This window comes from Anaerostipes sp. 992a (assembly GCF_001940245.1).
In the GTDB taxonomy this organism is placed as follows: domain Bacteria; phylum Bacillota; class Clostridia; order Lachnospirales; family Lachnospiraceae; genus Fimousia.
Map to the genome: position 1 here is coordinate 1 of NZ_MJIG01000004.1, position 115,343 is coordinate 115,343.

Here is a 115,343-nt window from a genome sequence, read left to right on the forward strand (position 1 = left end):
ATGAAGAATAAGCATCTGTCTAAAGCAGTTGCTTCACAGAAATTCTATGAGTTTAGAACAAAACTTGAAGCAAAATGCAAAGAACTGGGAATTGAATTAAGAATTGTAGATAGATGGTATCCATCAAGTAAGTTATGTCATGAATGTGGTTGTGTTAAGAGAGATTAAAAAACTTTCTGATAGAGAATATATTTGTGAATGTGGATATCATGCTGATAGAGATTATAATGCAAGCCTTAATTTAAGAGATGCAATATCCTACAAAATAGCATAAAACAAGCGTTTGTAGGCATGTACCGATGGCTTTAGTCGGGAATTTACGACTGTGGACTGTACAAGAACTTGTGAGTAGCGTATTACTTGTAATCGCAAAAGCATACAGGATGAAGCAGTAAGAAAAGTTTGTGAAAACTTTCAACATCTCGATATGGGTATATTTGTCTATATTTTGAGTGGCAGAAATGATTTTTGTATTATAGCAGTATACTGGAAATTGCAGCAAACCGGGAGGTTTGCAGATAGGCAATTGGCATAACCTCCATATGAATCATGAAACGATGTTTCTAATCAGGAACGTGCAGCCACTGCTCGGGTGGATTTGTATTGCATATAGGAGGAAGATAAATGAATACGATAAAATTAGAAGATTATGGGCTTACCGAAGAACGATGGGGACAGGCAGGACAAGATAAAGGAGGATATATTGGAAGGGTACTTTCACAATCAAGAGATCTTTATCGGGTAATCAGTGAACAGGGAGAGCTTTTGGCAAAAATTTCAGGGAAGTTTCGCTATGAAGTGAAGAATCAGACCGATTATCCTGCAGTGGGAGATTTTGTGGTGATGGATCGCAGCCACGATGCCAACGGAAATGGAATCATCCATTGTGTACTGCCTAGAAAGAGTGTGTTTCTTCGAAAGTCAGCTGGAATCGCCAGTAAAGAGCAGGTCATTGCAGCGAATGTGGATACTGTTTTCCTTTGTATGTCCATGAATCAGGATTATAATCTAAGACGCATGGAGCGGTATTTGACATTGGCATGGGAAAGTGGAGCAATACCAGTCATCGTGTTGACCAAAGCAGATCTGTGCAATGACGTTTATGAAAAGCTCTGTGAGGTAGCCGCCATCGCACCAGGTGTTGATATATTAGATATTTCTACCCATACGAAAGGAGGATGGGAGAAGATAAGACCATATCTAGCATATGGAAAGACCGCGGCCTTTCTTGGGTCCTCTGGTGTTGGAAAATCAACATTGATCAACTGCCTGCTAGGAAGAAAAGTATTGGATACACAAGTAATCCGACAAGATGATAAAGGGCGTCATACGACGACCAGAAGAGAATTGCTGCTTCTTCCAGAAGGAGGGATACTGATGGATACGCCAGGTATGAGAGAGCTTGGCATGTGGGATGAAGCAGAAGGATTAGAAAGAACATTTACTGATGTGGAATCCTATTTTGACAAATGCCGTTTTCGAAATTGTACGCATACCAATGAACCTGGATGTGCTATTCATGCAGCGATCAATGCTGGAGAATTATCGAAGGAGCGATGGGACTCTTATTGTAAGCTAAGGTCAGAAGATGCATATCTGGAAGATAGATCCGGTTATATGCAAAAGAAAAAGGAAAAGTTCAAATCTATTGCAAAGATCAATCGTAAGAAGAAATAGACCAATAACAAAAAGAAAATAATCTTATGGATATAATAGCTTGAATTTCTATAACTCGTATGGAAATTCAAGCTATTTCTGTAAAACTCAATGTTCATCCTCCTTTAGCTTTTTCCGGATTAACTGATACATGGCATTAAGCTCCTGATCGGATATCTTCTCATCTGAAAGCAGAGAGGATAGCATAGGAGCCATTTCTCCGTTATAAAAGCGGTTTAAGAACTGGTGATTTTCCTGGTTTAGATAGCGCTTTTTTGAAATGATGGGATAATAATAATACATTCTCCCACGCTTCTCATAGGTAATGACATGTTTGGCTGTCAATCTGGATAATAATGTATGTATGGTCTTTTGGCTCCAATTGTGGCTGGCAGGCACTTTTTTGCATACATCGTTGGTACTGATGGGAGACTCATCCCATATGATTTTCATGATTTCATATTCTGCTTCTGATATTTGAGGTATCTTTTCCATATTTTCTCCCTTAATTTTAATATTACGGTTGTAATATATTATATAAGAGATAATACCGTTGGTCAATGGCGGAATAAATGAGAAAGTGTTATAATGAATGGAAAGCACGAAAAAAGTCGAAATCGGAGGTGGTAGAATGAATATAGAAATAGTAAGAGGAATTATGCTTCCATTTCTGGGAACAACCCTTGGAGCATCCTGCGTAATGTTTATGAAAAAGGAAATGAATCCAATGGTGCAAAAGGCAATGACCGGATTTGCTTCCGGTGTAATGGTGGCGGCTTCTATCTGGAGTTTGTTGATTCCAGCACTGGAAGGCTCGGAGGAACTTGGACATTTTATGTTCTTTCCAGCAGTGATCGGCTTCTGGGTAGGAATGTTATTCCTTCTATTGCTCGATCACATGATTCCACATCTTCACATGAACAGCGAAGAAGCCGAAGGTCCCAAAAAGAACTGGAAGAAGACAACCATGCTCATGCTTGCGGTCACTCTTCATAATATACCAGAAGGGATGGCAGTTGGAGTTGTATATGCTGGATGGGCAATTGGAAATGGTCAGATTACGATGATGGGAACTTTGGCACTTTCGTTGGGGATTGCGATTCAAAACTTTCCTGAGGGGGCCATTATCTCTATGCCATTAAAGGAAGAAGGATTTTCCAAGCCGAAGGCCTTTCTTTTTGGCACATTGTCTGGAATCGTCGAACCTGTGTCTGCTATTATTACGGTGCTATTATCAGAATGGATTCTTCCAATGCTTCCATATCTGCTAAGCCTTGCAGCGGGTGCTATGATGTATGTGGTAGTAGAAGAGCTGATTCCAGAGATGTCTGAAGGAGAGCATTCCAATCTTGGAACTATATTATTTGCATTGGGGTTTACATTGATGTTAACCTTAGACGTATCCTTGGGATAAAAGTGACTGATCGGGAGGAATGAATCATGTTAGATCGTTTTGAGTATTTGAAAAAAAATCGATGCTTTTGGATTGGTATAAAGGGGGATTATACATGAAGGAGAATAGATGGGAAGGTCAGAATCCTCTTGGGACAGAACCAATTGGAAAGCTGATATTAAAATATTCTGTACCGACAGCTTTGACGTTGATGGTAAATTATTTTTACAATATCGTAGATCAGATTTTTATCGGTCAGGGTGTGGGTGTGATCGGAATGGCAGCGACGAATGTATCTATGCCATTTATTACCATTTCCAGTGCTGTTGCATTGCTGATCGGAGATGGGTGTGCAGCTAATATCAGTTTGAACCTTGGACAAAAGCAGCAGCGGAAGGCAGACGATACTATCAGTCATTCCATAACAATATTGCTCATAGCGGGCATATTTCTCTCTATTCTCTATAGTATTTTTGTTCCGTGGATTATTGTGTTTTTTTGGAGCGACGAGGCATGCTTATGCTTCAGCACTTTCCTATGCCAGGATTATTATCTGGGGATTACCATTTCTGATGTTAAGCATTGCGTTTACTGCCATTATACGTGCGGATGGGAATCCGAAATACACGATGAAATGCATGATCGCTGGAGCTGTAATCAATCTTATTCTGGATCCGATTTTTATCTTTCGATTGCATATGGGAGTAGTTGGAGCTGGAATTGCTACGATTCTCGGACAGATTGTGGCAGGACTTCTTTGTTTGAATTATTTGAGACTGCTGCAGACGGTACACATTCGAAAAGAGGCATTGAAACCGACCAGGAGGCTTTCTGTGGAAATAATAAAGTTAGGGATCTCTAGCTTTATTACGCAGATTATGGGAGCAGCAGTGCAGATTGTTATGAATAACCTCATGACCATTTATGGTGGGCAAAGCATATATGGAAGTGAGCTGTCTCTATCTGTTTATGGAATGATTATGAAGGTTTATCAGATTGCTCATTCCATGTTCGTTGGAATATCCTCAGCAACGCAGCCAATCAATGGATATAATTATGGAGCAAAAAATTATTCCAGAGTTCGGCAGACGTATAAAACTTCCATTGTCATTGCTCTCTTTATATCTGCCAGTTGGTTTTTGGTCTATCAATTCTTTCCACGTCAGATTGGTATGCTATTCGTATCCAACGATTTTGCATATCTAAACTGCTGTCAGCATTTTTTCAAAATTTACACGATGACGTTCTTTTATCTATGGGATACATATGGCAACAGTATCTTTTTTCCAGGGAATTGGAAGGCCAGGTAAAGCCTTATCCATACCAGTTTTCAGACAGGGGATATGTTTCATACCATTGTCTATTTTACTTTCTGCCAGATTTGGTCTGGACGGAGCTTTAGCGGCAGTACCGATTGCAGACCTGTCTGCATCTGTTCTGTCACTTATATTGGCAAAACGAGAGTTCGCCCAGACTTTGAAAGGTTAAAATCCGTTTCATTTTGTATTTCACAATTCTAAAATCTTGCGTTATAATAATGTGCGCAAAAGAACGAAAGGTTCAAAATGATGATTGAGAAAAGAAGGGAAACAAAATGGAAGACAAGGAAGAAAAGCAACGAATATTTTCAAATGGAGATTTAGTAAAACTGATTATTCCACTAATTGTGGAGCAGTTACTAATGGTTACAGTGGGATTGGCAGATTCGATTATGATCGCAAGCGTAGGAGAGGCGGCAGTATCAGGAGTTTCTTTAGTAGACAGTGTCATGGTGCTGATGGCCAATGTTTTTGCAGCACTTGCCACTGGAGGTGCGGTAGTAGCAGGCCAATTTTTGGGACAAAAGAAATTCAAGATGGCATGTCAGACAGCAGATCAGCTGGTGCTTTTCATTAGTGCACTATCTTTTGGAATTATCCTGATGATTTATGCAGGAAGGAATTTGATTCTCCATGGAGTTTTTGGACAGATTGAAGCGGATGTGATGTATAATGCCAGAATATATCTGCTGATCGTCACGGCCTCCATTCCTTTTCTGGCTGTTTACAATGGCTGTGCGGCTCTATTTCGGACTATGGGCAATTCTAAAATTGCAATGAACATGTCGCTGCTCATGAATGGCATCAATATTGCAGGAAATGCCTTATTCATCTATGGTATAGGCATGGGAGTGGAAGGGGCAGCAATTCCAACGCTGGTATCACGGATGATTGCCGCAATAGTTATGCTGATGCTATTAAAAAATCAGGATCTTCCGGTACATTTTAGTAAGAAATTCTACTTTCGGTTTAAAGGAGGATTGATCCGGAGAATCCTATACATTGGAATACCAAATGGTATAGAAAATAGTATGTTTCAATTGGGAAAAATATTAGTGTTGAGTCTGGTTGCCGGATTTGGAACTGCCTCTATTACAGCCAATGCAGTGGGAAATATGGTAGCCATGTTTGAAATTATTCCAGGACTTGCCATGGGACTGGCAATGATTACTGTGGTTTCACGCTGTGTAGGAGCAGGAGATTATGAAAGCGCCCGCTATTATACAAAAAAATTGCTTTTTAGTACATATGCAACACTTATTTTGATCAATATTATGGTGGTATGCTTGTTGCCATTGATTTTATGGGCGTATCATCTTTCTTCTGTGACTGCTACCATTGCACGGCAGATTATCCTCTATCATACTATCTGTTGCATTACTATATGGCCGCTATCTTTTACAGTGCCCAATACTCTCCGTGCATCCAATGATGTGAAGTATTGTATGGTAGTTGCTATTATTTCCATGTGGATCTGCCGTATTTTCTTTAGCTTTGTTCTTGGAAAATGGATGGGACTGGGTGTCTTGGGTGTATGGATTGCTATGACTTTAGATTGGTTAGTAAGAGCGGTTCTTTTTATTCTTCGGTATATTAGTGAACAATGGCAAATACAGAAAATGGCATGAACAAGATGAAATAAATGTTAAGTTTTTCCTCCGCTTATTGTATCAATTTTACAAATGGGGTATAATTCACTTATATATGAGTGAAAAATAGAGGAATATGATTATTAGGAGGAATGAATATGTTGAGAGTTGGAATGCTCACAAGTGGCGGCGATTGTCAAGCGTTAAATGCTGCTATGCGAGGAGTAGTAAAAGGACTTTATGCAAAGCGGAAAGATGTGGAAATCTATGGTTTCCTTGACGGATATAAAGGACTTATGTATTCTAATTTTAATGTTATGGGAGCAAAGGATTTTTCTGGTATCCTGAATAAGGGTGGTACCATTCTTGGCACCTCCAGACAGCCATTTAAATTAATGAGAGTTCCGGATGAGAATGGACTGGACAAGGTAGAAGCTATGAAGCATACGTATCATAAGCTGAATCTGGATTGTCTGGTAGTCTTGGGTGGCAACGGAACACATAAAACAGCGAATCTGTTAAGAGAAGAAGGGCTGAATGTAGTAACACTGCCAAAAACCATCGATAACGATTTATGGGGCACAGAGATGACATTTGGATTTCAGAGTGCAGTTGACGTTGCTACAGAGACCATTGACCGTATCCATACAACAGCATCTTCCCACAGCCGTGTATTCATCGTAGAGGTTATGGGACATAAGGTTGGATGGGTAACCTTATATGCAGGAATCGCCAGCGGATCTGATATTATTTTGCTTCCAGAGATTCCATATGATATTGATGCTGTAGCAAAGGCATTGAAGCAAAGAAAGAAATCTGGTCACAAATTCTCTATTATCGCTATTGCAGAAGGTGCGATTTCAAAAGAGGATGCCAAACTGTCTAAGAAGGAATTAAAGGCGAAAAGAGCGAAGGAAAAGTATACCTGTGCATCTGATGAGCTGGCAAGCAGACTGGCAGAAAAGACGGATGCAGAAATCCGTGTTGCAAATCCAGGACATACACAGCGTGGTGGTAACCCTTGTGCATATGACCGAGTATTGGCAACAAGACTTGGTGCAACTGCATCTGAGATGATCCTAGAAGGAGATTATGGTAAGATGGCAGGAATCAAGAATAATGTGATCATTCGTGTTCCATTAGAAGAAGTTGCTGGAAAATTAAAATACGTAGATCCAGAATCTGATGTAATTACAGAAGCAAAGCTTGCTGGAATTAGTTTTGGAGAATAGAAAAAGAGGAGCTGTTGTAAAACGAAGTGAGACGATTCCACTTCTGGAGCACAGCTCCTTTGCTTTTCATGGAATAGGAAATTTCTTTTCCTATCCCATGAAAACACTCCGTGAGGATCGCACTGCGGCGGAACTGTAGGTTTTTTTTATATTTTTTTGCATTAATCCAATAATCTGACCGGATAAAATGACGGTCAAAAGAGAAAAGACAAGGTGATGGAGTGGAATGTAGCTCAGTGATAGCAGCAATACAACAATATCACTGATAAAATAGATCCATTGAATGGAACATCCACTAAGCTTTGATAAACTCATAGCAAGTGCATCATCACCGCCAGGAGCCCCACCGGCGCGTACACTGATGCCAACACCAACACCTACGAATATGGCACCTAATATGGATGCAATCAGTGGATAATCGGCTAGATGAGGCCAGAATGGACCGATGTGCTCAAAAATAGTATAGAAGATAGAAAATCCCCCTCCTGCAATTGCAGAATAGACGATAAAGCCTTTTCCCAGGACTTTCCATCCAAGAAAATAGCAACTGAAATTCATAATAAATCCCGAAATGGAGGGCGAAATGTGAAACCAATGGTAGAGAAGAAGCGTCATGCCAAGAACGCCACCTTCCGTAATCCCAGAAAAGGCATGAATATTAAAAAGGCCAAATGCCAGGATTCCACTTCCCAGAAGAGTCAGACCGCATGCCCGCCAATGAATACGTGAAAACAAACGAACAAATCCTTTCTGTAAAATTTAAGTCCGCCGAAGCGGACTTGTATGAAAAGTATTATGCTTGAAATAATAGAAAATGTCAACGGACAGTCCTTATATCCTTTACTTAAGATAGCTATTGACGGGTTTCTGGAGTCAAGAGTTTTTGATAGGTTTGTTCAATGAGAAAAGCACCACATGGGGCTGTAATCAAAATGGCAAGTACGGCAATGGTTAACACTATATTCCCACAGGATAATCCCATAGCAAGGGGAACTCCTCCAATGGCGGCCTGCACGGTTGCCTTTGGTGTATACCCGATCATACAAAAGAGACGTTCCTTCATGGACAGATTGGTTTTGATGAGACAGCAGAATACACCTGCCATGCGAAAGAGCAAAACACCAAAGATTAAAATGACAGCAGAAATACCAGCAGATGCGGCATATTTTAAGTCCACGGTGGCACCAACTAAGACAAATAGCAGGATTTCTGCTGCGACCCAAAGCTTATTAAACTTTAGAGAAAGGCGAACAGCAACAATCTGGCGCTTCTTTTGAAGAGCAATCCCCATGGACATAATGGCGATCAATGCGGAAAATGGAAGTAAAAATTTAGAAGAATCTTCTAATGTCACCAATACGAAGGAGATACAAAGCAGAATAAGGATTTTGGCAGTATCCCTTATATGAATGTTTTCAAAATACTTCGCCAGTACACATCCAATCAAAATCCCAATTCCAATTCCTGTTAGAATGGAGACGGGAATTGTTAGAAAACTGGTAATAGAAATCTGATTGCCTTTGGCTAGTCCGGTAAATGCAGAAAAGAGCACGATGACAAATACATCATCGACCGATGCTCCTGCAAGAATTAATTGTGGAATGCTTTTAGTGGTACCATAATGTTCCTCCATCAGTTTTAGCATCTTAGGAACAATGACAGCTGGAGAAACTGCGGCTATCACACTGCCAAGAATCGCAGAATCCAAAATAGTCATTCCGAGAAGCTTTGGTGCCAGAAGAATCATACCGGTAATCTCAAAGCAGGCCGGCAAAAAGCACATGAGTATAGCTGGACGACCAACTTTCTTTAGATCATCTACATTCAAGGAAAGACCTGCCCGCATAAGAATAATGATCAAAGCAATTTTTCGTAATTCTGATGAAATCTGTAAGATAGATTCATCAATTAGATTCAGAATATGGGGACCGAGTATAATACCGGTAAGGATCATACCCATGAGAGCTGGAAGCTGCAGTTTTTTGCAGATCCAACCAAGGAACATCCCCATCATTAACATGTAAGCAATACTAATCAACATATTTTTACCCTCCTTCATGACTGCAAGTAGTATATCAAAAAATAATCATTTCGCAAACAAAAAATTTATTGACATAGTAAATTGGTAGGAATATAATTCATTCATCAGATAACATATTATGTAAATAGGAATAGGAGTAAATAAAATGACTGAAGAACAAAAGAAAAAGATTGCGGAATTGAAAAAAGAGAAGGATGCGGTGATCCTAGCCCATTATTATGTAGATGGTGAGATACAGGCAATCGCAGACTATGTAGGCGATTCTTATTATCTTGCAGAAATTGCGACGAAGTTGTCTGAAAGTACGATTATTTTCTGTGGAGTTTCTTTTATGGGAGAAAGTGCGAAAATTTTAAATCCAGAAAAGAAGGTTGTCATGGCAGATCAGTATGCCGATTGTCCAATGGCTCATATGGTGGACCTTGATAATATAAAAAAGGTGAGAGAACAATATCCAGATGTAGCAGTCGTATGCTATGTAAATTCTACAGCAGAGATTAAGACAGCATCCGATGTATGTGTTACCTCATCTAATGCACTTAAAATCGTAAAGAAACTGGACAATCAGGATATCTATTTTATCCCGGATGAAAATCTAGGAAGATATATTGCAAAGCAGCTGCCGCAAAAGCATTTCATATTCAATGATGGCTTTTGTCATGTACATAAAAGTATTCATCAGGAAGAGCTTCAAAAGGCTAAGGAAGCACATCCAGAAGCGTTGGTCTTGGCACATCCAGAATGTACAGAAGAAATTCTGGAACTTGCGGATTTCATTGGAAGTACCTCACAGATCATTGATTATGCAACAGCATCTACTCATAGCGCATTTCTTATTTGCACGGAAATGGGAATCTTCTACGAGCTGATGCAGAAGAACCCAGATAAGAAGTTTTATTCTGTTGGACATCGCCAATTTTGTCCAAATATGAAGAGAATCAAACCAGAAGGTGTGATCCAGGCTTTGGAAACATTGACACCAGAAGTAGTGTTGGACGAAGAGATAAGAAAAAAAGAACCAATTTGCCTTTAAAAAAGATGCTTGAACTGGCTGCAGACTAGTAAATAAGCAAAGAAATATCCCCCATAGAGGCTTCCCTTTTTTTGACAATGTAGTATAGTGAAAGAGAGAAGGGAAAGACAAAAAGGAGGAAATTCGTTATGCATATGGCAGATGCACTGGTTGCACCGGCAGTTGCAGGAACTATGTATGTTGCTTCGACTGCGGCTGCAGCCTATTCAATTAAAAAAGTACGGCTAGAAAATGATCCAAAGAAAATACCAGTGATGGGAGTCATGGGAGCCTTTGTATTTGCGACCCAGATGATTAATTTTACGATTCCAGGAACTGGTTCCAGTGGACATCTTTGCGGAGGTATGCTTTTATCAGCATTGGTAGGACCAACTGCTGGATTTTTGACGATGATTGGGGTCTTGCTGATTCAATGCTTACTTTTTGCAGACGGAGGCTTACTGGCCTTAGGATGCAATATATGGAATATGGCATTTTATGGATGCTTTATTGGAGCATTGTTGATTTGGAAGCCAATGATGAAAAGTGGAATGTCTAAGGCAAAGGTTGTTGCAGCGTCGATTCTAGGATGTGTGTTGACCTTACAGCTGGGTGCCTTTAGTGTTACCTTAGAGACCCTAGCATCAGGAATTACAGAGCTGCCATTTGTGGCCTTTGTCGCAACGATGCAGCCGATTCATCTGGCAATTGGATTCGTAGAAGGATTGATTACAGCAGCTGTTTTAAGCTTTGTCTATGATGCAAGACCAGAGCTTTTGTATGGATATGAGAATGATCTTACCAAAGAGGGACGATTTACTTTTCAACATACCATTGCTATTTTAACGGTAGTAGCTATGTTGATTGGAGGCGGCTTATCATTGTTGGCATCCTCTCAGCCGGATGGATTGGAGTGGTCTATTCAGAAACTGACAGGATCTACAGAGGTGGCTTCCTCTGGAGAAATTTATGAGATAGCTGCAAAGATTCAGGATCAATGGGCAGTTTTACCGGATTATGCTTTTCACGGCTCATCATCTGCTCTAGGCACTTCCTTTTCTGGAATTGTTGGAGCTTGCATCGTTATTGCTGTTTGTGTCGGAGTTTGCTATTTGTTTAAGTTTTTTAGAAAGAAAAGGATATCATGAGTAAGATAGGGAGTGCAATTTATGAGATTCATCATATGGATACCATTGCATCCAGAGAGCAGTGGGTGAATCAGATTCATCCGTTGGTAAAACTGGTTTTGACCATCGGTTATATTGCAGTTACGGTATCTTTTCATAAATATAATCTTGTTGGTCTGATAGGAATGTTGGTTTATCCATTGTCTATGTTTCTTTTGGCAGATTTATCCATTAAAGACAGTATAAAGAGGCTTCGGATTGTTCTTCCATTGGTCTGTTTTGTTGGAATCTGGAATCCTTTTTTTGATCATACATTCGTCTTCCTCGGAGATGTCTGTATCTGTGGTGGCGTGGTATCCATGCTTACCCTGATGATAAAAGGGCTTTTTTCTGTTTTGGCATCCTATTTACTGATTGCTACTACCTCGATTGAAAAAATCTGTTATGCTCTTCGGCTGTTGCGTGTGCCCAAACTAGTAGTAACACAGATTTTATTGACTTATCGTTATATTACCCTGTTGTTGGGTGAAGTAAATCAAATGACACAGGCATATGCCTTGCGTGCTCCGAATCAAAAGGGAATTCATTGTAAGGCATGGGGCAGCCTGACAGGACAACTGCTTTTACGAAGCGTGGACCGTGCGAATGAGGTGTATGAAAGTATGTTGTTAAGGGGATATCAGGGGGAGTTTGGATATCTTGGACCACAGATAAAGATGAGAAAGAAGGATTGGCTATTTTTCCTGTTCTGGAGCAGCTGTATCATCTTTGTGCGAATGGTACCCATTGTAACGATCATAGGAAATTTTGTAGGAGGACATTAGCATGAGTCATATACATATTGATGTGGAGAATGTATCTTTTCAGTATGAGAAAGGGAAACCGATCTTAGATCGTATTTCCTTTCATGGAGCTGAAAATGATTCCATTGGAATTGTTGGTGCTAATGGAGTTGGAAAATCCACGTTATTAAAGCTCTTAGTTGGTTTACATTTAAATTATCAGGGAAGCATTCAGGTAGAAGCGATACCCGTACAGAAGGAAACTTTGCCAAGGATTCGAGAAAAGATCGGATATGTGTTTCAGGATTCGGATAGTCAGCTTTTTATGTCCACGGCTTATGAGGATATTGCATTTGCACCACGAAATTATGGACTTCCGGAGGAAGAAGTGGAGAAAAGGGTGGTATCTGCTCTTGAAATGACAGGAATCAATCACTTAAGAGACAAACAGATCTATAAAATGTCCGGTGGTGAAAAGAAATTAGTGTCTATTGCAACCATTTTATCCATGATGCCGGATATTATCATTATGGACGAACCTTCCATTGCTTTAGATCCCAAAAATAGAAGAAATCTGATCCGAATCCTGAATTCTTTTGAACATTTGAAGATTATAGCATCTCATGATCTGGACATGATTCTGGATACGTGCAAGAGGACTATCATTATGGCAGAAGGAAGGATTGTATGTGATGGGCCAACAGAAGAGATTCTTAGTAATCAACAGTTATTAGAAGATGTCGGCCTGGAATTGCCTTTATGCATGCAGAAACGATCATAAGGCTTTCTGACTTGACATTTTAATCCTACAAGTGTAAGATAAAAATATCATCAAAGACAGGAGGGTAACTATGGCAGGAATCAGAAAGCGATGGATCATTTATGGATGGATAGCAGTATTTCTCTTTACCATTGGCTTTAGTCAAAAGGAAAGCAGTGCTTTTTCAACTTATTCAGAGGCAGAAAAGGCAGGAAAGGAGAATAGCTTTCGATATGAAGAGGGGGAACGAAAAAAAGTTTCTTCAACTAAGAAAGCAGTTACATCGGAGAACGTGACGATTATTGATGTCAGTCATCATCAGGGAAAGATTGACTGGCTACAAGTAAAAGATGCTGGAATAGAAGCGGTCATCATCCGTTGTGGATATGGGCAGGATACGGATGAAAATGGGGATTATACCCAGGATGATGCTTATTTCAAATATAACGTATCGGAATGCGAACGCCTGGGAATTTCATATGGAATTTATCTGTATTCCTACGCGAAGGATACGACAGCTGCGCAAAGAGAGGCGGATCATGTGGTTCGATTGATTAAGGAAGTAAGGCAGCAGGAAGGGGTGTTATCCTTTTTTACTTATCCGATTTTCTATGATATGGAGGATCGTTCTTTAGAAAGTTTGAAAGCATCGACTTTTTCGGCTAATGCGACCGCATTTGTCAATCGCATGAAGAAGTCCGGATATGATAATATTGGATTTTATTCTAACAAAGACTGGTTTGAAAAGAGACTGACAGGCACGATCTTCTCTCTTTATCCTAAATGGGTCGCGCAATATAACAGCCAATGCACTTATGAAGGAAAGTATCGGCTGTGGCAGTATACAGATCAGGCTTTGGTCAATGGGATTGATGGAGCAGTAGATGCCAATCAAAAATATGGAAGCTGGGAGGCCAATCTGCAGGTTTCTCAAGTGACGTTGAATAAAAAATCAGCCGTTATTACCGTTGGTTCTTCGATAACGGTAAAAGCAACTATAAGCCCTTCGGGAGTGATCAATCCTTATGTGGCATGGAAATCTTCCAGTACAGCTGTCGCTTCTGTAAATAGTGCCGGGAAGATTACTGGGAAGAAGCCTGGAACGGCGACGATTACTGCAGTTTCCCATAATGGAAAGAAAGCCAGCATTTCGATTACGGTAAAACCAAAGAGTAATCGGATTACATCCTTGAAGAAATCTGGTAGTAATTCTATTAAAATAAGCTGGTCAAAAGTATCTGGTGTTACCGGCTATCAGATATATATGTCAACAAAAAAAGATTCTGGATATAAAAGAATTCGAACCACTTCTTCCTCTGTATCTTCTTATACAAAAAGTGGACTGAAAAAAGGAAGAAGATATTATTTTAAAGTGCGTTCTTATAAAAAAGCGGGAAGCAAATATATCTATAGCAATTATTCGGCAGTTAAATATCTTACCAGATAGATAGAAATAGTAGATGAAAAAGAGTTTTTCCTCACAGCTCACAGTTGTGGAGAGAAGAACTCTTTTTTATTACATAAGAAATTCTGATCGTATTTTAGAAGGGTTAAGAAGTCTTTTAGGAACTATTAAGATTTTTGGAAGAAAATATGATAGAAAGAAGGAATAGATTCTTGCATGAAATTCGTTCTGCATATAGAATAATAAAGATAGAAAAGAATGAGAACATAAAGAAAAGGTGATTTTATGAGCAGATCAAACATACTGATTATTGAAGACGATGCCGATATTAGAGAAGGCATAAGAATTTTACTGGAAAGTGAGGATTATGCTGTTACGGAAGCTTCCAGCGGAATGGAGGGACTTAGTCTTTTAAATCCGGATACAGATCTGGTTATTTTGGATATTATGATGCCGGGAATTTCTGGCCTTCGTACTTGCGAAGAGATTCGTAAGATTTCCTTTGTTCCGATATTATTTCTTACTGCAAAGGCTCAGGAATCTGATAAATTGATTGGACTGATGGCAGGCGGGGATGATTATCTGACAAAACCTTTCTCCTATTCAGAACTTCTTGGAAGAGTGAAAGCTCTTGTACGGCGCTATCGGGTTTATCGTGGAAAGTCTCAGGAGGGAAAGAAAGAAGCAGAGGAAAAATGGATTGAGCATGGAGGAATTCGAATTAATGAAGAATTCAATGAAGTATTTATTGATGGGGAAGAGAAGAAATTATCCAATATTGAATACCGGATACTTCTTCTGATGATGCAGCATCCGAAGAAGTATTTTTCTGCACAGAATCTGTACGAAAGTATCTGGAACGAACCCTATTTGTATACATGCAGCAGTACGGTTATGGTTCATATCCGAAAGCTTAGGGTAAAGATTGAAAAGAACCCACAAAGACCGGAATATATTAAGACTGTTTGGGGAAAGGGGTATAAATTTGACACGGAAAGTGAATAGAAGAGATTCCATTTATCTGCATTTGCTGGAACTATTGCTTATTTCTGCAGTTCTTGCCGGTGTCTGTTACTTTCTCCTGGATTGTACGGGTGAGTATGCGGTAGATACGTTTTATTCCAATTCAGATTACGTGGAGCGGAAAAATGAAAAATATGTGGAATCGCTTCAGGCTTATGTGGAGAAACATCAACTGACGACCAAAGATTCTAAGAAATTGACAAATTGGATCAATAAACAAAAGATTATTTCTTTGCAGATTTTTAAGGATGATATACTGATGTATGATTCCGATTATCCAGATAAAGAGGCAATCTGGGAGGAGAACATCGAAAGCAATATTTATGATTGGGGAAATAGTTATCATATTACATTTTCGGATGGAATAGCTACGGCGTCTATTTTTGGATTGTATTCCTATCAATTATATACTTATGCCACGGTAATAGAATTGATTTTTTCTTTTTTGGTGTTTTTAGGAAGTGTTATTATGGGAATTCGTAAGACTATGCACTATATCAACCAGTTAAGTGAAGAAATTGGTATTTTAGAGAGTGGAAACCTGGATTATGAAATCACCATTCGCGGTCACGATGAACTGACCACATTGGCACAGGGATTGGATGATATGCGTAAATCCTTTCGGGACCAAGTGAGACAGGAGGAACATCTCGTGCAGACTAATCGAAGGATGATCACGGAGATGTCTCATGATTTGCGTACACCGTTGACTTCTATTATGCTCTATATGGAATTATTGAGAAAGAAGAAATATAAAGATGATCAGCAGATGCAAGAATTTATCGATAAGATTGATCAAAAGACTCGTCAGATGAAGCAGTTAGCAGATAATCTATTCGAGTATTCTTTGATTACCAGCCAGATCGACGTAACCATGGAAGAACCGGAATCTTTTGAAATTGTATTTTATGATCTGCTTTCAGAAACATGCGCCTATTTGGAGCAGAGAGGCTTTCGTATTACCATCAATTTTCCATGGCATGATAAAAATGTAAGTGTAAATTCGGATTATATTACAAGAATATTCGATAATATTACTTCTAACATAATCAAATATGCGGAGCCTTCGAAACCAGTGCAGGTTCAATCTGAATATAGAGATGGATATGTAGGATTTTCGTTTTTGAATGAAATCAAAGGTTTAACAAAGAAAGAAAACAGTACGAATATAGGACTTAAGAACGTGAAAAATATGATGACGAAGATGAAAGGAAAATGTGAGATACAACGAAAAGAAAATCAATTTCAGATTACGCTGTTGTTTCCTTGCGTTGTTCGCAGATAATGTCTGGAAAGAAAAAAGTGATTGCTTGGGAATATTCTCTGGCAATCACTTTTTTTCTCTGAATGATCAGGTTTATGTATTATAAGGAATTATGAATGATGGTCAATACATCATTTAACTGATCAGCACTGATCTGACCTGGAGCAGAAGCAGCTTCTCCAGCACCAAAGGTAAGTGCAGAACCAAAATATTCTCCGCTTAAACGGCTTACACTTCCCCGAGCAGCCATGGACATCGTAATAATTGGCTGAGTAGCAAAGTTTGTAGCCATTTCCTCTGTTGCAGCTAATAAGGTAATAACGTCTTTTTTACATTGAGGCATTACTGCAATCTTAGGGATATCTGCACCCATATCCTGCATTTTTCTTAAACGATATACGATATCTGACTGAGATGGTGTCTGATCAAAGTCATGATTGGATGCGATGATCTTAGCACCTGCTGCATGAATCTTTTCGATCATTTCCGTAACGATCTCATCACCTGTGAAGATTTCTACATCTACGATATCAACATATCCGCTTTGAGCAACAGCAATGTTTAAAGTCTTATAATCTTCATCTGGAAGCTGGAAGTTACCACCTTCTTTGGATGTACGGAATGTGAATAAGAATGGGATTTCACCTAAAAGCTCACGAATTTCTTTTGCAGTTTCGATGACCTTTGCTGTGTCTGTTACATCTTCATACCAGTCTACACGCCATTCCATAACGTCCATAGGGATATTTGTGTATTTTTTTGTTAATGCAAGAATTTCTTCTTTTGTTACTCCGATGTTTGATACACAAATCTTTGGTTTTCCTGTTCCGATTTCTACGTTTCTAACTTTTACTGGAATCATGGTATATCCTCCTTCATGTTTATACTAATAGTTTAGCATTTAACAAACATTTTTCAAATAGTAAAGAGTTTGAATATTAATAGAAAAAAGCAATTGATTATGGTAAAATGAACCCAGGAGGGATGATGATGACGTTACAACAACTATATTATTTTCAAATGATCGCAAAGCTGCAGCACTATAATAAAGCTGCAAAGGAACTTCATGTGGCACAGCCAAGTTTGAGTAAGTCTATGGCTCTGCTGGAGGAAGAACTACAGGTACCATTATTTGAAAAGCAGGGGAGGAACATTATACTGACCAAGTATGGAAAGGTCTTTCAGGGATATGTCAATTCCATTTTAAATGAGATTGAGAGAGCCAAGAATGAGATGCAGAGCATGCTGGATCGCAGCAGCGGCCATATTAATGTGGCGTATATTTCTCCATTTGGCCATAATTATATACCTAAGATGGTTCAGAAGTTTTTGACTAGAGAGGAAAATAGCAATGTTACATTTTCGTTTCGTGAGGGATTTACCGGATCTATGATTCGCTCCATTCATGACAATGAAACGGATGTAGTGTTCGGTTCTTATGAAGAGAATGAACCAGAGCTTACTTTTTTCCCGATCATTCGGGAGAATTTGATTTTGATTGCACCTCCACAGATGGAAATTGCAGAGGATGTGATTCATTCGATTCATGATTTTCAAAAAACACCGTTTATTTCCTATGATCATTCGTCAAGCATGGGAAAATTTACGAGAAAAATTTTTCGAGAAGAGCATTTGATGATGAATTTTGTCTGTGAATCTTCTGATGAACTTGCCATATTAGCTTTGGTTACCAATAATTTTGGAATTTCTTATGTAGCTGAGACAAAAGAGGTACGGGCAGCTATTCAGGATGGAAGAGTTAAGCAGATTTATATTGAAGAGAACAACTATCGGTATTTGTATATGATTTATAAAAACGGTCAATTTCATGAGCCGGCAGTGGAGGATTTTATCCAGTTTGTAAAAAATGAATATTCGATCGCATATTAATGAAAAGCAGCGGGAACGCTAAATTCCTGCTACTTTTTAAAATTCTGTAGCTTTATTCCAGTTTGGTTATGGTCAGGTCGTGCATCTCTTGTATAAAGGTATCTATATCTTCCGGTTTCCAGGAACCATCCTTTTTGGTCCATGAAATCTGTATGGTTTTTTCTTCTCCTTTTGGAGTATGGTTCTCTAAGCCTGTAGTTAATTCAGATACAAAGATTTGTGCAGCCTCCTTTAACGTTGTTATCTTTTGTTCTTCAATAATGGCTAAAGAATGCTTTGTGGCCGTATCTTCTAATTTTTCAAGATCGATCTGTCTGCATCGGATGGAGATCGTCGCTTTGCCGGATCCATTTCTTTTGATAGATAGATGGTAATCCAAAGACTTTAGTGCGGATTGATATGCTTCGTAAATATCATGCAGCTGTGTTTTTGTTATGGGAAGCCCAGAGTCTTTGAAATAGGTTTCAAATTGTTTGCTTTGTATATCTTCCATCTTCTTTAAAATCGATGCGTATTCTTTTTCTGTATAGGAAAGCTGTTTTGGAACATGGCTTTCTGGATTCATATACATCCTAATATATGCATTGGCAGATTCTTTAATCTGCTTCTTACTCAAGGAAAGAAAACCGATGACACAAGCAAGAATCAGAATACCAATTCCCAATAAATACTTTACTTTTTTCATAATTGTCCCCTTTATGGTGTAATTTTTGACTTATTATGATATTATAATAATCAGAAAAATCTTTGTCAATTTCAAACGCATGATTGGAGGAAAAATGAAACGTATTGTATGTTATGGAGATTCCAATACCCATAGATATATGCCAATTCTTGCATTTGAGGTTCATATCGTGTAATATGAAACGGATATGAAGAATAGAAAATTTTGAGATAGAAAGATAGGAGTGAGAACAATGAAATTCACAAAAATGCATGGTTGTGGAAATGATTATGTATATGTAAATTGCTTTGAGGAAACCGTAGAAAATCCTGGTCTGGTTTCAAAAAAAATACAGTGACCGCCATTTTGGAATTGGATCTGATGGTCTGATTTTGATCTGTCCATCCAACATTGCTGATTTTCGCATGGAGATGTATAATTCTGATGGATCTGAGGGAGCGATGTGTGGAAACGGTGTCCGTTGCATTGCAAAATACGTGTATGATTACGGACTGACGGATAAGACGTATGTCTCTTTAGAAACAAAAGCTGGAATCAAATATCTGGATATGACCGTAAAAGACGGTAAGGTTGCTATGGTAAAGGTAGATATGGGAGCTCCGATTACGAAACCAGATCAGATTCCTGCTATTTCTGATAAGGAAATTATTGTGGATGAACCGATTACTGTCGATGGGCAGGAATATCGGATTACCTGTGTGTCTATGGGAAATCCTCATGGGGTTGTCTTTGTAGATGATACGGATTCCATTGATATTGAAAAAATCGGACCGAAGTTTGAGCATCATGAGATGTTTCCGGATCGTACCAATACGGAGTTTATTCAGATTATAGATCGAAATAATATTAAGATGCGTGTATGGGAACGAGGTGCTGGGGAAACTCTGGCTTGTGGAACTGGAACCTGTGCCAGCGTATATGCCTGTATCTTAAACGGACTGACAGAGAAGTCTGTAGATGTACATCTTCTCGGTGGATGTATTCATATCGATTATGATGAAGAAAAGAATACCATCTATATGACAGGACCTGCAGAAGTTGCTTTTGATGGTGAAATCAAATTAGAAACTTTACGTTAACATCATAAAAACTTCACATAAATAAAGTATGATTAAAAGGGAAGGAGGACTGTTCTGCATTGTTGATACTACTCTTCCAATCTCATAAGAAATATGACAAATAGAACAGTCCTTCTTAATTTAATATAAGACGATTAGACGCAGAGCCAGTAATCCCGGATTGTGGATGCATGGATCTGCATTTTTATTGATTTGTTTCAAGAAGGGTACCCAAACATGCGGTTGCTTTTTTTGACTCTTTTATGTTAGTATAGTGAATAATAAATAAAAAGGATGTGCAAATATGAGCAATCAAACCTATGATGGAAATAGTATTTCAATCTTAGAAGGCCTGGAGGCCGTAAGAAAACGCCCCGGAATGTATATCGGGAGTGTTTCTACAAAAGGATTAAATCATTTAATATACGAGATTGTAGATAACTCTGTTGATGAGTATTTAGCTGGATATTGTAATGAAATTTCGGTTTCCCTAGAAAAGGATGGGACAGCAGTTATTTCGGATAATGGGCGGGGAATTCCGGTGGAAATCAACGATAAGACAGGACTTCCAGCTGTTCAGATTGTTTTTACCGTTCTTCATGCAGGTGGAAAGTTTGGCGATAGCAATTACAAGATTTCAGGAGGACTCCATGGTGTGGGCGCTTCTGTGGTGAATGCCCTCTCTGTCTGGCTGGAGGTTACGATTAAGAGGAATGGTATCATCTATCACCAACGCTACGAAAGAGGCAAGGTGGTTACTCCATTAGAAGAGATTGGAAAATGCAAAAAAAGCGAAACAGGAACTATGATTCGATTTCTTCCGGATGGTGAGATTTTTGAAAAAACGTATTTTAAAGCGAGTATGATAAGAAACCGTCTTCATGAAACTGCTTATCTGAATCCTAATCTGACCATTTATTTTTCCAATAAGCGTGAAGGAGAGGAAATTGATATTACCTATCATGAGCCGGATGGAATTTGTGCTTATGTCAGAAAGTTAAATGAAGAAAAGCAGGTGATTCATGAACCAATTTACTTTAAACGACAGGTTGATAATATTGAAGTAGAAGCAGCGTTCCAGTATACAGAAGATTTTGGGGAAACTATGCTTGGCTTTTGCAATAATATTTTTACAGTTGAGGGTGGCACCCATATTACTGGATTTAAGACAAAATTTACAACGATCATGAATCAATATGCCAGAGAGCTGGGAATCTTAAAGGAAAAAGATGCTAATTTTACAGGGACAGATGTAAGAAATGGCATGACAGCCATTATTTCGGTAAAGCATCCGGACCCTCGCTTTGAAGGGCAGACCAAAACAAAGCTAGATAATCCAGATGCTGGAAAGGCAGTAGCAGAGGCAGCAGGAGAAGAGGTTGTCTTTTATTTTGATAAAAATGTAGAAATCTTAAAGAATGTACTGGCATGTGCGGAAAAATCCGCCAAAATCAGAAAAGCCGAGGAAAAGGCAAAGACCAATATGCTTGTAAAACAAAAGCTTTCCATTGATAGCAATGGAAAATTATCCAATTGTGAGAGTAGAAAGCCGGAAGAATGTGAGATTTTTATTGTGGAAGGAGATTCTGCTGGGGGTTCTGCTAAAACAGCACGAAATCGAAAGACCCAGGCCATTCTTCCTATTCGTGGAAAAATTCTGAATGTGGAAAAAGCAACGATGGATAAGGTGCTGGCCAATGCGGAGATTAAGACGATGATCAATGCATTTGGATGTGGATTTTCAGAAGGATATGGCAATGATTTTGACATTACCAAGCTGCGTTATCATAAGATTGTGATTATGACAGATGCGGACGTAGATGGTGCACATATTGCCACGCTGCTTTTGACCTTCTTTTATCGCTTCATGCCGGAACTGATCACCCATGGACATGTATATCTGGCTATGCCTCCATTATATAAGGCGATTCCGAAAAAAGGAAAAGAAGAGTATTTATATGATGATGCGGCTTTGGCAAGATATCGAAAAACACATAAAGGATCCTTTACACTCCAGCGCTATAAAGGGCTTGGAGAAATGGATGCAGAACAACTGTGGGAGACAACTCTGGATCCGGAATCACGTATTTTAAAGCAGATAGAAATTGAGGATGCCAGAATGGCCTCTTCTGTAACATCCATGCTGATGGGAAGTGATGTTCCGCCGCGTCGTAAATTCATCTATGAAAATGCGGCAGACGCTACATTGGATATTTAACGGACATAAAAAGGAGGAAAGCAAATGTCTGAACAGATTATGAAAGCGGAATATTCCGAAGTCATGCAAAAATCATACATCGATTATGCTATGAGTGTTATCTGTGCAAGAGCACTTCCGGATGTCCGCGATGGATTAAAGCCCGTTCAAAGACGTGTTTTATACGCAATGGATGAATTGGGATTAAATTATGATAAACCACATAGGAAATCAGCAAGAATCGTTGGTGATACTATGGGTAAATACCATCCTCATGGTGATAGCTCTATCTACGATGCTTTGGTCGTATTGGAGCAGGATTTTAAGAAGGGGATGGCACTTGTGGATGGTCATGGAAATTTTGGTTCTATTGAGGGCGATGGAGCTGCTGCTATGCGTTATACAGAAGCAAAACTTAAGAAATTTACGCAGGAAGTTTATCTTTCCGATCTGGATAAAAATGTTGTGGATTTCGTGCCAAATTTTGATGAAACGGAGAAGGAACCAGAGGTCCTGCCGGTACGCATTCCCAATATACTTGTAAACGGTGCAGAAGGAATAGCCGTTGGGATGACGACAAATATACCACCGCATAACCTTGGAGAAGTTATTGATGCTGTAAAATACTATATGGACCATCCTCGTGCAACGACGGAAGAACTGATGCAGTTCATTCAGGGACCGGATTTTCCAACGGGAGGACTAGTCATCAATAAGAAGGAGCTGGTGGATATTTATACCAGCGGAACAGGAAAGATCAAGCTGCGGGGAAAGGTTGAATTTGAAAAAGGCAGCAAGGGTACTCGTGATAAACTTGTCATCAGTGAAATTCCATATACTATGATCGGTGCTAACATTGGAAAATTTTTATCCGATGTGGTTGGATTGCTGGAAAATAAACTGACGACGGATATTGTAGATATTTCAAATGAGTCATCAAAAGAAGGAATCCGTATTGTATTGGAATTGAAAAAGAATACGGATGTGGAACGTTTAAAAAATTTATTGTATAAGAAAACCAAACTGGAAGATACGTTTGGGGTGAATATGCTGGCGGTGGTCGATGGACGGCCAGAGACATTATCTCTTCGCCGAATCATAGAGGAACATACGAAGTTTCATTATGAAATCAATACGAGAAAATATACAACGCTGCTTCAAAAGCTTTATGATCAGAAAGAGATTAAGGAAGGTTTGATTCAGGCATGTGATATGATCGATCTGATCATTGAAATTTTAAGAGGAAGTAAAAATTTACGAGATGTAAAGCAATGTCTGACCCATGGAATTACGGACAAGATCTCGTTTAAATCCCAGACATCTAAAAAGCAGGCATCTGAACTGCATTTTACAGAAAAACAGGCATCTGCTATCTTAGATTTAAAATTGTACCGTCTAATTGGACTGGAAATTCTTGCATTGAAGAAAGAATATGAAGAAATCTGTAAAAAGATTGAGGAATATGAGGATTTGCTCAATAATCCAAGATCAATGACCAGGAGAATCAAAAAGGATTTGGATAAGATTAAGAAATCCTATGCTCTGGAACGTAAGACAGTGGTTGATGATGTAAAGGAAGCGGTGTTTGTGAAAGCACCGATCAAAGAGCAGCAGCTTTATTTTGTGATGGATCGGTTTGGCTATGCGAAAACGCTGGATGCCAATACGTACCATCGGAATCAGGAGGCAGTTCAGAAAGACTATCGTTATGTCATTTCCTGTCTCAATACGGATAAGCTCTGTTTTTTTACAGATATGGGAATCATGCATCAGCTTAAGGTTCTGGATATTCCAGCAGGAAGATTAAGGGATAAAGGGACTCCATTGGATAATCTGTGTAAATATGACAGTAGTCAGGAGACGGTTCTGACCTTCTTGCCGGCACAAAAGTTTAACAATACACGTCTGCTATTTGTAACGACACAGAGTATGACGAAAATAGTAGATGGATCAGAATTTTTGGTGACGAAGAAGACGGTATCTGCTACTAAGCTTTCAGAGCAGGATCGTCTACTCTGCGTAAAACCGATCGATCAGGAAGTAGAAGATCAGACCATCGTGTTTGAAACGGAACAAGGAATATTCTTAAAATTTTTACTGTCAGAGATTCCAACGAAGAAAAAAGCAGCCATTGGCGTTCGTGGTATGAAGCTGCAGGGAGATGATCAGATAAAACGCATATATCTGCCAGAAGAGGAAGCAATCCCATCCATCGATTATAAAGGTAAAACGTTGGAATTCCATCGATTGAAACTGGCTTCCAGGGATGGGAAAGGATCAAAAGTCAGACGGTGATGAAATTGAAACGACTTTATTTAAGGTTGACTTCGGATGAAATTGTTCATGCAGCGAACCGGTATCATTTTGGAGATCAGATGATTTTTTTTCAAAAAGTATACGAAAGGGTAGTCAAATGTATAAACCCAGTGTTATACTATGAATACGATTACCCGGAGAAAAATCAGGTAACTGCTATCATTTCTCTTGGAAATGGTCCCGATCAAATGATGGAAAACTGTCAGGAGAGGGAGAATTTTTTAGAGGCTTATGCAGTAGAGTGTCTGGGGTTAGAGCTTTTATCCTGTTCTTATGAACAATTCAAAGAACTGATTCATCGGGAACGGAGACAATTTATGAACGCGATGCAGTTTTGGGATGCAGATGAGCTTGCTATAATGCTTCCATTGTTACAGAAGAGATGGGATGAAGTACCCGTTTCAATGAATGAGGCATATGCTTTGCTGCCGTCAAAAAGTGTTATATTTTATGGAATCTTAGAAGAATTTTCACGGTGTACGCAGCATTTGTGCAGTCATTGCAGGCATAAAAACTGTGTTTTCCGAACAACGACAGGAGATAACTATGACATTTAGAGAGTATTTAAAGGAACATATCTTAATTATGGATGGGGCTATGGGAACGTACTATGATTCCCTGAAGTCTGACAAAAATCAGATTGCGGAAGAAGCGAATCTGGCAGATCCAGTATTTATTAAATCAATACATAAAGAATATCTAAATAGCGGAGCAAAGCTTCTTCGTACGAACACCTTTGCTGTGAATCGATTTATGGCCATTTCAAAGGGATTGGAGACAAAAGAGGAGCAAGATCATTATATGAATCAGTCCATAAAGGCTGCATACGAGATAGCAAAGGCTGCTATTGCTGAATGCGGGAAAGAAGCATGGATTGCAGCAGATATTGGTCCAATTTCAGAAACTCTTTTTTATGAAGATGAATATCAGGAACGGGAAGAATACCAGATCTTGATTGATGCATTTTTAGAGTGCGGAGCAGATATTTTTAATTTTGAGACATTTGCAGACAGTGCAGTTGTTGAGTGGGCAGCAGATTATATCAAAAGCCAAAAGCCAGAGGCCTTTGTTATGGTATCCTTTGCATTTAACCGGAACGGCTATACCACCAAAGGGCATAGTGCGAAACGGCTTTTCCAAGAGGTAGCGGCTATTGAACATATTGATAGCTATGGCTCTAATTGTCTGATTGGGGCTGGACAGATGCATGATATATTAAAAGGACTGAGCTTTTCTGACAAAAAATATATACAGGCATTGCCAAACAGTGGATATCCGCAGATCATGCGTGGACGCACGATTTATTCTGAAGGAGCTTCTTATTATTCAGAAAAGATGCAGGATATAGCCAATTTAGGATTCAATATTCTGGGTGGCTGTTGTGGAACCACTCCAAAGCATATTCAAGCTTTAGCACAGATCATTGGATGTCAGAAGCCATCAGAAAAAAGAACCTGCGAGGAAGAGACATCCGGTGTACCGGTTTCAAAGACAAGAAATAATTCATTTGTGAAAAAGCTGCAGCAAGGGAAGAAGGTAATAGCAGTAGAACTGGATCCACCGTTTGATCAAAATGCAGAAAAGCTGTTGGAAGGAGCCTATCAGTTAAAAAAACAAGGAGTTGATATTATTACGCTTGCGGATTCTCCTTTGGCACGGGCGAGAGCAGATTCCGTATTATTGGGTAGTAAGATTCATTCAATGGTGGATATTCCGGTCATGCCTCATATTGCGTGTAGAGACCGCAATCGCATTAGCATGCATTCTACGATTTTAGGTGCCCATATTAATGGCATTAAGAACTTTTTGATCGTTACGGGAGATCCGGTACCAAGTGGAGAGAGGGACACAACAAAAGGCGTCTTCGATTTTAATTCTATTCGTTTTATGGAATATATGAAGGAAATTAACGGGGAATTACTCTTCCAGGATCCCATTTCCTATGGAGGTGCATTGAATCAGAATCAGGCTAATTTGGATAAATTAATTTTAAGAATGCAAAAGAAGATTGATGCTGGTGTTTCTTATTTCCTGACACAGCCAATCTATTCCCAGCAGGATATCGATCGGATGCGTATTATCAAATCTCGGCTGGATACAAAGATTATATGTGGGATTATGCCATTGGTCAGCTATCGAAATGCTATGTTTATCAAAAATGAAATGCCAGGGATCTTTGTTCCCGATGAAGTAGTAAAGCAGTATGATCCGGATATGACCAGAGAACAGTCAGAGGAAGTAGCAGTTAGAATTTCATTGTCGGTCATTGAAAAATTAAAGGATATCGCCGATGGTTATTACTTTATGACACCGTTTAACCGAGTAGCGTTGATTTGTAGAATCATCGATCATATGGAGGAGAAAAATGACTAAAGAAACTTTATACTCATTGATAAAAGACCGGCCTCTTTATCTGGATGGAGCAACTGGAAGTAATCTGCAGAAAGCAGGTATGCCGACGGGTGTATGTCCAGAGCTTTGGATCCTAAAGCACCCAGAGGTTTTGATTTCTTTACAGGAAGAATACGTGAAGGCAGGAACACAGATATTATATGCTCCTACGTTTTCTGGAAACCGAATCAAATTACGGGAATACGGATTAGAAGATCAGATAAAGGAGATGAACACGGAACTGGTGGGATTGTCCAAAAAGGCTGCTGATGGGAAAGCCTATGTAGCAGGTGATCTTACGATGACGGGCGAGAGTCTGGCTCCAATGGGATCTATGCAGCTGGAAGAATTGATCGATATTTATAAAGAGCAGGCTTCTATTTTACTGGAAGCAGGTGTGGACTTATTTGTAGTAGAGACCATGATGAGTCTGGCAGAATCCCGTGCGGCTTTGATTGCGATTAAGGAAATCTGTGATCTTCCGGTCATCATTTCTATGACATTTAATGAAGATGGAAGAACTTTGTATGGTACGGACCCGGCTACGGCGGTGGTTGTGCTTCAGAGTCTGGGAGCAGATGTGATTGGTGTTAACTGCTCTACGGGACCGGCAGAAATGGCTGAGATTGTTTCTACTATGAAGAAATATGCAAATGTACCGATTTTGGCAAAACCGAATGCTGGTCTTCCAAAGCTGATCGATGGAGAAACTGTCTATGATATGAAGGCAGAGGAATTTGCTTCTTATGGACCAATGCTTGTGGAGGCCGGTGCAGCTATCCTGGGTGGCTGCTGTGGTACGGATCCAGAACATATTCGTCAGTTGGTGGAAGCGACTATTTCTCTTGTTCCAAAACCAGCGAATTCTCAATATAAGCGAATTCTGGCATCTGAGCGTAAAGTACAGGAAATCGATGTGGATGGTCCATTTTTAGTTATTGGAGAGCGAATCAATCCAACTGGTAAGAAGAAGCTACAGGCATCCTTACGAGAGGGTGATATGGATGTGGTCATCGAGATGGCAGAACAGCAGGAGGAAATGGGTGCCGATATTTTAGATGTGAATATGGGCATGAATGGTATTGATGAAAAGGCAATGATGTTAAAAGCCATTGAGGAAATTACCCTTACGACCAATCTTCCGCTTTGCATCGATTCCAGCCATGTGGATGTTATTGAGGCCGCATTAAGACATTATCCTGGACGGGCATTGATCAATTCCATTTCTTTGGAAAAGGTAAAATTTGAAAAACTGCTCCCGATTGCTAAAAAATATGGAGCCATGTTCATCCTGCTTCCATTGTCTGATGCTGGTCTTCCAAAGAATATAGAAGAAAAGAAGGATATTATTCATACAATAGTAGATCGGGCTTTATCCTTAGGTTTGCGAAAAGAAGATATTATTGTAGATGGTCTGGTTGCAACTGTTGGTGCCAATAAAAAAGCAGCCATTGAGACATTGGAAACCATTTCTTATTGCAGAGATGTATTAGGGCTGGCAACGGTGGGAGGATTATCTAATATTTCTTTTGGTCTTCCAAGCCGTGCATATGTGAATGCAGCATTTGTTACCATGGCAATCCAGAAGGGACTTACTATGGCAATCGCAAATCCTTCCAGTGAAATCATGATGAATATTGCTTATGCCAGTGATCTTTTATTGAATAAGCAAGATGCTGATCTTCGTTATATTCATCGGATGAACCAGCTTTCTGATAAAGTTGTAGATACTGGAAGTGAGACGGTGGCAGAAGCAACACAAAAAAATGATGTATTTCATTGTGTTTTAAAGGGAAATAAAAAATCGATTTTAAACGAAGTCAAACGGGAAATAGAAAAAGGAAAGGCTCCCGGATTCATTATTAATGAAGAATTAATTCCTGCCATCAATGAGGTCGGAAGGCTGTTTGAACAGCAGATTTACTTCCTTCCTCAATTGATCTCCAGTGCGGAAACTATGAAAACGGCCATTGAATATTTAGAACCAATGCTGGAATCTGATGATTCTTCTGAAAAAAAAGCTACTATCATCATGGCAACGGTAGAAGGTGATATTCATGATATTGGAAAAAATCTGGTAGTTTTAATGCTAAAGAATTATGGATATCATGTCATTGATCTTGGTAAGGATGTATCAAAAGAACGGATCATTCAGGCTGCAATAGAAGAAAAGGCAGATATTATTGGCTTGTCTGCATTGATGACAACTACGATGATGCGCATGAAGGATGTAGTGGAACTGGTGAAAGAAAAACAATTAAATATAAAGGTGATCATCGGAGGAGCAGTAATCACGCAAAGCTTTGCAGATGAGATAGGTGCAGATGGATACTCAAAAGATGCAGCCGATGCGGTAACGCTAGTGCAGAGGCTGTGTAGTAATTCTTAAGATTTCTTTAATTGTAAAAAACTAATCGAAAAAAGTGTTGCATATTGTTGAAATGTGGTATAACCTAATATTATGATGTTGGGGCCAAAAGCCTTTGCCCCCTTGATACCAACGGATTTCTCCGTGTTTCACGCTCACGAAATCCTAAAAACATTCGAAATCCGCTCATTTTTCTACGAAAAATGGCTACTTTCTCATGTTTTACGGGTCCCAAAGTCATGCTTTTTCATGCAAGCATGAACAGCATGACCTTTTGACTCTGGTATCATATTATGCATACTTAAGGAGGACGTTATGAAGTTATGAATAAGAAAAAAATTATTTTGAGGGTAGTATTTGCAGTGGCCTTGATCATTACGATTGGTGCCAGCAGTCTGTGGGGATATTACGATGCAGTAATGGCTTATTTTAAAGAAACCAGTACAGATAAAATCGACCAGTCAGGTGATGGTTTAGTATCTGATAAAGATATCATTAATATTTTAGTTGTAGGTTCGGATAGACGTTCCGATGAATCAGCTAATGGACGTTCGGATTCTACTATGATCGCAACGATCGATATGAAGGAGAAAAAAGTTAAAGTAACTTCTTTGATGCGTGATATGTATGTGGATATTCCAGGACACGGTATGGATAAATTCAATTCCTCTTATTCTTATGGAGGAGTAGAATTGTTATCTAAGACGATTACGCAAAACTTTGACATTAAATTGGATGGTTATGTTATCGTAGACTTTGGTTCTTTCCGAAAAGTGATTGACAAAGTAGGTGGTGTTGAGGTCGAGCTTACAGCAGAAGAAGCGGAATACTTAAATACTACTAAGTTTGTTGCAAAAGCAAAGTACCGTAATTTAAAAGAAGGAAAGCAGACGTTAAATGGGTACCAGGCATTGGCTTATGCCAGAATCCGTAAGGTAACACATCCAAAATACGGAGATGGAGAATTTGGACGTTGTTTAAGACAGCAGGCAGTGCTGCAGGCTATCTTAGATAAGGTAAAAGATCAGAGTATTACTTCTATTTTAGGAATTGCTACCAGTCTGATGAGTGATGTATCTACAGATTTAGATGCAAATACGATCAAAAAGCTGGTAAAAGTGGTTATGGACTTTAATTTAAATAAGATAGAATCTCTTCGTATTCCATATGAAGGAACTTATTTGATGGGACGAAGAAATGGTATGTTTGTATTTATTATCAACTTAGAAGCCAATAAAGCTGTGTTACAGAAATTCATCTTTAATATTGGTGATGATGATGTGGATTATGCAAAAGACTTTGGTGAGATTGAAGAACCGGCCAGCGATGGAAGCTCTACAAGTTCTTCTTATCAGGAAGAAACGAATATGTACGATAATGAACCTGAGTCTGGAGATACTTCTTACACTACCAGTGCACCATCAACAACGGAGGCACCTACGGAAGCTCCCACAACAGCAGCTTCTACAACGGCTGCACCATCAACAACGGAGGCACCTACGGAAGCTCCTACAACAGCAGCTCCGCCAACAGATGCACCTTCTGATGATGAAGCAGCGAATTAACAATCAAAGAGTTGATGTTATACCTCAGTTAAGGAAATATCTTAACTGAGGTATCATATTCATGTGTCAAATGAAAAATTTTCATTTTATAGTTGTAGAAGGGTTTAGAAACTTGACAACGATTAAGTCAATTGTTAAAATATGTACAGTTATGTATTAAAGGGGAAATTTTATGAAACAGATTGTTTTATCATTATTAGTAGATAACACACCTGGTGTATTAAGCCGGGTAGCAGGATTATTTACCAGACGAGGATACAATATTGATAGTATCGCAGCTGGTGTAACACAGAATCCTAAGTATACAAGAATCACAGTTGTAGCAACCGGCGATGATATTATTTTAGAACAGATTCGAAAACAGCTTTTAAAATTAGAAGATGTTGTTAAAATCATGCAGTTGGAAGACAACAATTCTGTTTGCAGAGAGCTTGTTTTAGTAAAAGTGAAAGCAGACAAGAAAGAAAAGCAGGAGATTATTGCAGTTGCAGATATTTTCCGTGCAAAGATCGTAGATGTCAGCAAAAACTCATTGATTATTGAGCTTACTGGTAATGTGAATAAGATTCAGGCATTTATCAGTCTCTTAGATGGATTTGACATTATCGAAATGGTTCGTACAGGTCTTACGGGACTTGGAAGAGGCAAGAATATTGCCAGTGTTGAGTAATACTTGGAGTATATTTTACTCTGATTTTACTGGTTAAAATCTGCCAAATTTTAACCGAATATACATATTATTTCATAAAATGGGAGGAATAGAAAATGGCAAAAATTTATTATCAAGAAGATTGTAACTTATCAATGTTGGATGGTAAAACAATCGCCGTTATCGGTTATGGTAGCCAGGGTCATGCACATGCATTAAATGCAAAAGAATCCGGTTGCAACGTAATTATTGGATTATATGAAGGAAGTAGATCTTGGGCGAAAGCGGAAGCTCAGGGATTTGAAGTTTATACAGCTGCAGAAGCTGCAAAAAAAGCAGATATCATTATGATTTTGATCAACGATGAAAAACAGGCTGCATTATACAAAGAATCCATTGAACCAAACCTGGAAGAAGGTAATATGTTAATGTTCGCTCATGGTTTCAACATCCACTTTGGATTAATCAATCCTCCAAAAGGAGTAGATGTAACAATGATCGCTCCAAAGGGACCAGGACATACAGTAAGAAGCGAATACTTAGAAGGAAAAGGTGTTCCTTGTTTAGTAGCTGTAGAAAAAGATGAAAGCGGTAAAGCTTTAGATATCGCTTTAGCCTATGCTCTAGCAATTGGTGGAGCAAGAGCTGGTGTTCTTGAAACAACATTCAGAACAGAAACAGAAACAGACCTTTTCGGAGAACAGGCTGTACTTTGTGGTGGTGTTTGTGCATTAATGCAGGCAGGTTTCGAAACATTAGTAGAAGCTGGATATGATGAAAGAAATGCATATTTTGAATGTATCCACGAAATGAAATTAATCGTAGATTTAATTTACCAGTCTGGTTTTGCTGGAATGAGATACTCTATTTCCAATACAGCTGAATATGGCGATTATATCACAGGACCAAAAATCATCACAGAAGATACAAAGAAAGCTATGAAGAAAGTATTATCTGACATCCAGGATGGTACATTTGCAAAAGATTTCTTATTAGATATGTCTTCTGCAGGTGGACAGGTTCACTTCAAAGCTATGAGAAAATTAGCTTCTGAACATCCAAGTGAAAAAGTTGGAGAAGAAATCAGAAAACTTTATAGCTGGAATAATGAAGAAGATAAATTAATCAACAACTAATCGTTATAACCTTACAAAAGGCAGCCTTGTTGGCTGCCTTTTTCATGGAATAGGAAATTTCTTTTTCAAACAAGGAGAAGAAGTAGTATGAAATTACAGCAGTTATTGAGCTATGTACGGAGAGCCGTTGATGATTATCACATGATTCAGGAAGGCGATAAAATTGCGGTCGGAATTTCTGGTGGAAAGGACAGCCTGTCTTTGTTATATGCGTTAGCTCATTTACGAATCTTTTATCCAAACCATTTTGAATTGATTGCAATTACAGTAGATCTGGGATGGGGTAATTTTGATTTAGAAGAGATAAAAGCATTATGTGATAAGCTAGATGTAGAATTTATTGTTGTTCACACGGACATTGCTGAAATTGTATTTGAGCAGAGAAAAGAAACCAACCCATGTTCCCTTTGTGCCAAGATGCGAAAAGGAGCATTGAATGAGAAAATCAAGGAACTTGGGTGCAATAAGGTGGCTTATGGACATCACAAGGATGATGTAGTAGAAACCTTATTATTATCTTTAATTTTTGAAGGAAGGATACATTCATTTTCACCGGTGACCTATTTGGATAGAATGGATTTAACGGTGATCCGTCCTTTGCTATATGTGGATGAAGCAGATATCATTGGTTTTAAAAACAAGATGGGCTTACCAGTAGCAAAAAGTCCGTGTCCGATGGATGGATATACCAAGCGGGAATATGCAAAAGATTTGGTGAAGCAATTGAATCATGATCATCCAGGAGCCAGAGATCGAATGTTTCGTGCCGTCGTAAATGGTGACATAAAAGGATGGCCACCAAAACCGGAACCAAGACTTCGAACGAAAACAAGAAAATAAAGGTCGCATTGATATAATATGGCATATAAGAGAAGAAAACACAGATACAAATAAAAAAGTGTCTGTGTTTTTATTTGTATCAATTTTTCAGGAATGAATTGTATTTTAAAGCAGATAGTAGTATAATAAAAGAGGAATCAATCTATACGCGAAATACCGATTTAAATTATAGATTGGTATATTTAGCTGCATACCTCTCTCGATTTTCTTTATTTTATACATAGAAAGGAAATTTATTTTATGAAAGAAATTACAACTTATCATGAGAAAAAATATGTGGATGATACATTAAAACTACGTGAGCTGCTCACACAACTTCCGCCGTTTGCAAAGGAATATTTTAGAGCTATGGAGCCAACGTCCTCCGTACGAACCAGAATTGCATATGCCTATGATCTTCGAGTATTTTTTACATATTTAATTGATACCAATCCAGTATATCGGTCTTATCAGATGACAGATTTCCGCCCTACTGACTTGGATCAGCTTCAATCGGTGGATTTAGAGGAATATATGGAATATTTAAAGGTCTACGACTCCCCTACCAAGCAAATGACCAATACAGAACGCGGTATTTATCGCAAAATGTCTTCTCTTCGAAGCTTTTATGCTTATTATTATAAACGTCAGCTTATAACGACAAATCCAACGCTTCTCGTTGATATGCCAAAGATTCATGAGAAAAACATTATTCGTCTGGAACCGGATGAAATCGCGAATTTGCTGGATTATATTGAAAAGGGCGGAGAAAATCTGACAGGACAGAGAAAAGCTTATTATGAAAAGACAAAAATACGTGATTTTGCCATTGTCACGCTTCTTCTCGGCACAGGGATCCGTGTATCTGAATTGGTAGGACTAGACCTTGAGGATGTGGATTTTAAGAATAATGGGCTTCATCTGATTCGAAAAGGAAATAAAGAGATGATCGTCTATTTTGGTGAAGAGGTGGAATACGCTCTTCAGCAATATATTAACACAGATCGGAAAAAGATCATACCTCTTCCAGGACATGAGCATGCCCTCTTCTTCTCTATGCAAAAGAAACGGATTGGAGTTCAGGCAGTGCAAAATCTTGTAAAGAAATATGCAAAGGAAATCACTCCCCTTAAGAAAATTACTCCTCATAAACTACGCAGTACCTATGGTACTTCTCTTTATCAGGAAACGGATGATATTTATCTCGTTGCAGAAGTTTTGGGTCATAATGATGTTAATACAACAAGAAAGCATTATGCGGCCATGTCAGATCAAAAACGTCGTTATGCGGCCAATAAAGTAACCTTGCGGGAAAAAAGAGAAGAAAATACGTCGGTAAATTGAAAAGACAGGAGCTTCTTCTCCTGTCTTTCACAATGCTGATTTTTATTTTTCTAAATTTTGTTGTAACCGTTTCATTTTTAAATCAGCAGCATATCGAATCAAATCTACACTTCCATGGATGCCATACTTACTACTATCTAGGCATAAATCATAGCTTTTTGCATCCCCCCACCTATTAGAAGTATAATAATTGTAATAGCTTGCACGTTCTTTATCTTTCTTTGTTAACACTTCCTTACAACGATTCTCGGCAACTCCATAAACCTCCTGTGCACGTTTCATTCTTGCATCCAAAGGTGCTTTAACATATACACTCAAAAATGGAAGATTTAAATCACTTAAGGCATAATCTGCACAACGACCTACAAATACGCAGGGACCTTGCTTGGCCAGATTCTTAATAGTATCAAAGGATGCCAAAAATACCTTGTAATTAATCGGCATATCAAAAGAATTATTGTTATACCCTAATGAAAAAGGATCCATAACCAATGAGTATAAAAAACTGGAGGTAGGCTTTTCATCAAAACTCTCAAATATCTCTTCACAAATGCCGCTTTCCTTTGCCGCTTCTTTTAATAATTCGCTGTCATAAAATGGAATACTTAGATCTTCGGCTAATTTCTGTCCAATTATATGTCCACCACTTCCATATTGACGATCAATGGTGATAATCATATTATTATTGCTCATAACGAACACCTCCGTTCTTTCATTGTCTATATTATACATGATTAATCTCGCTTTGTACAGATAATTTGGAGTTATTTCACAAAAAATTAACGTATTTTTACATTTTTTTGAAATGTAATTCTAGAATTTTGTAAGAAAAATTTGAATTCCTAGTATGCCTATGGTATTATAAGAGTAATGAAACGGGAAAGGAATGGGTAGAAAATGAAAGTTTCCACTAGAGGTCGTTATGCACTGCGATTAATGTTAGAGTTAGCTCTTCACTATGGAGAAGGGGATAATCTTACATTAAAATCCATTGCAACAAGTCAGAAAATTTCCATTAAATATTTAGAGCAGATTATTACTCCAATCAGCCGGGCAGGATATGTAAAAAGTGTACGGGGTGCACAGGGAGGATATCGGTTAGCTGGTCCACCAGAGGATTATACGGTGGGTATGATTCTGCGTCTTACAGAAGGGAGTCTATCTCCAGTTGCCTGTGTGGATGAAGCCAATGGAGGATGTGATCGAATCGATGATTGTATCACCTTTGAAATTTGGGAAGAAATGAGGGATGCCATCAATCAGGTCGTAGATAATATTACATTAAAAGATCTTGTAGATAAATATTATCAGAAAAAGCATTAATAAAAGAAAAGCCATCGGATTTGAGATTGTCCGATGGCTTTCTGAATTTATGAAAAGCCTAGGAATGATATTCTTCTTCCAGCATACCAGAGCGATATGCGGATATGAGCAATTCCAAATCTTCGATTTTTGCCTTCATTTCCAATCCTTTATCTGTGTTGGAAATTTTCTTGCGGTTTAATTTATAATCTGTTACCACAATTTCAGAATGAATATCGGTTTCGTGCTCTACAGCATATTCTTTTGATACAAATTCTTCGTGCGCAATCAGCTTAATCTCATTGGAGTTAAATACCAACGTATATCCGGCAATTCCAGTGGTACTGTGATAGGCTTTAGAAAAACCGCCATCGATGATCAAGGCCCTTCCACCACATTTTATTGGTGATTCATTCTTCTTCACTGGCATATGTCCATTAATAATCTTTGCCTCTGGAGAGTGCAATCCGAAATCGTTCAAAATTCTTGTAACTACTTCGTCCTCTTCAATTAATTTGTAATAATAATCTTTCTTTTCCTCGTGCAGAGCGTGATCACTGAGAAAGTAACGTTCAAAGGTAGCCATCTTTTCTTTACCATATACAGGAGAATTTTCGTTGGACCAGATATACCAGAGGATGTCTCTTCCATACGTGTAATCCGTATCCTCTTTTTGTCGGTAAAACCCTTTTCTTGCATAGTATTCCAACACATCATAGAGGTTTCGTCCAGAGTACTTGATTCCGTTTAATTCTACTTCACGTAAAGTACCATCTTCGTTCAATGGAACACATCCATGGAATAAAAGGTTATTGTTATATGTTAGATACAGACCACCTTTAGATAAAAGGAATCGAATGTGTTTTTGAAGCTTGTCACAATTTCGGAAGCTATATTCAAGACGCTCCATTAGCTGCGCTTCCTGTTCAGTTAGTTTGTATGGGTCCTTCGGATCGATGGTCGGAAAATTTTTATCCAATAATTCATACGTTTTACCTTGAATTTCGATAGTCCCATTCTCATAATTGATTTTGTCTAGTAATAGTCGATCATTCATTTTAAAATCGGGACGGCGCAGGATTAGTTGACCTTCCAATTTAAATTGAATAATAGTAATGGCTTTATGCATCTTCATATTCAGTTCTAACTCATTGGTATCGATGTCACCATTTTTCGTATCAATGGTAAAGCAGGTACAAGGATCATCCTTGTAAACATCAATGGCAAAATGGAGCAATGGAATCAGATTAATACCGTAGCCTTCCTCTATACAGCGAAGATTGTTATATCGTGCAGAAAGACGAATGACATTGGCGATGCAGGCAGGATGACCGGATGCAGCACCCATCCATACCACATCATGGTTTCCCCATTGAAAATCAACGGAGTGATATTTCATCAGTTCATCCATAATAATATGTGCTCCAGTACCACGATCAAAAATATCTCCGATGACATGTAAACGCTCAATACACAGGCGTTGAATGAGATAGGCCATAGAAATAATAAAATTATCTGCCTGTTCCAATTCAATAATGCTATCGACCAATTCTGTATAATAAGCTTTCTTATCTTCCACGCGGTTATTTTCACTTAATAGTTCTTCTAATGTATGACGATAAGAACTTGGAAGAGAGTCTCGTAGCTTGGAACGGCTATATTTGGTTAATGATTGTTTGCAGACTTCAATCATACGGTAAAGCATGATCTTATACCAATCATCCAGATCTGTCTGATCGTCGTACTGGGTTTTGATTTTCTTAAGTTTATCTTCAGGATAATAAATTAGGGCTGCCAGGCTTTTTTTGTCTGTGGCTGTTAAGGTATTCCCATAAACATCCTGAATCTTTCCCTTTACTGCTCCTGAACCGGTTCGAAGGGTATGTAGGAACAGCTCATGTTCCCCATGTAGATCAGATACAAAATGCTCTGTTCCTTTGGGCAGATGCAACAGAGCACGCAGATTGATTACTTCTGTAGATGCTTTTGCAATATTGGGATACTGTTTAGCAAGACTTTTTAGATACTTCATTTTTAACGGTTTCATAAATTACTCCTTTTTACTAGAAAATTTGTCGATACGTTCTAATGCGGTTACATATTTCATCTGGTATAATTCTAATTTTCTATCATATTCCATTTTCTCCTGTTTCCAAGATAATTGCAAGTCTTTTTGTTGCTCTAATAAAGCCTTTTCTAAATCAAAGGAATATTTTTCTTTTTCCAGCTCTAATTGACGATTCATTTTTTCTATTTCCTGTTCGTGAATCTGTTGCTGCAGATTGATCTGATTGGATAATGAGGTTTTTTCCTGATTGATCTGTGCCAGTTGACTTTCCAGTTCGCGAATCTTCTTATCCTGCGTATGAGTTTCATCTAACTGGGTCTGCAGTTCCTTCTTCTGATGATTTAGTAAGGCAATCATATCATTCTTGTCCTGTACAGTCTGAGTTAATTGGGAGATGATGGACTGAAAATTTTCCTTCTCATGTTGAAAAAGATCTTTTGTCTGATCCAAATGAAGTTGTATGGTTTGGCAGCTTTCTTCTTTTTCTTCCAGTTTCTCTGCCAACTGATTGCGCTCTTTTTGCAAATATATGATCTGTCGATCTTTGGTATCCAACGTGGTTTGGATTCCAGCCTTTACACGTTCTTCTGCATCTTCATTCATTTGCAGGGATTGGATAAACATCTTCAGCAGCGTATTGATATGCATCTGGAAGTTTTCGATTTCCATCTTGCGTTCTCCCAAAATAGTTTTTCCCTGTTCTAATTCATATAAGTGTATTAATGTAGAAAAGCACTGACCTTGATTTTCAAAATTTTCCTGTGCGATCTGTCTGAATTTCTCGTAAGATTCGTCGCTGGTACGTATGGTCCGGCCTTTTAATGATTCTTTATTTGATTCACCCATGCCCATTCCTCCTTTTATAAGAAAATTATATCAAAAATTTTCGTAGATTACAACGTATTACGTAATGTATTACGTTGTAATCTAATGTAATACAAGCGGAAAATAAACATGAATTTAATTATGTAATAACAAGAAAAAGAGAGGAGTCTCATAAAAAATCATCTTTTATGAGACTCCTCTCTTTCATAGATTATTTGGAATGATATCCATAATGAACACTGACATATTGCCGGCCATAGGCGGCATCCGCTTTCATCTGTCTGGATAGTTCTTCTAGTCCTGAAAATTTCATCTCTGGACGCTTGTAATGAAGGAATTGTACTTCGATTACTTCTCCATAAATATTTTGGTCAAAATCAAATATAAAGGTTTCTACTCCTGTGATTTCATAATCCTCTACGGTTGGTTTTGTACCAATATTCGTAATTCCATAGTATTCATTATTCTTATAAATAATTCTGGTCACATAAACACCTTTTGGAGGAAGTAGTTTATGTGGATCTGGAAACTGATTAGCCGTAGGCAGGCCGATCAAAGAACGCCCTATGGCATTTCCATGCACTACTTTAGAAATAATACTGTAGGGCTCATTTAAAAAATCATTGGCTGCTTCCAAATTTCCTTCCTGAAGATACTTCCTGATCAAAGTGCTGCCAGCCTTTTCGCCATGAACAGTGCATTTAGGCACGACAACCAGTTTGTATCCATATTTTTCAGACAGCTGTGTTAATACTTCGACATTTCCCTGGCGTTTATAGCCAAATCCAAAATCGAATCCGACTACGATTACTTTCACATCTAGTTTTTCTACTAAGATATTCCTTACAAAATCTTCTGGACTTAACTGAGAAAATTCTTTTGTGAACGGATGCTCGATCAGTACATCCAAAGAAGTTTTCTGAAGTTTATAACAGCGTTCACTTTTGGTATAGATTGTTCGTTCACGTTTACCTTTAATGACCAGTTTTGGAGGTCTGTCAAAGGTAAACATAACGCTTGTATAGCCATTTTTCTTTTTATAATGGTCTAATTCATCTAAAAGCAGCTGATGTCCTTTATGAAGTCCTTCAAATTTTCCAAGTGCTACAACTGTATTCTTGTAATGAAAATCGGTTGTATTTTTAATGTATTCCATTGTTTTTGACTCCTAATGAAAAGTTTCCATATCAAAAAACAGTTTTATTGGCTTTAATCGTCCTTTCTGATGAGAATAAATACCAATAAAATGTTCCTTATCATCGTAAACTCTTACTTTTTCTCCTGAAATTTTTGTTTCTACTCGAATTGGATTTCCATTATAGAGCAGCTTATTCATACTAGAAGGAATCACAACTGCGGGATAATGGAGGAACATATGATCAATGGAAATCATGATCATGTTCACATCGCCATTTTTTTTGATATGTTCAATTTCATCCAATCGATAAGAGGTCGCATGTTTAAATCCGCATGCCTCTGTACGGATCAATGCTTTCATACATCCACCACAGGAAAGTTTTGCTCCGATGTCACGACATAGACTGCGGATATAGGTTCCTTTGCTACAACGCACGGTCATCACCACTTCTGGAAGATTCATAGAAAGTATCTGAATCTCATGGATGGTAATTGGACGAGGTTCCCGGTGAATTTCCTTTCCTTGTCTTGCTAGTTCATATAATTTTTTTCCGTTTACTTTTAAAGCGGAATACATCGGCGGAACCTGCATGATCTCACCTTGGAAAGAAAGAATCGCTTCGGTTACTTCTGCTTCCGTGCAGGATACGGGTGATTGTTTCAGAATTGTTCCGGTCATATCCTCTGTATCCGTTTCCGTTCCCAACAACATGGTTACCTGATATGTTTTATCAGTATTTTCGATCATATCGCACAATTTTGTTCCTTTTCCAAGACAAATTGGAAGGACACCCTCTGCTTCGGGATCTAAAGTTCCAGTATGACCAATTTTCTTCTGACCAAGAATCCCACGCAATTTTGCAACTACATCGTGGGAGGTATATCCTTTTTCTTTGTATACATTTATAATTCCGTTTAACAATCTGATTCCACCTTTAGCTGTTTTTCAATATATGGCAGCAGATTATTGATAATGTCTCTGGAAGTACCATTCATAGTACAGCCAGCTGCCTTGATATGCCCACCACCGCCAAATATTGCAGCAATCTTACTCACATCTACATAATCATTGGATCGCATACTGATCTTAAATTCACATGGCTGTAACTCGTATCCAAAGATTGCAACCTCGACTCCTTCCGTAATGCGGAGCTGATCAATAATTCCACCCATATCTGCACTGGTCACTCCATAAAGATCCTGCCATTTTTTTGTAACGAAAGAATAGATCACTTTTTCATCTAAGATTAATGCACTTTCTAAAAGGGCATATCCTAAAATCTGGTTTTGCGCATAAGTCTTTCGATAAAATGTATCATCGATAATATGAGAAGTATTGACTCCTTTTTCAATCAGTTCACCAGCAATACACATGGTCTCTTTCGTTGTATTACTGTGCTTGAATACACCAGTATCATGTACGATTCCGGTATAAAGACATTCTGCACAGGCCAAAGTAATCAGTTCATCCTCCATCAGTAGATATAAAAGCTGGCAGGTTGCACTGGCTCCAGGATCAACGATGTCATTATCACAAAAGCCATGATTGCTGATGTGATGATCAATACAGATGGTTTCTCCTGCATTCTCATATAAAGGGAGAAAAGGCTGAATTCTACTGGCTTCACTACAATCTAAGATAATACAAAGATCATATTTGATTTCTTCCTCAAGCTGATTTTTTACATAGGAGCAGCCATTTAAAAAATGAAACTCCTTCTGTATAGGCTCCAAATAGACGTCCACGCTTTTGTCTGGATAATTGTCCTGTATGTAATTGTAAACACCAAGACAGGCTCCAACACAGTCGCCGTCAGGACGAATGTGTCCTGTGACGGCAATGTGTTTTGCCTGTTCCACTGCTCTGATAAAAGCATTCATATTAGCAAAACTCCTTACTCCTGATTTAATTCATCAATTCTTCTTGACATAGATACTCCATATTCTATGGATTGATCTAAGATGAATATGATTTCTGGCGTATTTCGAAGATTGATAGAATGCGCCAATTCTCTTCGGATAAATCCTGCAGAGCTTTTTAATCCGGCAATTGTATTCTCCTGAGCTTCTTTATTCCCAAGAACACTAATATAGGCTTTGCACTGTTTTAAATCTGGAGCTACTTCTACAGTAACAACAGAGGTCATAGGTGCAATTCTTGGATCTTTCACTTCTCGACTGATGATCCTACTCAGTTCGCGCTGTACTTCGCCGTTAATTCTTGTGTTTTTAATACTGTTCTTTCTCATAAATACCTCCTTGAGAGAGGGAATCCTAATTGCTATCTTGGAACTTCTTCCATGATAAAGGATTCAATCTGGTCTCCCTCTTTGATATCATTATATTTTTCAAATACAAGACCACATTCATATCCTGCTCTAACTTCCTTTACATCATCGTTGAAACGTTTTAAGGATGCCAGTTCTCCTTCAAAAATAACGATTCCATCACGAACAATACGTGCTTTTGAATTCCTGAAAATAGAGCCGTCCAGTACGTAGGTACCAGCGATGGTTCCAACACCAGATGCACGGAAGGTCTGACGGACTTCTCCATGTCCGGTTACTTTTTCTTCAAATACAGGATCCAGCATTCCTTTCATAGCAGCTTCGATATCTTCGATAGCATTATAAATAACGCGGTAAAGACGTAAATCCACGTTTTCTCGTTCTGCTACTGTCTTAGCAGTATTATCTGGACGAACGTTAAATCCGATAATAATGGCGTTAGAAGCGGAAGCTAACATAACGTCAGACTCATTGATTGCACCAACACCACCATGGATAACTTTTACGGTTACTTCTTCGTTGGATAATTTTACAAGACTTTGTTTGACTGCTTCTACAGAACCCTGTACATCTGCTTTTACAACTAAGTTTAATTCTTTTACACTTCCAGCCTGAATCTGATTAAACAGATCATCTAAAGATAATTGTGATTTTGTATTTTCTAATAATTTTTCACGGTTATATGCAACAAATGCTTCGGCAGTCGTTCTTGCTTCTTTTTCATTGTCCATTGCCATACAGATTTCACCGGCAAATGGAACGTCATTTAAACCAAGGATTTCAACTGGTGTAGATGGACCTGCAGTTTTTACTCTGCGTCCCTTATCGTCAACCATGGCACGAACGTGTCCATAGGTATTACCGATGGCAATACTGTCTCCTACGTGAAGAGTACCCTTCTGAACAAGCACTGTGGCAACTGGCCCACGCCCTTTATCGAGTTCTGCTTCAATTACGATACCTCTTGCCTTACGATTTGGATTTGCCTTTAATTCCAATACTTCTGCTGTTAAAAGAATCATTTCCAAAAGGTCATCGATACCTTCTTTTGTATGAGCGGAAACTGGAACAAAGATGGTGCTTCCACCCCAGTCTTCTGGAATTAATTCATATTCCGTTAATTCCTGTTTTACTCGTTCTACATTGGCGCTTTCTTTGTCAATCTTGTTGACAGCTACGATAATTTCAACACCTGCAGCTTTTGCATGGTTGATGGCTTCTACTGTCTGAGGCATTACACCGTCATCGGCAGCAACAACTAAAATTGCAATATCTGTTGACTGTGCACCTCTCATTCGCATGGAAGTAAAAGCTTCGTGACCAGGTGTATCTAAGAAAGTAATCTTCTGTCCTGCATTTTCCACAACAGAAGCACCAATATGCTGTGTGATTCCACCTGCTTCACCGCTGGTTACGCTAGTGGAACGGATGGCATCCAGAAGAGAGGTTTTTCCATGGTCTACGTGTCCCATAACACATACAACTGGAGGGCGTTCTTCTAAAGTTTCCTCTGGATCTTCTTCATCTTTGATCAGCTCTTCAATAACATCAACCTGTTCTTCTTTTTCTACGATAACATCATATTCCATTGCAATTTCTTCTGCACGCTCAAAGTCCAGTTCGGTATTCAGATTGACAAGACCACCGCCACTTAATAACAGTTTCTTGATGATATCATTGGCAGGAACTTTGATTGCCTCAGCAAGTTCTTTTAAAGTTAAGATTTCTGGAATCTTTGCAAACTCTACTTTTTCTTCTACTTTCTTTACTGGCTCTGGCTTGATGAATGCGCCTGGCCCTGTTTTTTTCTTTTTCTTTTGTGATTTATTGTCCATATTGTTATTCTTAAATTTATTTTTCTTTTTAAACTTATTATTACCTGAATCTTTTTGAACATCCTTACCATTTTGGTTTGGATTGTTTTTATTTTTCTTTTTAAATCCTTTTTTTCCATCACTGTTGTTTTCACCACTTTTTGGCTGCTGCCCTTTGTTCGGATGCTGAGTGGCATTCCCATTTGCATTGGAACGTTTTCTATTATCCGGACGTCGTTCCGGTTTTTTATTATTTTTTTGCTGTTCCGATTTCTTTTCTTCTTTTTTCTTTGGTGAAAAATGTTCTTTTACTTTATTTGCATCGCTGTCTGAAATGGAACTCATGTGGTTTTTAACTTCTACTCCATGTCCTTTTAACACAGTAATCACATCCTTACTGGTTTTATTTAAATTTTTTGCAAGTTCATATACTCTCATCCAGTTTTCTACCTCCATATTTTCCATTAAATCTCAAGCTTTTTTAGCATGCTCTTGGAAAAACCCGGATCCTCAACAGAGAGTGAGGCTCTGAAGCCTTTTCCAATGCATTGGCCAAGCTCATCTTTAGTTCCAAAATATATGAGCGGAACCTGATAATAGTCACACATATTACCAAACATCTTCTTTGTATTATCCGATGCATCTTCCGCGACAATTACAAAATAGGAATGACCAGATTTTACAGACTTTTCGACACAGAATTCTCCACTGGCGATTTTTCCTGCTTTCATCGCCAGGCTTAATAGAGAATAAATGCTTTTTTTATTCAATATTGTCCAACTCCTCTTTTAGAGAGTCATAAATCTCTGAGGGAATAGCTGCCTTTAAAGAGCGTTCCAGACTTCTGGATTTGATTGCTTTCTCCAGACACTCTCTGGAATTACAGATATAAGCACCACGGCCATTCTTCTTTCCAGTCGCATCCAGTATAATCTGTCCATCAGAGGTTTTAATGACTCTGATCATTTCTCGTTTTGACACCATATTATGGCAGCCCACACACTGCCGCATAGGTACTTTTTTCATAAGAATTACTCCTCGTCTAATGCGATATCTTCCATATCGTTTTCATCGAAATTAATAAATTCTTCTGATACATTTTCCTCAGCTACGCTGATATCTTCCATTTGTTCTGCCTCTTCTTCTGCCTGAGATTCACTCTTAATGTCAATTTTAAATCCAGTCAGACGAGCAGCCAGTCTTGCATTTTGTCCTTCTTTTCCAATGGCAAGAGAAAGCTGATAATCAGGAACGACAACTCTTGCGGTTTTTTCTTCTTCATTTACAGATACGGAAATAACCTTAGATGGGCTTAATGCGTTTTCAATCAATACTTCTGGATCCTCACTCCAGTTAATAATATCAATTTTTTCCCCTTTTAAGTCGTTTACGATGGCATTTACACGAGCACCGTTTACTCCTACACAGGCACCAACTGGATCCACATCTTCATTGTTAGACCATACAGCAATCTTTGTACGAGAACCAGCTTCTCTTGCAATACTCTTAATCTCTACAGTACCATCATGAACTTCAGATACTTCTTTTTCAAATAAACGTTTCACTAACTCTGGATGAGTTCTGGAAACGAGGATTCGAGGTCCTTTGTTCGTATCCTTTACTTCAATAATATAGAGCTTGATTCGTTCGGTTGGTTTGAATACTTCACCCTTTACCTGTTCATTTTTTGTCAGGAGAGCATCTGTCTTATCATCTAAGCTGATGCTGATATTATCACCAATATAACGTTGAACCACACCAGTTACGATATCTTTTTCTTTACAATGGAAGTGGTTAAAGATTACTTTTCGTTCCTCTTCCTTGATTTTCTGTACAATCACGCTTCTTGCATGCTGAGCAGCAATACGTCCAAAGTTCTTTGGTGTGATTTCAATATTCACAATATCTCCAAGATTATATCCTGGATTGATCGCCTGTGCTTTGGCAAGACTGATTTCCAAGGCAGGATCCAGAACTTCTTCTACCACTTCCTTTTCTGCCAGTACAACCATGTCTCCAGTTTCTCTGTCAATAGAAACCTTTACGTTATCCGCTTTTCCAAAGTCTCTTTTGCAGGCTGCTACCAGGGAAGCTTCAATTGCTTCCATAATTACTTCTTTATCAATATCTTTCTCTTTTTCTAATTGATTTAAAGCTTCGATTAATTCACTCATTGTAAAAATATCCTCCTAAAAGTTTAAAGCTAATCGAATAAGTGCTAAGTCTCTGCGAGCAAATGTCTGTTCTTCTCCATCAATATCCAGTGTAATAGTATCTTCGGTATATCCGGTCAGAACACCTGTAAATTCTTTTTGTTTATCTATTGCTTTGTATAATTTGATATCGATCTCTTTTCCTACGCTGCGTTTAAAATCTTTTTCCTTTTTTAATGGACGCCCCAGTCCAGGAGAGCTTACCTCTAAGATATACGCATCCGGAATGAAATCCTCTTCATCTAATTTTGCTTCTAAAGCACGGCTGATGGTAACGCAGTCATCAATGTTGATTCCGCCCTCTTTGTCAGCATAAATACGCAAATAATAGTTAGAACCTTCTTTCACGTATTCCACATCGACCAATTCAAAATTACCTTCTTCGATAATCGGCATTACCATTGATTCAACACGGCTTTCGATATCTGCACGTTTTGCCAATGAAATTCCACCTTTCTTTGTTCGAGTCCGCCTTGTGGGACATTTCTTAGAAACACTGGATATCTACGAATATCCATGTAACGAATAAGAGTGGACTCCTAAAAGCCCACTCTTATTAACTACCATATATTAACTTCCCATATAGTATAGCACAGAAAAAATTAAATTACAACACTTATTTTGCATATACATAAAATTCTTTCTGATCATCTAAGCGTAGGCATGAGAGCTTTCCTCCAAATTTTTTTGCAAATACTGCTCCAGTATCAATTCCAATCAGGTTCTTCCCTTTTGGTTTCCATATATGGACAGTGATTTCCTCATCAATGATACGGGACATCATCGGAGTATGTCCAAAGACAATGGTCTTTCCAGGAATCCCATCGCCAAAATAGAACTCGTTACGGGCCCAAATACAAAATTCATCCGGGTCCTTTCCTGTTTTAAGAATCTCTTCAGTGATTCCTGCATGCACCAGAACATAATCGATACCTCCTACCGTTACTTCTTTGTACAAAGGAAGCTTTGGTATCCAGGTCAATAGTCGGTTTAATTCCGTTGCAGAAAACTGACTGAAGTAAAAGGTATAATAATCGGGATCCGGGTAGGAGGCGAACATATCCTCATGGTTTCCCTTTAACATAATAACATGTTCTGATTCATGTTTCCATACCCAGCGGACCATTTCTGGAACTTTTGGGCCCCGATCCATGATATCACCCAATATATATAATGTGTCCCGCGTTTCATCAAATTGAATCTTATCAAGCATTTCAAGAAACATGTCATAACATCCGTGAATATCACTGATTGCATAGATTGACATGAAACCACCTCCTTTTAGTGTGGATATACAGTTTCTCTTATTATAAGAAATCAAAGGATAACTGATCAGATTCCGGCAGATCCTTTAAAATTCCTAATTCTTTCATTTTATCAACAATGGTCTTACTTACTTTGGTTCTGTCGCGGAAGTTTTCCAAAGAAGTATACGGGCCATCTTTGGCAGCCAGCATAGCCTGCTCTGCAGCCTTTTCACCCATGCCGTCAATACTGCTTAGAGACGGCATGATCTTTCCATCAATGATCTGAAATTCTTTATCTCTTGCACGATAAATATCCAAAGGCATAAATTCAAAGCCTCTGGCATACATTTCCTGTACAATTCGCATATCGCGGATTAGATCCTGTTCCTTCTTTGTAGTCTGATCTTTCGGCATTTTTAAAAGTGCATTTAAATGTTCTTCCAGCTTTTCTTTACCAAGACACATATATTCATAGGAAAAGGCGGAAGCCCGAATGCTGAAAAATGCCGTATAATAGGCCAATGGATGGAAAACCTTGTACCAGGCAATCCGCCATGCCATCATAACATAAGCAGCAGCGTGTGCTTTAGGGAACATGTATTTGATTTTTTTACAGGACCAGATATACCAGTCCGGTACATCAAATTTCTTCATTTCTTCTTCCCATTCTGGCTTTAATCCTTTTCCTTTTCGTACGGATTCCATAATGGTAAAAGAAAGTCCCTTTTCCATTCCCTGATTGATCAGATAGGTCATAATATCATCACGGGTACAGATACAACCGGAAATCTCTGCTTTTCCCTGTTCGATCAAGGCCTGTGCATTACCAAGCCATACATCTGTACCATGAGAAAGACCAGAAATACGGATCAGATCGGAAAAGCTTTTTGGCTTTGTATCAATTAACATCTGAATAACAAAATCCGTACCAAATTCCGGAATACCAAGAGAGCCAAGGGGGATTCCACCAATATCGTCTGGTGTAATACCAAGTGCCTTTGTACTATGGAACAATGACATAACATCGGGATCATCCAGAGCAATGGTAGTTGCCTTAATCCCGGTAATATCCTCCAAACGGCGGATCATGGTCGGATCATCATGGCCCAGAATATCAAGCTTCAGCAGGTTATGGTCAATGGAATGATATTCAAAATGAGTTGTAATGATCGGAGTGTTAACATCATTTGCCGGATGCTGGAGAGCTGTAAATTCATAAATTTCACGGTCATGGGGTACTACAATAATACCTCCAGGATGTTGGCCGGTTGTTCGCTTTACACCGGTACAGCCGACTGCAATTCGATTCAGTTCACATTGTCTTTTATGAATTTCTCTTTCCTCAAAATATTTGTAGACATATCCTTTTGCAGTTTTTTCTGCCAGGGTACCGATGGTTCCAGCACGAAAAGCTTTTCCTTTTCCGAAGATTACCTCCACATAGGCATGGGCCTTTGCCTGATAATCTCCTGAGAAATTTAAGTCAATATCTGGTTCTTTATCTCCTTTGAATCCGAGGAAGGTTTCAAAAGGAATATCATGTCCCTCTTTATTCAGTGGATGCCCACATTTTGGACATACTGCATCTGGCATATCACATCCGGACATCCCCTTTTTGGCATAGGGTTTTACTTTATCAGAGTCAAAATCCACGTAATAACAGTTTGGACAAATATAATGTGCTTGTAATGGATTTACTTCCGTAATTCCTGCCATGGTTGCGGCAAAGGAGGATCCAACGGATCCACGGGAACCAACCAGATATCCATGATCTACAGAATCCCATACCAGACGCTGTGCAATGATATACATAACGGCGAATCCATTGGATATAATGGAATGAAGTTCTCGTTCCAAACGTTCCACAACAATTTCAGGAAGATCTGGTCCATAGATTTCATGGGCTTTGGTATAACAAATATCGCGGAGCTGCTCATCCGATTTGTCGATGACGGGCGGACATTTATCCGGAAGCACCGGGGAAACTCTTTCAATGCGATCTGCAATCAGGTTTGTATTGGTAATCACTACTTCTTTTGCTTTTTCACTTCCAAGATAGGAGAATTCTTTTAGCATCTCTTCTGTCGTACGAAAATAAAGAGGTGCCTGATTGTCAGCATCTTTAAATCCTTTCCCTGCCATCAATATTCTTCGATACAGTTCATCTTCCGGGTCCAGGAAATGAACATCACAAGTAGCAAGTACTGGTTTGTTAAATTTTTCGCCAAGTTCTATGATCTTTCGATTTAGATTTTCGATATCTTCTATAGAGTTGACATTCTCAATCCGGTCACTTTCGATCATAAAGGCGTTGTTGCCAGTAGGCTGAATTTCCAGATAATCATAGAAGCTGACAATTCTTGCAATTTCTTCATCGGAACGGTCATCGAGCAGTGCCTGATATAATTCTCCAGCTTCACAGGCAGAGCCAAGAATCAGGCCTTCCCGATATTTTTGAATCAAACTCTTAGGCATTCTTGGCCGTCGATTGAAATATTCCAGGTGAGAGGCAGAAACCAAACGGTTTAGATTGATCCGTCCGGTTTCATTCTGTATCAGAATAATTCCGTGATATGCCCTGGATTTTTTTATGATATCTGGAGAAACTGCCCCCAGTTCATTGATTCCTTTCAGATCATAAATTTCTTTTTCCTGCAACATTTTTATAAATTCTAAAAATACCTTTGCAGTGGCACCTGCATCGTCCACCGCCCGGTGGTGATTTTCCAGTTTAATATTCAATCGTTTGCATACATTGTCCAGTGTAAATTTAGCAATATCCGTAAGCAAAACTCTTGCCAGTGGAAGAGTGTCCACTACGGTAAAGTCATATTCCAAGGATAGTTCAGTGGCTTTTTCTTTTATAAATCCTGTATCAAATACTGCGTTATGAGCAACCAGGATACATCCTTTACAAAACTCCATAAATTTCGGAAGAATTTCATGGAGTTTTGGAGCATCCTTTACCATATCATCGTTGATGCTGGTAAGCTGTTCAATCTTAAACGGAATTGGTATTTCTGGATTGATAAATTCACTGAAATAGGCAACTTCCTTTCCATTTTTTATTTTTACTGCGCCAATTTCGATAATCTTATCTTTTTTTGCATGAAAGCCGGTAGTTTCGATATCAAATACGACAAAATCGTCATCCAGTGTCTGGCCCTGTTCCCCTGTCACCAATTCCTTTAGATCATCGACGAAATAACCTTCCACACCATAGATGATCTTAAATGGATCATCCTTTGGAAGCACATGATTGGCAATGGGAAAAGCCTGAAGAACACCATGGTCCGTAATGGCAATTGCCTTATGTCCCCAGGATTTCGCCCGTTTAATAATTTTACCAATATCTACGACACTATCCATATCACTCATGACGGTATGCATATGCAGCTCTACTCGTTTTTCCAGACTGGTATCCTCCCGTTCCGTAACAAAGGAAGGAATGGACTTGATGCCAGTAACCGAAGTAATACTGACTTCGTGATCGAATTTATCATAAAGTGCCATCCCCTTCACCCGGTAAAAATTCCCTTTTACGAGTAGATCCAAAATATCCGGAAGATCCACATTTTTTACAAAGATCTTACATTTGATCGTATCTGTAAAATCAGTGATCGCAAACATGATAATGGTTTTTTCATTGCGGATTTCTCTGGTCTCCAATTCTAAAATTTTACCACGGATAACTACTTCACCAATTTCTTCTATGATTTCGGATATAGGAATGGTATCTCCATCACAATTTCGTCCATAGATCAGGTTCGGATCATTATGGTTGGCACGCCTCTGCTGATAGGTGCTTCCAGAAGATTTTTTACTTTGTTTTTTCTCCTTTTCTTCCAGATGTTCTCGATTGTCCTTCACACGTTCAAAAATAGATTCCGCTTCTACAGCCAGTTTATGATCTCGTTCCCTGCGAAAGGCTTCACTGTCTGCGCTTTGATAATCAAAGCCAATCTGAATTCTCATTCCAAAACGTTCCCGATAAATGGTTTCATAGAATTCTTTCATCTCCTCCGCCTTGCTCTTAGTCAAAAAGCTATCCTCCAGTACGAGAGTCAGTACATCTTCATCTACATGCCAAGCCGCATGGCGCATGATATTATAAAGAAGCAGACTTTTTCCTTTCCATTCAAAAAGAAAGCTGTCCCAGTATTCCTGAGTCAGCTTTTCTAAATCATATTGACTGGATAATGAATAGGTCTCATGAAAACGTATTTTAATATATGCTTTTTTAAAAAAAGTCTCCCTGATGCATTGTTCCATCTTCCAGGTGTAAAAACGCTTAATCAGCCTGGAACTGACCATATGGATCATCAAAGTATTGGATTTTCGATGCATCACGATTCGTTCCACTGAAACGTATTCAAAATAGCTTTTTAATTCGGATGGCGGTTCAAAATCAGGAAACACTTCAAAAAAAGGTTTCATTTAATTTTCACCCCAATGTTCTAATTCATATCGTAATGTCTGAAGCAACTGATCTTCTGGAATTTTTCGGATGATTTCTCCTTTTTTAATCAAAAGTCCTTCACCAATTCCTCCAGCAATACCAATATCCGCCTCTTTTGCTTCACCAGGTCCATTGACCACGCAGCCCATAACAGCAACCTTGATGTTTAGATGGTCAAAATCTGTTACCATGGTTTCTACCTGATTCGCAAGTGAGATCAGGTCAATATTGGTTCTTCCACAAGTCGGACAGGATACAACTTCGATTCCTCCTGTACGGAGTCCCAATGTTCTTAAGATTAGTTTTGCACTGGCAATTTCATTGACAGGATCCCCTGTTAAGGAAACGCGAATCGTATCGCCAATTCCCATATGAAGGATAATGCCAAGTCCAATAGCAGATTTAATGTTACCACTATATACAGTACCTGATTCGGTGATTCCTACATGGATTGGATATGAAATTTTAGGTGCAATCAGCTCGTGAGCCTTGGCACACATTAAGACATCGGAAGATTTAATACTGACAACCAGATTATCATATCCCATGTCCTCAATCAGTTTTACTTTATCCAATGCGCTTTCTACGATGCCTTCGGCAGTAACTTTACCGTATTTTTCAATAATTGATTTTTCCAAGGAGCCACTGTTGACACCAATACGAATCGGGATCCCATATTCTTTTGCTTTCTCTACAACTGCCTGTACTTTATCGACAGATCCGATATTACCAGGATTGATTCGTATCTTATCAGCTCCGTTTTCAATAGCTGCAATGGCCATTTTGTAATCAAAGTGAATATCTGCTACAAGAGGAATATGAATTTGCTTTTTAATTTCTCCAATCGCTTTTGCAGCCTCCAGAGTTGGTACAGTGCAGCGAATGATCTCGCATCCTGCACGCTCCAGCTTTAAAATTTGATCTACTGTTGATTCTACATCTTCTGTTTTTGTATTTGTCATAGACTGGATCAGGATAGGATTGCCTCCACCGATGACCCGGTCTCCAATTCGAATAACCTTTGTTTGATTTCTATGATTCATACGCACCTCATAATTATAAAAAACGAATGAATAGTGTCCGAATGTCTTTCACCATAACTAGCAGCATAATTGCGAGTAGAAGCATTAATCCGACATAGTGGATCTTGCCTTCTTTATCTGGATCCATAGCTTTCCCACGGATGCCCTCTATCAGAAGAAACACCAATCTTCCGCCATCTAATGCTGGTATCGGAAGCAGGTTCATAACGCCTAGATTGGCACTTAATAAGATGGTCAGGCTTAGCATAGATTCTAAGATGACCAACCAGCCATAGCTCTGTGCCTGAGTATAGGTGTCTCCGATCATGGACACAATACCTACCGGTCCGGATATATCATTTAATCCAAATTGCCCCATGATAAGCTGTTTTAAGCTGATGACAGTAACCTTGATCTGGCATCTGACTTCATAAATGCTATATTGAATTGTTTTCAAAGGATTCAGCTTTTGATAACCACTGCTTTGAATCCCAATTCGATAACTGCCAATTTCCTTATCATAAACAGGTGTTACCGAAGTTGTATATTCCTCCCCATCTCTTTTATATTCAACATCAAAGGAATGCCCCTTTCCTTCCAGCATGAGATAGTAACTGATTTCTCGAAAATTGTGTACACGAGAATCTGCAATCTTTGTAATCTCATCTCCTTTTTTCAATCCAGCTTCATAAGCAGGAGAATTTGGTTCTACCCTACTTAAAACAGGGACATCACTGCCTGTCAGACTGATCAAAACCAGAGAGAGAACAAATGCCATAATAAAATTAAAGAATGGTCCAGCAAAAACAACAGACATTCGCGCAGGAACAGATTTGTTGCCAAAAGCTCGTTCATCTGGACTTTCCTCATCCTCGCCAGTCATCATACAGGCACCACCAAAAGGAAGCAGTTTCAGACTATAAAAAGTCTCTCCTATCTGTTTTCCGATGATGGTAGGTCCCAATCCCAGACAAAATTCTTCAACACGAATACCGTTTTTCTTAGCAAGAAGAAAATGTCCCAGTTCATGAAATAAAATGATGGCGCCAAATATAAAAAATGCAATAATGATCTTCAAAAAATATTACCTGCTTTCTTTCCAAGTTATAATGTTGCACCTGTCAGCATTGCGATCAACAGATACACAATTGGTGCGACGATAATAATGCTGTCAAATCGATCCAGAATTCCTCCATGGCCTGGAATTAATGTGCCATAGTCTTTAATATCAAAATTACGTTTGATAGCAGATGCAGCCAGATCACCGATCATGGATATTACGCCTCCTACAACACATACAATAGGGAAAATCACCATTGGATTAAAGTCAAGGCGTAATTTATTTGCAATCAAGAATCCATATAGTACACCTAACAAAGCTGTTCCTACAAGTCCGCCGATAGCACCCTCGATGGTTTTTTTCGGGCTTAATAATGGTGTCATCTTATGCTTTCCAATTAACATTCCTGTACAGTAGGCAAAGGTATCCGTTCCCCAGGCCGCAAGGAAAATCAATACTACAAATTCTCCTCCATTTGGAAGAATTCGCAGCTGATAGATGTAAGACATCATAATGCTGACATAGATAAGGCTGAAAAAGGATGCCATCAGCTGATGTGCATGATATTTTGGATAGCAGAATACGTAGCATCCCAATAAAAAGATCAGTACTGCGATCAGGAATGTAAATCCCCAGTTTCCTACATTAAATAGTAACATTAGGTAATATAATATAGTTGCACAATAGACAATGACTGCCATTGCAGATTTTTCCATTTGAAAGATTCTTAGTAATTCATTCACACCAATTAGTGAAATCATGGTCAGGACAGCAAATGTTACAACTCCACCAAAATATAAAGTTGCGACGGTAGCTACCAGCAGTAAAATACCGCTAAATAATCGTAATTTAAACATGTTATCACTCCTATACTGCGCCAAATCGGCGGTCTCTTCCGTTATAATATTCAATGGCCTTTACGAGTTCTTCTTTGTTAAAATCAGGCCAAAACACATCTGTAAAATAAAATTCTGTATAAGCTAGTTGCCATAGCAGATAATTAGACAGGCGAACTTCTCCACTGGTACGAATCAACAGGTCTGGATCTGGTAAGTCACTAGTGTCAAGATAATGTGCAAAAACGTCTTCAGAGATTTCATCTGGTAAAATATCTCCGTTCTTACAGTCTGTCATCAGCTTTCTCATGGCACGAATCATTTCATCCCGGCTTCCATAGTTGATTGCAATGGTAAAATTAATACCAGTATTTTGGCTGGAAATTTCTTCTAGTTCCTGGATTTTTTCCTGAATAGAAGGTTCCAATCCGGTTTTATCTCCAATCACACGTACACGCATATTATTTTTATTGGCACGTTTGATGCAGTTCTTCAGATAATCTTTTAACAGTTTCATTAACGCATCCACTTCGTCCTTTGGCCGTTTCCAGTTTTCAGTAGAAAAGGCATAGACGGTCAAATATTTTATTCCAAGATCGTGAGCATCTTCAATAATCTGCTCTACCGTTTTGGCTCCCTGAACATGCCCCATATTTCTTGGAAGCATTCTTTTCTTTGCCCAGCGACCGTTTCCATCCAAAATGATGGCAACGTGCTGAGGAATCTTAAGTTCTGACATCTCTTCCTCCTGTTCCTCTTATCAATGAACATCATAAAACAGGGTTGCCCAGTCATAAGGACACACCCTGTTTTTCAGTTGCTTTTCTCTTGTGTAAGACTAGACAGTCAAAATTTCTTTGGATTTCTTTTCGATTTCTGCATCGATCTGCTTGATGAATTTATCTGTCATCTTCTGAACATCTTCTTCGTAATCTTTTAATTCATCCTCGGTAATCTCACTTGCCTTATGTTGTTTCTTTAAGAATTCATTGGCATCTCTTCTGATATTACGAACGGCAACCTTTGCACTTTCGCCTTTTTTCTTTACATCTTTTACCAGGTCCTTACGACGTTCTTCTGTTAATTCAGGGAAATTTAAGCGAATGATCTTTCCATCGTTGTTTGGGTTGATTCCAATATCAGAACACATAATCGCTTTTTCAATTGGTTTTACCAGGCTTGCTTCCCATGGCTGAATGGTAATCATTCTTGCTTCTGGAACAGAAATATTAGCAACCTGCTGTAATGGTGTTGGTGCACCATAATAATCTACTTTAATTTTATCCAAAATGTGCGGATTGGCACGTCCTGCACGAATAGTAGAATATTCATTGATCAAGCTGTTTAAAGACTTTTTCATCTTTTCATCAAATTTTGTTAACATGGTTGTTCCTCCTGTATTTTCAATTTCTATGCATCAACATAAGTTCCATGAAACTCTCCGTTGAATGTATTCACAATACTATTATCCTCATTGAGTCCAAATACTGCCAGAGGCATCTGATTCTCCAGACACATGATCGTTGCCGTCAAATCGATAACTGCAAGCTTCTGATCCAATACCTCATCTAAAGTAATTCGGTCATATTTGATAGCATCTTTGTTTATTTTTGGATCACTGTCATAGACACCATCGATTGCCTTTGCCAGAAGAATGGCATCTGCTTTAATTTCAATTGCACGAAGGGCTGTTGCGGTATCAGTAGAAAAGTACGGATGTCCTGTTCCACCTGCAAAGAAAGTTACCATTCCCTGCTCCAGAGCCTCTACGGCTGCATCCTTAGAAAATACTTCTGCAAAAGAACCGCATACAAATGGAGTGAAAACTTTTGTCTTTAATCCTGTCTGACGACACATGTCTGCTACATAAATACAGTTCATAACAGTTGCCAACATTCCGATCTGATCCGCTTTGGTACGATCCATATGCTCGCTGGTGCGACCTCTCCAGAAATTTCCTCCGCCAATGACAATGGCAACCTGAACACCAGAGTCAACGACTTCCTTAATCTGCCTTGCAACATCAATACAAGTTGCTTCATCAAAACCTCTTTTATTCGGTCCTGCTAGTGCTTCTCCACTTAATTTTAAGAGGATTCTCTTCATGTCTTTTATATCTTTCATCTTACACCTCATCTAGATTCATTATTATCGATTATACCACAAACACCCAGAACAATCTAGTATACCCGTATTACGTTTGAAATTTTTTCAACAAGGGGCATGGTTTTTAAAATAGTAAGTGAATTAGTGATGTCCTTTTCTTTGACGTCATCTGTAATTACTACGATCTCAGCGTAATTATCTTTCTTATTCTTCTGGACAATTTTAGCAATGCTGACATGATTATTGCCAAATACACTGGCGATGCTGGCAAGTGTCCCTGCTCTGTCTTCTACACGAAGTCTTACGAAATAACGGCTTACGATTTCTGACATCGGTTTAATCGGAATGTTCTTATAGCAGGTACATGCAATCTGACCAGTACACTGATTCTGAATATTACGGGCTGTCTCGATAACATCTCCTACTACTGCGCTGGCTGTCGGCAATTCGCCCGCCCCACGGCCATAGAACATGGCATCATCAATTGCATCACCGTGAACGAAGACAGCGTTAAAAGAATCGTTCACAGATGCCAGGGGGTGATGCTTATCAATCAGCATCGGATGTACTCTTACTTCAATTCCATCTTCTGTATTCTTGGCAACACCTAATAATTTGATGACACAATCCATATCTTTTGCATATTCAATATCCTTCGCAGTAATTTCCGTAATACCTTCTGTATAGACATCTTCAAATGTCACTCTGGAATTAAAAGCAATAGATGCCATAATGGCAACTTTTCTGGCAGCATCTAATCCTTCCACGTCAGCAGTTGGATCTGCTTCTGCATAGCCTAAATCCTGCGCCAGTTTTAATGTCTCTTCAAAGCCAACGCCTTCATCTGTCATTTTACTTAAAATAAAATTGGTTGTTCCATTTACAATTCCAACGACCTCTGTCATATGATTAGCTGCAAGGCAATGCTTTAGAGGACGGAGAATTGGAATTCCTCCGGCAACAGATGCTTCAAACATTAAATCACATCCATTTGATTCTGCCAAATCCAATAACTCTTTACCGTGTTCTGCCATTAAATCTTTATTAGCAGTAACAACACTTTTTCCAGCCTGCAATGCTTCGGTAATATAAGTTTTGGCAGGTTCGATTCCGCCCATTACTTCTACAATAATATCAATGTCTTTATCGTTTACAATTTCTTCCCATTGATCCGTTAATAAAGAAGTATCAATACCATCTCGCTTCTTAGATGCATCTCTGACAAGAATTTTAGAGATGACCAGATTTCCTCCAATCTTGTGAATCATATCTTCTTCCAGATTTTTAATTACTTTATATACACCGGTACCTACAGTACCTGCGCCTAAAACGGCCAAATGAATGGTATCTTTCTTACCCATGGTAAACCTCCTAGTCTTTCTCTTTACAGTTTTGCGCATTTGTCTATAACTGCACTCTTTCTAAGATTATATATAACATTCATCTATAAAGTCAAGCACAGACTCATTGATTATCAAAGATGATGGTACAACCACTATTTTTCAGGATCAGTTTTGTTTCTTCTATATTATAATTGAGAATGATCGTTCCATCGACGATCTGCCAGTCACCTGGACATTCTTCGAAATTATCCATATCTATTCGAATCGTAATTTGATCTTTGGTCAGGTTGGTGATGGTTCCCGCCATTCCCGGATTACCAGCTTCATTATCGTAGAAGCTGATTTCTTCTTCATGGATATACAAATGCCAATATCCTGTATATTCTGTGCTGCCTACGATTCCATTCTCCTGTGCTTGGTAATCCCCATTCAGTCGGGCAATCTGCTCCTTATCTATACTGACACATCCACTTAAGATCAGAAAAATCAGAATACAAAGCATGGAAAAGTACAAATGTTTTTTCTTCATTACAAACCGCCTCCTTTTCTTTTATTTTACCATAGATTTCATGCTGATTCGAATGCAACAGGATTTACTTTTTCTTTTTTTTCAAGTATAATATTGACAGATTTATTATAAAGGAGAAGTTTTTATGGCAAAATTCACAAAACAGCAGATTACTGAAGTAAAAGCCCAGGGATTTTTAATTAACAGAGGCACGGAAAACTTTTCCGGCCGTATTGTTCCAAAGGGAACCACTTTTTCTTCTAAAGATTTAAAGACCATATCCGAAATTGCAGATCAATTTGGGAATGGGACCATAGCGTTTACCACAAGATTATGTGCAGAAATCGTCGGAATTCCATATGATCAAATTCCGGCTGCCAAGGAATATGCAGCTGCTCATGATTTATATTTTGGAGGTACTGGTGCTAAGATCAGACCAGTAACTGCATGTAAAGGCACTACTTGTATTTATGGCAATTACGATACGCAGGCTATGGCGCAAAAGATACATGAAGATTATTATATTGGTTGGAGTGATGTAAAGCTGCCTCATAAATTTAAAATTGCTGTCGGTGGATGTCCAAACAGCTGTATGAAGCCAGCCTTGAATGATTTTGGAATTGAAGGTCATAAAGTGCCTAAATATAAAGAAGATTTGTGTAAAGGCTGTAAAAAATGTCAGTGTGAAATCAATTGTCCATCAAAGGCAATTACAGTGGTAGATGGCAAGATGCATATTGATGAATCCAAATGCCTTACTTGCGGTGTATGTACTGGTAAATGCCCATTCCAGGCAGTTGCACACGAAAGTGAAACCTTATATCAGATTTACGTGGGAGGTACTTGGGGTAAGAAGACTCGTATGGGAACGAAATTATCCAAATTGGTAAGCTATGATGAAGTATTTCCACTCTTAGAGAAGACCATGCTCTGGTTTAAAGAAAATGCCAATGGTAAAGAACGATTAGGAATGGTTGTGGAACGATTGGGAAAAGAAAAGTTAGAGAATGACTTATTTAGCGAGGAACTATTAAATCGAAAAGAGGAAATCCTGGCAAAATAATCTTATATCAGAAGAGCAATAGAAAGCGGGAGTTTTTTACAATTCACCCGCTTTTTCCTTTTGCAAAAATGTCAACAGAAATTCTTCTGCCAGTGACCCATGGCGAATATTTTTCCGTGCTTCTTCGAAAGAAAACCAGTCTGCCCGATCTACCTCTTTTGTCATATGACTTAAATCTTCATTTTCAGCGACACAGTAGAAATTAAGCATCAACGTATTACTTTTTGCAAAATATTTACTTTTATTAAAGCCAATCTCGATGATATCTAACCCTACTTCTTCTTTAACTTCTCTTGCGACGGTATGCTCTGCAGATTCTCCTTTATTAATATAACCAGCTACCAGAATGTAAGAAGGTTTTCCATATTGCTGGATTAGCAGAATCTTATTCTTCTCTTTATTCAGTACCACCATGCTGCATGCGGTATTAAAAATTGGGAAGCGATATTCTTCACATTTGGTACAATATGGGATCATTCCTTCATTCTCTAAGTATTTTAACTGTAATTTATTTCCACATTCAATACAATATTTCATTGATTTTACTCCTTCTGACTTTTTTAAAGAAACATACACGTAGTCGTAATGGTAATTACAGAAAGAGCGGTTGTGATGACCGCTCCCTTTGCAGTCAATCGGTCATCCTGTTCGAATTGATCACGTACCATTGCCGGCATGTTCCCAACTGGTACTGCAACCATCAGTGCCATAGTTTTAAGAATGAGGGTATCTGAAATAAAAAGCTTTAAAACACAAACAAATGCAATTGGGAAAAGAGCAAATCGAAGAATGGTAAAAGCAAAAAATCTTCGATCATTGATCATGTCTCTAGGACTCATATCCGACAATGAAATTCCAATTACCAATAGAGCCAGTAAAGTTGCCGGTTGTCCCGCATAACTGCAAAAGCTTTGTATCTGAACTGGTACTTGAATATCGAACCAGAATATAAGTATAGTTATAATACAAGCAACTGTTCCAGGGTTCAGCATTTTTTTCAACTGACTTCTTATTGTCACACCTTCTATATCACTGGTAATAATCCAGAATCCATATGTATAAAAGAACATATTGTAGCAAAGATTAAAGATTGCTACATAAATCAAGGACTGTGGACCAATCAAGGCTTGTGCCACTGGTATTCCGATAAAACCACAATTTCCAAATATGGTCATCAAATGATAATCCCCCTGTTGCTTTCTTGGTACCCTTAATACCATATTAACAATATATCCAAGGATAATCAGCACAACATAAACAGCTATGCCATAAAAAAAGAATCTGACCAGTGAATCTTTTCCGACTTGAGAGTCTTGATTTAATACACTCATAATCAGTTGCATAGGGCTACAGATATTTACAACAATGCTGGATAGATCTTTGGAAGATGTCCGTGAGATAATTTGCTTTTTCGATAAAAACATACCTATTAGCATTAGGGCAAAGATGATCAGCATTTGACTAAATACAATTTCTGCACTCATGTGTTATTCCTCCATATAAATTCTTTCTATGATTGATTACGATCCTCACGGAGTATTTTTATGGAATAGGAAAAGAAATTTCCTATTCCACAAAAAAGGGGCACGAAACGCACCCCTGCTAATTCTAAAACAAAATAGAAATCTTTGTCAATTCTAAATATAATCAATTCGAAAAATTTTTCGGAATAATGCCATTTCTCGTTGAGGAATCTTCATCTCCTGAAGCTGTTTGGTAATCTCAGAAAGATTTTTAAAATGTTCTTCATGATTTTCATCCAATAAAGATAAGGTATAGTCTCCAAATTCCATCGCAATCTTTCCAGCAGGCACTCTGGTGTTGTGAAGCATGTTATAAAAAATAACTGCCACCAGTATTTCTTCTGGATTATCCACCTTAAGCTGGGTGATATATGGAACAAGAGAGTGATAGATTTCCATCAGATGAATGATGTAAGGTGTATTGGTGTCCAGACAGATCCGGTCACGATATACTTCTGCTGCAAACTGAAATGCCTGTTCAATTAAAAGAGCTGCCTTTTGAACGCGGATTTTATAATCCGGGAATAAAGGAATCAAATTTGCCTGAATCAACATATCATATCGTTTTTTTACAGAAAGAAGATCTGTTTCCTCGTACTTCCGATAAAAATCATAATAACCGCAATATAAATCTTCACCTAGATTACACGGACATATCTTACAATATTTACTCATAGAAGAAGGCAAGATTTTATTCAAGGAACGACAGTAAAAATTACCTTTTGTATCGGTATCTGCCCATCGTCTTCGATATTCATACATAATCCGTTCTTCTTCTTTTAATTCTTCTGCAGCCAATATATGCTGTTTAAAATCGACCGCTTTCTTAATACGTACAATAAACTTATCCTTCGCCATACGATTCGGATGTCCTACATGAAAAATCTGATATTGTTTTACTAATTCTTTGTGTTTCCGAATGATAGAGGCTACGATATCATCTGTTGTTAAAATTATCTGTATAGATGGAAATTCCTTTAGGATCAATTCCAGAAAATGAAAGCCTTCCTCACCTTCCTTCTCCGTAATATTCCGTCTCATAGGATAATTTCCCTTTTCATGGACATAAAATGGGAATATATTCCATAAGAGAATATGCTCCATCTCATTTTCTAGTCCGGTCCATAAGATTCCAGATACTCTTTCTTTTTCTGGTTCGTTCTTTTCTTCGTCATCATTTATGATTGCGTATCCCAGTTCATCTTTTTGCTGTAACAATGAAACATCTTCGTTACTGACATAATATTCATCAGTAAATGGAATTCCAGTCTTTCTACCACCGTGAAAAACAGGTGAAGTTCCCACCAAAATTGCTTTTGGCTTCATAGCCTTAATAGTTGTAAGGTATACATCTAAGTTTTTTGCTTTCAGCGGTTCCTGGTAAATATTGTCTACTACATCTGAACTTGAATATTTTTGCAAATCGTAAATCATATTTGTTGAATAATCCAAGTTGTAATCCCCCTAGCTAAATTTTCTATGATAACAAACGTATACAGCATTTGCTTTGTCTATTATATAGTAAAATTAACTAAAATTCCAGTATATTTTTACTGTTTTTTGTCACTTGAAGATATTTTTTTTAAAACCCAACCAATATACCCAAAAACAATGGCAAAAAACGAGCCACATTCAATCCAGTCGATGGAAATAGATGGTTTCCAAAAATGAATGATAAATTCGCTCACCTGAGCCAGAACTGCTCCGATCAAAAACCAAACAATTACATTGATCAGCATCTGAATCCGGTAAGAAATTACGATATTCGATTCTCTGCGATTTAAATAATCCCATTTTGGCATTTTGCTCATCCTTTCTATAAACTTTCTATTTTTTTACGAATCCGCAGCATATTTTTATCAAGTTTTGCGATAACATCTGAATAATGCCGAAGTTCCTCTTCTATTTCCGCAACCCCCTCTTTTCGATCCTTTTTATACAGAAGCTGATAATCCAATACACTGAAGAAATCCATAGCTACTGTACGAATCTGTACTTCTACTTTCTTTTTCTCGCATTTTTCTGAAGAATACACAGGTACTTTTAAAATAAGATGAAGGCTCATATATCCGTTAGCCTTTGGTTTTTTGATATAATCCTTTTCCTTGATGATTTCCAGATCTCCGTGCGATTTTAGTTTTTTGGCAATCTCATAAACATCATCAAGAAAATGACAGGTTACTCGAATTCCGATCAGATCATTGCAGCGGTCTAAGGCTGTGCGAAAATCAATCGGACATCCTTTTTTCTTTAGCTTTTTATAAGTACTCTCTACAGATTTGAAACGGTAAGTAATGTTCTCGATGACTACTCGATTTCTTTTCTCTAAAAGCTGAGTTCCAATCATATTTATTTTTGAAATCATCAGATCCACTGCCATTTTACATTTTATGCGATACTTTATATTTCGGAACTTTTCTTCCATGATTTGATAAGCTTCCAGATCCTCCTGTTGGATAAATGCCTGTTTTGCCATAATTTTGTTCCTTTTCTTACTTATCGTCGTAATCCTTGCTTTCCTCTTTGTGAGAAGATACCGGATGTGACGTACCGTTTGCTGTTTCTGCAATACTAATACAGTTTTGACTCACTCTTTCCAAACTTCGGAAAACATTGGAAAATGCAAGAGTCAGTTCTGGTTTACATTTTCCATCACTGATACGGCGTTTATGATTTTTACGTACCGCTGTTTTAATATTATGAATTTCTTTTCCTTTTGCAATGATTTCACTGGAATCTACTTTCTCTCCGTATAGGAACATACTGCTGCAGGTATGATAAAGTGCGATGATACTGTCCATATTCATTTCGATTTCTTTAATTGCCGGTTTTGAGAAACGAATTTCTTTCTCACCAATATTGGTGATTTCTAATACCTCCATCAAACGTTGGCTGACACGATTCATATCCTCAATCACATACATGATATCCGTAGCGTAGGAAGCCTGTTCTTCCGTCAGGGTTCCTTCTGAAAACAGTCTCACCATATATCGGATAATTTCTTCTTTTAATGATGCAACAGCTTCCTCTGTCTGTGCTGCTTTTTCTGCTATTTTTTTATCATTTTGCATCAATGCTTCTTTGACTTCCTGAAGCATTCGTTCAATCAGTTGGCTAAAATGCTCTGTTTCTTTTGAAACTAATTTCAGTGCGAAGACAGGCTGATGAATCACTTTAGGATCTAAAAACTGAGGATGCATTTCGTCTACAGTATTTTCTTCTCTATCAGGAATGAGAAAGCAGACGATTTTAACCATGAGCCAGATCAACGGAATCCAGATCAAAGTATTTACAATATTAAAGCAGGTGTGTGCATTAGCAATCTGTCTTGCAATAACATCAATTTCTGCACCTTTTGGAGAAATAAATCTGACTACATCTGCAAAAACGGGAATAAACCAAATAAAAACGAGTGTTCCCATAATATTAAATACACTATGGGCTACGGCTGTTCGCTTAGCGTTTTTAGATTGCCCAATACATGCCAGTAAAGCAGTGATCGTAGTACCGATATTATCTCCAAACAAAATGGGAATGGCACCTTCTAATCCCAGCACACTATGAATCCCATCCGGTCCCACCTGAGAAGCAAAATTTTGTAATACAGCGATGGTTGCACTACTGGATTGGACAAGTAATGTCATTGCGGCACCTAAGAAAACTCCAAGAATCGGTATGTCAGATACTTTGCCCATTAATTCGGTAAATATAGGGCTGGCCGCTAAAGGTTTCATAACGTCACCCATGGTTTCAATTCCAACAAACAGCAGTCCAAAGGCAAAAATGGTAATTCCAATATTCTTTACTGTTTCATTTTTACATATGAATGAAATGAAAAATCCGATAAAAAGAATCGGCCATATGTAATCACTGATCTTAAAAGCAATGAGCTGTGCAGTCATTGTAGTACCAATATTGGCTCCCAGAATTACGGAAATTGCCTGTGGCAATGTCATCAGATTGGCGCTGACAAAGCCAATTACCATAACCGTTGTGGCACTACTACTCTGTAGCACTGCGGTAGTAAAGGCTCCTGCTAATACCCCTAAAATCGGATTTTTAGTCAAAAATCCCAATACGGCCTTCATCTTTTCGCCTGCAGCCTTCTGAAGACCATCACTCATCATATTCATACCATATAAAAATAGCGCTAATCCGCCTAATAATCCAAAGATTGTCGTTAATGTTTCATTCATTTATTGCTCCTCCTCGTTTAGTGAATGAATTTCTCCTGTAAAAACTTGCTTTAATTGCTTCAGAGAAATATCTTTTATTGTATTCTTTTTATTGACCACCACTGCAATTCCATCCTTTGCTATGGTCTTATATGTCAGAAGCTCCTGTTCATAATCTTTTAAATCCCTGGATGCCATCGCAAAATCGCAGGAATTCTGCATTGCTGCAGTAAGTCCACTGGTGGAATCCGTTACTTGAATCTGAATCGTTGCGTTGGGATTTTCTTTCATATAATCTTTTGCCAGTTCCTTCATGACTGGAGCCATGGAGGTAGAACCATTCACTATAATGCTGCCTTCTGGTTTTAAAGACAAAAAGGATTCTTCTTTTTTTACTGAAACATAAGATTGAGAAATGGTTCCCTGCCCTTTACTCATTACATATCGAAGAAACTCTTCTTCCAGATCATTTAATTTTCCACTATAGGCCAGATTAAATGGTCTGGATAAGACATAGCTTTCTTTTTCCACATTTTTCTTTGTGGCTGCTACGCCATTTACATCAATTGCCCTGATATTCTCGTCTTTTCGGTTTAGATATTCGCCTAATGAAACATATCCAATGGCTGTCTCATTAGAAGCAACCTGTTTTATCATATCCTCTGCATTTGATGCAATTACCGCCTGATCAGTTGTCTGATCAATTTTTCTGCCTTCATCATCTGTTTGCAAAACACCCGTAATCTGAACAAAAGCATCTCTTGTTCCAGACCCCTCTTCTCGGGAAACAACCGTAATCTTATTGTCTTTACTTGCAGATGCTGTACGGCTTGCAGATGTATCGTTCTGTTCTTTTACGTGATTCATACTACAGCCAGTCAGCAAGCAGAAAGCACAGACCAAAGCGATGGTTTTCATAATTCTTTTTTTCATTCGTATCCCTTCCTTTTTCTCCCATAAGATTCTATTATTAATCAAATATACCAACTTGGCCTTAGATTCTCTATCAAACGAAGGTTAAGGAATGTAAAATTTCCCTTGATTTTGATAACAATGTCTTTACATTCTTAACAAAAAAAGACATCCTACAATTTCTTGTAGAATGTCTTTTAAATTATATTAGCTAAAAATTCCCATTAGAATGTTTGAATAATGAAATTTTGGAAGTGTCTTTAATCCTCTTGCTAACTGGATAAGATTGAAATCTGAATGTTCAATTTCCTTTGAATATCGATGAACGATCTCTATCTGGTCAGCAAAGGTAAAACACTCTTTGTTCTGGAGCCATCTGGCAAAATCCAATTCACGGATTAGAAGTACACTCATAATCACGAATTTTGTCTTTGTCAATACATCATCATCGTATACTGCTCCACAAAAGTAAGTATACAACAACGTAACCATGACTTGCTCCAATTCTCGTTCTAAAGTATCATATGACTGGGAAAACTGTTTTCTCTTATGGAAATAATCCTTTTCTCCTAACCGTTCTAATGTCTGAAGGCTGGTATCTAAAAGAGAAAACCATTGCTTATTTAATGGTTCCAGAGATTTATATTCCTCTATGACAAGACGAAGCCATCTCATTTTCTCAAAATAGTTCCCTCTAAAATTCTGGAACTTTTTCCCCAGATCATCGATCATCGAAGTACCTTTATATTTTAAGATCAGATCATCTACCTCATAAATCTGGTCCTGTTGCAATCGTCTTTGAAAATCATGACTGAAAACAAGAGCGACAGCCATCTTTGTAGCCAAATCAATCTCTTCATTCTGGAACAAATACAGCAGAAATTCTCTGGCATCTTCTAATTTGGTAAACAGCAAAAAATCAAAGGTTTCATACTCCTCATAAGCCGTTTCCTTTTCCTTTCGAATAAACCGAGTGTGATCCTTTTGTCTTAAAATCAATCGACAGGCCTCAGGACAGGAAAGTGAAAGCATGATCTCTCTTAAATTTTCAAATTCCTCAATATGTCTTGGATAACGTCTGCAAGTCTTACATAGAGCACCTGCGCCCAGTTCCGAATATAAATCACATAGATTTTCTTCATTTAAAAAGGCACATCGACGATGGCTTTGTTCAAATGTCTGCTCTTTCCAGTTGATACAGTTTTTTAATCGATTGCCAAAAGACCCTTTTACTTTTTTATATTTTTCCAGAGATTTTTCATCTACTGCAATCTGCCAGCCTGCACAGCACGTATCCTCGCAAGCAGAGGCAATACAGTGAAAATCTCCGTAATAATCTGGGTACAGATATTCCATAAATAAATGCTCCTTTTATCGTCTTCTATGCATGAGGAATATTCGTGTAATCGGATATTTCACGATTGATCGTGCATAGATCCTGTACACTTAAATCATGCAGATTTCTATGTCCGGTAATCCGTGCAAATGTTTTTAATTCTTCCAATATGACCATAAAATAATTGCCTACCCGTTTTGCTGCTGCTTCCTGCTTCAATCTTGCTCTCAGCGCTTCATCCTGTGTCGCAATGCCAACTGGACAGTTTCCACTTCCACAGATCCGATATTGTTGACATGCAGCTGCAATCAATGGTGCTGAAGCAACTGCAATGGCATCGGCTCCCATTGCTATGGCTTTTGCAAAATCAGAAGAAACTCGAAGACCTCCTGTAATGACCAGTGAAATATCAGAGTGTACAGCATCCAAATACTTACGAGCCCGATATAAGGCATAGATGGTCGGTACACTGGTAGCTTCGCGCAAGAAATATGGGCTGGATCCAGTTGCTCCCCCTCTTCCATCGATGGTGATAAAATCCGGTTCTGCAAATACACAAAATTCCATATCCCGCTCAATCTTTCCGGCCGCGATCTTAATCCCGATCGGACGTCCATCAGAGCGGTTTCGCAAGGTATCTACCAGTTCCTTCAGATCCTCTTTGGTCGTAATATCCTGAAACTTAGAAGGGCTCTTAATATCCTGTCCTACTGGCTTATTTCTTGCCGCAGCAATATCGGGTGTTACTTTATTTCCAGGCAGGTGTCCACCCATTCCTGGTTTTGTTCCCTGACCGATTTTAATTTCAATGGCATCTGCCTTCTTTAAATTTTCATCTGTTACGCTGTATTTATTCGGAACATATTCAAAGATATATTTATGAGCAGCGTCCATCTCTTCTGGGAGAATTCCACCCTCTCCACTGCACATGGCAGCACCAGCCATGGCACTTCCCTTTGCTAGAGATACCTTGGCTTCTTTGGAAAGTGCGCCAAATGACATATGTGAAACATAAACTGGATGATTTAAAATCATTGGACGCTTTGCATTCTTTCCAATCACGGTAGTCGTAACCACTGGATCCTCATCATTTAATGGCAATGGATTTAACTGAGCACCTAAAATTAAAATATCATCCCATCCCGGCATTGGCATCTGTGTTCCCATAGCTGCATGAATGCTCTTTCCTGTTACAGCCATTTGGTGTATTTCCTTCATATAGCGGCAACTTGGATCATTTCTGACTAATGTGCTGTCATAGCTTAAATCTTCATTGGAATCCTCATTAGGTTCTGTCTGATCTGGTTCAACTGTCTGTACTTCTTCCACCCTTATAAATTTATCTGTCGGTTGCTTGCATAATGGACATTCCGTCAGCTGTTCGAATAATTTTCCTTCTTTTTCTTCATCAAATATGTATCCGCATACGGTACATCTAAATATTGCCATACCCATTTCTCCTATTTTTATAGACCGGGAAATCTCTGTTATCTCCCGGTCTATATGTAATCTAGTAGTTTTCTTTTCTTACTTCAAAAAAGCTCTGTGGATGCGCACATACCGGACATACCTCTGGTGCTTTTTTACCGATTACCAGATGTCCGCAGTTTCGGCATTCCCACATAACCTCTTCGCTCTTTTCAAATACTTTTTGCATCTCCACATTATCTAATAATGCAAGATAACGCTCTTCATGTGCTTTTTCAATAGCAGCTACCATTCGGAATTTCTCAGCAAGTTCTGTAAATCCTTCTTCTTCTGCTTCTTTTGCGAATGTAGCATACATATCTGTCCATTCGTAATTCTCACCTTCGGCAGCAGCCTTTAAGTTAGATGCTGTATCTCCCAGCTCTCCCAATTCCTTGAACCACATCTTCGCATGCTCTTTTTCATTATCAGCTGTTTTCTGAAACAAAGCACAAATTTGTTCATATCCCTCTTTTTTTGCCACACTTGCAAAATAGGTATATTTATTTCGTGCCTGACTTTCTCCTGCAAATGCAGTCCATAAATTGGCTTCTGTCTTACTTCCCTTAAATTCCATTGTGCATTCTCCTTTCTTGTATCACGTTTATCCCAAAGGGGAAATATCTATAGAAATATTATATTTCTTTTTCCAGTCTATGTCAAACAAAAGAATTCATTCTATTTCTATTTAAAAAAGACATATTTATTACATCAGATTGTATTAAATTTTATAATTGTTACAAAAGTATTGCATTATGTAAATAATCTGTTATAATCAGTAACAGAAAAGCAAAAAAGAATTGAAGTTGAATATTAAGGAGAATTTAAATATGAAATCATTAAGAAAGAATTTATTATTGGTATTATTAACATTGTCGGTACTTTTCGGTGGAACTCTTATTCATACTCAGAAAACAGAAGCAAAAACAACAAAAGTTTATTTAGGAAAATACACATTAACTGCTTATTGTCCATGTAGAAGCTGTTCTGGTGGACACGGTAGCAATACTGCAAGTGGAAAGAAAGCGAAGCAGGGAAGAACCATTGCCGTTGATACAAGAAAGATCAAGCTTGGAACGAAAATTCATATCAATGGTCATACTTATACTGCTGAAGATGTAGGTGGTGCTATCAAAGGGAACAGGATTGATGTATATTTCACTTCTCATAAAAAAGCATTGCAGTTTGGAAAGAAGAAAAATGTAAAGGTTTATAAAGTTACTACAAAGGCATCTTATAATTCTGATTCCTCTTCAAAAATAGTAGAAGAAGATTCCATTACTACTACTTCCATTGATACGGATGTAGATATTCCAAAATTTAATTTATCTTACTAATTAAAAACAGACGTAAGACTGCATTTCTGATAAAGAAATGCAGTCTTTTTACGTATTCCGATATATTTCTACCAGTTTTTTTCCTATTTGTTCTATGCTTCTTTCAGAAGCAGTCTGATATCCGGCCTTTGTAGTGTCAGAAAGTGTCCCATCCAAAATTTTTATGATCTTTTTCTTAAAGTCCTCATTATGATTTCCTTTATAGACATTTACACCATCAAATAGCCAATCTTCATATACCGGAATATCTCGGACAAGAACGGGAATTTTCATGGCCAGTGCTTCCAAGACTACGATTCCTTCTGTTTCTTCATAAGATGGAAAGAAGAAAAGATCACTGCCGGCATAGGCCTGCCTTAAGCTTTCCCGATCAACATAACCAGCAAATATCAGATTGGAAGGCTTTTGTTGTATACCTTTTCTGATATCAGGAGGGACGGTCCTTAAATCAGACTCTCCAAACCAGATGAATCGGTATTGAGGCAGTTCTTCTGCCAATTTGATAAAGTCTAAAATACCTTTTCGCTGAATCCATAACCCAGCAGACATAATTACCTTATCCTGGGGTTGATATCCGTATTTTTTCCGAAAACTAGCTCGGTCTCCTTCAGCTGACTTATAATAATTCAGATCAATGCCATTGGAAAGCGGATAAATTGGCTTTTTAATTCCATAGGACTGCAAAAGCTTTTTTGCATATGGAGTCGGCGTTATGATGGCATCTCCAAGTGGATAACAAAAAGTAATCCATCTGCCAAACAGCCCTGAGAATAAATTGGATCCAATATAGGAATTTCGAAAATCCTCCTTCGTCGAATGGGCATGAAAAATAATCTTTTTCCCATGGCGTCGTCCCCAGAAAGCCAAAATTACAGAGCCGGGAAAAACTGTATTAATATGAATCACGTCTGCCTGATTCTTTTTTGTTACGCAGTGGACATTTTGTAATGAAAGAGCCTTTTTCTGATGATAAATAGCTCTCCCTACCCCGCTTTTCTCAATCATTTTTTGTAACTGTGAATATAAGTATACTTTCATATAGCACCTCCTGCTTTACAAGGCAAATCCCATGGCAAAACGAAAGATTTTGGTCAGTCCCATACTATAGAGAAAGATGGCAACAGGCTTTCCTAAAAGAATGATTCCTGTGAAATTTTTAAGAGACATTTTACTAACACCAGCAAGATAACAGAGAAAATCATCTGGTGCGACAGGAAAGAAAATAAGAAAGGCAAAAAGCTTTTCAAACTGGTTTTCCTTTTCCAAAAATTTTTCATATTTATCATAAAATCTTGTCCCAGTAATCCCTTTTACAAAGATGATTCCATAATGTCTGGCGAGTAAAAATGCCATTATTGATCCAATGCATATACCAATATAATTATAGATAAATCCAAATAATGGACCAAAAAATACAACACCAAAGACACATCCAACTGCTCCGGGTAAAATGGGAACAACCACCTGTATTGCCTGAATCACAACAAATACAAACGGAGCCCATATGCCACAGGCAGTTAATAATCGTTCCATTTTAGAAGCATCTGTAAAAATACCCGTCCTTAAGCCAACCAAAAAGAGGATAAGACATATTATCCAACTGCTGATTTCAAAGAACTTTCTATGCCGTGCCAACCACACTGCCTTTCTCATCTGTAATACACCCCTTTCTGATCATGGCATCATAGACCTCCCATACACGCAAAGCAAAAGTATGCTCATCGTACTTAGAAACGCTGGCCTTGATCTCCTCTGGACTGCTCAAAAATTCTGTTCCGAATAAAAAGCGATATCCTTTCAAAAATTCTTCATGATTCTGGAAGGCATATCCATTCTTTTTCTGAAGTAATAAATCCTGTAGGCAATCGTCTTTTTGTACTAGAATTGGTTTTCCTGAAGCTAACGCTTCGAAGTAAGTCAGCCCCTGCGTTTCTGAATTGGACATAGAGACAAATACATCTCCCATCGCATAATAATCCGGAATCTCTTCCCAATCTACTGCACCTGTGAAGATTACTTGCTTCTCCAATTGCCAGGTCTTTACGTCATCTATAAGCTTTTCTTTTTCCGGACCGTCTCCAACAATGACCAGACGTGCCAGCTCATCCTCCTGTACAATCTCCTGGAAATGATAAATCAGATGATCGATGTTCTTTTCCTCAGATAATCTTCCCACATAGAGAAGAATGTGTTGCGTCTCTGACAGACCATAAAGCTGTAAAAGCTGCTTCGTATGTTCCTTATGATATTGATGAAATTTTTTCAGTGGAATTCCCGTTGCTATGGTGTGAATCTCCTGATGGACCCCATAATTTCTCAAAAGCGCTTTCACTTTTTTCGTTGGAACAATGACTGCATCTGCCTGATTGCAGCAATGTCTGGAAAAAGCTCTAGCCATTTCTTTTACCCGGTCATTACCTGCCATTTTAATATAATGAATGTATTCTTCATAGATAGTATGATAGGTATGAATATGTGGAATACCAAGATATAATGCTGTCTTTCGGCCAAGATGTCCAATGGAAAACTCAGTTTGTGTATGAATAACATCTAAATGAAGCCGTTTTATCTTCTTTTTCCATATTGCAGCCAGCGTACATCCAATCCGGCGCTCTTTCAAAAAAACAAAAGGAACGCTTGGAATTCGAAATATGTTCTTTTCATCTTTTGTTACCGATGGATTACTGACCGTAAATATATAAACCTGATGTCCCATGGACTCCAGTCCCTTTTTTAATTCATATGTAGAATTTGCAACTCCATTTATTTCTGGATAATACGTATCTGTAAAAATTCCTATCTTCATATGCTACCTCCGTCAAGTTACTTTTAATGATGTATTCCATATTGCTACTCTTATACTAGCAAACGAGTCTTATCTTATTATTAATAAAATCTAAAGAATTTCTTTCAATTTGGTATTTTTTTCCCTATTAAGTCTTGCTTTTTTACACAAAAAGGAATACAATATTCTGGTACTTCGAAGCGTGGCTCAGTTTGGTAGAGCGCTGCGTTCGGGACGCAGAGGTCGCAAGTTCGAATCTTGTCGCTTCGAGTAAAAGAAAAATACCACAAAGTCTGTATTTACAAACTTTGTGGTATTTTTTAGCGATAACATTCTTTCGAAATCCTTTTTTCTTTTAGTTTTCGATAAACCGTTTTTCTCGTAAGTGCATAAAGAACAGAGCAAGCAGGTACTCCGACGAGCATTCCTAAGATACCAAAGCCATTTCCGCCGATAGTTACAGCGAAAAGTACCCACATGCCTGGAAGACCAACTGATTTTCCTACAACTTTTGGATAAATAAGATTTCCTTCGATTTGCTGTAAGACTACAATAAAAATGACAAACCAGATTGCCTTCATCGGATTTACCGTAATGATCATCAATATTCCCACTGCTGTGCCAATAAAGGCTCCAAATACAGGAATCAATGCAGTAAAGCCCACTAATACAGAAATCATGGTTGCATAAGGAATAGATAAAATGCTCATCCCAAGAAAACAAAGCACTCCAATGATCAATGCTTCCGTAAACTGTCCAGTTACAAATTTGGAAAATGTCTGGTTTGTTAATTTCATAACCTCAATGGTTTCTGCGGCTTTCTTCTCCGGCAAGAAGGCATATAACATCTTTTTACATTGACTATATAGCTTTTCTTTACTCAACAATATATAAATAGAAAAAATCAGTCCCAGTACCAGATTAAACAAGGTTGAGAAAATAGATGTTGTCATCTCCATTGTTTTATTAAATACGGATTCGCCACTCCTGGTCAGAAATCCTCCAATGACATCCATTGCCGCCTTTGTATCAATCTTAAATTCTGGTAAAGTGATAGTTCCGGAGCTAAACTTCATGGAAAATTCCTTTGTCCAGTGTTCGATTTCATTTAAATACCATGGAATCATATCAACAATCTCCATAGCTGTTCGTTGTAACTCTGGAACGATCATAAATAATATGATAAAAATACTTCCTGTGATCATGATCAAAGTCAGACAAAGGCAAAGTGGCCGTTTATATCGATTCTTCCACTGACCTTTTCTCCTTTGCATAAGGATATCCCAGAGCCGTTCTACTAAACGCAGCAATACATTCATAATAAATGCAATACAGATTCCCAGTAATAATGGAGAAATTAGAGATAGACCTCTGCCCAAAATCTGAAAAGCGACATGTGGATGATTCATAATCCAATATAGTATAATCCCAAAAGCAATTAAACCGGCCATACTTTTCATTGTATTTTTTTTCAGTTCCATATCATTCCCCCTTTATCAGAGTCTTCTGGTACATGCCACGCCTAGCGCTCCCTCACCCAAATGACAGGAAACTTCCAATGGGAGATCTGTAAGAAAGATTTCATATCCTGGAAATTCCTCTTCCATCTTTTCTTTTAACTCCAGGGCACGATCCAGACAGTTGGTATGTGCAATCTGAAGATACATCTCTCCTTTTTCATCAAATTCATGGTAACGACCAGATAAATCATTTTTTAATGCTTCTAACATGATTTTCGTCCCTTTTTTATAACCTCTTGTTTTTGAAAATGCATCCAATTTTTCTCCCTGGATCTGTAATACAGGTTTTAAATTCAGAACATTTCCAATTACCGCTGCAGCTGGTGTTAACCGACCTCCTTTTGCCAAGTATTTTAATGTGTCCAGCATAATATAAATACTGCTATCAAATTTTGTATTCATAAGCTGATCATAAACTTCCTGTGGTGATTTTCCCTGCTGAATCAGAAACTGGGCATCTAATACAGACTGGCGCTGACTGACGGAAATTCTCTGATTATCGACCACCCAGACTTTTCCATCATATTCATCTGCTGCAATCATAGAAGCGGTTTGGCAAGAGCCACTTAATCCACTGGAAAGTGGAATGTAGATGATGGCATCATATTCCTTTAATAAATTATTAAAAAATTCTGTTAAAGCCATATAAGATGGTTGAGAGGTTGAAATCTCGGCATCATCGTTCAATAATTGGTAAAAAGTTTCTTTTGTCATATTCACATTTTCATAATACTCGGTTCCATTGATGATAAAAGGAACTGGTAAAACTGGAATCTCCAGCTTTTTGGCTTCTTCTTTTGTAATTCCACTTGCACTATCGGTTGCTACAATTATCTTCATCTTATTCCTCCATTGATCTCATACAATACATGCAATAAGTATTATAACATTTTTGACGGACAGGTCAAATAATGATAAAATATTTTTAGAAATTTTAGAAATAATGGAGATTTAAATGAGGTATCGAGAATGAATACATATTGGAAACGAAGCGCCTGCCCCTATGATTGTCCCGATGGGTGTGGCCTTCTCTTAGAAACGGATGGAGTATCTATAAAAAGGGTGAAAGGCGATCCTGAGCATCCGGTTACAAAAGGTTTTCTTTGCAGAAAGATGAATCACTATGAACGAACCATTCATCATAAGGATCGTATTTTAACCCCGTTAAAGCGTACTGGAAGTAAGGGGAGCGGATTATTTACCCCTATTTCCTGGGAAGAGGCAATCAGGGAGATTACAGATACCTGGAAATCCATCATTATAAAAGATGGTGCACAGGCAATTCTTCCTTATTCTTATGCAGGTACAGAGCACACAGTGCAAAATAAATGTGGAGAAGCATTTTTTCATTATATGGGTGCATCTGTTTTAGAGAGGACCATTTGTTCCAAAGCAAAGGAAGCAGGGTATTCTCAAATACTTGGTAGTACACAGACAAGAGATCCAGCTATTTTAGAAGAAAGTGATCTGATCATCATCTGGGGATCAAACGTGGCTGCTACTTTCATTCACGCTTATGAGAGAATTCAAAAAGCCAAACAAAACGGAGCAAAGGTAATCCTCATCGAAACATATGAAACACCAGCGGCTTCCTTAGCAGATGAAATCATTTTAGTGCGTCCAGGAACAGATGGAGCATTAGCGTTGGGAACTGCCCATATTATGAAAGAGCGATCTTTGATCGATTATACCTTTTTAGAAAAATATACCGAAGGATGGCAGGAATTTATAGATTCCTTACACCAATATACACCGGAAAAAACAGCTCAAATCTGTAAAATTTCTATAAAAGAGGTGGAACAGTTAGCCCTCCTTCTTGGAAATGCCAAGCATCCTTCCATCTTGATCGGTTCTGGTATTTCACGTCATGGTAATGGTGCCATGACTGTTCGAAGCATTGTTGCTCTTCAGGCGCTGACAGGAGCATTGGGAGATCCGAAAGGAGGTCTTTTGGGGGTAATGTCTTCTGGAAGATTTTTCAATCGTGAGTTGGTAACCAGACCGGATTTTCTGACGGAACCGGTACGAAGCATTAATATGAATCAATTAGGAGATGCACTTTGTGATTTAACACCTCCAGTGAAATCAATCTATATATACAACGTAAATCCTGCAAATGTGGCTCCAGATCAAAAGAAGGTTTTACAGGGGCTTATGCGAGAAGATTTATTTACCGTTGTACATGAGCGATTTATGACGGATACTGCCCAATATGCGGATATTGTCTTGCCGGCCGATACTTCTGTTGAACATGGGGATATCAGTACTCCTTATGGTCATCCATGTGTCCAGAGAACATATCCTGTGATTCCGCCGCTTGGCCAATCCAAGAGTAACTGGGATACCTTTTGTCTTCTAGCAAAAGGCATGGGATTTCAAGATCCGTTCTGGCAAATGAGCAATGATGAAATTGTGGAAAAAATAATTGGGGAATCTTCTATCCTTCATTCCAAATGGACCGAGAATGAAATGGAACGCTTTCAATCTGGTTTTGGCGTGCTACTACCAACACCAGATCCTCACGATTATGAAACACCGTGCAAAAAGGTTCAGTTCATTAATAAATCTTTACCAGAAGAAGACTGGCTTCCTCATTATAAAGAAAACCATGGCGGAAATTATCCGCTTCGTCTGGTTACTGCACCTCATGTGCAGACTTTAAATTCTACTTTCAATGAGCGGGAAGATTTGGTAGAAAAACGAGGTGAAATGCTCCTTCTCATTCATCCGGAAGATGCCGGTGAACGAGAAATCATAAATGGTGATATGATAGATGTCTTTAATGACCTGGCAACAGTTGTTTTCCGTGCACATATTACTGATCGGGTGAAAAAGGGAACCGTCGTAGCAGAGGGCATTTACCGAAAGGAACAATCCTTCAATCAACTTACCGTAAATGCGCTTTTATCCCAGCGTTTAACTGATTATGGAAAAGCTTCTTCGTTAAATGACAATACCGTTGATATTCGTAAACGAAATTAATTAAATCGAGTAGGAGGAATTTCTCTTGATTGAGAAATTCCGACCTCTCACACCACCGTGCGTACCGTTCGGTACACGGCGGTTCAATCAACTTAACAAGTAACACACCTTTCGGTGTAGTAATCTAACATTGAGACTAATCCGAATGAGGTTAGTCTCTTATTGCTTATAGCTTGGCATACATCTGAACCTCGACATACTCTTGCGAACCCTTTAGCGTAGGATGTTCGCTTTGCTGCCCATTGGGGCACGCCTAGTTTCATTAAATTCTTTGCCCTGTTTTGTGGTGTTTTCCATTGTTTCCATATACACATACGAAGTCTGAATCGGATATGTTTATCCATTTCTCTGCACAGATGTTTCATACTCCCTATCTTGAAGTAGTTAACCCATCCTCTGATAAGTTGATTGAGTTTCTCCACTTTGTAGCTGTTGCTTACACCCCAGCTACGACAGGTGAGTTCCTTCATCCTCTTCTTGAATTTCTCAACTGATTTTGCATGTGGCTTCGCCTTGTATTGGTGTGCTCTTGAATCAAAATAGAATCCAAATCCAAGGTATTTGAGTCCTTGCGGTTTATCCACTTTACTCTTTGTCATGTTGACCTTAAGCCCTAGTTTCTCCTCAATGAATCGAGAGATATTTCTCATTACTCGATTTGCAGACATTTCACTCCCAACCATAATGATACAGTCATCCGCATATCTCGCGAAATTGAGCCCTCGCTTTTCCATTTCTTTGTCAAGTTCATTGAGCATGATATTCGCTAATAGCGGAGAAAGATTTCCTCCTTGCGGTGTTCCTATTACAGAGTCTTCATACTCATCATCAATCATAATTCCACTGACAAGATACTTTCTCACAATGGAGATGACATCTCCATCCTTGATTGTTCTTCCAATTAAGGTCATCAGCTTGTCATGATTTACTGTGTCAAAGAACTTTTCCAAGTCAATGTCTACAATCCAATCATTACCATCATTCATCATATCAAGTGCTGTTAGGATTGCTTGTTGTGCACACCTATTCGGTCTGAATCCATAACTGTGGTCATGGAATTGTTCCTCATAGATTGGTGTTAGTACCTGTGCAATGGCTTGTTGTACAAATCTGTCTGTTACCGTTGGTACTCCTAGGTTTCTGACACCACCATCAGGCTTTGGTATCTCCACTCTTCGTACTGGTTGAGGTTTGTATTTTCTTGTCCTCAACTGTTCCTTGATGATTTCGCCGTTCTTTGCAAGATGTTCCTTGAGTTCTGTGTACTTCATTCCGTCCACTCCCTCTGCACCTTTGTTTCGTACGACTTGCAGATATGCTCTGTTGAGATTATCACTAGATAATATCTGCTCCATTAGATTACTTGTGTCCATGCGTTCTTTCCTTTCCGTCTCGCTTGATTTGACCATCTTTTACCCGATTGGTTACGGCAGATGTTGTCATTTCTGCAATACGAGACATACTCAAACTGATTGATTGTTCGCCCCTTCACTCCATCCCCATTACAGAGACTTCTTCACTACTATGGGCTCGGCTGATTTCTCACAGTTCGTTGTTACTAGGCTGATGATACCTCTGTGAGACCTCCACGCTTAAGGTGCACGCTCTTTCCTCTCATCTATCCGCCACATTTACTCGTACTTCCAGCAACTTTTGGACTTCATCTCCTTTTGCAGACTTATCCGTATTTCCGAGCCTTATATGTGATTTCTGTCCGTCGGACCAAGAGTTTGCTTACAGCTTCCTTCAGATTCCACCTCACGATGGACACCCTTGCTGTTCGGCTATACACTTCCTCGTTGCCTAGGCGTGTTCGGGACTTTCACCCGTTAGAGCGCGCCCATGGCGCGCAAACAAAAAGAGAAGTCTGACATATTTTGTAAGACTTCTCTTTCTATTATGTATTACGCTAATAAAGCATCTGCTAATTCTTCCATTGTCTGGATGTTCGCATCATTCATTGTAGAACGGATAGTAACAACTGGATCAACAATGGTGATGTCCTTCATGGTTTCTACTACTGCTTTCATCTTCTTAGCAGCAACTGGTCCCCAGGAACCATTTTCCATAAAGCCCATTTTACGTTTCTGATAATTCTTTGCTTTTAAATGTGCAAGGAAGTCTTCCATGCAAGGGAACATTCCTCCGTCGTAGGTAGCACAGCAACATACGACTCTATCATAACGGAAAGCATCTTCGATAGCTTCTGCCATATCATCTCTTGCTAAATCAGCAATAGATACTTTTGGAGCACCTTTTGCTTCTAAGATTTCTTTTAACTTTTTAGCAGCCTTTGCTGTATTTCCATGGATGGATGCGTATGCAATAAAGATTCCTTCGCTTTCTGGCTTATAACTGCTCCAAGTATCATATAATCCGATATAGTATCCAAGATTTTCTTTTAAAATTGGTCCATGTAATGGGCAGATCATCTGAATATCAAGTCCAGATGCTTTCTTTAATAATGCCTGTACCTGTGCGCCATATTTACCAACAATGTTAAAGTAATATCTTCTAGCCTCACAAGCCCAGTCTTCTTCTGTATCTAATGCACCAAATTTACCAAATCCATCTGCGGAGAATAAGATTTTTTCAGACTGTTCATAAGCTACCATAACTTCTGGCCAATGAACCAGTGGTGCCATAAAGAACTGCAGTGCATGATTTCCTAATTCTAAAGTTTCACCTTCTTTTACCACTACTTTACGATCAGAAAGATCCATATCAAAGAACTGAGCCATCATAGGGAATGTTTTTGCATTTCCTACAATCTTCATTTCTGGATACTTTTCAGCAACTGCCTGAATATTACCGGCATGGTCTGGTTCCATATGAGATACGATTAAATAATCTGGAGTTTTTCCATCTAAAGCCTTCTCAAGATTAGCAAACCATTCTTCAGTTGCTCTTGGATCTACAGTATCCATAATTGCAATTTTATCATCTAAAATTAAATAGGAGTTATAAGATACTCCATTTGGTACTACGTATTGACTTTCAAATAAGTCAATTGTCTTATCGTCTGCTCCAATATATACAATTGAATCAGAAATTGTAACATCTTTCATGCTGCATTACCTCCTAAAAGTCTGCTTGTGTTATAGTTATGCTTAGCTATAAGCTAATCATCAAACAAAGATTCTAATTTTCCCAAATCCAGAATAGAAATCTCTTTTCCCTGAATACGAATCCAACCCATTTTCTGCATCTCCATCAGCGTTCTGGATAGGGACGGCCTCGTCACGCCAAGATATTCTGCCAGTTCCTCCCGATTCATAGAAACTGGAATCGGGGAATGGCTATTGTACTGATTAAACAGCCATAAAGCAATCTTTTGACGTATTGTTGTGTTAGAAACAATCTGAAGTTTTGCCAACATCTTCAAATTATTTTTTGATTGTATGTTAAGCAGATTGTAAATCATCTTCTTATGATGCTCACATACATTGCTACAAGGATTATAAACAAACTGATAAGGAATCATTAAAACCTCTGAACATTCGACTGCCAACGCATCATATCCATATATATCGTCCGATGCAAAGAAAAAATTTTCTCCAAACACTTCATTTTCATGAATTTGATATAAAATATTTCTTTTCCCAGATGGAAATGTCTTCAGTAAATTTACTTTCCCATGTTTTAAAATAAACAAGTACTGCGGTTTAGATTCTTGCGAAAATATGTAAGAATTTGTTCCAAATACTTTTGTTCTCGCCTTACAGCATTGAAGCATCCTCTCAAATTCTTCTTCTTCAATTCCCTGAAACAGTTCATTCTTTGCATATTCTAACATAATCTGCCTTTCGATTCTGTAACAAATGTTACAAAAATATCATAGTTCTTTACTAGGTCATATTATAGCATTTTCCTATTACAGTGTCAATTTTCCAAATCAAATCGGATTTACTTAATATACAAACACTGGTGTTCCAGGTTCAATCACGGAATAAAGTGCCGCAGCATTACCGCTTGGCATATTCACACATCCATGAGATCCATTGCCCTTATAAATGTTTCCACCAAAGCTGCTTCTCCAATTTGCATCATGGAATCCTGTGTTGGTAGTAAACGGCATCCAATAGCTAACCGGTGATGCATAGCCCTGTCCGGTCAAAGTTTGATTCCGTTCTTTATACATAACCGCATACGCTCCAGTAGGAGTACCGTGTCCTTTTGTGACATCTCCTGTTACAACAGAGGAGGATACTACGGCTTTTCCATCTTTTATAAATACCATAGACTGGCTTTGAATATTTACCAATGCATAGGTATCGTCCCAATCAATATTGCCTTTTTTACGGCAGATAGCTTTATACATGTAAATCGGTTCTCTCTTCACATCTTTTCCTGCTTCAATGACTTTCATCAGCGCTTTTGCTTCTTTTGTCTGACTGATCTTCCATCCATAACTTCCGAAATAGATTTTATGATCATTTCCGGCTGCATCTTTGACCGTTCGGATCGTAGAATATGTATCATACTTTTTCGCCAGTGTTTCTATATAATTCAGTACACGTCGATAACTTAGTTTGGCATTTTGTTCTTTATCAAAAATAATCCATTTTTGAATCATAGATTTATCTACTTTTTCTGTAGTATAGTCAAAATCATACGTAATTGTGACATCGGCCAGCTTTTCTGCCTGTTTCATTCCTTTTTCAAAACGATCATCATCTTGTAATAATGTGGGATCTACATAGCATTTTTCTTCTTTTAAATCTAAAGAAGTGTGAATCTTTGCTAAGGATTCTTTCACTTTTTTTGTTAGCTTTTCTTCATTGACAGTCGTTCCATAGATTTCTTTTTTGACGGTATATTTTCCATCCTTTAAAATGATCTTAGCATTTTCAGGAGCGATCACATTCTCCTTCTGAAAACAATCCAATTGTCTGATCTCTTTTGCCAATTTCGTTTGATCGTAAGTAACATCTGCCTTCAATTCTTTGTTTTTACCTTGCGCTCCAATAAACCACAAAAATGGATTTTGATCTTTCATGCCATTTTTAATGCTATCACCTAAAGAAATTTGCAAATCAAGGTCTTTCCCATTAATAGCATCTTTTAAATTCTTTCGTCCAGTTATCTCCAGTTGGTAATCATTAGTGCTCTGGCTGAGTAAAGCTTCTACCTGGTCAATTGTCTTTCCGCCAATATTTTGATCACTCATTTTTGTTCCAAATAAAAAATGATTCTGAAAATAAATGAAACCGGCCACATATATGACACATAAAACAGCCAACATCGCTAATAAAATCTTTTTTGTTTTAGAAGAAATCTTCTTTTCTTCGGTTGCATTTGAAGTTTCCATATTCCAACATGACTCCTCTCGTATTATTTTATCTTACTTTTAGCAATAACTTCGATTCTTATATACGATAATACATTTTTTGTTGGAATGCAATGTTTTCACGCTATTTTTTTATAAAGTACATATACGAAAGTGCTTTATTTATTATTTTGTTTCAACCATTTTTCTTGCTGTAAATCATCATTTTCTTTTCCAGCCATTACACATAGGCATGTTATGATAATACCTAATATACCACCCAGAACTGTACCTGCTAAAAATAATATCATATTTTGCTCCTTCCTTCGAATTTATAATAATCTTTTGTTATGATAGTTTATGCTCTTAAGAACACTTTGGCTATTATGTAACATATACTATGATTATCGCCAAGAAACAAAATATGATACGAAAATCTTTTCGAGGAATTTCTTATGCACTAAAAAATGGCCTAAACCCTAGAGTTTAAGCCATTTTTGTTACATAAAAGTAAGCGCTGATTAAAATCTACCAGCTTCTGCTGCTTCCTGGATAGAAACAGCTACAGCAACTGTCATACCAACCATTGGGTTGTTACCAGCACCGATTAATCCCATCATCTCAACGTGAGCAGGTACAGAAGAAGAACCAGCAAACTGAGCATCAGAATGCATACGTCCCATTGTATCTGTCATACCGTAAGAAGCAGGACCTGCAGCCATGTTATCTGGGTGAAGTGTACGTCCTGTACCACCACCAGAAGCTACTGAGAAGTATTTTTTACCCTGTTCGATACATTCTTTTTTGTATGTACCAGCTACTGGATGCTGGAATCTTGTAGGGTTTGTAGAGTTACCTGTGATAGATACATCTACTTTTTCTTTGTGCATGATTGCTACACCTTCACGAACATCGTTAGCACCGTAGCAATTAACTTTAGCTCTTAATCCATCAGAGTAAGCTTTACGGAATACTTCTTTTACTTCGCCTGTGTAGTAATCCATTTCTGTTTCAACATATGTAAATCCGTTAATTCTTGAAATAATCTGAGCTGCATCTTTTCCTAAACCGTTTAAGATAACTCTTAATGGTTTTTTACGTACTTTGTTTGCTTTTTCAGCAATACCGATAGCACCTTCAGCAGCTGCGAAAGATTCGTGTCCAGCTAAGAATGCGAAACAATCTGTTTCTTCTTCTAATAACATCTTACCTAAATTACCATGTCCTAAACCTACTTTACGCTGGTCAGCTACAGAACCTGGAATACAGAAAGACTGAAGTCCTTCACCGATTGCAGCAGCAGCATCTGCAGCTCTTCTGCAGTCTTTTTTAATTGCGATAGCTGCACCTACAGTGTAAGCCCATTTTGCATTTTCAAAACAGATTGGCTGGATGCCTTCGATCTGATGATATACATCTAATCCAGCGTCTTTTGTAATTTTCTCAGCTTCTTCGATAGAAGAAATACCGTATTTTTCAAGACAAGCATTGATTTGTTTAATTCTTCTTTCATATGATTCAAATAAAGCCATTGTCGCTACCTCCTAATTCTTTCTTGGGTCAATGATTTTTGCTGCATCTGCAACTCTTCCGTACTGACCTTTTGCTTTATCCATAGCTGTCTGAGCATCGTCACCAGCTTTAATGAAATCCATCATTCTTCCGAAGTTGATGAACTGATATCCGATGATTTCGTTATCTTCATTTAAAGCGATTCCTGTAACATATCCTTCAGCCATTTCAAGGTAACGAGGACCTTTCTTTAATGTTCCGTACATAGTACCAACCTGAGATCTTAAACCTTTACCTAAATCTTCAAGACCAGCACCGATTGCTAAACCATCTTCAGAGAAAGCACTCTGTGTTCTACCATATACGATCTGTAAGAAGATTTCTCTCATAGCTGTATTGATAGCATCACATACTAAGTCAGTATTTAATGCTTCTAAGATTGTTCTTCCTGGTAAGATTTCAGATGCCATAGCAGCTGAATGAGTCATACCGGAACATCCGATTGTTTCTACTAATGCTTCCTGAATGATACCTTCTTTTACATTTAATGTTAATTTACAACCACCCTGCTGTGGTGCACACCAACCGATACCATGGGATAAACCAGAGATATCTGTTACGTCTTTAGCTTTTACCCATTTTGCTTCTTCTGGGATTGGAGCAGCACCGTGATTAACGCCAAGTGCTACTGGACACATTTCTTCTACTTCATGTGAATAAATCATGTTGAGACTCCTTTCGGTTTAAAAATATATACTTGTAAGCCTCGCGCCTACCTTTGCTATATTTTATCATAAATTGTATATAACTTCTATACTTTTTTTCAATTTTGTCTATGAAAATTGTGAATAAATTATCATTCTTTTTCTATGATTTCACCATGTTTCTTATAAATAGAATTTTTTTCTACAAATCCCCGTACCATTGACAGCGGGTAAATATTTGTATGAGAGCCAACAACGGATCCTGGATTTAAGATTGTTCCACATCCTACTTCTACATAATCTCCCAAAATTGCGCCAATTTTTTTCAATCCTGTCTGAATTTTACATTCTTTTGTCTTTATTTCTACTAATGTTTTGTCAGATTTTACATTTGAAGTGATAGAACCAGCTCCCATATGGGATTTGAATCCTAAAATAGAATCTCCTACATAATTGTAATGTGGAACCTGAACTTTGTTAAACAAGATAACATTTTTTAATTCTGTAGAATTTCCCACGACTGCCCCCTCTCCAACAATGGCATTTCCACGAATAAATGCACAATGTCTGATTTCTGCTTCTTTTCCAATAATAGCTGGTCCATGGATATAAGCGGTTGGTGCAACCGTTGCGGATTTTGCAATCCAAATATTTTCTTCTGGATGATCGTATTCATCAACAGACAGAGTTTCACCAATTTTCAAAATAGTCTCACTGATGTGAGGAAGAATTTCCCATGGATATTCATAGGCTTCAAATAAATCTTTTGCAATTGTCTGGGTATAATCATTGAATAATTCTTTATTTCTTAACTGTTTCATTTTCTTTTTTCCCTTTCTTTTTATAATACTGAGCTGCATAATCAAAAGACTGCTGTAAGACAGACTGATTATTCAGACAGCGAACCGCATTGGTACGATCCGTAATAAATTTTTCCAGCTTCTGCATATACTCTTCTTCGGTTACTGCTCCTTCTGACACGTAGGTAAGTCCTTTTTCCCAACTAGCTGTAAGCTTTGGATTCAACAAAGAGCGGATAGAAGCATACACTACATCGTAAATCATCTCCCCTACCTGTGTCGGTGTAAGAATCTGTGTTTTTTTATTTAAAGCAATGTATTTATTATTGACCAGTTTCTTGATAATTTCTGCTCTGGTAGCACTGGTTCCGATCCCGCTTCCTTTTATCTGTGCCCGCAGCTCCTCATCTTCAATCAGCTGCCCGGCATTTTCCATTGCAAGCACCATGGACCCGGAATTATAACGTTTGGGAGGAGTCGTCGTTCCTTCCTTAATATGAAATTCTCTTACCGGAAGCTGTTTCCCTTTTCGAACTGCAGAGAGAACTTCTGCTAAGTGTGGATTGCCCTCTTCCTTCTTTTCCAGACCAGCATTGGCAACCTTTTGATATCCTTCTTCTAATAATACTTTTGTTGATGTAAAAAAGTGCTCTGTTAATACCAAAGTCTCCAGATTGATCTTCTGATAAACTGCTGGCGGATAAAAGATGCTTAAGAATCTTCGTACAATAACCATATAGATACTGGCCGAAAGCTGATTTAGAGAACGAAGCGTTCCAAGTCCCTGACCTGTAGGAATAATGGCATAGTGATCCGTAATCTGTTTATCGTTGACATAACGGCTTTTTGCCAGTCCCTGATATTGTTTCTTTTCCAGTATTTCTGATGCAAAAGAAGCAAGTGGAGTATAACCTGTTAATCCATTTATATTTTTATAAATTTCCTTTGCTACTGCAGTAGATAAAACCCTGGCATCTGTACGTGGATAAGTCACCAGTTTCTTTTCATATAATTCCTGTACAACTTTTAACGTCTGATCCGGACTTATTTTAAACATTTTAGAGCAGGTATTTTGAAGCTCTGCCAGATTGAATAATAGTGGTGCGTATTTCTTTTCTTTTTTTCTGGAAATAGAACAAACTTTCCCTGTGACAGGTGGTTCTTTTACCATGTAATCAATCAGCTGCTTGGCATATCGTTCTTCCTTTAATCCATTTTCTTTATAGAGATAGGGAGAACCATAATACTGGGAATCCTGTGTAACCCGCCATTCCATTTCAATTTTTTCTTCTCCCAGCATAAAATCCCCCAGGATCCTGTAAAAAGGTGTTGGAACAAAGGTACGGATTTCCCGTTCTCTTTGAACGATCATTCCCAGCACACAAGTCATAACTCTTCCAACTGCAACAACCGTATTCTTTTTCTGCTTCATATAATTAGAAATGGTCCACCCATATTTTAGCGTCAAAACCCGTGAAAAGTTAATTCCCATCAGATAATCTTCTTTTGCCCGCAGATAAGCAGATGCAGCAAGATGATCGTATTCTGATAAATCTTTTGCTTCTTTGATGCCACGACGAACCTCTTCTTCTGTCTGTGAATCGATCCACACTCTTTTCTGTTGTTTTCCTTCTACCTGAGCCATCTGTGCTACTAATCGGTAAATATATTCTCCTTCCCGCCCGGAGTCCGTACAGACATAGATTGTATCTACATCTTCCCGATGTAACAGACTGCTGACGATCTCATACTGCTTTTTAACTGAAGGAATTACTTCATACTTATATTCTTTTGGTAAAAATGGCAATGTTGCCAAATCCCATCTTTTCAATGCTGGATCATATTTTTCTGGATAACTCATGGAAATTAAATGCCCAACACACCATGTAATGATCGTGTTGTTGGATTCCATATATCCATCTTTATTGGTTGTGTTCAGCTTCAGTGCTTTTGCAAATTCTCTTGCAACGCTTGGTTTTTCTGTAATAAATAACGACTTCACGTAAGTTACCGCCTTCATTTCTTTTCTCTTTTATTTTTAATGCTCACATATTATAGCATATTTTTTTATTTAATGATAGAATATTTCTATCACTATAAGGGATATAAATTGGAGGTATCATATGACTGCTTACAAACAGATTGCGAGAAAAAATCTTGCTATTCAGATGATTGAACACTTAAAAAAACGTAATATGGAAGGCTATTACTGTGAGACAAAGAAAGAAGCATTGGAAAAAGCGATTTCTTTTTTGCCTTCTCAGTGCAGCATTAGCTGGGGTGGTTCTGAATCTTTAAATGAGATCGGCTTTATGGATTATATGAAAGTTCATAAAGATGACTATCAGATCATTGATCGCTTTGCAGGGAAAACGGTAGAAGAGAAACGTGAAATCTATGGAAAATCTACAATGGCTGACTATTATTTTATGAGTGCTAATGCCATTACAAAAGATGGAATTATCGTCAACATGGATGGTAGTGGCAACCGGGTTGCTTGTCTCTGTCATGGACCAAATCATGTTGTTTTGGTCATTGGTATGAATAAGGTGGCTTATAATTTGGAAGATGCCATTAATCGTATTCATCTGGTTGCAGGTCCGACCAACACTATTCGACAACAGATGAACACTCCTTGTTCCAAGACAGGAAGCTGTGCTGACTGTCTGAGCAAAGACTGTATCTGCTGTAATCTGGTCATCACCAGATATAATCGTCAGGATGGACGTATCAAAGTTATTTTAACAGGAGAAGACCTGGGATTTTAAAAGAAGTGTTCTTCTTCTGTCATATATTCCAGAAAATCCAGCAGAAGAACCGTAATACGGATTCTTTGCTGGATTTTCTAATACAAAGCATAATTATAGTATTACTTTGCCGTTTTCTTTCTTGTTCTTCCAAAATTCAATACTAGTGCCAGCATAACAAAGGCAATCATCATCCAGAAGGTAAGTACTTTTGGTCCTCTTGGAGCAAACATATCATAATATCCTTTTAAGTATACAACTATAATGATCAGAGGAAGGAGATAGGTCATATAGCCTTTTACACAGCGTGGAAAATCAATTCCTGATCCAGTATCACATTCATCAATAAACTTATCAAAGCCCCATCCATTTTTCTTTACACAGAAAATTACAAAGAGTAAACTTCCCAAAGGAAGAATATTATAGGATACAAGGAAATCTTCTAAATCCATAATGGAACTTCCAGGTCCCATTGGCTGAATGCTGCTTAGAACATTAAATCCTAGTACTGCAGGCAATGACAGTACGATAATTGCAATTGCATTAACAAACACTGCTTTTTTACGTTCTACCTGAAATAAATCCATATTCGCTGCGATAATCGCTTCAAATACGGCTATCACTGTTGACATGGCTGCAAAAGCCATAAATATAAAGAACATAGTTCCCCAGATACGTCCAGCAGGCATATGATTAAATACATTTGGAAGAGTAATAAACAACAGAGATGGTCCTGCATCCGGCTCTACTCCATAGGCAAAACAGGATGGAATAATGATCAACCCTGCTACCAGTGCTACAAATGTATCCACCAGCACAATGCTGATTGCTTCACCAGTCAGTTTTCTTTCCTTACCAAGATAACTTCCAAAGATACTCATACATCCCATACCAACACTTAATGTAAAAAATGCATGGGTCATAGCCGCAAAAATAACATTTCCGATTCCGTTTTCCATAAGTCTTTGAAAATCTGGAATCAAATAAAAGCGAACTCCATCACCAGCATTGTCCAATAAAACAGAATTGATAGCAAGTACCATCATCATTAACAATAAAAGAATCATCATTATCTTTGTAATCTTTTCTACTCCGTTTTTCAATCCTAACGCACAAACACCAAATGCAAGCAGCGTAGCAATGATCATCCAGCCTGTCATAGTGGCTGGAGAAGTCAGCATCTGACTAAATACATTCTGTACCTCCAAAACAGATAATCCATGCATTTTCCCACTGATCATACGATACGCATAATAGAACATCCATCCACATACCATCGTATAGAACATCATTAAAAGATAATTTCCTGCTATGCTATACCATTTAAAATGGTGCCATTTTTGCCCTTCTGGTTCTAATACATCGAAAGATTTCGCTACACTGGTGCGACTCCCACGTCCAATTGCAAATTCACAGATCATAATCGGCAATCCTAAAATTGCTAAAAAAATCAGATAAATTATAATAAAAGCGGCTCCTCCATTCTCTCCACATATATATGGAAACTTCCATACGTTGCCCAATCCGATGGCACAGCCGGCCGACACAAGGATAAAACCAAGTCTGGACCCAAACTTTTCTCTCTCATTCATACTTTCATACCTCTCCTATTTCAATTTCTTATAACTTAGAAAATGCAGGTACTGAATATTGCTTCAATACCTGCATTCATCCCCTAGCATTCTAATATTGATTAGTTTTCGTATAATGGGTACTTATCAGTTAATGTCTTGACCAGAGCTTCTGCAGCTGCACAATCTTTATCGATGACCGCTGCTTTCATTGCATCGGCAATTACCTGCATATCATCCTCTTTTAAGCCTCTTGTTGTTACAGCAGGAGTACCAAGGCGGATACCAGATGTTACAAATGGAGATTGTGGATCATTCGGTACTGTATTCTTATTACATGTAATATGAACAGAATCTAAAAGTTTCTCAACTTCTTTTCCTGTTACACCTAATTTTTGAAGATCAACTAACATTAAGTGGTTATCTGTTCCTCCAGATACGATATCAAAACCATTTGCAATCAGCGCTTTTGAAAGTGCCTGTGCATTTTTGATTACCTGTTTTTGATATTCTTTAAATTCATCACTTAACGCTTCTTTAAAGCAGACTGCTTTTCCTGCAATTACATGCATCAACGGACCACCCTGAATTCCAGGGAAAATTGCTTTATTAAAATTAAATTTCTTATTTACTTCCTCACTGCACAGGATCATGCCCCCACGAGGTCCACGAAGTGTTTTATGGGTTGTTGTTGTAACCACATCTGCATATGGAATTGGACTTTCGTGTAAACCTGCAGCAACCAAGCCGGCGATATGTGCCATATCCACCATCAAAACTGCTCCAACTTCATCTGCAATCTGGCGGAAACGTTTAAAATCAATTGCTCTTGCATAAGCACTGGCACCAGCTACAATTAATTTTGGTTTACATTCTAAAGCAATTTTTTCGACTTCATCATAGTCGATATAACCATCTGCATTCACGCCATATGGAACTACGTTGTAGTTTTTTCCAGACATATTGACCGGACTTCCATGTGTTAAATGTCCGCCGTGATCCAAGTTCATTCCCATAAATGTGTCACCAACGTTCATAACTGCGAAGAATACTGCCATATTTGCCTGAGCACCAGAATGAGGCTGAACATTAACATATTCACAACCAAATAATTTTTTTGCTCTTTCTCTTGCAAGATTTTCCACAATATCTACGTATTCGCAGCCACCATAGTAACGCTTTCCAGGGTATCCTTCTGCGTATTTATTGGTCAGATGACTTCCCATAGCCTGCATAACTGCTTCGGAAACAAGGTTTTCAGAAGCAATCAACTCCAAATTGTTACGCTGTCTTCCTAATTCTGCATTCATCGCATCCATTAAATCTGGATCAAACTCTGCAACTTTGTCAAAATTTAACATTTCTTTTTCCTCCTAACGGGCTCTATTCCAAGCCGGTGAATTTTTCCTTCAATGCTTCAACTGCACTTTCAACTTTATTTCTACGGATGGATACGGTTATTTTAATCTCAGATGTATAAATCATTTCAATATTAATGCCACAATTGTATAATGCTTCAAACATCATAGATGCTGCCCCTGGGTTTGACATCATACCGGCTCCTTTAATGGATACGATTCCAACTTCTTTATCCACAACGATTTCATGATAATCTTCTTCATGGAAAGTATTCTTTAATACGGATACTGTTTTATCAGCCACATCTTCCATTACAACAAATGAAATATCCTTTGTCTTATCACGTCCGATAGACTGAAGAATCAATTCTACATTAATTCCTTCTGTTGCCAGCGCCTGAAATAGCTTTGCAGCTACTCCTGGTTCATCTTTTAATGCCATTACACAAATCTGTGCGATTTTGTCATTAGACTGTACGCCATTTACTAACATCTTTTCCATTTATTCTTATCCTCCTATTTTTCCTCAGGCTTTAACTGAATGCTCAATTCCTCAAGCTGTACATTATCTACTGGTGCTGGTGCTTCTGTCATCAGGCAGGATGCATCTTTCACTTTTGGGAATGCGATAACATCACGGATGCTTTCTTCTCCTGTAATCAACATGATCAAACGATCCAGTCCATATGCCAGACCTGCATGTGGTGGAACTCCATATTTAAATGCGTCTAATAAGAATCCAAATCGTTCGTGTGCCTGTTCTTTTGTAAATCCAAGGCATTCAAACATCTTTTCTTGAATGTCATCCTGGAAGATACGAACAGATCCTCCACCGAGCTCTGTACCATTTAATACGATATCATATGCTTTCGCACGCACTCTGCCTGGATCTGAATCAATGTATGGTAAATCTTCTTCCATTGGCATTGTAAATGGATGATGCATTGCTGTGTAACGGTTTTCATCCTCATTCCATTCCAATAATGGAAATTCAGTTACCCATAAGAACTTAAACTGTCCTTCTGGAATCATATCATAAGTCTTTGCAATTTCCAAACGTAAATTACCTAGAACATCATAAACAACAGAATTCTTATCTGCTGCAAATAATAATAAATCACCTGGTTTACCACCCATTGCATCAATCAAGGCAGCCATTTCTTCTTCCTTCATAAATTTAGCAAAGGAAGACTTTATGGTTCCATCACTCTTTAACTGAATATAAGCAAGTCCCTTTGCTCCAAAATCTTTGGCAAATTTTACAAAACCATCGATCTTCTTTCTTCCCAGATCACCCTGGCCGCTTGCATTGATTCCTCTAACGGTACCACCTGCTTCAATGGCACTTTTGAATACAACAAAGTCACAGTCTTTTACAACTTCTGTAACATCGGTAAGCTCCATACCAAAACGCATATCCGGCTTATCAGAGCCAAAACGATCCATGGCTTCTTGCCATGTCATACGCTGAATTGGAAGACTGATCTCTTCTCCGATGGTTTCTTTAAAAATCTTTGCCAGAAGACGTTCATTGACGTCAATGACATCATCAATATCGACAAAAGATAATTCCATATCAATCTGCGTAAATTCTGGCTGTCTGTCTGCACGCAAATCTTCATCACGGAAGCAGCGAGCAATCTGAAAATAACGATCATATCCTGAACACATTAACAGCTGTTTAAACAGCTGTGGAGACTGTGGAAGTGCATAGAATGATCCTGGATGTACACGGCTAGGTACCAGATAATCCCTTGCACCTTCCGGTGTCGATTTTGTCAGCATCGGTGTTTCAATTTCAAGGAATCCTTCTTCAGCCAGGAAGTTTCTTACCAGCATAGTAACCTTACTTCTCATCATCAGGTTTTTCTGGATATTCGGGCGTCGTAAATCCAAATAACGGTATTTTAAACGAACTTCATCCTTAACCTTTAGATTGGCATCTACTGGAATTGGAGGTGTCTCTGCTTCAGATAAAATTCGAAGTTCCTCAGCCTTGATCTCAATATCTCCTGTTTTTAAATTGGTATTAACGGCTCCGCTTCTCTTTTCTACGGTACCGACAATTGCAATTACAAATTCATTTCTTAGTTTATTCGCTTTTTCGAATCCTTCTGTTCCAATGGTGTCTTCATCAAAAATAATTTGAAGAAGGCCGGAACGATCACGTAAATCTACGAAAATCAAGCTTCCCAGATTACGTCTCTTTTGTACCCATCCCATTACGGTTACTTTTTCTCCGACCAGCTGGTTAGAGACTTCTGTACAACGATGCGTACGCTTTAGGCCTGTCATTGATTCTGCCATTTTTCTATCCTCCTGCTCTATTTTAAGAAACCACTGATGATTTCTTCCTCTGCTTCTTCTTCTGTTAATCCCAACGTCATTAATTTGATCAGCTGTTCTCCTGCAATCTTTCCGATTGCTGCTTCATGAATCAGATTTGCATCAACATTGTTTGCAGTTAATTCTGGAATTGCACTGACACTTGCTCCATCCATAATAATGGCATCACATTCTGTATGTCCAGTACATTCATTGTTTCCAATAATCTTAGATAAAAACATCTGCCTTGATTCATCTCTGGCAACAGAACGTGAAACAACATCTGCTTTGGAATTGGTTCCTTTTAAATCTACTTCGAACTCTGTTTCTGCATACTGTGTTCCATGTGTCATAATGTTTTCCTTAACGATCAAGGTGGCTCCATCTTCTACCACTCCAGTGGTAACACGTTTTGTGGAATCTACTCCCTTGATCTGTACGGATTCCATCTCCATATAGGAATCCTTGCCCAGGAAAATCTTTGTAACAGGATTTAAAATGCGCTGTCCTTTTCCATCACCTTTTCCATAGTGTTTTTCTACATAACGGACTTTTGCTCCTTTTTCCAAGTGAAAGCTGTGAACCCCATCATGTTGCGATGTCAGATCCCCTCCATTGTGAATTCCACATCCGGCAATGATCGTCACATCTGCGTTTTCTCCAACATAAAAATCATTATATACTAAATCCTTTAAACCAGTTTCACTAAGCACAACTGGAATGTGGATACTTTCATTCTTTGTATTTGGTTTTATAATAATATCGATACCTGAAACATCTGTTTTTGGTACAATATCTACGTTAGCACTGCATTGGCGTCCTACACTTTTTCCATTGGCACGAATATTATAAGCTCCAGCCGGAATTTCATGGAGTCCTGCAACTTCCTCTAACAAACTCTTTTGTATTGCATCCATCTTATAAATCTCCTTTACAACAACTACATTCTACTTTCTCATCACTGAGCAGCTGAGGCAATATCTCTTCTGGAGTGCCAACGGATTCTACTGCACCACCGGAAATAACAATCAATTCATCTGCGATGTTTAAGATTCTTTCCTGATGAGAAATAATAATAATGGACCCTTTGATATCTTTATGCATCTTTTCAAATACTTTAATTAGATTCTTAAAGCTCCATAAATCAATTCCTGCCTCTGGTTCATCAAATACAGAAACTTTGGTTCCCCGGGCAAGAATGGTAGCAATCTCAATTCGTTTTAACTCACCGCCGGATAAGCTGTTATCGACTTGGCGATTGATATAATCTTTGGCACATAATCCGACCTCAGATAAGTAGTTACATGCCTCAGAAAATGTCACTTGATTGCCAGAAGCCAGCTTGATCAAATCCTTTACGGTAATTCCCTTGAAACGAACGGGCTGCTGAAAGGCAAAACTGATTCCTGCTTTTGCTCTTTCCGTAATGGACATATCTGTAATATCCTTTCCATCCAATAAGATCTGTCCACTGGAAGGCTGATAGATTCCTGCAATGATTTTTGCAAGAGTTGATTTCCCGCTTCCATTCGGACCGGTAATTACGATGAGCTTATGATCGTCAATGGTTAAGTTTATATTATTTAATATTTCTTTTTGGCCTTTTTTATCTGTGACTTCAAAAGAAACATCTTTCAACTCTAACATTTTTGTTCCTCCGTATCTACAATTTTACCTTTACCATTATAAACAAAAGATTTGGATATGTACAGAGCTTTTTTTTATTGTACATTTTTCTTCTTTTGTACTATAATTGTTTTAGTCTAAAAGTGGCTGATTATAATTCAAATACAGGAGGTACTCAATATGGCTCAATATAAAGAAATCAAACCAGAAGAATTATCTGGAAACCCTTTTCGATTGATCGGAAAGGACTGGATGCTGGTTACTGCCAAAAAAGACAACACAATTAATACCATGACGGCATCCTGGGGTGGAATGGGTGTTATGTGGAACAAGAATGTAGCAGTCACTGTTCTACGTCCACAGCGTTATACAAAAGAGTTTATCGATACATCAAAACGTTTTAGTTTATCATTTTATGATGACTCCTATAGGAAAGATATGACTTATGTAGGACGTGTCTCAGGAAGAGAAGAGCCGGGTAAAATTACAAAGACATCCTTCACCCCTGCAGAAATCGACGGAGTTCCATATTTTGAAGAAGCGAATATGGTACTGATCTGCAAAAAGTTATATGTGCAGGAAATGAATCCAGAAGGATTTATGGAAGATTGTAAGGAACTGGATGTCCAAAATTATCCAAACAAGGATTATCATTTTATGTATGTTGCTGAAATCGAAAAGATTCTGATAAAAGAGGCATAAAAGTTTCCGGCAGACGGCAGACGTGCGAAGACAATAACGTCAGCAAAACTGATGTGCACGCCGCCGCAAGAATGCCGGATAGAGTTCTTGAAAAATTGTAAAGTATCTTCTGCAGGATACACATTTTTTACATATACGGATCCACCATAACCGGACGTAATCCATTGTGATCTGCGACATTTGGAACCTGTGCTAATACATAAGAGACTCCTGGATTTCCTTCGATCAGATCTACACCATCTGGTGTAATCGCGAAGTCCCATCCTACCAAATTCACACCTGAAACTTTCCCTGTAATCTCTTTACATGTTTCGATGATTCTATCCCAGTTTGGAATTTGATAACCTTTGATCTTCTTACCACTATATGGATTTTCTTCAAAGGTATTGCCATCTAGATCTGCCGCACTGGTGCATACCATGCCAGAAGGAATATCTATGGTAGCAGCGATTCCGCCTGCATGGAAATTATCAACTACCCCACCTCTTCCCATTCGGAATACGGCATATAAAAATTTACAATCTCCTTCATAGTTTAACGTAGTAATACGAATGGTATTGACGGAAGTAGGACAAAACTCCGCTACATCTTCATGCTGGACAATGCATTCTTCAATAATACTTGAATCTTGATTCATAATTTCTTCATATAATTTCTTTCGCTCATCCTCAGATGCAGGGCAGGCATACTTTTGAATTCCCACTCCTTTTGACGCATCTAAAGGCTTCACCATAATATAATCTAAGTCTTTTACTTGCTTTACAAATTCATCATAAGAAAGGTCTCGATTTAAAAACCATGTATGCTTTATATAATCACGGAAAATGGTGTTAAATTCACCCTTGTTATTAAATAATTGAGTTCCTTCATAGTCATTATAACGGATTCTCATTTTATCAAATATACCAAAGGTTACATAACGCTGCTGTTCCTCCAGATTCATGTCATAAAATCGGAAAATAGAATAATCTTCATGGCTGGCATAGCAATGTACCTTTGACTTCATAACCTCGAACTCTGCCCGACCTTTCTTCCAGCCAGTGGCCTGACAGATCTTGTCAAGATAAGTCTCATTATCATTTTTAATCCGAAGCTGCTCAGATTTTAAAAATTCAGCCAGTTCTTCCAATTCCTTTTCCTTCCTTTTCCAGCATCCGAATTGAATATATTTCTGATAGGATATGCCCTGACTTCTTGCTTCCTCCATGGCTGCTTTCTGTTTTTCCATCTCCCAGCCAGATTGTCTGCAAGCAATCTTCAGGTAATAATCTCTGTTATCACTCCAAAGAGTACGTAAATCTTCCAGAACCTTTCCGTATTCTATGATTTGTGCCCCTGTCAGATCATAGCAGTATTTCTCCACATACTGTTTATTGGTAATACCGCATTCTTTCGCTACATTCATCTTTACTTCTGCCTGTTCGGATTTCCAACCAGTTGCCTGACACACCTGCGCAATTCTTTTTTCCTTGGCAGATTTTCGTTCCAATGCTTTTTCTTTCAAGGTTTCTGCAAGTGATTGCAGCTGCTGTTCTTCCAGATTCCAACACTGGTATTTTACATAGGATACATTTGAAATTCCTGATTTTCTAGATTTTTCCATTTCTATTTCGGCTTGTTCCGCGCTCCAGCCAGACTCTTCGCAAACTATCCGAATCCGCTCTTCTTTTGCCATCTTTCTGACTTTTGCCTTTTCCTTTAACACGGTTCCATAGAAAGCAATCTCATCCTCATCCAGATACCAACATTTACATTTTACATATCTTTGATTGGACATACCTAATTTTTGGGCCTGTCTAAGATGTAAGGCTGCCGTATCCATATCCCATCCAGTGGCATCACAGACGGTGATGGTATGATTTTTAAACGCTTCTTCCTGCTGATCTAGCTTTTTATTGAGCTTTATCATCTCTTTCTCTGTCAGCTTCCAGCACTGGTTATCTGCATAACGGGAATATGACATACCAAGCTCTTTTGCTTTCTTCATTTCCGTAATGGCTTTTCGTTTCTTCCAGCCAGTGGCCTGACATACCTTTTCCACATCCGGATCATTTCTTTGATTCCTGTTAAATAATAATTTCATGTTCCATCACCACTTTCTTATTACTTCATATATGGATCGTACATCACCGGTTTTAATCCGATCTTATCTGCTACATTTGGAATCTGTGCAAGAATATAAGATACGATTGGATTTCCTTCAATCAATTCTGCTCCATCCTGGGTAATCGCAAAGTCCCAGCCCACCAAATTAACACCTTCAATACGTCCATTTGCTTTTTTACATGATTCAATCACCTTATCCCAATGTGGAATCTGAAATCCCTTTATTTTTACACCAGAATATGGATTTGTCTCATATGTATTGCCGTCTAGGTCCGCTGCATCTGTTACGACTCTTCCTGTTTCAACATCCACCGTTGCCGCAATTCCACCTGCATGGAAATTATCGACAACATCGCCCCGTCCCATACGGAAGACAGCATATAAAAATCTACATTCATTTTCATAATTCAATGTGGTAATACGTATCGTATTTACGGAAGTGGGACAAAACTTCATTACCTCATCATGCTGAATAATATATTCTTCCACAATGCACTTTTTCATAGCCATGATCTTCTCGTATAGTTTTTTATTCTCTTCTTCATTGACATTGCAGGAAACCTTTTCTACACCTTTTCCTTGGGTAGAAGATAACGGCTTGATGATCAGATGATCCAGGCCCTTAATCTTTTCTAAAAAGTCCTCATAAGATATATTTCTATTAATAAACCATTTATGCTGATTCAAATCACTGAAAATTTCATTAAATTTTCCTTTATCTGCAAATACTCTGGCTTTTTTGGCATCGTTATACCTTAAGCGCATTTTATCAAACAATCCATATGTCATATATTGCTTTTGTTCTTCTAAGGTCATATTATAAAACTTGAAAGCATAGTAATCTTCATAAGTGGCTTCCGTAACAACTCTGGATTTTGTAATCTCCAGCTCTGCCTTTCCTCGGGACCAACCTGTCTCGTCCATAACCCTTTGCACATACATAGCATTTTTATCGGTAATTCGTGTTTTCTCTTTTTTATTAAAATCAGCCATTTTTTCTTTTCTAATGTTGCTTTTTTCCCAATAACGTTTTTTCAAAAAATTCACATAAGTAACACCTTTTTTCTCTGCAAGGTCCATTTCTTCTTTTGCTTTTTCTCTGGACCAGCCTGTTTTCTCACAAACCAAATCCATATAAAAGCTTCGATTGGATTCCTGTAATTTTTTCTGCTGCTGTAATGCCTCTCCCAGCTCTATGATTTCCTGATCAGTCAAGTCATACGCAGCTTTCGAAGCATATTGCCAATAGGTAACACCATGATCTTTTGCCCAGTTCATCTTATTTGTTGCTTTTCTCTCGCGCCAGCCAGTTGCTTTACATACCTTTTTGACATTTTTATTGGTAATTTCTTTTTTCTTTAATCTTAAAAAGCCAAACATAATTCTTACCTCCAATGAAGAAATCCCTGCACAGACGGACTCCATGCAGGGTTCTTATTATAATATTGTTCCGAACTGATTTAATGCAATTTCTGTTTGTTCACCAGTTTCCATATTCTTAACTTTTGCTTTCTGTTCTGCCAATTCATTTTCTCCGATAATGACTGTATTCTTTGCTCCAATCTTATTGGCATATTTCATCTGTGCTTTTACACTTCTTCCAAGATAATCGGTTTCTACGATATATCCTTCTTTACGAAGTTGACACACTAATTCGAACGCTTTGATCTTGGCTTCTTTTCCTAAAATTCCAATATAAAGATCTGGTTTGGACGCAGCAGGTAATTCTACGCCCTCTTCATCCAGGAAATTGATCAAACGTTCGATTCCCATTCCAAAACCAACGGATGGCATATCTACTTTTCCATCAATTTCCTTAACCAGATTATCATATCTTCCACCACCGCACAAGGTAAATCCATCTGCGTTGACAAATTCAAATACGGTTTTCGTATAATAATCCAGACCACGAACAATGCCAGTATCAATCTCATATGAGATCTTAAGTCCATCTAACATGGATTTTAATTCCTCAAAGTGAGTCTGGCAATCGTCACATAAATAATCAACGGTTCTAGGTGCATCTTTTACAATCTCACTGCAAACCGGACTTTTACAGTCAATAACTCTTAATGGATTCTTCTGCATACGCTCTTTGCATGTATCACATAATGCATCTTCATGCTGCTTCAGATATGCCAGCAATGCCTCGTTATATTTCTTACGGCATTCTGGACATCCAATGCTGTTAATGTGCAATTTTGCTTCTTTTAAACCAATTTTTTCAAAAAATGTAGAAACCAATGTAATTAATTCTATTTCAGCCAATGGATCTTTAGAACCAACAAATTCGATTCCCAGCTGATGATGCTGTCTTAAACGTCCACTCTGTGGTTTTTCATAACGAAAAGCCGGTGTGACATAAAACATTTTAATTGGCTGTGCCTCAGAGTGCATTCCATGTTCTAAGTATGCACGAATCGCACCAGCTGTTCCTTCTGGTTTTAATGTAATGCTTCGATTTCCTTTATCCATAAATGTGTACATCTCTTTCTGTACAACATCTGTCGTTTCTCCTACACCTCTCTGAAAAAGAATGGTATGTTCAAAAACAGGAGTAATGATCTCCTTCATATGAAACGCTTTGCACAATTCTCGAAATGTTTTTTCCAGGTACGTACGTTTCTCCATATTATCGCCGTACCAATCCTGTGTACCTCTTGGTGCCTGTGTAATCATGGCATATCCTCCTTCTATTCAATCCCAAAGCTATTCAGAACGCTTTTAAATGTATCAGAAAATGCAAGATTCTGAAAAGCAAGGTATACTTTCATGTCAAAATTCTTTGTTTCGTCAATCATGACCTCGATGGCAGTCTCTAGATCAAATGCCTGTCGGTATGGACGATTGGAGATCAAAGCTCCAAAGCAGTCACATACATGGAGAATTCTCCCTTCCAGAGGAATGGATTTTCCTTTCAGATTATTTGGGTATCCAGAACCATCATAATTCTCATGATGAGAAAGCACTGCTGAAAGAATTCTATCATGAAACCCTTTTTCTTTCAAGATGGCATATCCCATAGATGGATGCATCCGAATATAGCGTGCCTCATCAATGGCCATAATGTGTTCAAATTTTTGAAGCAAAAAAGAATGGATCTTTAATTTTCCAATATCATGAACGATACCTGCAACTGCCATGTCATAACAAAATTCCTCATCCATTCCCAATTCTTTGGAAACCAGATATGCCAGATTGCTGACGATCATTCCATGCTCCAGTGCTTCTTCAATGGTCACCTCGATGGGTGTTTCAATATCATCTTTACTATAGTACAACATGGCCGTATTTATCCTCCATAATTGCTTTTTTTCGTTGAATCATTTCTTCCACCCTGGTTATATAGTGCTCCACATTTTTTACATTTTCTGCACGTTCAATTCGATGCTCTGATCGAAATACAAACTTTGAAGATGCCCCTGCACCAAGTGCAATAATATCCTGTTTCTCCTCCATAATCAAAATATTATAGATACTCTCCAAGCCTGGCTTTGCATATCCAATATTTTCCATATTCCCAGGAATATTCTTCTGCCGATACAAATAATACGGGCTTAATCCCAGATGACTGGCATAGTCATCCACCAACTCGAGCATCTCATTGGTTGCACCTTTCAAAGATGCCCGGTACTTTTCCATCTGAATATTTAAATTGGCCGCACGTTTGACTGCCAACGAATGTACGGTTAGGCTATCTGGCTTTAAGAAAGCAATTTCTTTCAAAGTCTTTTCAACATGAGTAATATCTTCTCCAGGAAGTCCTACGATCATGTCCATATTGATATTTTGATGTCCCGTTTCCCTGGCCAGATAAAAAGCTTCTTTTGTTTGTTCCACGGTATGAGCCCGTCCGATCAGACGTAAAGTTTCCTGATTCATCGTCTGCGGATTAATACTGATTCTTGTAACGCCACATTCTAGCAACACTTTTAGTTTTTCTCTGGTGATACTATCTGGGCGTCCTGCTTCCACCGTAAATTCCCGCACATAGGTAAAATCAAAACTTTGTTTTACCTTCTCTATCAGCCTTTTTAACTGATCTGCTTCAATGGATGTAGGGGTACCACCACCAAAATAAACGGAAATCAATCTTTTATTCCGACATACCTCACTGACATAATCCATTTCCTTTTCCACCGCTTTTAAGTATTCCTCAACTCGATTTCGATAAGAAGCGATTGGATAGGAAGTAAAAGAACAATACAAGCAGGTCGAAGGGCAAAATGGAATTCCAATATAAAGACTGTACTGATCTTCATATGAAATTCCCTGTAAAATTCTGTTTTCATTTTCTGCTACTTTTGTACAGATATCTACTTTCTGCTTGGTACAGTGAAACGTATCTAGGAAATATGTCTGAATATCATCGATTGTTTTTCCCTGCTCAATCTGTTCTAAAGCAATCTTTGTTGGACGGACCCCTGTTAAAGTTCCCCATGGAAGTTGCTTTCCTGTATAAGCACTCAAAAGCTCATATATACTTTCTTTTACTGGATTTCTATCCAGACTTTCGCAAAAGGTCTGCCCGACAATCATATCTTCTTTCACTAAGGAAAAGGCTACCTGTTCCCCGGTAACCTTTACATCTACATATAAATCATACTGATCCGAAGTATCTGTAACTTTCTTAATCTTCACTCCAAAAAAGAAAGCATAAATTAAATCACGGATATCGGATTCTAATCGTTCGTCATTTTGAATTAATCCTATCATCATCTTTTATAAATGCACAAACATATTGCACACTTTTTCTTCTCCTACTGTTGTACTAGGTCCATGTCCCGGAAAAACAATTGTATAATCAGGAAGCGTATAGATTTTCTTCTTGATTGAGTCAGCTAACACCTGATAGCTTCCAGTTGGAAAATCTGTTCTTCCAATGCTTCCCTGAAACAAAGTATCACCCGCAATTAACCAGCTTTTATCTGCAATATAATAACTCATACCGCCACAGGTATGTCCTGGTGTGTGGAGACATTTTACTTTTGTCCCGCAAATTTCCAGTATGTCTCCATCCTTTAAAAAGTGATTTGGCATAAAAAGAGAAGTCTGCCCCACCATGGAACACAGATTATAGTTTCCATTCTGGAATACCTCCTTCTCCTCTTCTCCAGCATAAATAGGAAGCTGTGGACCCACCTCAGCAACCAGCTCATCCACTGCCAGAATATGATCAAAATGACCATGCGTTAAAATAATTCCAGAAAATTCCAGTCCTTCCTGTTGTAAAAGGCGAAGGACAGCCTCTGGTTCTGCGCCCGGATCAAAGACATAGGCTTCTTTTGTTTCACTATTTCCTAATACATAGCAATTTGTTTCCATTTCCCCAAGGGGCATAGTAAGTATCATTAAGTTATCGTTCATTGTCTCTCCTAACCTGCTGTTCTTTCTATATCAATAACTCCTTCAATTCCACGCAGCTTAGCAATAATCTTATTCAGCTGAGCAACACCATGGATATCGAAAGAAATACTAATGGTTGCTTTTCCATTCTTTGATGTCTTTACATTGACCGAAGACATATCAATATTCATTTCCAAGAAAATTTTAGATACATCTACAAACATACCAGTACGATTGTTAGCATATATTTTGATCTCTGTTGTATACAGTTGTCCTTTGTTCTCTTCTTCTGGAGATTCCCATTCAGCATCGATCAGACGTACCCGATCTGACTCCGGCATTGACATCATATTAATACAGTCTGTCCTATGAATGGAAACACCTCTTCCTCTGGTCACAAATCCAACAATCTCATCGCCTGGAACCGGATTACAGCATTTTGAAAAGCGAACTGCCACATCGTGAATACCTTTTACTACAATTCCACCTTTGGACTTATTGCTGCGCTTCTTATCTTGATTGCTGACATTATCGATTGCTTCTGCATCTGTTAAGATTTTTGGATGATCTTTCTCATATTCTTCTTTTAATTTATTAACAACCTGACCCTCTTTTAATCCGCCATGTCCGATTGCTGCACACACGGAATCCCAATCACGGAAACCGTATTTTAACATAACCTTTTTCTGATATCCCGGTTTTAAATAGTCTGCAAGTACAATTCCTTTTTCTTTGGCGTATTGACGAAGAAGATCCTTACCGCGGACAATATTCTCTTCTTTAAACTGTCGCTTAAACCATTGGTTGATCTTGCTTTTTGCCTGTGAGCTTTTAATAATTTTTAACCAATCCCTGCTCGGCCCTTTGGAATTCTGAGAAGTAATGATTTCCACTCGATCGCCGTTTTGGATCTTATAATCAAAAGTTACCTGACGTCCGTTGACTCTTGCTCCAACCATCGTATTTCCGACAGCAGAATGAATGCTATACGCAAAATCAATTGGTGTGGATCCATTTGGAAGATTCTTCACATCTCCATTCGGGGTAAAGCAATATACATTCTCCGCAAATAAATCTAGATTCGTCTTTAAGAGACTTAAAAATTCCTTGTTATCCTCCATATCCCGCTGCCATTCTAAAATTTCCCGAAGCCAGCTTAATTTTTCCTCTTCTTTATTGATTCCTGAGTTATTTTTATTCTCTTTATATTTCCAATGAGCTGCGATACCATATTCTGCGGTTCGATGCATCTCATAGGTTCGAATCTGTATCTCAAATGGCTGTCCATTCGGTCCGATCAATGTCGTGTGCAGAGATTGATACATATTTGGCTTTGGCATCGCAATATAATCCTTAAATCGACCTGGAATTGGTTTGTACATCTCGTGAATAATTCCAAGTGCTGCATAGCAATCCTTTACAGTATCTACTTTGATGCGCACTGCAAACAGATCGTAAATCTGATCGATGGTCTTGTTCTGATTTACCATCTTTTTATAAATACTGAAATAATGCTTTACACGGCCATCAATTTCTGCATGCTGGATCGATCCATTAATATGCTCACTTACTTCTGATACAATCTTTTCGATAAATGCTTCCCGTTCTTCTTTCTGAATGGAAATCTGGTTCTCCAGTTGTTGGTATACTTCTGGTTTCAGATAACGCAGGGATAAATCATCCAATTCCACTTTGATCTTGGAAATTCCAAGTCTATGCGCAATTGGTGCATAAATATCCATCGTCTCTCTGGATTTTTCCTTTTGTTTCTCTGGCTTCATATATTGAAGCGTTCTCATATTATGAAGGCGGTCTGCCAATTTGATCAAGATTACACGAATATCTTTTGCCATGGCAAGAAACATCTTACGCAGATTCTCTGCCTGAACTTCTACTTTATCTTTGGAATAGCTCAACTGTCCTAATTTGGTTACCCCATCAACCAGCAGAGCAATTTCTTCACTGAATTCACTGGCAATCTCTTCTGATGTCATGACCGTATCTTCTACCACATCATGTAAAAGACCTGCCACGATTGTCTCTTTATCCAATTCCAATTCCGCCAGTATGATCGCAACGCAGATTGGATGGATAATATAAGGCTCTCCAGATTTTCTTCTCTGATCTTTATGAGCCTCATAAGCAATGGAATATGCTTTTTTAATCATTTCGACATCTGCTGACGGATGATACGAATCGATGGTACTAAGCAGCTGTTGAAATAATACTTCCGGTTCTGTAAAATCAGCCGGTTTACTAATTTCTCTTTTTACTGGAGTTACACTTGTATCATTTTCTCTCATACATTTATCACATCTCTTTCATAAACGCTTACTAACATTATAAAGAATGCAATCGAAAAATGCAATAAAAAAGAGGAATCACCAGTTGAATAACAACGGATGATTCCTGATTCTTTATTTTTTCAATTTTGACTCGCAATACTTACAGCGATAGACATGATTCTCCTTATCAGTAAGAACAAAAACCTGATCGATTTCCTGTTCAATGGATGTAATACAGCGAGGATTCTTGCATTTTGCAATATTTACTAATGTTTCCGGAAGTTCGACTTTATACTTCTTTACAATCTTTCCATCTTCGATGATGCATACCGTAACATTCGGATCCAGATAACCGATGACATCCAGGTTTACTGTAAACTGATCATCAATTTTAATGATATCCTTCTTTCCCATCTTCTCGCTTTTTACATTTTTAATGATAGCAACAGAACAATCCAGCTTATCCAATCCAAGATTCTTATAGATTGCCATACTTCTGCCTGCTGTAATGTGATCTAATACAATTCCATTCTTAATACTATCAATCTTCATCTGCCTTCACCCCCAACATGGTCATGATCAGTGCCATACGAATATACTTTCCATAATTCACCTGTTTAAAATAACATGCTCTTGGATCGTCATCCACTTTTACCGAAATCTCGTTGACACGAGGCAGCGGATGTAAAATTGCCAAATCCTCTTTGGCATTTTTCAACTTGTCCATATCTAAAATATAGCTGTCCTTCAAACGAATATAATCGGCTTCATTGAAAAATCGTTCTCTTTGCACACGGGTCATATAGATAATATCCAACTCTGGCATAACCTCTTCCATGCGTTCTACTTCTTGATATGTAATTCCTTTCTTTTCAAAGACTTCCTTTTTCAGATATTCTGGAATCTGTAATTCCTCTGGTGAAATCAATATATAGTTGATTCCTTCATATCTGGATAATGCTTTAATCAAGGAATGTACCGTACGACCGAACTTTAAATCCCCACAAAAGCCAATGGTCAGGTGATCTAGCCTTCCTTTTTCCTGCTTGATCGTAAGCAAATCTGTCAGTGTCTGTGTTGGATGATTATGTCCTCCATCTCCGGCATTGATAATCGGAATATCCACATACTGGGAAGCCACTAATGGAGCTCCTTCTTTTGGATGTCTCATAGCGATAATATCAGCATAACATGCAACTGCTCTTGCTGTATCTGCAACACTTTCTCCCTTTGCAGCAGATGATGAATCTGCAGATGAAAATCCCAGTACATTCCCTCCCAATTCCATCATGGCAGCTTCAAAACTTAGTCTTGTTCTGGTACTAGGCTCAAAGAATAAGGTTGCCAGCTTTTTATAACGGCAGACTTCGCGATATTTTTCAGGATGGTCGATAATTTTCCCTGCGAGTTCAATCAGGTGATCAATTTCTTCCACGCTCAAATCCATTGGATCGATCAAATGTCTCATAGTAACTTCCTCCTAGACTATTTTCTTCCATTATTATAACCTTAGCTCTTAACATCTGTCCAGCACAATCAACTGTCAGACATGGTATTTCTATGGATCGTTTCTTTCTTACGCAAACTTAAGAACTGCAATTTCCTCCAACTTTTCTGGCCGATAAGACATCTTCGCTTTTCGCAGGCCTTCTTCCCCACAATCCTCTTCACGATTAATATACTTATAATCCTTTGCCTCATGAAGTACAAATTGCTGATTGATAATTGGATATGCTCCCTGAATATGAGAAAATGCTTTCTCAATATGCACAACAAAGGTATCCTTATTTAGTGGTTCTCCCAGAGAAAATGCAATAATCTCACCCTCACATCGAATCAATCCTCCGGTAAAGCCAAGTTCCTTTCGGTACATAATAGAGTTTTTTGCAACACAGATTTCATCATGTTTTTCAATTTCCTCTGGTGTGCAGTTATTTAACTTCCATTGCATCAACATAACCAGACATTCCAGGGCATTCTCATCATTGATGGGTTCATAGCTCCATTCATGGTTTGCAATGAATCGATTAATATGATTTCTTTTACTATGTAATTTTTTACCGCTTAAACTAATCAGTTTTTCGGACAAATACACATAGTCGGCATTATCTCTGTCGTATGCAACTTCAAAAACATCTCCATATAAAGCAACCATTTTTTCTTCGATGTCTTTGGTCACTCCATACATCTCAAAATCCGTTCCATCTTTTTCACATTCCTTAATAATCTGATCAAGAACAGCTTTTGCATCTCCCTGTCCAATAGGATAGGAATATCTCTTTTTATCCTTTCCAGTCCTGCAGACTACCATATCATCTACAATAGCATATTCAATATTATAAAATGGAGCCCATAAATACATCATCCCAGGTGTATATCCACTATTATAAAATTCCAAACCTTCAAAGTATTTTCTAAGAATCGGTAAATCTTCCAATTCTGGTTTTTTAAATATCATGATTACATCTCCTTTTCATCCTAACTATTATAGAAGAGAGTTTTCTAATTGTAAAGACTAAAGATTTTAAATCTTTTTTCTTTTTTACTTGCATTATGAAAGAATTCATTATATACTTAAAATACACAAAGGAGTGTTTGCCAGAAGGCGAGCGCTCCTTTTTTCTTTTTATAAGAATAACCCTCCGAGGGAATGCACACGACGTGCAACGGAATGCGCTTTCATAAAAGGAACGCATGATGAATGATAATGAAATGGAAGTGAAAAATATGCTAGACAAAATTGACAAAATTGATAAAAAGATATTAGCTCTGCTACAGGAAAATGCCAGACACCCATTAAAATATCTGGATTCAAAGGTATTTCTATCTTCACCTGCAGTTTCCAGCAGAATTGAACGATTAGAAAAGAATGGTGTCATCACCGGATATCATGCCTCTATCAACCCGGTTGCTTTAGGTTATCATATCAAAGCATTTATCAGTCTGACATTGGCACCAAAGGAAAAAGAAACCTTTTATCCTTTTATCAAGCAGTGTCCAAATGTTATCGAATGCAACTGCGTTACAGGACAATATTCCATGCTGATGAAAGTTATCTTTCCAAGCACCAGTGAATTGGACGTCTTTATCAATCAACTTCAGGAATTTGGTATTACAGAGACTCAGATTGTCTTTTCAACACCAATCGAGACAAGAGGCATTCAGGCAATTGATCCTGCTTTTCTTGACGAAGTAAAAGGAGCTGCCCTATAATGGCTCGCTCCTTTTCCTCTCCGTTTCTTCAATTTGAAAGCATCTCTTTTACAGAGTCTGCAATACCTTTTCCATCCAGTTTGAGCATCTGCCTCAATTCCTTGATGGAGCCATGCTCTACAAAGACATCATTAATGCCAATATTTCTCACTCTTCCTGTGTAGCCATTCTGATAAAGATACTGCATCACTCCGGCACCAAAGCCTCCATGTAAGATACCCTCTTCAATTGTCACAATACAATCATACGTCTGTGCCAGTTCATCCAACAGCTTCTGATCAAATGGCTTTAAATACCTTGGATTGACAAGCCCAATCTCATAGCCTTCGGCCTCTAATAGTTTCATGGCCTCATAAGCTTCACAAAAAATATTTCCAACTGCCACCAAAACTGCATCTTTTCCTCGATGTATAATCTGTCCTTTTCCATATTCAATTTTCTGAAAAGATTCCTCTAATAAGGTTTCCGCTTCTCCTCGAGAATATTTAATGGCAATTGGTCCTGTAGCATGATTCAATGCATACAATAGCATCTCTTTTATCTCTCTTCCATTGATCGGTGCCATAATCGTTAAATTTGGAATCATTGATAAATACGGAATATCAAAAATCCCTTGATGGGTTTCTCCGTCCGCTCCAACTAATCCAGATCGATCCACACCAAATATCACTGGATAATTTCCTAAAGCAACATCATGCAGCACCTGATCAAATCCTCTTTGAAGAAAGGTAGAATATACCGCAAAAACAGGTTTCCATCCATTGGCTGCCATTCCGGCACAAAAGGTGACTGCATGCTCTTCTGCAATCCCAACATCAAAAAATCTTTCCGGATATTCCTCTCCAAACTTTTTCAGTCCTGTACCCTCTGGCATAGCAGCTGTCACTGCTGCAATTTTGTCATCTTTTTTCGCCGCCTGCAGCAAGGTATCGGAAAAAATGGCTGTGTTAGAAGGCTTACTGCTTTTGGAGATTACTTCCCCATCCTTGATATAAAATGGGCCAATACCGTGAAACTTCTCTGGATTTTTTTCTGCTGGTCTATATCCTTTTCCCTTTTTGGTAATAACATGAATAATAACAGGCTCCTCCAACTTCTTCGCTTGTTCCAAGGTATCTATGAGAAGTGGCAAATCATGTCCATCGATAGGTCCAGTATAAGTAAGACCCATATCCTCAAACATCATGCCCGGTACGAACAAATGCTTAATCGAATCTTTTGATTTTTTGATTGCCTTTGTTAATGGTTTTCCTATTGCCGGAATCTTTAACAATGAATGCTCTACATTATCTTTCAGATCCACATATTCTTTTTTCATACGGATTTTATTCAAATAAGCTGACATCCCACCTACATTTTCTGCAATAGACATCTTATTATCATTTAAGATAATAATCAGATTCTTTTTCTCTTCTCTTAGCTGTACCATATTATTGAGCGCTTCATAAGCCATCCCGCCAGACAATGCTCCATCCCCTATTACTGCTACGATTGTTTCATTCGTATGATTCAAATCTCTGGCCTTTGCCATTCCCAATGCAACAGACAACGACATAGAACTATGGCCACTGTGAAATGCATCACAGTCACTTTCTTTTCTTTTAGGGAATCCACTCATGCCATGAAACTGCCTTAAATGTGCAAATCCGCCTTTTCTTCCAGTTAAAATCTTATGTACATAGGATTGATGTCCCACATCAAAAATCAACTTATCTTTAGGAAAATCCAACACAAGATGAAGTGCCATAGTAAGTTCTACAACACCTAGATTGGAGGCAAGATGTCCTCCTGTTCTACTAACATTCTTGATCAGGAATCTTCGAATTTCCTTAGCTAACAGCTTATAATCCTTTACCTCTAATTTTTTGATATCATTTGGTTTGTTTATCATCTCTAACATAATTGTACTCCTTATTCATCTGTTCTACCTCTCCCCATAGATACATTCAGACTTCTCCCAAACTATGATCATTTATGATATGGCTGTCCATGAATAATGCGATATGCCCTGTAGATCTGTTCACAGAGAATGGCCGCAGTAAGACCTGGTGCCATGGTAAGTTTGGATATACATCCTTCTTCATTCCATTCAAACGGAGGCTCACAATGAATATAAAACGTACAGGAACTTGTACCATGTACTTCCAATTGATGAATCCAATCCGCAAATGCCTCTGAAGGAAACGTATTCCCCTTTTCCGTCAATACACAATGAATCCCGCCTGTCTGCTTTATTTTTTCAATGTCCTGTTCCTTTTTTAATGGAATAATCTGAATTTTACAATATCTCCCAAGTCTTTTTGTAAATTCTTTTATATTATCCATAAAAAAAGGTGCCATCTTTTTCTCATAAATGTATATGGTATAATTCATGTTTATTCCTCAAAAAATTCCTCTAATTCTTTGTTCGTAGCAATCACAGCTTCATATCGTTGTCTTGTATCTTCAATCAATGCTTTGATATCTTTCAATCTTAATGATACTTCCATGGCTTTTTGTGCTTCTGTGCTTAAATGATCCTTGTTATTATAAATTTTAAATTCTCCGTCTTCATCAATCACATAGTATTGTGAAACTCCCGGAACCGTCTGGGCAATATCATGAAATTTCGCATCATAAGATACAAATACAATATAAGAATGTGTATCTTCTCCATTTTTTATGTAACAGGTAATATTGTTATATTTTTCAATATATAAGGTCATATTCCTTAACTTTTGAGGAGAGAAAAAACATTCTGTATCCTCTACCATCTTGAGCAATTCTTCCCGATTTCCTTCTTCCAAATATTCATAATACTTTTTCATGAAATCGCTAAGCTTTGCTTCCGTCTTCCCGACCTCATATTTTGAATCATAAAGTTCCGATTCCGACAGCTTGGATGCCTGGGCGGCCTCTGTCTTTTTGGTCTGGGTATCAAATTGTGTCGATACCTTCATATATGCAGCAGTAACACTGCATCCAATGATAAAGAAGAACCAACTGATGACTAAAATAAAAAATGTATATTGACTGTTTTTCACGTTTTTTCCCTCCTGACCTTGATGATAAAATTATACCATACTTTTACAACAGAACAAAGTTTCAGATAAATAAAAAAATATTTGCATTTTTCTTCATTTTGTATTAGAATAGCGTTATGCATCTGTAACTCAGTGGATAGAGTGCCAGCCTCCGAAGCTGTTGGTCGCGGGTTCAACTCCCGCCAGGTGCATTTTTTGTGCAATTCTTTATGAAAAAGCACATTATATATTATATGCTAAAAACGAATTCAATATGACAAATAAGTGTAACATATTTCAAAAGGAGGCCCTTTATGATAACAAACACAAAAATCACCGTACGTTATGCAGAAACAGACCAGATGGGCATCGCACATCACAGTAACTATGCGGTCTGGTTTGAAGCCGGCCGCACCGATTTAATTAAAGCATCTGGTATGACCTATTCCGATATGGAAAAGCATGGCGTTATCGTTCCACTTCTTTCACTGGAATGTCATTATAAAAAAGCAGCATTTTACGAAGACGAATTGATCATTGAATCACGATTGACTAAAGTAACCAATACAAAGCTGGAATTTGAATATCGGGTTCTAAAGGAAGATACCCAGGAGCTGATCAGTACAGGAAAAACTGTTCATGGAATGGTTGCTCACGATCTCACTCCGATTCGTATGAAAAAAGAACAGCCGCAGATTTTTGCCATGCTTCAGGCAGCTGTAGAACCATCTATACAATAGGCAGTTATTTTCCATACTTATGTGACCGAAAAAAGAGAATTTCACTTGACAGTGAAATTCTCTTTTTTGAATTTAAAGCCACCTAAAATATGCTATATTACACGATCCAACTGCTCCAGTAGAATCATTCGCATCATTTGATGAGGAAATGTCATTGAAGAAAAACTGATCTTGTACTTCGCTCTTTGTACTACTTCCGGTGCTAGCCCAAGAGACCCTCCAATAATAAAGGTAAATGAAGTTCTTCCCGCATCCATATCCAATTTTATCGTCTTCCTAAGCTTTTCTGTTGTCAGTTGCTTTCCTTCAATACAAAGTGCAAAAACCTGATCATCCTCTGGAATATGGCGAAGAATCCGTTCTCCTTCTATTCTTCTGATCTGCTGTTCTTCTTTTTCACTGGCACGATCCGGAGTCTTCTCATCCTCTACCTCCACGAGTTCAATTTCTGCTTTCCTACTCAATTTTTTTTGATAATATTCGATGCCCTTTTTAAGATAGGGTTCCTTAATTTTTCCCACACTAACAATTCGGATTTTCATAATTAGTCTCGATCTCGTCCTCCAAATAAAATGACCAATCGCAGTAGCTGTAAAATGGATGAAGCTGCCGCAGCCAAATATGTCATCGCAGCAGCAGAAAGTACCTTTCGCGTCTGCCCTAATTCATCATATCCTAAAATTCCGTTCTGTTCCAATATCTTCAATGCGCGACTGGATGCATTAAATTCCACAGGAAGTGTAACAAGCTGAAATAAAACAGCTAGCCCGAATAGTAAAATACCTAAGGTCAGCAATGGCTGAAAACGTCCGATCAGCAATCCAAGAATAATCATTGGCCAACATATCTTTGCCCCAAAATTTGCCACCGGTACTAAAGTAGAACGAAGTACCAATGGTGCATATTTTTTCTGATGCTGGACTGCATGACCACATTCATGAGCAGCCACACCGACAGCAGCTACAGACGAAGAAGCATAGGTGGCATCTGACAATCGCAGTACTTTTGAAGATGGATCATAATGATCCGTAAGATTTCCCGCAATGTGTTCTACTCTGACATCATAAATACCAGATGCCTGCAGAATACGTTCTGCCGCTTCCTTTCCCGTCATCCCGCTTCTACTTCGAACCTTTGAATACTTTTGAAACGTACTATTGACATTAGCAGAAGCTAACAAGGATAATATCGCTCCAATTAGTACTAATATATAAGTTGGATCATAAAACATACCAAAACCATAATACATATCATTACCCCATTTCTATTCATATCTTTTATTTACAACCATCCACAATAGAAAGCTTAGGCTAAATTATAGCCATTTCCCATAAAAAGTCAAATGATTTTATACTCTTTTAAGAATTATCTCTATTTTTATAATATTCACAATATTTATTTAAAAAACACCTGTCACATTCTGGCTTTCTTGCTTTACACAATGCCCTTCCATGGCGTATGAGAAGAATATTGATAGGAATCCAATATTTCTTTGGCAAAACAACCTGAAGCTGCTTTTCTGTCTGTAACACATTCTTGCTGTTCACCCATCCAAGGCGATTGGATACTCGATGAACATGTGTATCTACAGTAATCTCCGGAATTCCCAGCTCATTTGCCATATATAAATTTGCCGTTTTTCTTCCAATTCCACTCAACTTCATCAGTTCTTCCCTCGTAGAAGGCAC

106 protein-coding genes, 2 tRNA genes and 4 pseudogenes (1 of these 112 running past the window's edge) are annotated in these 115,343 nt (G+C 38.2%); 39 read left to right on the forward strand and 73 right to left on the reverse strand.

Features of this window, described 5'->3' with window-relative positions; translation table 11 throughout:
• Both BHF69_RS14710 and rsgA read left to right on the forward strand, forming a co-directional pair.
• Positions 1-274 (forward strand): annotated as a pseudogene (locus BHF69_RS14710) (zinc ribbon domain-containing protein); the annotation flags it as partial.
• A 350-nt stretch (positions 275-624) separates the two neighbouring features.
• Positions 625-1,677 carry a ribosome small subunit-dependent GTPase A gene (rsgA, locus tag BHF69_RS04340; RefSeq protein WP_075669858.1) on the forward strand — a complete coding sequence of 351 codons (1,053 nt, stop codon included), beginning with the start codon at positions 625-627 and terminating at the stop codon, positions 1,675-1,677.
• Positions 1,678-1,764: 87 nt separating this feature from the next.
• Here rsgA and BHF69_RS04345 read toward each other — a convergent pair whose 3' ends face one another.
• Positions 1,765-2,151: a BlaI/MecI/CopY family transcriptional regulator gene (locus tag BHF69_RS04345; protein WP_075669859.1), complete on the reverse strand. Its 387-nt coding sequence runs from the start codon at positions 2,149-2,151 to the stop codon at positions 1,765-1,767.
• Between the two features lie 136 nt (positions 2,152-2,287).
• Here BHF69_RS04345 and BHF69_RS04350 point away from each other — a divergent pair, with 136 nt between their 5' ends.
• From BHF69_RS04350 to BHF69_RS04365, 7 genes and pseudogenes are all read left to right on the forward strand, one after another.
• The gene (locus BHF69_RS04350) at positions 2,288-3,070 is read left to right on the forward strand and encodes a ZIP family metal transporter (RefSeq protein ID WP_075669860.1); all 783 of its coding nucleotides are present in this window, start codon (positions 2,288-2,290) and stop codon (positions 3,068-3,070) included.
• Between the two features lie 190 nt (positions 3,071-3,260).
• Positions 3,261-3,449: pseudogene (locus BHF69_RS14715) on the forward strand (MATE family efflux transporter); the annotation flags it as partial.
• 88 nt (positions 3,450-3,537) lie between these two features.
• Positions 3,538-3,669, forward strand: a pseudogene (locus tag BHF69_RS14815) (hypothetical protein); the annotation flags it as partial.
• A gap of 213 nt (positions 3,670-3,882) precedes the next feature.
• Positions 3,883-4,359 carry an MATE family efflux transporter gene (locus BHF69_RS14820; protein WP_442855851.1) on the forward strand — a complete coding sequence of 159 codons (477 nt, stop codon included), beginning with the start codon at positions 3,883-3,885 and terminating at the stop codon, positions 4,357-4,359.
• On the forward strand, positions 4,316-4,537 hold the full coding sequence (locus BHF69_RS14375) for a hypothetical protein (RefSeq protein ID WP_242946114.1): 222 nt from the start codon (positions 4,316-4,318) through the stop codon (positions 4,535-4,537). Before BHF69_RS14820 ends, BHF69_RS14375 begins: the two co-directional genes overlap by 44 nt.
• A gap of 106 nt (positions 4,538-4,643) precedes the next feature.
• Positions 4,644-5,996: an MATE family efflux transporter gene (locus BHF69_RS04360; protein ID WP_075669861.1), complete on the forward strand. Its 1,353-nt coding sequence runs from the start codon at positions 4,644-4,646 to the stop codon at positions 5,994-5,996.
• 119 nt (positions 5,997-6,115) lie between these two features.
• The gene (locus BHF69_RS04365; RefSeq protein WP_075669862.1) at positions 6,116-7,189 is read left to right on the forward strand and encodes a 6-phosphofructokinase; all 1,074 of its coding nucleotides are present in this window, start codon (positions 6,116-6,118) and stop codon (positions 7,187-7,189) included.
• A 90-nt stretch (positions 7,190-7,279) separates the two neighbouring features.
• Here BHF69_RS04365 and BHF69_RS04370 read toward each other — a convergent pair whose 3' ends face one another.
• Positions 7,280-7,846 carry a YitT family protein gene (locus BHF69_RS04370; protein ID WP_330393125.1) on the reverse strand — a complete coding sequence of 189 codons (567 nt, stop codon included), beginning with the start codon at positions 7,844-7,846 and terminating at the stop codon, positions 7,280-7,282.
• Between BHF69_RS04370 and BHF69_RS14645 the strand changes: the two genes are divergently transcribed.
• A complete protein-coding gene (locus BHF69_RS14645; RefSeq protein WP_330393134.1) occupies positions 7,775-7,918 on the forward strand; it encodes a hypothetical protein in 144 nt (47 codons plus the stop codon). The two genes, BHF69_RS04370 and BHF69_RS14645, sit on opposite strands and share 72 nt — an antisense overlap.
• A 124-nt stretch (positions 7,919-8,042) precedes the next feature.
• On the opposite strand, the gene BHF69_RS04375 is transcribed toward BHF69_RS14645, so the two are convergent.
• Entirely contained in the window at positions 8,043-9,230 is a 1,188-nt protein-coding gene (locus BHF69_RS04375; protein WP_075669864.1) for a cation:proton antiporter, read from the reverse strand.
• 145 nt (positions 9,231-9,375) lie between these two features.
• Between BHF69_RS04375 and nadA the strand changes: the two genes are divergently transcribed.
• The 7 genes from nadA to BHF69_RS04410 all read left to right on the forward strand — a co-directional run bounded on the left by nadA (position 9,376) and on the right by BHF69_RS04410 (position 16,624).
• Positions 9,376-10,263: a quinolinate synthase NadA gene (nadA, locus tag BHF69_RS04380; protein WP_075669865.1), complete on the forward strand. Its 888-nt coding sequence runs from the start codon at positions 9,376-9,378 to the stop codon at positions 10,261-10,263.
• 128 nt (positions 10,264-10,391) lie between these two features.
• Complete coding sequence (locus tag BHF69_RS04385; RefSeq protein WP_075669866.1) at positions 10,392-11,390, forward strand: energy-coupling factor ABC transporter permease; 999 nt, start codon at positions 10,392-10,394, stop codon at positions 11,388-11,390.
• Complete coding sequence (gene cbiQ / locus BHF69_RS04390) at positions 11,387-12,193, forward strand: cobalt ECF transporter T component CbiQ (RefSeq protein WP_075669867.1); 807 nt, start codon at positions 11,387-11,389, stop codon at positions 12,191-12,193. Before BHF69_RS04385 ends, cbiQ begins: the two co-directional genes overlap by 4 nt.
• A gap of 1 nt (position 12,194) precedes the next feature.
• On the forward strand, positions 12,195-12,932 hold the full coding sequence (locus tag BHF69_RS04395) for an energy-coupling factor ABC transporter ATP-binding protein (RefSeq protein WP_075669868.1): 738 nt from the start codon (positions 12,195-12,197) through the stop codon (positions 12,930-12,932).
• Positions 12,933-13,002: 70 nt separating this feature from the next.
• Positions 13,003-14,358, forward strand: coding sequence for a GH25 family lysozyme (locus tag BHF69_RS04400; protein ID WP_075669869.1), 1,356 nt, complete (start codon positions 13,003-13,005; stop codon positions 14,356-14,358).
• A 243-nt stretch (positions 14,359-14,601) separates the two neighbouring features.
• Complete coding sequence (locus BHF69_RS04405; protein ID WP_075669870.1) at positions 14,602-15,321, forward strand: response regulator transcription factor; 720 nt, start codon at positions 14,602-14,604, stop codon at positions 15,319-15,321.
• Entirely contained in the window at positions 15,302-16,624 is a 1,323-nt protein-coding gene (locus BHF69_RS04410; protein ID WP_075669871.1) for a HAMP domain-containing sensor histidine kinase, read from the forward strand. Before BHF69_RS04405 ends, BHF69_RS04410 begins: the two co-directional genes overlap by 20 nt.
• 79 nt (positions 16,625-16,703) lie before the next feature.
• Here the strand turns inward: BHF69_RS04410 and aroD are convergent, their stop codons facing one another.
• Positions 16,704-17,465 carry a type I 3-dehydroquinate dehydratase gene (gene aroD, locus BHF69_RS04415; RefSeq protein WP_075669872.1) on the reverse strand — a complete coding sequence of 254 codons (762 nt, stop codon included), beginning with the start codon at positions 17,463-17,465 and terminating at the stop codon, positions 16,704-16,706.
• A 128-nt stretch (positions 17,466-17,593) separates the two neighbouring features.
• Between aroD and BHF69_RS04420 the strand changes: the two genes are divergently transcribed.
• A complete protein-coding gene (locus BHF69_RS04420; RefSeq protein WP_075669873.1) occupies positions 17,594-18,493 on the forward strand; it encodes a LysR family transcriptional regulator in 900 nt (299 codons plus the stop codon).
• A 52-nt stretch (positions 18,494-18,545) separates the two neighbouring features.
• Here the strand turns inward: BHF69_RS04420 and BHF69_RS04425 are convergent, their stop codons facing one another.
• The gene (locus BHF69_RS04425) at positions 18,546-19,178 is read right to left on the reverse strand and encodes a DUF5105 domain-containing protein (RefSeq protein ID WP_075669874.1); all 633 of its coding nucleotides are present in this window, start codon (positions 19,176-19,178) and stop codon (positions 18,546-18,548) included.
• Between the two features lie 232 nt (positions 19,179-19,410).
• Here BHF69_RS04425 and dapF point away from each other — a divergent pair.
• The 11 genes and pseudogenes from dapF (at position 19,411) to BHF69_RS04480 (ending at position 35,021) form a co-directional block, all read left to right on the forward strand.
• Positions 19,411-20,257 (forward strand): annotated as a pseudogene (gene dapF / locus BHF69_RS04430) (diaminopimelate epimerase).
• A 283-nt stretch (positions 20,258-20,540) separates the two neighbouring features.
• Positions 20,541-22,454, forward strand: a complete 1,914-nt coding sequence (locus tag BHF69_RS04435) for a DNA gyrase/topoisomerase IV subunit B (protein WP_075669875.1) — start codon at positions 20,541-20,543, stop codon at positions 22,452-22,454.
• Between the two features lie 24 nt (positions 22,455-22,478).
• Complete coding sequence (locus tag BHF69_RS04440; protein ID WP_075669876.1) at positions 22,479-24,728, forward strand: DNA gyrase/topoisomerase IV subunit A; 2,250 nt, start codon at positions 22,479-22,481, stop codon at positions 24,726-24,728.
• A gap of 80 nt (positions 24,729-24,808) precedes the next feature.
• Positions 24,809-25,306 carry a hypothetical protein gene (locus BHF69_RS04445; protein ID WP_158022552.1) on the forward strand — a complete coding sequence of 166 codons (498 nt, stop codon included), beginning with the start codon at positions 24,809-24,811 and terminating at the stop codon, positions 25,304-25,306.
• On the forward strand, positions 25,296-27,122 hold the full coding sequence (locus BHF69_RS04450) for a bifunctional homocysteine S-methyltransferase/methylenetetrahydrofolate reductase (RefSeq protein ID WP_075669878.1): 1,827 nt from the start codon (positions 25,296-25,298) through the stop codon (positions 27,120-27,122). Before BHF69_RS04445 ends, BHF69_RS04450 begins: the two co-directional genes overlap by 11 nt.
• A complete protein-coding gene (locus BHF69_RS04455) occupies positions 27,115-29,529 on the forward strand; it encodes a homocysteine S-methyltransferase family protein (protein WP_075669879.1) in 2,415 nt (804 codons plus the stop codon). Before BHF69_RS04450 ends, BHF69_RS04455 begins: the two co-directional genes overlap by 8 nt.
• Positions 29,530-29,831: 302 nt before the next feature.
• Positions 29,832-31,073, forward strand: coding sequence for an LCP family protein (locus BHF69_RS04460; RefSeq protein WP_075669880.1), 1,242 nt, complete (start codon positions 29,832-29,834; stop codon positions 31,071-31,073).
• A 172-nt stretch (positions 31,074-31,245) separates the two neighbouring features.
• Positions 31,246-31,743: an acetolactate synthase small subunit gene (ilvN, locus tag BHF69_RS04465; protein WP_075669881.1), complete on the forward strand. Its 498-nt coding sequence runs from the start codon at positions 31,246-31,248 to the stop codon at positions 31,741-31,743.
• Between the two features lie 95 nt (positions 31,744-31,838).
• Positions 31,839-32,858 (forward strand): ketol-acid reductoisomerase, encoded by a 1,020-nt coding sequence (gene ilvC, locus BHF69_RS04470; protein WP_075669882.1) that lies wholly within the window; start codon positions 31,839-31,841, stop codon positions 32,856-32,858.
• 87 nt (positions 32,859-32,945) lie between these two features.
• Positions 32,946-33,698, forward strand: coding sequence for a tRNA lysidine(34) synthetase (locus BHF69_RS04475; RefSeq protein WP_075669883.1), 753 nt, complete (start codon positions 32,946-32,948; stop codon positions 33,696-33,698).
• Between the two features lie 240 nt (positions 33,699-33,938).
• The gene (locus BHF69_RS04480; RefSeq protein ID WP_075669884.1) at positions 33,939-35,021 is read left to right on the forward strand and encodes a tyrosine-type recombinase/integrase; all 1,083 of its coding nucleotides are present in this window, start codon (positions 33,939-33,941) and stop codon (positions 35,019-35,021) included.
• Positions 35,022-35,063: 42 nt separating this feature from the next.
• Here BHF69_RS04480 and BHF69_RS04485 read toward each other — a convergent pair whose 3' ends face one another.
• Positions 35,064-35,714 carry a cytidylate kinase-like family protein gene (locus tag BHF69_RS04485; protein ID WP_075669885.1) on the reverse strand — a complete coding sequence of 217 codons (651 nt, stop codon included), beginning with the start codon at positions 35,712-35,714 and terminating at the stop codon, positions 35,064-35,066.
• A 204-nt stretch (positions 35,715-35,918) separates the two neighbouring features.
• Between BHF69_RS04485 and BHF69_RS04490 the strand changes: the two genes are divergently transcribed.
• Positions 35,919-36,344 (forward strand): RrF2 family transcriptional regulator, encoded by a 426-nt coding sequence (locus BHF69_RS04490; protein ID WP_075669886.1) that lies wholly within the window; start codon positions 35,919-35,921, stop codon positions 36,342-36,344.
• A 58-nt stretch (positions 36,345-36,402) separates the two neighbouring features.
• Here BHF69_RS04490 and BHF69_RS04495 read toward each other — a convergent pair whose 3' ends face one another.
• From BHF69_RS04495 to BHF69_RS04595, 21 genes are all read right to left on the reverse strand, one after another.
• Positions 36,403-38,370, reverse strand: coding sequence for a fructose-1,6-bisphosphatase (locus BHF69_RS04495; protein ID WP_075669887.1), 1,968 nt, complete (start codon positions 38,368-38,370; stop codon positions 36,403-36,405).
• A 3-nt stretch (positions 38,371-38,373) separates the two neighbouring features.
• Complete coding sequence (locus BHF69_RS04500) at positions 38,374-39,237, reverse strand: hypothetical protein (RefSeq protein ID WP_075669888.1); 864 nt, start codon at positions 39,235-39,237, stop codon at positions 38,374-38,376.
• Positions 39,238-39,427: 190 nt separating this feature from the next.
• Complete coding sequence (locus BHF69_RS04505) at positions 39,428-40,372, reverse strand: bifunctional riboflavin kinase/FAD synthetase (RefSeq protein ID WP_075669889.1); 945 nt, start codon at positions 40,370-40,372, stop codon at positions 39,428-39,430.
• Between the two features lie 12 nt (positions 40,373-40,384).
• Complete coding sequence (truB, locus tag BHF69_RS04510; protein WP_075669890.1) at positions 40,385-41,275, reverse strand: tRNA pseudouridine(55) synthase TruB; 891 nt, start codon at positions 41,273-41,275, stop codon at positions 40,385-40,387.
• Complete coding sequence (locus BHF69_RS04515; RefSeq protein WP_075669891.1) at positions 41,269-42,234, reverse strand: DHH family phosphoesterase; 966 nt, start codon at positions 42,232-42,234, stop codon at positions 41,269-41,271. Before BHF69_RS04515 ends, truB begins: the two co-directional genes overlap by 7 nt.
• A 14-nt stretch (positions 42,235-42,248) precedes the next feature.
• Positions 42,249-42,602, reverse strand: coding sequence for a 30S ribosome-binding factor RbfA (gene rbfA / locus BHF69_RS04520; RefSeq protein WP_075669892.1), 354 nt, complete (start codon positions 42,600-42,602; stop codon positions 42,249-42,251).
• A 32-nt stretch (positions 42,603-42,634) separates the two neighbouring features.
• A complete protein-coding gene (gene infB, locus BHF69_RS04525) occupies positions 42,635-44,893 on the reverse strand; it encodes a translation initiation factor IF-2 (protein WP_242946115.1) in 2,259 nt (752 codons plus the stop codon).
• A 26-nt stretch (positions 44,894-44,919) separates the two neighbouring features.
• The gene (locus BHF69_RS04530) at positions 44,920-45,225 is read right to left on the reverse strand and encodes a ribosomal L7Ae/L30e/S12e/Gadd45 family protein (RefSeq protein WP_330393065.1); all 306 of its coding nucleotides are present in this window, start codon (positions 45,223-45,225) and stop codon (positions 44,920-44,922) included.
• Positions 45,218-45,481, reverse strand: coding sequence for an RNase P modulator RnpM (gene rnpM / locus BHF69_RS04535; RefSeq protein WP_075669894.1), 264 nt, complete (start codon positions 45,479-45,481; stop codon positions 45,218-45,220). The genes BHF69_RS04530 and rnpM overlap by 8 nt, the downstream gene beginning before the upstream one ends.
• A 5-nt stretch (positions 45,482-45,486) precedes the next feature.
• Positions 45,487-46,629: a transcription termination factor NusA gene (gene nusA, locus BHF69_RS04540; RefSeq protein ID WP_075669895.1), complete on the reverse strand. Its 1,143-nt coding sequence runs from the start codon at positions 46,627-46,629 to the stop codon at positions 45,487-45,489.
• A gap of 15 nt (positions 46,630-46,644) precedes the next feature.
• On the reverse strand, positions 46,645-47,109 hold the full coding sequence (gene rimP / locus BHF69_RS04545) for a ribosome maturation factor RimP (protein ID WP_075669896.1): 465 nt from the start codon (positions 47,107-47,109) through the stop codon (positions 46,645-46,647).
• 175 nt (positions 47,110-47,284) lie between these two features.
• The gene (locus BHF69_RS04550; protein ID WP_075669897.1) at positions 47,285-47,935 is read right to left on the reverse strand and encodes a metallophosphoesterase; all 651 of its coding nucleotides are present in this window, start codon (positions 47,933-47,935) and stop codon (positions 47,285-47,287) included.
• 40 nt (positions 47,936-47,975) lie between these two features.
• Positions 47,976-52,352, reverse strand: coding sequence for a PolC-type DNA polymerase III (locus tag BHF69_RS04555; protein ID WP_075669898.1), 4,377 nt, complete (start codon positions 52,350-52,352; stop codon positions 47,976-47,978).
• Positions 52,353-53,417, reverse strand: coding sequence for a flavodoxin-dependent (E)-4-hydroxy-3-methylbut-2-enyl-diphosphate synthase (gene ispG, locus BHF69_RS04560; protein ID WP_075669899.1), 1,065 nt, complete (start codon positions 53,415-53,417; stop codon positions 52,353-52,355).
• Positions 53,418-53,430: 13 nt separating this feature from the next.
• Positions 53,431-54,474 carry an RIP metalloprotease RseP gene (rseP, locus tag BHF69_RS04565; RefSeq protein WP_075669900.1) on the reverse strand — a complete coding sequence of 348 codons (1,044 nt, stop codon included), beginning with the start codon at positions 54,472-54,474 and terminating at the stop codon, positions 53,431-53,433.
• A 26-nt stretch (positions 54,475-54,500) separates the two neighbouring features.
• Positions 54,501-55,313 carry a phosphatidate cytidylyltransferase gene (locus BHF69_RS04570; RefSeq protein ID WP_075669901.1) on the reverse strand — a complete coding sequence of 271 codons (813 nt, stop codon included), beginning with the start codon at positions 55,311-55,313 and terminating at the stop codon, positions 54,501-54,503.
• 10 nt (positions 55,314-55,323) lie between these two features.
• Complete coding sequence (locus BHF69_RS04575) at positions 55,324-56,031, reverse strand: isoprenyl transferase (RefSeq protein ID WP_075669902.1); 708 nt, start codon at positions 56,029-56,031, stop codon at positions 55,324-55,326.
• A gap of 99 nt (positions 56,032-56,130) precedes the next feature.
• The gene (frr, locus tag BHF69_RS04580; protein ID WP_075669903.1) at positions 56,131-56,676 is read right to left on the reverse strand and encodes a ribosome recycling factor; all 546 of its coding nucleotides are present in this window, start codon (positions 56,674-56,676) and stop codon (positions 56,131-56,133) included.
• 26 nt (positions 56,677-56,702) lie between these two features.
• Positions 56,703-57,398 carry a UMP kinase gene (pyrH, locus tag BHF69_RS04585; protein WP_075671677.1) on the reverse strand — a complete coding sequence of 232 codons (696 nt, stop codon included), beginning with the start codon at positions 57,396-57,398 and terminating at the stop codon, positions 56,703-56,705.
• A gap of 74 nt (positions 57,399-57,472) precedes the next feature.
• Complete coding sequence (locus BHF69_RS04590) at positions 57,473-58,759, reverse strand: homoserine dehydrogenase (protein WP_075669904.1); 1,287 nt, start codon at positions 58,757-58,759, stop codon at positions 57,473-57,475.
• A 103-nt stretch (positions 58,760-58,862) separates the two neighbouring features.
• Positions 58,863-59,270, reverse strand: coding sequence for a hypothetical protein (locus BHF69_RS04595; protein ID WP_075669905.1), 408 nt, complete (start codon positions 59,268-59,270; stop codon positions 58,863-58,865).
• A 124-nt stretch (positions 59,271-59,394) separates the two neighbouring features.
• Here BHF69_RS04595 and BHF69_RS04600 point away from each other — a divergent pair, with 124 nt between their 5' ends.
• Positions 59,395-60,312 (forward strand): 4Fe-4S binding protein, encoded by a 918-nt coding sequence (locus BHF69_RS04600; protein ID WP_075669906.1) that lies wholly within the window; start codon positions 59,395-59,397, stop codon positions 60,310-60,312.
• A 36-nt stretch (positions 60,313-60,348) separates the two neighbouring features.
• On the opposite strand, the gene BHF69_RS04605 is transcribed toward BHF69_RS04600, so the two are convergent.
• The 10 genes from BHF69_RS04605 to rbr form a co-directional block, all read right to left on the reverse strand.
• Complete coding sequence (locus tag BHF69_RS04605; RefSeq protein ID WP_075669907.1) at positions 60,349-60,849, reverse strand: NAD(+) diphosphatase; 501 nt, start codon at positions 60,847-60,849, stop codon at positions 60,349-60,351.
• Between the two features lie 23 nt (positions 60,850-60,872).
• Entirely contained in the window at positions 60,873-61,796 is a 924-nt protein-coding gene (locus BHF69_RS04610) for an AEC family transporter (RefSeq protein WP_075669908.1), read from the reverse strand.
• Between the two features lie 153 nt (positions 61,797-61,949).
• Positions 61,950-63,287: a hypothetical protein gene (locus tag BHF69_RS04615; protein WP_075669909.1), complete on the reverse strand. Its 1,338-nt coding sequence runs from the start codon at positions 63,285-63,287 to the stop codon at positions 61,950-61,952.
• Positions 63,288-63,385: 98 nt separating this feature from the next.
• Positions 63,386-63,637, reverse strand: a complete 252-nt coding sequence (locus BHF69_RS04620) for a hypothetical protein (protein WP_075669910.1) — start codon at positions 63,635-63,637, stop codon at positions 63,386-63,388.
• A 14-nt stretch (positions 63,638-63,651) separates the two neighbouring features.
• A complete protein-coding gene (locus BHF69_RS04625; protein WP_075669911.1) occupies positions 63,652-64,311 on the reverse strand; it encodes a GTP pyrophosphokinase in 660 nt (219 codons plus the stop codon).
• Positions 64,312-64,327: 16 nt separating this feature from the next.
• Entirely contained in the window at positions 64,328-66,031 is a 1,704-nt protein-coding gene (locus tag BHF69_RS04630; RefSeq protein ID WP_075669912.1) for a Na/Pi cotransporter family protein, read from the reverse strand.
• Positions 66,032-66,943: a substrate-binding domain-containing protein gene (locus BHF69_RS04635; RefSeq protein WP_083651054.1), complete on the reverse strand. Its 912-nt coding sequence runs from the start codon at positions 66,941-66,943 to the stop codon at positions 66,032-66,034.
• Positions 66,944-67,129: 186 nt separating this feature from the next.
• Complete coding sequence (fliB, locus tag BHF69_RS04640) at positions 67,130-68,278, reverse strand: flagellin lysine-N-methylase (protein ID WP_075669913.1); 1,149 nt, start codon at positions 68,276-68,278, stop codon at positions 67,130-67,132.
• Between the two features lie 25 nt (positions 68,279-68,303).
• The gene (locus BHF69_RS04645) at positions 68,304-69,707 is read right to left on the reverse strand and encodes a glutamate synthase-related protein (RefSeq protein ID WP_075669914.1); all 1,404 of its coding nucleotides are present in this window, start codon (positions 69,705-69,707) and stop codon (positions 68,304-68,306) included.
• 61 nt (positions 69,708-69,768) lie between these two features.
• On the reverse strand, positions 69,769-70,302 hold the full coding sequence (gene rbr, locus BHF69_RS04650; RefSeq protein WP_075669915.1) for a rubrerythrin: 534 nt from the start codon (positions 70,300-70,302) through the stop codon (positions 69,769-69,771).
• A 253-nt stretch (positions 70,303-70,555) separates the two neighbouring features.
• On the opposite strand from rbr, the gene BHF69_RS04655 reads away from it, so the two are divergent.
• Entirely contained in the window at positions 70,556-71,062 is a 507-nt protein-coding gene (locus BHF69_RS04655; RefSeq protein ID WP_075669916.1) for a 3D domain-containing protein, read from the forward strand.
• A gap of 48 nt (positions 71,063-71,110) precedes the next feature.
• On the opposite strand, the gene BHF69_RS04660 is transcribed toward BHF69_RS04655, so the two are convergent.
• From BHF69_RS04660 to BHF69_RS04670, 3 genes are read right to left on the reverse strand one after another with little or no spacing between them, the layout of a single operon-like run.
• Positions 71,111-72,100: a glycosyltransferase family 4 protein gene (locus tag BHF69_RS04660; protein ID WP_075669917.1), complete on the reverse strand. Its 990-nt coding sequence runs from the start codon at positions 72,098-72,100 to the stop codon at positions 71,111-71,113.
• Positions 72,101-72,115: 15 nt separating this feature from the next.
• Positions 72,116-72,715 carry a TVP38/TMEM64 family protein gene (locus tag BHF69_RS04665; RefSeq protein WP_083651057.1) on the reverse strand — a complete coding sequence of 200 codons (600 nt, stop codon included), beginning with the start codon at positions 72,713-72,715 and terminating at the stop codon, positions 72,116-72,118.
• Positions 72,684-73,868 (reverse strand): glycosyltransferase, encoded by a 1,185-nt coding sequence (locus tag BHF69_RS04670; RefSeq protein WP_075669918.1) that lies wholly within the window; start codon positions 73,866-73,868, stop codon positions 72,684-72,686. Before BHF69_RS04670 ends, BHF69_RS04665 begins: the two co-directional genes overlap by 32 nt.
• Positions 73,869-74,043: 175 nt before the next feature.
• On the opposite strand from BHF69_RS04670, the gene BHF69_RS04675 reads away from it, so the two are divergent.
• Positions 74,044-74,117 (forward strand) — tRNA-Pro (locus tag BHF69_RS04675).
• A 50-nt stretch (positions 74,118-74,167) separates the two neighbouring features.
• On the opposite strand, the gene BHF69_RS04680 is transcribed toward BHF69_RS04675, so the two are convergent.
• On the reverse strand, positions 74,168-75,328 hold the full coding sequence (locus tag BHF69_RS04680) for an AI-2E family transporter (protein WP_075669919.1): 1,161 nt from the start codon (positions 75,326-75,328) through the stop codon (positions 74,168-74,170).
• A 15-nt stretch (positions 75,329-75,343) separates the two neighbouring features.
• Positions 75,344-76,207, reverse strand: a complete 864-nt coding sequence (locus BHF69_RS04685) for a DegV family protein (RefSeq protein ID WP_075669920.1) — start codon at positions 76,205-76,207, stop codon at positions 75,344-75,346.
• Positions 76,208-76,336: 129 nt separating this feature from the next.
• Between BHF69_RS04685 and BHF69_RS04690 the strand changes: the two genes are divergently transcribed.
• Positions 76,337-78,349 carry a molybdopterin-containing oxidoreductase family protein gene (locus BHF69_RS04690; RefSeq protein ID WP_075669921.1) on the forward strand — a complete coding sequence of 671 codons (2,013 nt, stop codon included), beginning with the start codon at positions 76,337-76,339 and terminating at the stop codon, positions 78,347-78,349.
• Positions 78,350-78,441: 92 nt separating this feature from the next.
• On the opposite strand, the gene ltrA is transcribed toward BHF69_RS04690, so the two are convergent.
• The 9 genes from ltrA to BHF69_RS04730 form a co-directional block, all read right to left on the reverse strand.
• Complete coding sequence (gene ltrA / locus BHF69_RS04695; protein WP_158022527.1) at positions 78,442-79,722, reverse strand: group II intron reverse transcriptase/maturase; 1,281 nt, start codon at positions 79,720-79,722, stop codon at positions 78,442-78,444.
• Positions 79,723-80,253: 531 nt separating this feature from the next.
• Positions 80,254-81,417 carry an FprA family A-type flavoprotein gene (locus BHF69_RS04700; protein WP_075669922.1) on the reverse strand — a complete coding sequence of 388 codons (1,164 nt, stop codon included), beginning with the start codon at positions 81,415-81,417 and terminating at the stop codon, positions 80,254-80,256.
• A gap of 53 nt (positions 81,418-81,470) precedes the next feature.
• Complete coding sequence (locus tag BHF69_RS04705; RefSeq protein ID WP_075669923.1) at positions 81,471-82,145, reverse strand: Crp/Fnr family transcriptional regulator; 675 nt, start codon at positions 82,143-82,145, stop codon at positions 81,471-81,473.
• Between the two features lie 114 nt (positions 82,146-82,259).
• Entirely contained in the window at positions 82,260-83,660 is a 1,401-nt protein-coding gene (locus BHF69_RS04710) for a L,D-transpeptidase family protein (RefSeq protein ID WP_075669924.1), read from the reverse strand.
• 137 nt (positions 83,661-83,797) lie between these two features.
• Entirely contained in the window at positions 83,798-83,929 is a 132-nt protein-coding gene (locus tag BHF69_RS14570) for a hypothetical protein (protein WP_278276973.1), read from the reverse strand.
• Between the two features lie 210 nt (positions 83,930-84,139).
• The gene (locus BHF69_RS04715; RefSeq protein WP_075669925.1) at positions 84,140-85,150 is read right to left on the reverse strand and encodes a GGGtGRT protein; all 1,011 of its coding nucleotides are present in this window, start codon (positions 85,148-85,150) and stop codon (positions 84,140-84,142) included.
• Positions 85,151-85,162: 12 nt separating this feature from the next.
• Positions 85,163-85,855 (reverse strand): iron-sulfur cluster assembly scaffold protein, encoded by a 693-nt coding sequence (locus BHF69_RS04720; RefSeq protein ID WP_075669926.1) that lies wholly within the window; start codon positions 85,853-85,855, stop codon positions 85,163-85,165.
• Positions 85,856-85,986: 131 nt separating this feature from the next.
• A complete protein-coding gene (locus BHF69_RS04725; protein ID WP_075669927.1) occupies positions 85,987-86,655 on the reverse strand; it encodes an acyltransferase in 669 nt (222 codons plus the stop codon).
• The gene (locus BHF69_RS04730) at positions 86,636-88,654 is read right to left on the reverse strand and encodes a DNA topoisomerase (protein ID WP_075669928.1); all 2,019 of its coding nucleotides are present in this window, start codon (positions 88,652-88,654) and stop codon (positions 86,636-86,638) included. The genes BHF69_RS04725 and BHF69_RS04730 overlap by 20 nt, the downstream gene beginning before the upstream one ends.
• Positions 88,655-88,757: 103 nt before the next feature.
• On the opposite strand from BHF69_RS04730, the gene BHF69_RS04735 reads away from it, so the two are divergent.
• Positions 88,758-89,402, forward strand: coding sequence for a lactate utilization protein (locus BHF69_RS04735; protein WP_075669929.1), 645 nt, complete (start codon positions 88,758-88,760; stop codon positions 89,400-89,402).
• A gap of 101 nt (positions 89,403-89,503) precedes the next feature.
• On the opposite strand, the gene BHF69_RS04740 is transcribed toward BHF69_RS04735, so the two are convergent.
• The 6 genes from BHF69_RS04740 to BHF69_RS04765 all read right to left on the reverse strand — a co-directional run bounded on the left by BHF69_RS04740 (position 89,504) and on the right by BHF69_RS04765 (position 96,282).
• Entirely contained in the window at positions 89,504-90,973 is a 1,470-nt protein-coding gene (locus tag BHF69_RS04740; protein WP_075669930.1) for a sodium-dependent transporter, read from the reverse strand.
• 101 nt (positions 90,974-91,074) lie between these two features.
• The gene (gene glyA / locus BHF69_RS04745) at positions 91,075-92,313 is read right to left on the reverse strand and encodes a serine hydroxymethyltransferase (RefSeq protein ID WP_075669931.1); all 1,239 of its coding nucleotides are present in this window, start codon (positions 92,311-92,313) and stop codon (positions 91,075-91,077) included.
• A 22-nt stretch (positions 92,314-92,335) separates the two neighbouring features.
• Entirely contained in the window at positions 92,336-92,812 is a 477-nt protein-coding gene (locus tag BHF69_RS04750; RefSeq protein ID WP_075669932.1) for an ACT domain-containing protein, read from the reverse strand.
• Between the two features lie 14 nt (positions 92,813-92,826).
• Entirely contained in the window at positions 92,827-94,617 is a 1,791-nt protein-coding gene (aspS, locus tag BHF69_RS04755) for an aspartate--tRNA ligase (RefSeq protein WP_075669933.1), read from the reverse strand.
• A 17-nt stretch (positions 94,618-94,634) separates the two neighbouring features.
• The gene (locus tag BHF69_RS04760) at positions 94,635-95,552 is read right to left on the reverse strand and encodes a SufB/SufD family protein (protein ID WP_075669934.1); all 918 of its coding nucleotides are present in this window, start codon (positions 95,550-95,552) and stop codon (positions 94,635-94,637) included.
• A 1-nt stretch (position 95,553) separates the two neighbouring features.
• The gene (locus tag BHF69_RS04765) at positions 95,554-96,282 is read right to left on the reverse strand and encodes an ABC transporter ATP-binding protein (protein WP_075669935.1); all 729 of its coding nucleotides are present in this window, start codon (positions 96,280-96,282) and stop codon (positions 95,554-95,556) included.
• Positions 96,283-96,441: 159 nt separating this feature from the next.
• Here BHF69_RS04765 and BHF69_RS04770 point away from each other — a divergent pair, with 159 nt between their 5' ends.
• Positions 96,442-96,963, forward strand: coding sequence for a flavin reductase (locus BHF69_RS04770; RefSeq protein WP_075669936.1), 522 nt, complete (start codon positions 96,442-96,444; stop codon positions 96,961-96,963).
• A gap of 127 nt (positions 96,964-97,090) precedes the next feature.
• Here the strand turns inward: BHF69_RS04770 and BHF69_RS04775 are convergent, their stop codons facing one another.
• The 10 genes from BHF69_RS04775 to BHF69_RS04820 form a co-directional block, all read right to left on the reverse strand.
• Positions 97,091-99,046 carry a sugar-transfer associated ATP-grasp domain-containing protein gene (locus BHF69_RS04775; RefSeq protein ID WP_075669937.1) on the reverse strand — a complete coding sequence of 652 codons (1,956 nt, stop codon included), beginning with the start codon at positions 99,044-99,046 and terminating at the stop codon, positions 97,091-97,093.
• Positions 99,047-99,066: 20 nt separating this feature from the next.
• Positions 99,067-100,449, reverse strand: a complete 1,383-nt coding sequence (locus tag BHF69_RS04780) for a sugar-transfer associated ATP-grasp domain-containing protein (RefSeq protein ID WP_075669938.1) — start codon at positions 100,447-100,449, stop codon at positions 99,067-99,069.
• Between the two features lie 57 nt (positions 100,450-100,506).
• Positions 100,507-101,748 carry a histidine--tRNA ligase gene (gene hisS / locus BHF69_RS04785; protein ID WP_075669939.1) on the reverse strand — a complete coding sequence of 414 codons (1,242 nt, stop codon included), beginning with the start codon at positions 101,746-101,748 and terminating at the stop codon, positions 100,507-100,509.
• 14 nt (positions 101,749-101,762) lie between these two features.
• Positions 101,763-102,353, reverse strand: a complete 591-nt coding sequence (locus BHF69_RS04790) for an HD-GYP domain-containing protein (RefSeq protein WP_075669940.1) — start codon at positions 102,351-102,353, stop codon at positions 101,763-101,765.
• Complete coding sequence (hemZ, locus tag BHF69_RS04795) at positions 102,340-103,788, reverse strand: coproporphyrinogen dehydrogenase HemZ (protein WP_330393068.1); 1,449 nt, start codon at positions 103,786-103,788, stop codon at positions 102,340-102,342. Before hemZ ends, BHF69_RS04790 begins: the two co-directional genes overlap by 14 nt.
• Positions 103,789-103,791: 3 nt before the next feature.
• The gene (locus BHF69_RS04800; RefSeq protein WP_075669941.1) at positions 103,792-104,436 is read right to left on the reverse strand and encodes an MBL fold metallo-hydrolase; all 645 of its coding nucleotides are present in this window, start codon (positions 104,434-104,436) and stop codon (positions 103,792-103,794) included.
• A gap of 8 nt (positions 104,437-104,444) precedes the next feature.
• Complete coding sequence (locus BHF69_RS04805) at positions 104,445-106,718, reverse strand: RelA/SpoT family protein (protein WP_075669942.1); 2,274 nt, start codon at positions 106,716-106,718, stop codon at positions 104,445-104,447.
• Between the two features lie 114 nt (positions 106,719-106,832).
• Positions 106,833-107,252 carry an aspartate carbamoyltransferase regulatory subunit gene (locus tag BHF69_RS04810; RefSeq protein ID WP_075669943.1) on the reverse strand — a complete coding sequence of 140 codons (420 nt, stop codon included), beginning with the start codon at positions 107,250-107,252 and terminating at the stop codon, positions 106,833-106,835.
• The gene (gene pyrB, locus BHF69_RS04815) at positions 107,242-108,168 is read right to left on the reverse strand and encodes an aspartate carbamoyltransferase (RefSeq protein ID WP_075669944.1); all 927 of its coding nucleotides are present in this window, start codon (positions 108,166-108,168) and stop codon (positions 107,242-107,244) included. Before pyrB ends, BHF69_RS04810 begins: the two co-directional genes overlap by 11 nt.
• A gap of 108 nt (positions 108,169-108,276) precedes the next feature.
• A complete protein-coding gene (locus BHF69_RS04820; protein ID WP_075669945.1) occupies positions 108,277-109,158 on the reverse strand; it encodes a DUF2156 domain-containing protein in 882 nt (293 codons plus the stop codon).
• A gap of 281 nt (positions 109,159-109,439) precedes the next feature.
• Between BHF69_RS04820 and BHF69_RS04825 the strand changes: the two genes are divergently transcribed.
• Complete coding sequence (locus tag BHF69_RS04825; protein ID WP_075671685.1) at positions 109,440-109,913, forward strand: Lrp/AsnC family transcriptional regulator; 474 nt, start codon at positions 109,440-109,442, stop codon at positions 109,911-109,913.
• Between the two features lie 28 nt (positions 109,914-109,941).
• On the opposite strand, the gene dxs is transcribed toward BHF69_RS04825, so the two are convergent.
• From dxs to BHF69_RS04840, 3 genes are all read right to left on the reverse strand, one after another.
• Positions 109,942-111,813, reverse strand: a complete 1,872-nt coding sequence (dxs, locus tag BHF69_RS04830) for a 1-deoxy-D-xylulose-5-phosphate synthase (protein ID WP_075669946.1) — start codon at positions 111,811-111,813, stop codon at positions 109,942-109,944.
• Positions 111,814-111,881: 68 nt separating this feature from the next.
• Positions 111,882-112,286 carry a 23S rRNA (pseudouridine(1915)-N(3))-methyltransferase RlmH gene (locus BHF69_RS04835; protein WP_075669947.1) on the reverse strand — a complete coding sequence of 135 codons (405 nt, stop codon included), beginning with the start codon at positions 112,284-112,286 and terminating at the stop codon, positions 111,882-111,884.
• Positions 112,287-112,288: 2 nt separating this feature from the next.
• The gene (locus BHF69_RS04840; RefSeq protein ID WP_075669948.1) at positions 112,289-112,936 is read right to left on the reverse strand and encodes a hypothetical protein; all 648 of its coding nucleotides are present in this window, start codon (positions 112,934-112,936) and stop codon (positions 112,289-112,291) included.
• A gap of 118 nt (positions 112,937-113,054) precedes the next feature.
• Here BHF69_RS04840 and BHF69_RS04845 point away from each other — a divergent pair.
• Both BHF69_RS04845 and BHF69_RS04850 read left to right on the forward strand, forming a co-directional pair.
• A tRNA-Arg gene (locus tag BHF69_RS04845) sits at positions 113,055-113,127 on the forward strand.
• Between the two features lie 102 nt (positions 113,128-113,229).
• Positions 113,230-113,655 (forward strand): acyl-CoA thioesterase, encoded by a 426-nt coding sequence (locus BHF69_RS04850; RefSeq protein ID WP_075669949.1) that lies wholly within the window; start codon positions 113,230-113,232, stop codon positions 113,653-113,655.
• Between the two features lie 92 nt (positions 113,656-113,747).
• On the opposite strand, the gene rlmH is transcribed toward BHF69_RS04850, so the two are convergent.
• From rlmH to nth, 3 genes are all read right to left on the reverse strand, one after another.
• Complete coding sequence (gene rlmH, locus BHF69_RS04855) at positions 113,748-114,197, reverse strand: 23S rRNA (pseudouridine(1915)-N(3))-methyltransferase RlmH (RefSeq protein ID WP_075669950.1); 450 nt, start codon at positions 114,195-114,197, stop codon at positions 113,748-113,750.
• Positions 114,198-114,199: 2 nt separating this feature from the next.
• Positions 114,200-114,904, reverse strand: a complete 705-nt coding sequence (locus BHF69_RS04860) for a zinc metallopeptidase (RefSeq protein ID WP_075669951.1) — start codon at positions 114,902-114,904, stop codon at positions 114,200-114,202.
• 109 nt (positions 114,905-115,013) lie between these two features.
• Positions 115,014-115,343: the 3' portion of an endonuclease III gene (gene nth / locus BHF69_RS04865; RefSeq protein ID WP_075669952.1), read on the reverse strand. Its footprint extends 309 nt past the window's final position; only the last 330 of its 639 coding nucleotides appear in the window; its start codon lies off the right edge, out of view; it ends in the stop codon at positions 115,014-115,016.

Excerpts from the sequence above, each read along its gene's own strand:
- rsgA (WP_075669858.1), top strand. The coding sequence starts at position 625 with ATGAATACGATAAAATTAGAAGATTATGGGCTTACCGAAGAACGATGG.
- BHF69_RS04345 (WP_075669859.1), bottom strand. The coding sequence starts at position 2,151 with ATGGAAAAGATACCTCAAATATCAGAAGCAGAATATGAAATCATGAAA.
- BHF69_RS04350 (WP_075669860.1), top strand. The coding sequence starts at position 2,288 with ATGAATATAGAAATAGTAAGAGGAATTATGCTTCCATTTCTGGGAACA.
- BHF69_RS14375 (WP_242946114.1), top strand. The coding sequence starts at position 4,316 with ATGGCAACAGTATCTTTTTTCCAGGGAATTGGAAGGCCAGGTAAAGCC.
- BHF69_RS04360 (WP_075669861.1), top strand. The coding sequence starts at position 4,644 with ATGGAAGACAAGGAAGAAAAGCAACGAATATTTTCAAATGGAGATTTA.
- BHF69_RS04365 (WP_075669862.1), top strand. The coding sequence starts at position 6,116 with ATGTTGAGAGTTGGAATGCTCACAAGTGGCGGCGATTGTCAAGCGTTA.
- BHF69_RS04375 (WP_075669864.1), bottom strand. The coding sequence starts at position 9,230 with ATGTTGATTAGTATTGCTTACATGTTAATGATGGGGATGTTCCTTGGT.
- nadA (WP_075669865.1), top strand. The coding sequence starts at position 9,376 with ATGACTGAAGAACAAAAGAAAAAGATTGCGGAATTGAAAAAAGAGAAG.
- BHF69_RS04385 (WP_075669866.1), top strand. The coding sequence starts at position 10,392 with ATGCATATGGCAGATGCACTGGTTGCACCGGCAGTTGCAGGAACTATG.
- cbiQ (WP_075669867.1), top strand. The coding sequence starts at position 11,387 with ATGAGTAAGATAGGGAGTGCAATTTATGAGATTCATCATATGGATACC.
- BHF69_RS04395 (WP_075669868.1), top strand. The coding sequence starts at position 12,195 with ATGAGTCATATACATATTGATGTGGAGAATGTATCTTTTCAGTATGAG.
- BHF69_RS04400 (WP_075669869.1), top strand. The coding sequence starts at position 13,003 with ATGGCAGGAATCAGAAAGCGATGGATCATTTATGGATGGATAGCAGTA.
- BHF69_RS04405 (WP_075669870.1), top strand. The coding sequence starts at position 14,602 with ATGAGCAGATCAAACATACTGATTATTGAAGACGATGCCGATATTAGA.
- aroD (WP_075669872.1), bottom strand. The coding sequence starts at position 17,465 with ATGATTCCAGTAAAAGTTAGAAACGTAGAAATCGGAACAGGAAAACCA.
- BHF69_RS04420 (WP_075669873.1), top strand. The coding sequence starts at position 17,594 with ATGACGTTACAACAACTATATTATTTTCAAATGATCGCAAAGCTGCAG.
- BHF69_RS04425 (WP_075669874.1), bottom strand. The coding sequence starts at position 19,178 with ATGAAAAAAGTAAAGTATTTATTGGGAATTGGTATTCTGATTCTTGCT.
- BHF69_RS04435 (WP_075669875.1), top strand. The coding sequence starts at position 20,541 with ATGAGCAATCAAACCTATGATGGAAATAGTATTTCAATCTTAGAAGGC.
- BHF69_RS04440 (WP_075669876.1), top strand. The coding sequence starts at position 22,479 with ATGTCTGAACAGATTATGAAAGCGGAATATTCCGAAGTCATGCAAAAA.
- BHF69_RS04445 (WP_158022552.1), top strand. The coding sequence starts at position 24,809 with ATGATTTTTTTTCAAAAAGTATACGAAAGGGTAGTCAAATGTATAAAC.
- BHF69_RS04450 (WP_075669878.1), top strand. The coding sequence starts at position 25,296 with ATGACATTTAGAGAGTATTTAAAGGAACATATCTTAATTATGGATGGG.
- BHF69_RS04455 (WP_075669879.1), top strand. The coding sequence starts at position 27,115 with ATGACTAAAGAAACTTTATACTCATTGATAAAAGACCGGCCTCTTTAT.
- BHF69_RS04460 (WP_075669880.1), top strand. The coding sequence starts at position 29,832 with ATGAATAAGAAAAAAATTATTTTGAGGGTAGTATTTGCAGTGGCCTTG.
- ilvN (WP_075669881.1), top strand. The coding sequence starts at position 31,246 with ATGAAACAGATTGTTTTATCATTATTAGTAGATAACACACCTGGTGTA.
- ilvC (WP_075669882.1), top strand. The coding sequence starts at position 31,839 with ATGGCAAAAATTTATTATCAAGAAGATTGTAACTTATCAATGTTGGAT.
- BHF69_RS04475 (WP_075669883.1), top strand. The coding sequence starts at position 32,946 with ATGAAATTACAGCAGTTATTGAGCTATGTACGGAGAGCCGTTGATGAT.
- BHF69_RS04480 (WP_075669884.1), top strand. The coding sequence starts at position 33,939 with ATGAAAGAAATTACAACTTATCATGAGAAAAAATATGTGGATGATACA.
- BHF69_RS04485 (WP_075669885.1), bottom strand. The coding sequence starts at position 35,714 with ATGAGCAATAATAATATGATTATCACCATTGATCGTCAATATGGAAGT.
- BHF69_RS04490 (WP_075669886.1), top strand. The coding sequence starts at position 35,919 with ATGAAAGTTTCCACTAGAGGTCGTTATGCACTGCGATTAATGTTAGAG.
- BHF69_RS04495 (WP_075669887.1), bottom strand. The coding sequence starts at position 38,370 with ATGAAACCGTTAAAAATGAAGTATCTAAAAAGTCTTGCTAAACAGTAT.
- BHF69_RS04500 (WP_075669888.1), bottom strand. The coding sequence starts at position 39,237 with ATGGGTGAATCAAATAAAGAATCATTAAAAGGCCGGACCATACGTACC.
- BHF69_RS04505 (WP_075669889.1), bottom strand. The coding sequence starts at position 40,372 with ATGGAATACATTAAAAATACAACCGATTTTCATTACAAGAATACAGTT.
- BHF69_RS04515 (WP_075669891.1), bottom strand. The coding sequence starts at position 42,234 with ATGAATGCTTTTATCAGAGCAGTGGAACAGGCAAAACACATTGCCGTC.
- rbfA (WP_075669892.1), bottom strand. The coding sequence starts at position 42,602 with ATGAGAAAGAACAGTATTAAAAACACAAGAATTAACGGCGAAGTACAG.
- infB (WP_242946115.1), bottom strand. The coding sequence starts at position 44,893 with ATGAGAGTATATGAACTTGCAAAAAATTTAAATAAAACCAGTAAGGAT.
- rnpM (WP_075669894.1), bottom strand. The coding sequence starts at position 45,481 with ATGAAAAAAGTACCTATGCGGCAGTGTGTGGGCTGCCATAATATGGTG.
- nusA (WP_075669895.1), bottom strand. The coding sequence starts at position 46,629 with ATGAGTGAATTAATCGAAGCTTTAAATCAATTAGAAAAAGAGAAAGAT.
- BHF69_RS04550 (WP_075669897.1), bottom strand. The coding sequence starts at position 47,935 with ATGTCAATCTATGCAATCAGTGATATTCACGGATGTTATGACATGTTT.
- BHF69_RS04555 (WP_075669898.1), bottom strand. The coding sequence starts at position 52,352 with ATGAAACCTTTTTTTGAAGTGTTTCCTGATTTTGAACCGCCATCCGAA.
- ispG (WP_075669899.1), bottom strand. The coding sequence starts at position 53,417 with ATGAATCATAGAAATCAAACAAAGGTTATTCGAATTGGAGACCGGGTC.
- BHF69_RS04570 (WP_075669901.1), bottom strand. The coding sequence starts at position 55,313 with ATGTTTAAATTACGATTATTTAGCGGTATTTTACTGCTGGTAGCTACC.
- BHF69_RS04575 (WP_075669902.1), bottom strand. The coding sequence starts at position 56,031 with ATGTCAGAACTTAAGATTCCTCAGCACGTTGCCATCATTTTGGATGGA.
- frr (WP_075669903.1), bottom strand. The coding sequence starts at position 56,676 with ATGTTAACAAAATTTGATGAAAAGATGAAAAAGTCTTTAAACAGCTTG.
- pyrH (WP_075671677.1), bottom strand. The coding sequence starts at position 57,398 with ATGAAGAGAATCCTCTTAAAATTAAGTGGAGAAGCACTAGCAGGACCG.
- BHF69_RS04590 (WP_075669904.1), bottom strand. The coding sequence starts at position 58,759 with ATGGGTAAGAAAGATACCATTCATTTGGCCGTTTTAGGCGCAGGTACT.
- BHF69_RS04595 (WP_075669905.1), bottom strand. The coding sequence starts at position 59,270 with ATGAAGAAAAAACATTTGTACTTTTCCATGCTTTGTATTCTGATTTTT.
- BHF69_RS04600 (WP_075669906.1), top strand. The coding sequence starts at position 59,395 with ATGGCAAAATTCACAAAACAGCAGATTACTGAAGTAAAAGCCCAGGGA.
- BHF69_RS04605 (WP_075669907.1), bottom strand. The coding sequence starts at position 60,849 with ATGAAATATTGTATTGAATGTGGAAATAAATTACAGTTAAAATACTTA.
- BHF69_RS04610 (WP_075669908.1), bottom strand. The coding sequence starts at position 61,796 with ATGAGTGCAGAAATTGTATTTAGTCAAATGCTGATCATCTTTGCCCTA.
- BHF69_RS04620 (WP_075669910.1), bottom strand. The coding sequence starts at position 63,637 with ATGCCAAAATGGGATTATTTAAATCGCAGAGAATCGAATATCGTAATT.
- BHF69_RS04625 (WP_075669911.1), bottom strand. The coding sequence starts at position 64,311 with ATGGCAAAACAGGCATTTATCCAACAGGAGGATCTGGAAGCTTATCAA.
- BHF69_RS04630 (WP_075669912.1), bottom strand. The coding sequence starts at position 66,031 with ATGAATGAAACATTAACGACAATCTTTGGATTATTAGGCGGATTAGCG.
- BHF69_RS04635 (WP_083651054.1), bottom strand. The coding sequence starts at position 66,943 with ATGAAAAAAAGAATTATGAAAACCATCGCTTTGGTCTGTGCTTTCTGC.
- fliB (WP_075669913.1), bottom strand. The coding sequence starts at position 68,278 with ATGGAATATCTGTACCCAGATTATTACGGAGATTTTCACTGTATTGCC.
- BHF69_RS04645 (WP_075669914.1), bottom strand. The coding sequence starts at position 69,707 with ATGGCAATATTTAGATGTACCGTATGCGGATACATATTTGATGAAGAA.
- rbr (WP_075669915.1), bottom strand. The coding sequence starts at position 70,302 with ATGGAATTTAAGGGAAGTAAGACAGAAGCCAATTTATGGACTGCATTT.
- BHF69_RS04655 (WP_075669916.1), top strand. The coding sequence starts at position 70,556 with ATGAAATCATTAAGAAAGAATTTATTATTGGTATTATTAACATTGTCG.
- BHF69_RS04660 (WP_075669917.1), bottom strand. The coding sequence starts at position 72,100 with ATGAAAGTATACTTATATTCACAGTTACAAAAAATGATTGAGAAAAGC.
- BHF69_RS04665 (WP_083651057.1), bottom strand. The coding sequence starts at position 72,715 with ATGAGAAAGGCAGTGTGGTTGGCACGGCATAGAAAGTTCTTTGAAATC.
- BHF69_RS04670 (WP_075669918.1), bottom strand. The coding sequence starts at position 73,868 with ATGAAGATAGGAATTTTTACAGATACGTATTATCCAGAAATAAATGGA.
- BHF69_RS04680 (WP_075669919.1), bottom strand. The coding sequence starts at position 75,328 with ATGGAACTGAAAAAAAATACAATGAAAAGTATGGCCGGTTTAATTGCT.
- BHF69_RS04685 (WP_075669920.1), bottom strand. The coding sequence starts at position 76,207 with ATGAAGATAATTGTAGCAACCGATAGTGCAAGTGGAATTACAAAAGAA.
- BHF69_RS04690 (WP_075669921.1), top strand. The coding sequence starts at position 76,337 with ATGAATACATATTGGAAACGAAGCGCCTGCCCCTATGATTGTCCCGAT.
- ltrA (WP_158022527.1), bottom strand. The coding sequence starts at position 79,722 with ATGGACACAAGTAATCTAATGGAGCAGATATTATCTAGTGATAATCTC.
- BHF69_RS04700 (WP_075669922.1), bottom strand. The coding sequence starts at position 81,417 with ATGAAAGATGTTACAATTTCTGATTCAATTGTATATATTGGAGCAGAC.
- BHF69_RS04705 (WP_075669923.1), bottom strand. The coding sequence starts at position 82,145 with ATGTTAGAATATGCAAAGAATGAACTGTTTCAGGGAATTGAAGAAGAA.
- BHF69_RS04710 (WP_075669924.1), bottom strand. The coding sequence starts at position 83,660 with ATGGAAACTTCAAATGCAACCGAAGAAAAGAAGATTTCTTCTAAAACA.
- BHF69_RS14570 (WP_278276973.1), bottom strand. The coding sequence starts at position 83,929 with ATGATATTATTTTTAGCAGGTACAGTTCTGGGTGGTATATTAGGTATT.
- BHF69_RS04715 (WP_075669925.1), bottom strand. The coding sequence starts at position 85,150 with ATGGCTTTATTTGAATCATATGAAAGAAGAATTAAACAAATCAATGCT.
- BHF69_RS04720 (WP_075669926.1), bottom strand. The coding sequence starts at position 85,855 with ATGATTTATTCACATGAAGTAGAAGAAATGTGTCCAGTAGCACTTGGC.
- BHF69_RS04725 (WP_075669927.1), bottom strand. The coding sequence starts at position 86,655 with ATGAAACAGTTAAGAAATAAAGAATTATTCAATGATTATACCCAGACA.
- BHF69_RS04730 (WP_075669928.1), bottom strand. The coding sequence starts at position 88,654 with ATGAAGGCGGTAACTTACGTGAAGTCGTTATTTATTACAGAAAAACCA.
- BHF69_RS04735 (WP_075669929.1), top strand. The coding sequence starts at position 88,758 with ATGACTGCTTACAAACAGATTGCGAGAAAAAATCTTGCTATTCAGATG.
- BHF69_RS04740 (WP_075669930.1), bottom strand. The coding sequence starts at position 90,973 with ATGAATGAGAGAGAAAAGTTTGGGTCCAGACTTGGTTTTATCCTTGTG.
- glyA (WP_075669931.1), bottom strand. The coding sequence starts at position 92,313 with ATGTTAAATTTTGACAAAGTTGCAGAGTTTGATCCAGATTTAATGGAT.
- BHF69_RS04750 (WP_075669932.1), bottom strand. The coding sequence starts at position 92,812 with ATGGAAAAGATGTTAGTAAATGGCGTACAGTCTAATGACAAAATCGCA.
- aspS (WP_075669933.1), bottom strand. The coding sequence starts at position 94,617 with ATGGCAGAATCAATGACAGGCCTAAAGCGTACGCATCGTTGTACAGAA.
- BHF69_RS04760 (WP_075669934.1), bottom strand. The coding sequence starts at position 95,552 with ATGGATGCAATACAAAAGAGTTTGTTAGAGGAAGTTGCAGGACTCCAT.
- BHF69_RS04765 (WP_075669935.1), bottom strand. The coding sequence starts at position 96,282 with ATGTTAGAGTTGAAAGATGTTTCTTTTGAAGTCACAGATAAAAAAGGC.
- BHF69_RS04770 (WP_075669936.1), top strand. The coding sequence starts at position 96,442 with ATGGCTCAATATAAAGAAATCAAACCAGAAGAATTATCTGGAAACCCT.
- BHF69_RS04775 (WP_075669937.1), bottom strand. The coding sequence starts at position 99,046 with ATGAAATTATTATTTAACAGGAATCAAAGAAATGATCCGGATGTGGAA.
- BHF69_RS04780 (WP_075669938.1), bottom strand. The coding sequence starts at position 100,449 with ATGTTTGGCTTTTTAAGATTAAAGAAAAAAGAAATTACCAATAAAAAT.
- hisS (WP_075669939.1), bottom strand. The coding sequence starts at position 101,748 with ATGATTACACAGGCACCAAGAGGTACACAGGATTGGTACGGCGATAAT.
- BHF69_RS04790 (WP_075669940.1), bottom strand. The coding sequence starts at position 102,353 with ATGTTGTACTATAGTAAAGATGATATTGAAACACCCATCGAGGTGACC.
- hemZ (WP_330393068.1), bottom strand. The coding sequence starts at position 103,788 with ATGATGATAGGATTAATTCAAAATGACGAACGATTAGAATCCGATATC.
- BHF69_RS04800 (WP_075669941.1), bottom strand. The coding sequence starts at position 104,436 with ATGAACGATAACTTAATGATACTTACTATGCCCCTTGGGGAAATGGAA.
- BHF69_RS04805 (WP_075669942.1), bottom strand. The coding sequence starts at position 106,718 with ATGAGAGAAAATGATACAAGTGTAACTCCAGTAAAAAGAGAAATTAGT.
- BHF69_RS04810 (WP_075669943.1), bottom strand. The coding sequence starts at position 107,252 with ATGAAGATTGATAGTATTAAGAATGGAATTGTATTAGATCACATTACA.
- pyrB (WP_075669944.1), bottom strand. The coding sequence starts at position 108,168 with ATGAGACATTTGATCGATCCAATGGATTTGAGCGTGGAAGAAATTGAT.
- BHF69_RS04820 (WP_075669945.1), bottom strand. The coding sequence starts at position 109,158 with ATGATATTTAAAAAACCAGAATTGGAAGATTTACCGATTCTTAGAAAA.
- dxs (WP_075669946.1), bottom strand. The coding sequence starts at position 111,813 with ATGTTAGAGATGATAAACAAACCAAATGATATCAAAAAATTAGAGGTA.
- BHF69_RS04835 (WP_075669947.1), bottom strand. The coding sequence starts at position 112,286 with ATGAATTATACCATATACATTTATGAGAAAAAGATGGCACCTTTTTTT.
- BHF69_RS04850 (WP_075669949.1), top strand. The coding sequence starts at position 113,230 with ATGATAACAAACACAAAAATCACCGTACGTTATGCAGAAACAGACCAG.
- rlmH (WP_075669950.1), bottom strand. The coding sequence starts at position 114,197 with ATGAAAATCCGAATTGTTAGTGTGGGAAAAATTAAGGAACCCTATCTT.
- BHF69_RS04860 (WP_075669951.1), bottom strand. The coding sequence starts at position 114,904 with ATGTATTATGGTTTTGGTATGTTTTATGATCCAACTTATATATTAGTA.